We start from the raw sequence: 114801 nt of genomic DNA on the forward strand, positions 1-114801 counted from the left end.
ATCGGGGTGTTCGCCACCGGAGGGCTCGGTGGGGTGCACCGGGAGGCCGCGCACACCTTCGACGAGTCGGCGGACCTGATCACCCTGGCCCGGACCCCGATCGCCGTGGTCTGCGCCGGGGTCAAGTCGATCCTCGACGTGGGCGCGACGCTGGAGCGGCTGGAGACCCTGGGGGTCGCCGTGGTCGGTTACCGCACCCGCCGGTTCCCCGGCTTCTACCTCACCGACGGAGGCTTCGACCTGGACTGGTCGGTCGACTCGGCGGAGCAGGTCGCCGCCGTGCTCGCCGCCCGTGACGGGCACGCCGTGCACGCCGGCGGCCTGATCGTCGCCAACCCGCTGCCGGTCGACGAGCAGCTCGACCCGGAGCTGCACGACCGGACCCTCACCGAGGGTCTGGCACTGCTGGAGCGGGACGGGGTGACCGGCAAGGCCGTCACCCCGTACCTGCTGGCGCATTTCCACTCGGCCACCGAGGGCGCGAGCCTGGCGGTGAACGTCCGGATCATCCTGCGCAACGCCGATCTGGCCGCGCGGATCGCGGTCGCCGCCGCTCGCGCCAACGCCGACCCGGCATGACCCGACCGGCCCGGGTGGTCGTCGTCGGGGACCTGATCACCGATGTGGTCGCGGTGCTGTCCGGCCCGCCCGCGGCGGGTTCGGACACCGCCGCCGACATCACTCTCGGCGGCGGCGGGCAGGCGGCCAACACCGCCGCCTGGATCGCCGCGCAGGGGGTGGACGTCACGCTCGTCGGCGCGGTCGGCAACGACGACGCGGGGCGCGACCGGGTGGCCGAGCTCGACCGTGCGGGGGTCGACTGCGCGGTCGACCGGGTCGAGGGCGTCCCGACCGGCACGGTGATCGTGCTGGCCACCGACGGCGAGCGCACGATGATCAGCCAGCGGGGCGCGAACCTGCGGCTCAGTGCCGAGCATGTCGAGCGGGCCCTCGCGGCGGTGCCCGACGCTGGGCACCTGCACCTGTCCGCGTACACCCTGCTGGACACCGAGTCGCGCGGCGCCGGGCTGCGGGCGCTGGCCGCCGCCCGCGAGCGCGGGCTCACCACCAGCGTCGACGCGGCCTCCGCGGCGCCGCTGCGGCGGGTCGGCGCGGCGGCCTTCCTGGGTTGGGTACGCGACGTCGACCTGCTGCTGGTGAACGCGGACGAGGCGACGGTGCTGGCCGGCGGGCTGGACCCGGCGGCGCAGGGGCGGGCGTTGTCGGCGACGGCCCGTCGGGTGGTGGTCAAGCGGGGCGCGGCCGGCGCGGTCTGGGTGGACCGCTCGGCCCCGGTCTGCGTGGCCCCGGCCCGGCGGGTGGCGGTGGTGGACGTCACCGGGGCGGGCGACGCCTTCGCGGCCGGTCTGCTCACCGCCTGGCTCGCCGGCGCCGCCCCGACCGCGGCGCTCAACCGCGCCGCCGACCTGGGGGCCGTGGCCGTCTCCACCGTCGGAGCCCGGCCACGGCCGTGACCTGCCGGACCCTGGCCCGCCCGTGGTGGGTCAGGGTTCGGCGTCGATGACCTTGTGCGGGCGTTCCTCGGCGGTGAGGCTCATCGGCGGGGTGTCGTCCTGCAGGCGGGGGTGGAACCGGTTGGCCAGCCGGTGCTGCTCCTTGGGCGGGCGGTCGTTGGCCAGCAGCACGGCCAGCCACGGGATGAGCACCATGCCGAGGGCGCACAACGGCAGCCAAAGCCAGAGCAGTGGGGCCTTCGCGCCGACCAGGATCGCGCCGAGAATGATGCACGCCACCCGGATGCCCATCATCAGCACATAGCGGCGCTGACGGCTGGTGAGCTGGTCGTTCTGGCTGCGCGAGGCGTCGGTGATCAGAAGCGGCTGGTACGCCTGACGCTTCACCATGAACCTCCTCGAGGGGATTACGACCCATCCTGTCACCGCGAGGCCGTGATCAGCGAAATTTGACTCATGCCGGTGCGTGTTACGCGCGTGGTACGCTCCGCGACGTGGGCAGCAGGTTCAGCTTCACCGACGAGGCGTTGGCCAACCTGAGGGTCTACGACGTCACGCCCGGGGAAGTCTGGGAGGCGCTGCACAGCGCCCGACGGGTGATCCGCCACCTGGGCGACGACGTGATGGTGGTCTACGCCGCCGCCCGGCGAGGCCGCCGACTGGCGGTGCTGCTCGCCGAGGCCGACGGCGCCGACAACGACTGGGACATCCTCTCCGCCCGGGAGCTGAGCGACGTCGAGTCCAAGCGCTACGACGAGGCCGTGCGGAGATCTCGCCGATGAGGAGGGCCGTGACGATGCACCGTAACGACGCGACCAAGCAGTTCCACAGCGGCGACGACCGGATCGCCGAGCTGATCGACCAGAGCCCGGCGGTGGACCTGCCCACCCCCGACACCGACGTGCCGATGGTGAGCCGGTCGGTCCGGCTGCCGCTGGAGACCTACGAGCGGGTGCGGGCCGCCGCCGACGCCCGCGGCCTCGGGGTCACCACGCTGATGCGGCAGTGGATCGAGGCTGGCCTGGCCGACCTGGACGACTCCACCACCGTCTCGCTCGCCGACGTCCGGCGCGCGCTGGCCTCGTTGGCCCACCCCACCGCCGCCTGAGCGAGCGCGCCGGCCGGGTCGTCAGCCGTCGGCTGACTTCGCCTTCGCGGCCGCCTTCATCTGCTGCTTGTACTCCCGCACCCTGCGCAGCGAGTCGGCGTCGGTGACGTCGGCCACCGACCGGTACGCGCCCGGGTCGCCGTAACCGCCCGCCGCCTCCCGCCAGTCCTGCGGGGTCACGCCGAACCGCTTGCCGAGCAGGGCCACGAAGATCTGCGCCTTCTGCTTGCCGAAGCCGGGCAGCTCGGCGACACGCCGGAACAGCTCCGGCCCGTCGGCGACGTCCGACCAGAGCCTCTCGGCCTCGCCGTCGTAGCGGTCCACCAGGACCTGACACACGTCCTGCACCCGCGCCGCCATCGCCTTCGGAAACCGGTGCAGGGCGGGCGGGGTGGCGAAGAGTGCGACCAGCGCCTCCGGGTCATACCCGGCCAGCTCCGCCGCGTCCAGGTCGTGGCCGAGCCGCTGCGCCAGCACGTACGGCGAGGAGAAAGCCTTCTCCATCGGCACTTGTTGATCAAGGACCATGCCGAGGAGCCTGGCCAGCGGGCTCCGCTCCAGCAGCCGGTTGGCCTCGGGGTCGATGGGCAGCACGAGCGTCATGACCCCATCCTGCCCGGCCGCCGACCCGGGACGAACACCGACGCTCCGGGTTCGATCCGGCGGGTGCCGCGGACCGGGCGCGCGGCGGGGGGCAGGATGGCGGTGTGGACGAACACGAAATGCTGCTCTCCCCTGCCGGCGTCGACGCGTTGCGCACCGCGCTGACCCGGGCCGGGTTCACCAGCAACGGGATCGCGGGTCGGCTCGGCTCGCAGGCCACCGGCGCGGTCGCGCGCAACGACTACCGGGCCGCGCTGAAGGCCACCGAGGAGCGCGACCCGCTCGGCACACTGATCCGGGTGTTCATCTGCGACCAGACCGAGTCGGAGGCGACCGTGGCCGCCGCGCTGGCTCCGCTGAGTGTGGCGGAGGCGGTGGCCGGTGGGCTGGTCGAGCGGCACGGCGACGGCCTGCGCGCCGGCGTCGACCTGGAGCCGTACGGCGACGACTGGTGGGTGCTCGCCGACGTGCCGGCCAGCGCCCGGCCGGGCCGACCGCTGCACTCCGAGCACGTGCTCGGCATCGGCGGGGCCACCCAGACCCTGATCGGCGCGACCGTCCGCCGGCCGGTCGACACCGCGCTGGATCTCGGCACCGGCTCCGGCATCCAGGCCCTGCACCTGGCCACCCACGCCGGCTCCGTGACCGCCACGGACCTCTCGGAGCGGGCCCTGCGCTTCGCCGCGACGACCGCCGCCCTCAACGGCCAGGACTGGGAACTGCTGCGCGGCGACATGGTCGCACCGGTCGCCGGCCGCCGCTTCGACCTGGTGGTGAGCAACCCGCCGTTCGTGGTCGGCCCCGGCACCACCACGCACGTCTACCGCGACTCCGGCCGGGTGGGTGACGCGATCGGCGCCGAGCTGGCCGCCGCCGCCCCCGGCCTGCTCACCGAGGGTGGCACCATGCAGTACCTGGCGAACTGGGTGCACGTCGCCGGTGAGGAGTGGGACGAGCGGGTGGCCGGCTGGTTCGCCGGGACCGGCCTGAACGCCTGGGTGATCCAGCGCGAGGTGGCCGACCCCATGGCGTACGTCAACCTGTGGCTCACCGATGTCGGCGAGAGCGCCGACCCGGAGCGGATGGCCGCCTGGCTGGACTGGTTCGACGCGCACAAGGTGGAGGCGATCGGCTTCGGCATCGTGTCCCTGCGCCGCGGCGGGCACGACGACCCGGTGGTCCGGGTGGAGGAGCTGCGCCAGCGGGTGCAGCCGCCGCTGGGCGACCAGGTCGCCGCCTGGTTCGACCGTCAGGACTTCCTGCGGGTACGCGACACCGAGGCGCTGCTCGCCGAGCGCTACCGGGCCGCCGACGGCCTCCAGCTGCGCCAGGAGGCCACCATGGGCGACGAGGGCTGGGCGGTGGACCGGCAGGTCCTCGCGATGCCGGACGGCCTGCGGTGGACCGAGGAGGTCGACCCGCTGGTGCTGGCGCTGGTCGGCGGGGCCGACGGCCGGCTGCCGCTACGTGACCAGCTCGCCCTGCTGGCGGCGGCGCACGAGGTCGAGCCGGACGAACTGGCCGAGGCGGCGGGGCCGATCGTCGCGCACCTGGTGGAGCGGGGCTTCATCGCGCCGGTGACCGGCTGATGCGGGCGGTGGTGCAGACGGTCGGCCGGGCCAGCGTGACGGTCGACGGCGCGGTGGTCGGCGCGATCGAGGACGGGTTGCTGGTGCTGCTCGGGGTGACCCACAGCGACACGCCGGAGACCGCCCGGACGATGGCCCGCAAGGTGCACGAGCTGCGGATCCTCGACGACGAGCGGTCCGCGGCCGACACCGGTGCGCCGGTCCTGGTGGTCAGCCAGTTCACCCTCTACGGCGACGCCCGCAAGGGCCGCCGTCCGAGCTGGACGGCCGCCGCCCCGGCCGAGGTGGCCGAACCGCTGGTCACGGCCGTCGTCGAGGCGCTCCGCGAGCGCGGTGCCAAGGTGGAGACCGGCCGCTTCCGCGCCCACATGCTCGTCGAGAGCACCAACATCGGCCCCCGCACCATCCTCCTGGACCTCTGATCGGCGGGGCCGGGGGCCGAGGGGTGGGTCAGGAGAAGAGGCCGCGGCGGGACAGGGACTGGCGGAGCCAGCCGTCGAGTTCGGCGGTCCAGTCGGTGCGGTCGGCGGTGGCGTGGTCGACCGTGAAGCGGCCGAAGGCGTCCCGACCCTCGGTGAAGACGCCGCCGCGCTTGTCGACCTCCAGCACCACCTGCATCTGCTGCCCGTCGGCGATGAAGGTGACCTCCAACTGGTTGATCGAGCGGGCGTACTGCGGCGCCGGGTTGAACTCGATCTCCTGGTAGAACGGCAACGTCTGCCGGACGCCGTAGATGTGCCCACGCTCCACATCAGCGCGGGCGAACCGAAACCCCAGGCGCAGCAACGCGTCGAGCAGCCGCTCCTGTGCCGGCAGCGGGTGCACCGAGACCGCGTCCAGGTCACTCTTGTCTACCGCGCGGGCCACCTCCAGCTCCGTACGCAGCCCCATCGTCATGCCGTGCAGATGCTGCCCGTACAGCTCGGTGACCGGTGTCTCCCAGGGCACGTCGAAGCGGAACGGGATGTCGTGTCGCTGCCCGGGCTCCAGCCGGAACGCACCGGTGACCTGCTGGCGGTGGAACTCCTGAGTGGTGTCGTAGTCGTTGTCGCCGCTCTCCACCTCCACCCGGGTGACCAGCCCCAGCGCCACGTGGTCGATGTCGACCTGGTGGTCACCGCCGATGACCTGGATACGGCCCTCCAACTGGCCGCCCGGTCGGCAGTTCGGGTTGGTGAGCACCGTCTCCACCGACGGGCCGCCGACCCCCATCGCCTGCATGAGCCGCTTGAAGACCACGTCGTTCTCCATCTCCTGTCGCCGCCGACCGTGGGTGGCCGACCGTCGGCACGGTAGCCGGGGCGGGCAAGGACACACCGGGGCGACACACTCCCGCCCCGATCCGACCGGATTCCTGTCGGGTGCCCGATCGCCTCACTCCCGTTTTACGCCCCGCCCGCCAAGCTGTGGGTCACACCGGCACCACTGGGCCGGAGACACGGCACAGACGTGGACACGGGGAGAGACAGAGATGGTCCTGCAGATGACGGAAAACCGGACGCGCCCGGCCGCCAGCACCGACACCGACGGGGTCACCGAGGTCCTCGTCGACCTGGACGCCACCGACGAGCGCGGCATCTCCACCGACCTGGTCCGGGCCTACCTCAACGGGATCGGCCGGACGAAGCTGCTGACCGCGGCTCAGGAGGTCGACCTGGCCCGCCGGATCGAGGCCGGCCTGTTCGCCGACGAGAAGCTGGCCACCTGCACCCCCGTCTCACCGGAGCTGCGGGCCGATCTGGAGCTGATCGTCGCGGAGGGCCGGGCGGCCAAGAACCACCTGCTGGAGGCGAACCTGCGGCTGGTGGTCAGCATCGCCAAGCGCTACACCGGACGCGGGATGGCGTTTCTCGACCTGATCCAGGAGGGCAACCTCGGCCTGATCCGCGCGGTGGAGAAGTTCGACTACGCCAAGGGCTACAAGTTCTCCACGTACGCCACCTGGTGGATCCGGCAGGCGATCACCCGCGCGATGGCCGACCAGGCCCGCACCATCCGCATCCCGGTGCACATGGTGGAGCAGGTCAACCGGATGGTCCGGGCCCGCCGCGAGCTGGCGGTGACGCTGGGCCGCGAACCCACCGTCGCGGAGGTCGCCCGGGCGCTGGACATCCCCGAGTTCCAGGTCATCGAGCTGATCTCGTACGACCGGGAGCCGGTCAGCCTGGACCAGGCCGTCGGCGACGATGGCGAGAGCGCGCTGGGCGACTTCGTGGCCGCGGTGGACCCGCGCGTTGAGCCGGGTGACGCGGCCGCGCAGGGCGAGCTGCGCAACGAGGTGAGCATCGTGCTGGCCACTCTCTCCCAGCGGGAGCAGGCGGTCATCCGGCTCCGGTTCGGGCTGGACGACGGCCGGCAGCGCACCCTGGACGAGGTCGGCCGGGAGTTCGGCCTGTCTCGGGAGCGGATCCGGCAGATCGAGAAGGTGACGCTGCTGAAGCTGCGCGCGCCGGAGCGCGCCCAGCGCCTGGAGGCGTACGCCTGCTGACGCACCGGTCCCACGGAAGGCCCTGGCGGTTCGCCGGGGCCTTCCGTGTTGTCGAGGTGCTTGACGGTGACGTCGATCCGCGATACAAACCACTTGGTTATGAAACCAGGAGGTTATGAGCGGTGGGCACCGAACTGCTGGACGCGACGTTCGCGGCGCTGGCCGATCCGACCCGGCGGGCCATCCTCGCCCGGCTCGCCAGAGGTGCGGCGACCGTGACGGAGCTGGCAGAGCCCTTCGCGATGAGCCAGCCGGCCATCTCCAAGCACCTCAAGGTGCTGGAACGCGCTGGCCTGGTCAGCCGCGGGCGGGACGCCCAGCGCCGGCCGTGCCGACTGGAGGCCCGACCGCTGCGGGAGGCGACGGCCTGGCTCGCCAATTACCGCGACTACTGGGCGGAGAGTTACCAGCGCCTCGATGCCCTGCTCGACGAACTCCAGGCCGTCGAGGAAACCGCCGCCGAGCACCGGCACGCCCAACCGGACGGGACCGACGGATGACGGGCGTCGACGACCCGGTCGTCGTGCACACCCCCGGCGACCGGGAGATCGTGCTGAGTCGGCTGTTCGACGCGCCGGCACACCTGGTGTTCGCCGCCTTCACCCAGCCCACACTGCTGGTTCGGTGGTACGGCGCGCGCGGCTGGCGGCTGGCGGAGTGCGACGTCGACCTGCGGGTCGGCGGGCGGTGGCGGTTCGTGTCACTGGGCCCGCAAGGGGCCCGGATGGTCCAGGCTGGGGTCTACCGGCAGATCGAGCCACCGCACCGGCTGGTCTGCACCGAACTCTTCGACGACCAGTCCTACCCGGGCGAGACGCTGGTCAGCCACGCGTTCACCGAGCTGGCCGGACGGACGACCGTCACCACCACGCTGCGCTACGCCACCCCCGAGGGACGGGACACCGTGCTGCGCTACCCGATGGCCCGAGGCGTCGGGCAGAGCTTCACGCGGCTCGCCGACCTGCTGCGCCTGACAACGACGATGCGAGGAGAGACACCGTGAACTGGACGTTGGAAGTGGTGGTCGTGCCGGTCTCCGATGTGGACCGGGCGAAGACGTTCTACGCCGACCGGCTCGGCTTCGCCGTCGACCACGACACGGTGGTCGGCGACGACGTGCGAATCGTCCAGCTGACCCCGCCCGGCTCCGGCTGCTCCGTCGTGATCGGCAAGGGCGCCGTCCCGGACATGCCGCCGGGTTCCCTCAAGGGCCTGCAACTGGTGGTGCCCGACCTGGAGCGGGCCCGCACCGAGCTGGTCGAACGGGGTGTGGAAGTCAGCGAGATCCAGGTGTTGGGCGCCAACCCGAGCCCCACGCCGCACCCGCTGGACAACGTCGGCTTCGTCTTCTTCACCGACCCCGACGGCAACGCCTGGGCCATCCAGCAGATCTCCAGCCGCGCCTGATCCGCCGCACGCCCGCGCTCGCCCGCCAGCCCTGGTTAACAAGGGGCCCTTCCTCTACCGGAGGCGTTAAGAAGGTGCAATTCCTTACAAGCGGCGGGGGCCGGTGTCCGGGCGGGCGGCCACGCCGCCGACCTGCACCTGCGCGTGCAGGACCGAGATGCCGTCCGGGCGGGCGAGCACCGGGTTGAGGGTCAGCGACCGCACCCGGGGCTGCTCGTCGGCGAGCTGACCGACCCGCAGCAGCAGATCCGCCAGGGCCGCCCGGTCGACCGGGGCGGCGCCCCGGTGCCCGCGCAGCAGCGGCGCCGCCCGCGGCTCGTCGACCAGCTCGGCGGCGTCCCGGTCGGTCAACGGCACCGCACGCCAGGCCCGGTCGCCGAGCAACTCGGTGGCGACGCCGCCCAGACCGAAGCCGACAACCGGCCCGAACGCCGGATCCTCCACCAGCTCCACCACGCAGGCCACGCCGGGCGCAACCATCGGCTGCACCAGGACGTCCGCGCCGAAGACGGCCGCCAACTCGGCGTACGCCCGGCCGACCGCCGGCTCGTCGGGCAGGTCCAGCCGGACCGCGCCGAGGTCGAGCCGGTGCCGCAGCCCCGGCGCGGCAGCCTTGAGCGCCACCGGGAAGCCCAACCGCACCGCCGCGTCGACCGCGCCGTCGACCGAGTCGACCGGCACCGACGCCACGACGTCGACGCCGTACGCGGCCAGCAGCGCGATCGGGTCGGTGGCGTCGGCGCGCAGCGCGGCCGGTGCGGCAGCCCGGTCGATCCGGGGCAGCTCGGGTGCCACCCCGGGCTGCCGGCGCAGCCACTCGGCGTACCGGTGCACCCGGGCGAGGGCACGCACCGCCTCCTCCACGCCGCCGTACGCCGGCACCCCCGCCGGCAGCCGGCCGACCAGGACGGTCGCCACGGTCGGCTTGCCCAACGCGAGCACCGCCGGCAGCGCGGCGGTGACGTCGGCGTCCACACCGGTCAGCTGGCCGGGCAGCGGCGGGGCGAAGACGACCACCAGGGCGTCCACCCGGTCGTCGCCGGCCGTCTCGGCCAGCGCGGTCGCGAACTCGGCAGCGCCGGCGTGCGGCCCGACGTCGCGGGGGTACCCGTCGACGACGGTGAGGCCGTGCCCGGCGCAGGCGCTGGCGGCCAGGCCGGTGAGTGCCGAGGAGTTGCCGACCACGCCGACCCGGCCACCGGCGGGCAGCGGCTGGTTGGCCAGCAGCACCCCCACGTCGAGCAGCTCCGGCACCGTGTCCACCCGGATCACCCCGGACTGGGCGAAGAGCGCGGCCACGGCCACCTCGTCCGGGCCGGCGGTGTCGCCCACCCCGACCGGGCGGGCCGGCGAGGCGAGCGCCACGACCGGTTTGGCCCGGCCGATCCGCCGGGCCAGCCGGGCGAACTTACGCGGATTGCCGAACGTCTCCAGGTACAACATGATCACGTCGGTGGCGGGGTCGTCCTGCCAGTACTGCAGCAGGTCGTTGCCGGACACGTCCGCCCGGTTGCCGGCCGAGACGAAGCTGGACAGCCCCAGGCCGCGCCGGTCAGCCTCGGCGAGCAACGCCACCCCGAACGCGCCGGACTGGCTGAAGATGCCGACCCGTCCGGCCGGCGGCAGCGCCGGGGCGAGGGTGGCGTTGAGGCGTACCGCCGGGTCGGTGTTGGCCACGCCGAGACAGTTCGGGCCGACCACCCGCATCCCGGCGGCGTGCGCCGCCCGGACCAGAGCCCGCTGCGCCGCCGCGCCCTCGGCGCCGGCCTCGGCGAAGCCGGCGGAGATGACCACCAGGCCGTGCACCCCGGCGACCGCGGCGTCGGCCACCACCGCGGTCGCCGCCTCCGGCGGCACCGCCACCACCGCCAGGTCCACCGGCACCCCGGCCTCGACCGCCGACGGGTACGCGGGCAGCCCCGCCACGGTCGACGCACTCAGGTGCACCGGCACCACCGCGCCGGTGAAGCCGCCGTCGCGCAGGTGCCCGAGCACCGCCGCGCCGACGCCCTGGCCGGTCGCGCTCGCACCGTAGACGGCGATGCCGCGCGGGGCGAGCAGCCGGGCGATCGAGCGGGCCTCGGTACGGTGCTCCCGGCCGCGCTGCACCTCCAGCGTGGCCTCGGTGGGCGCGATCGGGAAGTTGAGGTGCACCACCCCGTCGGCGAACTCGCGCTGGACCTGGTAACCGAAATCGGCGAAGACCCGCAGCATCTGCCCGTTGGCCGGCAGCACCTCGGCGACGAAGCTCATGATGCCGTTGCGCCGTGCGGCGTCGGCCAGGTGCTCCATCAGCACCGAGCCGATGCCCCGGCCCTGGTGGGCGTCCTCCACCACGAAGGCGACCTCCGCCTCCGGGGCCTGCGGGCCCAGTCGTTCGTAGCGGCCGACCGCGACGATCCGGTCGCCGGCCAGCACCACAAACGCCTCCCGATCGTGGTGGTCGACCGTGACGAAGCGGATCAGATCCCGCTCGGGGATGCGCGGGTACGGCGAGAAGTAGCGCAGGTAGCGGGTGCGTTCGGAGAACCGGCCGTGCATCGCCACGACGGCCGGCGCGTCATCCGGCCTGATTGGTCGCAACTGGACGGTGCTGCCGTCGCTGAGCAGCACGTCCACCGGCTGGTCCACGGTGGTCACCGGCGCGGTCCTCCCCCGGGCCCGGCTCAGTCCCGCGGATCGTACGGGTCGAGCCCGAGCAGCGGGAAGACCGTCTTGCGGGTGGCCGCGATCGCCCGGTCCACCGCGTTCGGCTCGCCGGTCGGCTGCCACGGCTCGTACGACGGGTCCGCGTCGTCGGTCATCCGCAGCGGCACCTCCCGGCCCGGACCACGGGCGGCGGCCAGTGCCCGCCAGGCCGGCGGAGTGAGCGTGGCCGGGTCGAGCGGGTCAGCGGTGGCCACTGCCAGCAGGTGGCTCCAGGCCCGGGGCACCACCTCGACCAACGCGTACCCGCCGCCGCCGGTGGCGACCCAGCGGCCGTCGCACAACTCGTCGGCGAGCGCCCGCAGCGCGACGTAGGTGGCTCGCTGCCCATCCACCGTGAGGTTCAGGTCGGCGAGCGGATCCAGCCGGTGCCCGTCGGCGCCGCACTGGCTGACCAGCACCTGCGGCCGGAACGCACGCAGCACCGACGGCACGATCGCATGGAACGCCCGCTGCCAGCCGGTGTCGTTGACGCCGGGCGGCAGGGGCATGTTGACCGCGGTGCCCTGCGCGCCCGGCCCACCCGTCTCGTCCGGGAAACCGGTGCCCGGGAAGAGCGCGAGCGGGGTCTCGTGCACGCTGACCGTGAGCACCCGAGGGTCGTCCCAGAACATCTGCTGCACCCCGTCGCCGTGGTGCACGTCCACATCCACGTACGCGATCCGCTCGGCGCCCAGGTCGAGCAGGCGGGCGATGGCCACCGCCGGGTCGTTGTAGACGCAGAAACCGGAGGCTCGGGCGGGCATCGCGTGGTGCAGGCCACCGGCCACGCTCACCGCCCGCCGCGCCTCACCGCGCCAGACCGCCTCCGCGGCGGCCACCGTGGCGCCGGCGACCAGCGCGCTGGACTCGTGCATCCCGTCGAAGACCGGGTTGTCGGAGGTGCCCAGCCCGTACCCGGCGAAGAGCGGGTCGCGCGGCGCGGCGCGCACCGCGGCCAGGTAGGCCGGGTGGTGCACCCGGGTGAGCAGGGCGTCGTCGGCGGGCTCCGGCTTGACCAGGCGGACCCCGGGGCGGTCCAGGATGCCCAGCTCACGGGCGAGCGCGACGGTCAGCTCCACCCGGACGGGGTCGAGCGGATGGTCACCCATGTCGTAGGCGAGCAGCGACTCGTCCCACACCACCACAGTGTCGTCGGACATGAGCCCATCGTCGCACGAGGACCGTCGCCGGCCCACCACACGCGCTGCTCAGGGGCCGGGTGTCGGCCCGGAGGCAACCGGCCGGGTCGGGTCGGCCACCCAGTTGCTCCACGATCCGACGTAGAGCGCCGCGTCCGGTCGGCCCGCCAGGTGCAGCGCGAGCACGGCCTGCGCGGCGGTCACCCCGGAGCCGCAGTACGCCCCCACCGACCGCGCCCCGGTCACCCCGGCGGCGGCGAACCGCTCGCGCAGCACGTCGGCGGCCGGGAAACGCCCGTCCGGGTCGACGTACTCTCCGGCGGGCAGGTTCGCCGCGCCCGGGACGTGCCCGGCGACCGGATCGATCGGCTCGACCTCACCCCGGTAGCGGGGCGCGGCCCGCACGTCGAGCAGTACGGCGTCGTCCGCGGCCGCCAGCGCGGCGGCCTGCCCGGCGTCGAGCACCGGAAGATCGCCGGGGCGCACCTCGACGTCGCCGGGGGCCGGGGTGGGCTTCGCGGTGGAGACGGGTCGACCGGCGGCGACCCAGGCCGGGTAGCCACCGTGCAGCACGCGGACGGGGCGGTGCCCGGCCCAGCGCAGCATCCACCAGGCCCGGGCGGCGGCCAGCCCGTCGCCGCCGTCGTACACCACCACGGGGTGACCGGCCCGGACGCCGGCGGCCCGCAGCGCGGCCTGCAACGCGGCCGGGTCGGGCAGCGGGTGCCGGCCGCCCGCACCGGGCGGCCCGCAGAGCGCGGTGTCCAGGTCGACGAAGACCGCGCCGGGCAGGTGACCGGCCAGGTAGTCGTCGCGGCCGGGCGGGCCGGCGAGCCGCCAGCGGACGTCGAGCAGGGTGGGCGGGTCGGCGCGGTCGAGCTCGGCGGCGAGCCGCTCGACCTCGACCAGCGGCTCCTGATTACCGGACATGGCGACCATCCAACACCATGCCGGTCGTCGGTTCGCGGGTCGGCGGCGGTCGATCGCCCGTTCTACTAGGTACAGGGAGTCACGATGAGCAACCTTCCGCAGAGCGTCCGGGACCACTTCCGCAACCTCGGCCGCGAGTACGGCCAGCGACTGGCGGCGCAGGAGAAGCAGAGCGCGCAGGGCAGCCGGGAGCGCCGCTAGCGTTTTCGCTGGCCAGAGGCAGTGGGGCGGGTCACCTACCGTGCATATCCACGCGAGCCGGGCGTATCCTTCCCCGCGTGTGGCAGCTCACGGTAGGTGACCTCGCGTACTGGCTCGACGATGACCGGCACCCTGTCCGGTGCCGCGTCGAGCTGGTGACCGACACGCGCGCCTACCTGCGAGCCACGGCCAGCGAGCACGGCCGGCGCAAGGGCGAGGTCTGGTTCGAGGGGCGGTTCACCCGGCGCGTCGCTCCGCGGCCCGCGCTCTACATCCACGAGGGCAAAGGGCACTTCGACTGGAGTCGGGTCCGCTTCGCCGCCTGACTTTCCAAACGGAAAAAGGGCACCAAAAAGGAGGCCCCAAGCCGCGATGGCCAGGGACCTCCTTCGTCTTGCGCTATTGGGTCTCGTCCGCAGAGTGCCGGCGCGGGTTGGTCCAAGCGATGAACCTGTCGAACAAGTCCTGGGAGTCGGGCGGAGTGTCCGGGTGCAGGCGGATCAGGTCGCCGACCGCGTCGTGTAGGTAGCTGCCCATGTAGATCGACAGGGCGATCATGTTCCGCCGGTATTCCATCAGCATCAGCAGCCGGGACGGCTCGCACGGCCACGGGTCACCGCAGAGACCCTGCACTGCCAGATCGGTCGCTGCGGGATGTGCGGGCGGTTCGGCGCCAGTCGACGCGGGTCGACGTAGGGGCGGACGACTTCCGGCTGGCCGGACATGTAGTGCGAACTTCGGTTGCTCAGCTCCATGCCCTACAGGTTGACAGTCGTCAGTGATGGCCGTCAACAACCGACGGGACAGTCGTCAGTGATGGCCGCCAGCAGTGATCGACGTTGTCTTCACGTAGCACTCCGCACATGTCTACCGTCAATGACGTGGAACTGGTGGGAGTCGCGGAGATCCGCGTGATGTTGGGTGGCGTGTCCCGTCAGCGTGCCCATGTGATCGCCTCCTCGAAGGGGTTCCCTGACCCGATCGCTGAGCTGACCATGGGCAACGTGTGGCGCAAGGCCGACGTGGGGAAGTGGATCAAGGATCACCGGCCGGAGCTGCTGGAAACGCAAGAAGGCCCGACCCCCGAGTAGGGAGCCGGGCCTTCTGGGTAGCGCTATGCGGTGACGCTGATGCTGGCGGGCTCCGCCGGCAGGCGCAGGGTACGGGCCAGCTCGGCGATGCCGGCCGTCCCGATCGCGCGGGCCTCCTCCTCCGACTCAGCGGTCACCGAGGCGGTGATCCGGGTCTTGCTTTCCCCGTCCACCGTCATGCTGGCCAACTCCACGCGCTCGTCGATCCGCCCACCGTCCAGGTGCGGCTCGATGGGCGCCCCTCGGTACTCGACCGCCATCCCCCACGTCTTCATGCCCCGATCCTACTTCTTGGGCTTCGGGCAGGACACGATCTGCGCCTCGGCCTTGTCGTCCGGGCTGAAGGAGAACGGCGTGCCGCTCGGCCCGGTGCCCGTCACCAGCGCCCGCGTGCGCCACTTGCCGGGCGAGCAGAACCAGATGCGGTGGGTGCAGGAGATCCACGCGCCGGCCGGCGGGATCTCCTCGCAGACCCCCGAGGTAACTGCCATCCTTCGATCTATCCGGAAGGCCAGGCTCAGCCGCGAGGAGCGATAACCACCGAGTCAATCGGCGGCCCGTCCACTCCGTTGCTACCGCCCTTCCCTACTGGCTTGACGATGATCCGCTTGACGTACCGACCCAGGATCTCCCTGCGGTGGTGCAACGTCTCCGGGTCATCGTCAAGCCAGTCTTCTAGTTCCTGGTCCTTGTCGACCGGGATCGCCGCAGCCTCCCTGGCCAGCTCCCCCTGCTTGGAGCGCAGCGCTTGGATCTGCTCCCGCATCGGGATGATCTCCTCCAGGGCCTCATCGTCAGTGAAGACGCCCTTGACCAGCGCGCTCCGCACCCGCTTGATCGCCGCCTCCAGCTCCTGAATCTCCGCCTCCAGGACAGGGTTAGGGTCGCCCGCATCCTCGCCTTCAGGGACACTCAGGCGGCCCTCAATGGCGCCGGCCACCCACTCCCTGACCACCAGCTCCAGCCACGGACGCTGACGCGAGACCTGGCCGCACCCGCCCCTCTGCTTGATGCAGATGTAGCGGTTGAAGCTGCCGGTCTTGCCCTCGGGGGCGACGTAGACCTGAGCGGACATCGGGGTGCCGCACATGCAGTACACGAACCCCGGCAGCAGGTACTTCCGAGCCCTCGGGGGTCCGCCCTTGCCCCTGCCGCCCCGAGTGCCCAGAGCCGCGACGATGGCCTCATGGTCCGCGCGGGTGAAGATGGCAGGCCATTTGCCCACCCCGACGATCTCGCCGTCGTGCGACACAAGGCCGGCGATGCGAGGGTTGCGCAGAGTTCGGGCCACGTTGCCGTCGTTATTCCACTCCTTGCCCAGCGGAGTGAGAACGCCCATGCTCTGCCAAAGCTGCCGGACCTTGGACACCTTGCCGGTCTGGAGCAGGACATCCCTGCCGTCCTTGAGGGCCTTCTCGGCAATCGGGTCCTTCTCCCGGCAGTACCCGAGCGGCGAGTCGTGGACGTAGCCGAACGTCCGGGAGCCCCCGTGCAGCTCGCCGGCCTCCCGGCGCCGCCTGGCGGCCCGCTCGACACGCTCTCCGGTCCGCTCGGCCTCCGCGGCGTCAACCGCTGCTTTGATCCGGGCGACCATGCGGCCATCGGCGGTCGACAGGTCGTCGTTGCCGCTCTTGACGGTATAGAGCAGCGTCCCCCTGGCGTCGTGCAGCGTGATCAGCCGCTCAAGCTCCATCGGGCGACGGGTGAACCGGCTGTTGCTCAGCGAGACGAGCACATCGAGCGAGCCGGCCTCGGCCTGCTCCATCATCTCCTCGAACCGCGGCCGGGGCTTCTTGGCCTTGGTGCTGGCCGACAGGTCGTTGTCGACGAAGACTTCAGCCACCTCCCACCCGAACGCCGCCACCAGCTCCCGGCAGTCGGCCTCCTGATCCGTGACGCCCTTCTCCTCGGACTCTCGGTCCTCGCTGATCCGGCAGTAGATGCCGCACCTCAGCGGTACAGGCTCACCCACGGCTGCCTCCGGGGTGGTGGTGGTCGATCGTCGGTCGATCGTGAGACACTAGAGCCTCCGGTAACGGTCCTCGCTAACAGGTGATGAAGATAAACGCTCACTCGCTCGTCGACACGACCGAAATGTACCTGCGCACCATCCTCGAGTTGGAGGAGGAGGGTGTGCCCCCGCTGCGCGCCCGGATCGCCGAGCGACTGAAGCAGAGCGGTCCCACCGTGAGCCAGACCGTCGCCCGGATGGAGCGCGACGGCCTGCTCACCGTCGAGGGCGACCGGCACCTGATGCTCACCGTCCAGGGTCGCGGCACCGCCGTGTCCGTGATGCGCAAGCACCGCCTCGCCGAGCTGCTGCTGGTCAACGTCATCGGGATGCCCTACGAGGAGGCCCACGAGGAGGCCTGCCGCTGGGAGCACGTGATGAGCGACGCCGTGGAGAAGCGGGTGTACGACCTGCTCAATCGGCCGACCCGCTCCCCGTACGGCAACCCGATCCCGGGCCTGGAGGAGCTGGGCTCGCCGGAGGCGGCGCCCGCCGAGGCCGGCGAGGGTGAGCGCAACCTGGCCTTCCCCGGTCTCTCCGGGCCGGTCGTGGTGCGCCGGATCTGCGAGAGCGTGCAGACCAACGCCGACGTGCTGCGCCAGCTGCACGCCGCCGGCGTCGACCCGGGCGCCACGGTGACCGTGGCCCAGGAGCGCGACGGCGTGTCGATCGACCGCTCCGGGGACCGGGTCCGGCTGCCCCGCGAGGTCGCCTCCCGGGTCTTCGTCGCCGCCAACTGACCAACCGCCGGCCAGGAGGGCGACCCGGGCGTCACAGCGTCCGGGTGTTCACCTTCTTGGCCAGCGCGACCAGGTCACCGGTCAGTTTCTCGGCCGCCGAACGTTGGGCACCGCGCGCCGCCGTCCAGCTCAGCGTTGCCAGCCGCCCCTCGCTGGCCAGCCACCCCACCTCGGCGACCGGCCCGCGCCCGCTCGCCGCCGCGATGGTCCGCCGGTACGCCTGCTGACCCAGCCCGGTCACCTTCGTCGCCTTGTCGGGCACCACGTCCGCACCGAAGGTGGCCTTGTCGATCTTGGTGTCGGTCACGCTCAGCGTCAGCTCCGGCAGCGCCGCGCGCTCGGCCCGGACGACGCAGGTGAACGTGTCGCCCCGTTCGCTGGCGGCCGCCACGTCGAAGCGCACCTTGACCAGCTGCTCGATGACCGTGAAGTCGAGCAGGCGGCAGGCGCCGCCCGACGACGCCGCCGGCACGTCCACCGCGATCGGTGCCGGCGGTGGCACCGCCACCGGCTCGGCCTCGGCGGCGCAGCCGCTCACCAGCAGCGCCGCCAGCCCGGCGACCACGATCCGCCCGCGCACGCTCCACCCTCTCGCCGACCGACGGCGGAAGGTGCCCGCCAGATGTCCGTCGGACACCGTACGGGGTGTCCGGGCCCGGCGGAAGCCCTCGTTCGGCGGGTCCGCCGCGACCTGGCCGGCGCTCATCCGGCCGGCCGGTCGTCCGCGTACGGGCAGTGCCGGCAGCCGCGTCCGCAGCAGGTGCCGCGGCCGGCCAGGAAACCGGCGCTGAGCACGAACAGCCCGGTCGCCGGGTCGAGATAGCCCGCCTCCCCGGCGGCGAGCGCGGCCGTGTGCGCCGCGAGGATCCGGGGCCGGTCGGGGTGCTCGGGCGGCAGCCGGGACGGGTGCGGCTCGGTGAGCGGCCGGTCGGCCAGGGGTCGTCGCTCTCCGGTCACCGCAGCAGTCTAGGGACGCCGTCGGAGCGCCCGGCCCGTGGTCAGCCGTGCCGGGCCAGCGCGGCGGCCACCTCGTCCCGGCCGGCACCGGCGGCGAGCAGCAGGCGCAGCAGCACGCGCGCCTTGTACGGGTCGAGCAACCCGCCGTTGAGCAGCCCACGCCGTTGCAGGTCGGTCTCCGAGCCGACCGCCCCGTACGTGTGCCGCAGCACCGACCCGGCCCCGGATCGGGAGGTGAGCACCACCGGCATCCGGCTGGCGAGGGCACCGAGCACCGGAGCCAGGGTGGCGGGCACGTGCCCCACTCCGAAGCCGGCCACCACCAGGCCCTGGTGGGTGTCGGCCAACCCATCCAGCAGCAGCCCGTCGTCGTCCATCGTCACCACGTACAGGGCCACCCGGGTCGCGTCGAGCCGGTCCGGGTCGACCGGCGGCAGCGGCTCGTGCCGCTGCGGCCGGGTCAGCACCCGTACCTCCCCCTCGATCACCTGGCCGAGCGGGCCGGCGTTGGGCGAGGCGAAGGTGGCGGTGCTGGTGCTGTGCGTCTTGTGCAGCCAGCGGGCGGCGTGCACCTGGTCGTTGACGGCGACGAGCACGCCCAGGTCACGGGCGGCCGGCGCGGCGGCCACCCGCAGTGCCGCGAGCAGGTTCGCCGGCCCGTCGGCGCCGGCCAGGGTGGGGTTGCGCATGGCGCCGGTGAACACCAGCGGGGCGGCGTGCGGCCAGATGAGGTCGGCCAGGAACGCCGTCTCCTCCACCGTGTCGGTGCCCTGGGTGACCACCACGCCGGTCGCGCCGCCGTTCACCGCCTGGGACGCCTCCGCGACCACGTCGAGCAGCTGACGGCCGGTGAGGTGAGCGCTGGGCACCGCGTGGGTGTCGCGCACGTCCACGGGTACGCCCAGCTCGGCGAGGCCGGGCACGGCGGCGGTGAGGTCCGCGCCGGTGAGTCGGGTGACCACGCCCGGGCGGCCGGTGTCGACGCCGCCCATCGCGATCGTGCCGCCGAGGGTGATCAGGGCGATGGACACGGATGCCTCCTTTCGCCGCTGGGGCGTCCCGCGGCCCTGGGACGGTACCTGCCCTGCCCCTGAGCGGGCCGGCGACCCGACCGGGCGGCGCGAAATACGGTGTCGTGTGCGATCGCGGCCCCGGTAGGGTCCCCGGGCAGCCGGCCGGCGGCACGCGTGACCGCACAGACAGGCTGTGATCGTGACCCAGCAGGTGACCCAGGCCCCGGCGAGCGCGACCGGTGCCGTCCCGTCGCTGTGGCGCAGCAGGAGCTTCCTGCTGCTCTGGGGTGGTCAGACGGTCAGCGAGCTGGGCACCCGGATCGCCAACGTTGCGGTGCCGCTGCTCGCCGCCGACACCCTGAACGCCAGCGTCTTCCAGGTCTCCCTGCTGACCGTCCTGGCCTGGCTGCCGTACCTGCTCTTCTCGCTGCCGGCGGGCATCGTCGCCGACCGGCTCGACCAGCGGCGGCTGATGATCGCGTGTGACCTGGGTCGGGCCGCGCTCATGCTGTCGCTGCCGGTGGCCGCTCTGGTCGGCCAACTCACCCTTACCTTCCTGTACGCGGTGGTCGGGCTGGGCGGGGTGCTGACCGTGCTGTTCACGGTGGCGTACAAGACCCTGCTGCCCCGGCTGGTGCCGGCGGACCTGCTGGTGGACGGCAATGCCAAGCTCACCATCAGCGAGGATGCCGCCGAACTGGTCGGCCCGACGGTCAGCGGCGTGCTCATCGGGCTGGTCGGCGCGGCCCGGACCTTCCTGACCAACGGATTCGCCTTCCTGGTCAGCGCGCTGACGCTGATCCTCATCCGCGAGGCGCCGGTACGCCGCGAGCCGGCCCCCCGGGTGCCGCTGCGGGTGGAGCTGACCGACGGGCTGAGCTTCATCCGGCGGCAACCGATCCTCGTCAGCATCCTGGCGTGCACCACCTGGTCGAACTTCTGGGTGATGGCGTCCGGCTCGATCGAGGTCACCTTCCTGGTCCGCGAGCTGCACGCCAACCCGGTGCAGGTGGGGCTGGTCTTCTCGGTCAGCGCGGTCGGCGGGCTGGTGGTGGGGGTGCTGGCCGCCCGGCTGACGGCCTGGCTCGGCTCGGCCCGGGTGATCTGGGTGGCGATGGCCGCACCTGGCCCGTTCTACCTGCTCATGCCGCTCGCGCAGCCCGGCTGGGGGCTGCTGCTCTACGGGGCCGGGCTGGCCGCGTTCTCGGCCAACGCGGTGCTGTTCAACGTGGCGGCGATGTCGTACCGGCAGCGGATCACCCCGCCGGCGATCCTCGGACGGGTCAACGCGGCGTTCCTCTGGATCTGCCTCGGGGTGATCCCGCTCGGGGCGCTGACCGGCGGCGCGCTCGGCACCGCGCTGGGTCTGCGCGCCGCCCTCTGGGTGTGTGTGCTGGGCACCTGGGCCGCGTGCCTGTTCGTGGTCTGCTCCCCGCTGCGCCGGATGCGGGACATGCCGGCGGTGTCGTCGAAGGATCCGACGGTTTCGTCGTAGGGTCCGACGATTCGCCCGGCAGCCGGGTTTTCGGCAACGGCGTCGTCCTGCTGCGCCACGAGCGGGCCGGCTGACCCACATCGCCCGGGCGGTTCCGCACGGGCCAACCGTCCTGGGAGGGCGTACTCATGGCCACCTTCGCCGCGCCCGACGGCACCACACTCGCGCAGTGCCGCGCCCGGCCGGCGGCGGGTCAGTGCAGGCGGCGGGTCAGCGCAGGCGGCGCTCCCGGCCGTCGGCGGCGCCGGCCGGCGCCCAGGCCCGGGTGTGGTCCTTTGCTCTGCTTCAACGGAGGCAACACTTGTCCGTGCTGAGTGTTGCGTGGAGTGAAGCAGAGCAAAGGGCGCGTGGCAGGGTACGGCCGGGGCGTGGTCAGCGGCCGCCGCCGGTGTTGGGTTGAGTCTCCAGTGGGGGGAGACAGCAGGGTGGGGGCATGAACGGGGAAACGCGCTACACGATCGGCGACCTGGCCCGGCGGACCGGCCTGAGCGTCAAGACCATCCGGTACTACGCCGACCGGGGAATCGTGCCGCCCACCGACCGGAGTCCGGCCGGCTACCGCCGCTACGGCCCGGACGCGGTCGCCCGGCTGGAGCTGGTCCGGACGCTGCGCGACCTCGGCGTGGACCTCGCCGCCATCCGTCGGGTGGTCGATCACGAGGTGCCGCTGGCAGAGGTGGCCGCCGCACACGCCGAGGCGTTGGCGGTGCAGATCCGCGTCCTGCGGCTGCGCCACGCGGTGCTCATCGCGGCGACCCGGCGCGGCGGCGGAGCCGACGAGTTGGAGCTGCTGCACACCCTGGCCCGGCTTTCCGGGCATGAGCGTCGCCGGCTGGTCGACGACTTCCTCGACGCCGTCTTCGACGGCCTGGTGACCGTGCCGGCGTACCCGGGGATCATGCGGTCGCTGACCCCGGAGCTGCCTGACGAGCCCAGCGCGGCGCAGATACAGGCGTGGGTGGAGCTGGCCGAGCTGGCCCGGGACCCGGACTTCCGCGCCGGCATGCGGCGACTGGTGCGGCAGTACGCCGCCGACCACGACGTCCCGGGGCTGCCCCGCCCGGATGCTGTCGCGGTGGTCCGGGACGCCGTGGCACCCGCCCTGGCGGCCGGCGTCGACCCGACCTCGCCGGCCGCCGACGCCATCGTGGAGACCGTCACCGGCCGGTACGCGCAGCTCAGCGGCCAGTCCGACGGCGCCGATCTGCGGCGTCGACTGCTGACCCGGCTGGGGACGGCGAACGATCCTCGCCGGGACCGCTACCTCGACCTGCTCGCGGTGGTCAACGGCTGGCCGACGGGCGGGCAGACCGCGCCGGCGCTGGACTGGTTCATCCGGGCCCTGCGCGGTCGGATGTCCGAGCCGCACCCTGCGTAAGCTGCCCCACACCCACACTGAAGGGCCCCTCCTGTGACCACGATCCGTGTTGCCCGCTCCGACGAAATCCCCGGGCTCGTCCAAGACGCGAACGATGCCGGACGCAATGCCGCGACCAGCACCTACCTGACCGACCTACTCACCAAGGGCTGCACGCGGCCGGAGTGGTGCCTGGTGGCCGAGGACGGCGACCGTCTGATCGGCAGCGTCGCCGGGTGGACCATGCCGGGCCACGACATGCCGAGCGATGTCGTGCTCCTGGAAGCCCCCTGGGACGACCCCGACCTGACCGTCGGGCTCGCCCTGCTCGCGGAGATGGCCACCCTGGCCAGGACGCTCGGTGCCACGGAACTGGGGCACGTGGTGGATTCCCCGGCCCAGGCACCACAGTTTCAGCGCCATCCCGAGCGGCGCGGTGAACTGCTGCGCCGGGCCGGATTCACCGTGGCCCGCGACGGCCGGCGCTTCCGCTGGCTGGCCGGCGGGGAACTGCCCGCGCAGGACGAGCGGCTTCGATTCCGATCCCTCGCCGACCTTGGCCCCGAACCCTTCGTCGACCTGCTGGAGGCCCTGCTCGCCGACACCGCCGACGCCCGGCTGTCCGAAGACGTACGCCGTCACGGCCGGCGCAAGGCCGCGGAGCTGCTGTTCGAGGAATCGGCCGAACTCCACCACGAGCCGCAGTGGTGGGAGATCGGGTACGACGCCGACGGCACCCCGGCCGTGATCAGCCTCCCGGCGCACAGCCCCGCCTTTCCCGTGATCGGCTTCGTCGGTGTCGCTCCCGCCCACCGGGGCAAGGGCTACAGCTCGTCGGTCGTGGCACGGGGTACGGCGATCCTGGCGGAGAACGGTGCCACAGAGATCCGCGGCGACTGCGACGTACAGAACATCGCGATGTTCAAGGGCTTTCAGCGTGCGGGTTACGACAACTTCGCCGACCGGATGGAGTTCAGCCGTTCGCTCTGACCCGTATCCGGCATCGACGCCCCGGGGGCGTCAGCCGAACCAGGTCATCGACTGGCCGTGCCCCCGGGTCCACGCCAGCGGCTTCCCATCCAAGGCGAGGACGTTGTGCAGCGCCGCCTCCGGGAGGTCGGGCAACCCGTCGTACGGCAGCACCTCCGGGGCTTCGTTCGCGACCCAGTGCCCGGGCAGGCCACTGACCAGCCGGACGAACGCCTTCCGACGCGGCACGGGCACCTGGTAGAGCACGGAGGTGTGGAAGACCACGAGGGTCGCGCCTGCCGGCGCCCGCGCCGCGAGCGCCGGCAGGTCGTCCACCAGGTCACCGCGGACCAGCAGCGGTGGGTCGGCCGCGGCGACCGCCGCCGCGGCGCGCAGCCGGGCCCGCCGGTGCGCGTGCTCCGGCCAGATCAGGGCGTCCAACCAGGACACGTCGTCGGGGTCGGTCACGTCGAGCGGGTTGAGGTCCAGGCCGGCCCGCCACACCACCTGGGGTACGCGTGCCGGCGGTACCAGTCCGCTGGCCGCGCAGTCCAGGACCGGCTCGCCGGAGCCGACCTGATGCTCGCCGTAGCGGTAGGCGTACCGGTCGGGGTAGAGGCAGAGCCCGGCGGACGCGCCGACCTCCAGTAGAGCGAGCGGCTGCGGCAGCGCGGCGAGCACCGGCAGCAGGACCGCGCACCGCCCGGCCTCGTTCGTCTGGGTGGCCCGAGCCCGCACCTGCGCCTCGATGGCCGACCAGTTCGCCACGGCGTAGTCGTGGAACGCGGCCGGGTCCTCGACCGGGCCGCCGAGCCACCGGACGACACCGAACAACAGGTTCGGCTGCCGTTTGGCCGGCGGAAGCCCGTCGAGCAGGGCGAGCAGCTCGTCGTCGCGGGACACCGCCAGGGACAGCCGCTCGTACGCGGGCGAGACCCCGCGCACCTCGCGGCGGGCAAACCTGGCGTACGCCTCAGCGGTCGTCATGTCCTGATCGTCGCAGCCATCCGCCGGCACGGCACACCCCGTGTCCCCGATGCCAGCCGCCGCCTTCCCCGCCTCGTAGAGTGCGGCGGCGGCCGGACCGTTGAGCAGCAGCTCAGCCGGCCGGAACGGGCAACGGGGAGGTACATGTCGTGCGGGGTGACGGTGTTCGGGTACTGATCGTCGGCGGTGGTGTCGCCGGACTGGCGACGGTGTCCGCGTTGCGGGACTGGGGCGCGACGGCCGACGTGGTTGAGCGGGCACCTGGGCCGGCCGACTCCGGCACCGGCATCTACCTCACCGGCAACGCGACCCGGATGCTCGACGTACTCGGTCTGCGGGAGCCGGTCGCCGACGTCGCCGTGGAGATCACGCGGCAGCGCAGCGCCAACCAGCGCGGACGCCGGCTCTTCGACATCGACGTGGCCGCACTGTGGCAGGGCGTCGGGCCCTGCGCGTCGCTGTCCCGGGCGCAGTTGCACCGGGCCCTGCTCGCCGGCGTCGGCGACGCCCCGATCCGCTGGGGCCGCCAGCCGGTCGCGCTCCGCCGGGAGGGCGACGTGGTCGCCGTCGATTTCGACGACGACAGCAGCGCACGGTACGACCTGGTGATCGGCGCCGACGGGGTGAACTCGACGGTCCGGCGGCTCGCCTTCAACGGTCAGACGGCCCGCGACCTAGGCCAGTACGCGTACCGGTGGGTCGCTCCCCGGATCGACGACGAGCCGGTCTGGTCGGTGCAGTTGGGGCGCGGCAGGCAGTTCCTGACGATCCCGATCAGCGCCGAGCAGACGTACTGCTACTACAACGACGGACCGGTCGCCGACCGACCCGGCTGGCGCGACGAGCTGGGCGCGACGTTCACCGAGCCGGCCGCCACCATGCTCAAGGCCCTCGACTACGACGCCAGCACCCTGCACGCCGGGCCGAACCAGGAGGTCGTCCTCGACTCCTGGTCCCGGGGGCCGGTGCTGCTGATCGGCGACGCCGCTCACGCCACCTCGCCGAACATGGCCCAGGGCGCGGCCATGGCTCTGGAGGACGCCATCGTGCTCGCCGAGTCACTGGCCGCCGCCGGAAGCATCGCCGAGGCGTTGCACGGGTACGAGACGCGCCGCCGCCCGCGTACCGACTGGGTACTCAGCCAGACGCACCGCCGGGACAAGGCCACCGGGCTGTCGCCCGCGCTGCGCGACCTGGTGCTGCGCCGCCTCGGCGAGCAGATGTTCCGGTCGAACTACGGGCCGCTGTTCGCCCGCCCCTGACCCGACGAGCCGCGCTGCTCGCGTGGCTTCGGTCCATCACGATCGACTCGGGTTCCGTGATGTCGGGGTATCCGGGCGAGGATGATGCCCCGATTTCATTGAACCCGAGTCGATCAGGCGGGAATGCCGCGAGCGCGGCAGGTGATCCCTGCCGCGCTCGCGGGTAATACGGTCGATCGCGTACGTCAGCTGCAGCCGCTGGTGGAGCCGCAGCCCTCGCAGACGTAGCAGCTACCGGCCGGGCGCATCTTCGTACCGCAGGTGAAGCAGAGCGGCGCGTCGGCGGCCTTGCCGATCACGGCCTCGAGCAGTTCGGTGCTGGAACCCACGCTCGGAGCCGGCTTGGCGGCGGCCACCTCGACCATCTCCTGCGCCGGCTGCGCGACGGCCTCCGGCTTGGCCGGGGCCTCCACCGGTGCCGAGGACGCCATCGCGGTGAGCTCCGCGCCGGTCACGGCGGCGGCTTCCGCGTCGGCCTCGGCCCGCAGCTGCGCGGCCCGCTCGCTGGCGGTGAAGATGCCCAGCTCGGCGCGGCGCTCGTACGGCAGGAAGTCCAACGCCAGGCGACGGAAGATGTAGTCCATCACCGAGGCCGCCATCCGCACGTCCGGGTCGTCGGTCATCCCGGCCGGCTCGAAGCGCATGTTGGTGAACTTGCTGACGAACGTCTCCAGCGGCACGCCGTACTGCAGACCGATGCTGATGGCCACCGAGAAGGCGTCCATCACCCCGGCCAGGGTCGAGCCCTGCTTGGACATCTTGAGGAAGACCTCGCCGAGGCCGTCGTCCGGGTAGGACGACGCGGTGAGGTAGCCCTCGGCGCCACCGACGGAGAAGCTGACCGTCTCGGACGGGCGCTTCTTCGGCAGGCGCTTACGCACCGGCCGGTACTCGATGACCTTCTCCACCGCGGCCGGCGCGGCGGCTGCGGTCTCGACGGCGGCCGGCTCGGTGGCCTTGTTGGACTTGGCCACCGAAAGCGGCTGGCCGACCTTGCAGTTGTCCCGGTAGATCGCCAGCGCCTTGAGGCCGAGCTTCCAGCCCTCGAAGTAGATCTTCTCGACGTCCTCGACGGTGGCCGCCTCCGGCATGTTGACCGTCTTGGAGATCGCGCCGGAGACGAACGGCTGGATGGCCGCCATCATCCGTACGTGACCCATCGGGGCGATCGTCCGCTCACCCATCGCGCAGTCGAAGACCGGGTAGTGCTCCGGCTTGAGGCCGGGGGCGTCCACCACGTGGCCGTTGTCGGCGATGTGCTCGACGATCGCCTCGACCTGCTCCTCGGGGTAGCCGAGGCTGCGAAGGGCACGCGGAACCGTCTGGTTGACGATCTGCATCGAGCCGCCGCCGACCAGCTTCTTGAACTTGACCAGCGCCAGGTCCGGCTCCACGCCGGTCGTGTCGCAGTCCATCATGAAGCCGATCGTGCCGGTCGGGGCGAGGACGCTCGCCTGCGCGTTGCGCCAGCCGTTCTTGTCGCCGATCTTGTTGCCCTGGGTCCACTGCCTGGTCGCCTCGCGGACGATCGCGGTGGCCACCGGGCTGGTCGGCTTGATCTCGTCGTTGGCCGCCGCGTGCTTGCGCATGACCCGCTTGTGCGGCTCGGCGTTGCGGGCGTAGCCGTCGTACGGGCCGACGACGCCGGCCAACTCGGCCGAGCGGCGGTAGGCGGTGCCGGTCATCAGGGACGTGATCGCCGCGGCGACCGAGCGGCCCTGCTCCGAGTCGTACGGCAGGCCGGTGGCCATCAGCAGGGCGCCCAGGTTGGCGTAGCCGATGCCGAGCTGCCGGTAGGCGCGGGAGGTCTCACCGATCTTCTCGGTCGGGAAGTCCGCGAAGCAGATGGAGATGTCCATCGCGGTGATGACGAACTCGACGGACTTGACGAACTTCTCCACCTCGAAGCCACCGTCGGCGCGGAGGAACTTCATCAGGTTGAGCGAGGCAAGGTTGCACGAGGAGTTGTCCAGGTGCAGGTACTCCGAGCACGGGTTCGACGCGGTGATCCGCCCGGTCTCCGGGCAGGTGTGCCAGTCGTTGATCGTGTCGTCGTACTGCAGGCCCGGGTCGGCGCACTCCCAGGCGGCCTGGGAGATGGCGCGGAACAGCTTCTTGGCGTCGACGGTCTCGATCACCGAGCCGTCCAGCCGGCCGCGCAGGTCGAAGCCGCCGCCGTTCTCCACCGCCGCCATGAACTCGCCGGAGACCCGGACCGAGTTGTTGGCGTTCTGGTACTGCACGCTGACGATGTCGGAGCCGCCGAGGTCCATGTCGAACCCGGCGTCGCGCAGCGCGCGGATCTTGTCCTCCTCGCGCGCCTTCGTGACCACGAACTCCTGGATGTCCGGGTGGTCCACGTCGAGGATGACCATCTTGGCCGCCCGCCGGGTCGCGCCGCCGGACTTGATGGTGCCGGCCGAGGCGTCCGCGCCGCGCATGAAGCTGACCGGGCCGGAGGCGTTGCCGCCGGAGGAGAGCAGCTCACGGGACGAGCGGATCCGCGACAGGTTGACCCCGGAGCCGGAGCCGCCCTTGAAGATCAGCCCCTCCTCCTTGTACCAGTCGAGGATCGAGTCCATCGAGTCGTCGACGGACAGGATGAAGCAGGCGCTGACCTGCTGCGGCGACGGCGTACCGACGTTGAACCAGACCGGCGAGTTGAAGCTGAACACCTGGTTCAGCAGCATCCAGGTCAGCTCGTGCGCGAAGATCTCGGCGTCGGCCGGGCTGGCGAAGTAGCCGTACTCCTCACCCGCGGTGCGGTAGGTGCTGACCACCCGGTCGATCAACTGCTTGAGCGACCACTCCCGCTCCGGGGTCCCCACCGCGCCCCGGAAGTACTTGGTGGTCACGATGTTCGCCGCGTTGACGCTCCACGACTCCGGGAACTCCACCCCGCGCTGCTCGAAGTTGATCGAGCCGTCCCGCCAGTTCGTCATCACGACGTCGCGGCGCTCCCAGGTGACCTCGTCGTACGGGTGGACCCCCTCGGTCGTCCACACCCGCTCGATCTTCACCCCGGCGCTCGCGCTGGCCTTGCTCCGTGACCTGCTTGTCGTCACACCATCCCCCGACATCTCATCCGCCCCCTCGTCCACGCGGCCACCCGCCGCGCTTCCACCTGTCAGCAACACAAACCTCAGTTGGTACGGCCGGCGGTCCCCGCCGCCCCGGCCTGGGCCGCGCCCTCCCGGGCGCGGGCCGCGGCCCGCAATGTCTCGATCTCCTGCTCGAAGTCGGCGAGCGAGTCGAAGGACCGGTAGACGCTGGCGAACCGCAGGTACGCCACCTCGTCCAGGTCCCGCAGAGGGCCCAGGATGGCCAGCCCCACGTCATGGCTGGGGATCTCGGCGGCACCCTTGGCCCGCACGGTCTCCTCGACCTTCTGGGCCAGCAGCGCGATCGAGTCCTCGTCGACGGGCCGGCCCTGGCACGCCTTGAGCACCCCGCCGATGATCTTCGTACGGCTGAACGGCTCGGTCACCCCGCTGCGCTTGACGACCGCGAGGACCGCCTCCTCGACGGTGGTGAACCGCTTGCCGCACTCCGGGCAGGACCGTCGCCGCCGGATGAGCTGACCGTCGTCGGCCTCCCGCGAGTCGACCACCCGGGAGTCGGCGTACCGGCAGTACGGACACCGCATCGCCTACCTCCTAATCATGATCAACCACGGTTGCGCCGGGCACTCCCGGGCACGGCTCGCCACGACGGTGCCGTCCGGAGACGGCGCCCGCCGTGGTCGACGTTACGAGAGTGCGGTCGGCAGTCGGACCCAACCTGTAGGCAACTTACGCCCGTGTCACTACTACATCTAGGGGTTGACCGTATGTCGCTGGCGAACCCGGGTCAAGTTGGCTGGCGTGTCCGGCGCGTCACGGACCATCCGGTCATCCACCCCCAGCGCTCCACCGGAAGACCCAACGCCGGACCCCCGCCGCGGTTACCGGCCAACGGGCCGAAGTAGCCCGCAAAACGACCGAGGATCGAACACCCGTGCTATCCGACGTACCATTTATCAGAACATCCGTACGACAGGAGCGGTTTTTCACCCCGACACGCCGGTGAGAGGTCGTACAGATGTTTGAAAATGACCGATCTCACCTATACGGTCAGGAACAGCCGGGTGCGATGGATCTTCGCCACACGCGGCGACGCACCACCCCCAGCACCGTCGTGGCACCACCGCACGCACCACGAGCCGACGAGGCACCCAGCGCCGACCAGGGAGGACGGACGTGACCGAGGACCGGGCCAGCCGGCCGAAGAGCCCGCAGCAGATCACCGAGGCGGGCCCGCCGGCCACCCGACGCCGCAGCGCCGCGCGCAGCCGGACGGGCCAGCCCGTCGTGCGCCCGGTCACCCCGGTGGTCAGCACCTTCCCCGACCCGGCGACGGTCGACCTGACCGCCCGCCAGCGCCGCATCCTGGAGTTCATCCGCAGCTGGGTGGAGCGCCACGGCTACCCGCCGAGCGTCCGGGAGATCGGCGAGGCGGTCGGCCTCGTGTCGCCGTCCAGCGTCGCCTACCAGCTCAAGGAGCTGGAAAAGAAGGGCTTCCTGCGCCGCGACCCCAACCGGCCGCGCGCGGTGGACGTCCGGGCCCCGAGCGAGGCCATCGACGACGAACTGTCCCGCGCGCAGCGGCCGACCCCGGCATACGTGCCGATGCTCGGCCGGATCGCCGCCGGTGGGCCGATCCTCGCCGAGCAGGCGGTGGAGGACATCTTCCCCCTCCCCCGCGAGCTGGTGGGCGAGGGCGAGGTCTTCATGCTCCAGGTCAAGGGCGACTCGATGCTCGACGCCGCGATCTGTGACGGCGACTGGGTGGTCGTCCGGCAGCAGCCCACCGCCGACTCGGGCGAGATCGTGGCAGCCATGCTCGATGGCGAGGCGACCGTCAAGACCTACCGGCGGCGCGACGGGCACGTCTGGCTGATGCCGCAAAACCCAGCCTTCGACCCGATCCCCGGTGACGACGCCACCATCATGGGCCGGGTCGTGGCGGTGCTGCGCCGGATCTGACCGGTCCGCGGGTGAGTGCCCACGGCACTCACCCGCGCCGCCCAGGGCGGTGCAGTCGTTCAGGGTGCGTCAGGGCACGTGGCCGGGACGCGTCAGTAGCGGTCGCCCCGGTGGCCGCGACCGCCCCCGGGATACTGCCCGTACGGGTCCACGGGCGCGTCCTCTTCACGCCGACGACCGGGCCGCTGGCCCCGGTAGTCCGGCTCCGGCCCACCACGCCGTGGCGGCTCCGCCCGACCGCCGCTGGGCTGGCCACCACCACCGGGCTGGCCTCCGCCGCCGTACACGCCTCCGCCGGGACGGCCACCGCCCGGAGGACGACCGCCGCCACCCGCCGGCCGACCACCGCCGCCCGCCGGGGGACGACCCCCGCCGTAGACGCCGGGCGGGCCGCCCGCCGGGGCAGGGCCGTAGCCACCGTCGGCGGCCGCGGGACGGCCACCGCCGTACACCCCGCCGCCCGCCGGGGCGGGACCACCACGACCCGCGCCGCCGCCGTACGTCCCGCCGCCGGCGCCGTAGACCGCCCCACCGGCCGGCGCGCCACCACCGTAGACGCCACCCGCACGGTCACCGGCCGGGAACCCGTCGTCGGCACGGGCGCCGGGCGGGCCCAGAGGCTCGCCGTCCGGATCCGACCGGTCGGAGCCATCGGCGGTCGGCGGGCGGCGGCGGGCCCGGAGGATGCCGACGATGCCCGCACCAACCAGCAGCAGGCCGATCAGCCCGACCGCGCCGACCAGGTACGTGATGTCGTCGAAGCTCATCCCGTCGATCCAGGACTTGGAGGCGGCCGACTTGGACTCACCGGCATCCTCCGCCAGCGGTTGCGCCGTTGAGGTGGACGGCGTGTAGCTGAGGATGTCGACCGTCTCCTCCTCGGTGAACTGCTGGCCGTCGGAGACGGTGAGGAAGGTCTTGCCGTCCGTGGTGTAGCTGATGGCCTCACCGAACGGGTCCGTGAGCGGCGTCACCCGGGGCTTGCCAGTGGTGAGCGCGCCGACGATGTCGCCGCCGGTCACGTCGAACTCGAAGGCGTCCGCGTAGGTGCGCAGGACCACCCGGGTGCCGTCCGGCGACCGCGCCGCGCCGGTGATCGCGACCCGGCCGAACGTGTTGAGCGGGTTCTCGGTCTCTGTCCTGGGCAGCGCGATGTCGCCGACCTTGCGCATCGGCACCGGGTCGGTGTCGCCGTTCTTCAGCGCCGCCGTGGGGGTGTAGATCTCGGCCTTCCCGCTGGTCACCTTGGTGATGATCAGCGGTTTGCCATCGTTGCCGATGAGCAGCGCCTCGGCGTCGTGGGGCTTGCCCTCGGGGTAGGAGAGCCGGTGCAGCACCGGCTCCTTGCCGCCGGTGACCGGCATCGACCAGAGCGCGACCCGCTTACGGCGCTCCTTGGCGAAGACGTTGTCGCCGGTGTCCGCGATCCAGAGGGTCGCGCCGTTCGGTGAGAGAGCGAGGTCCTCGGTGTCGAACGGGCCATCCCCCGAGTAGCGGACCGGGTCCTTCGAGATCTTGCATTTGCTGTCCAGGAAGAAGACCCGCTTGCGTGCCGAGACCTCGGTGCCGTCGTTGATGACGATGTAGCCGCTCTTGGTCACCACCATCCCGGACAGCTCGCGCAGTCGCTCGTCGGCGATCGTGCACCGCTTCTTACCGGGAGTGACGGCGGGCGCTTCGAGAGATGCGGGGGCGGGAGCGGCGACAGCCACTCCGGCGAGCGCCACGGTTGCCCCGAACAGGCCGAGGGCAACCGTGACCGAGGAAACAACGCGGCGCATTCGGTCAGTGTCGCATGCCGCGCGTTTCCGGGGGATGACGCCGGGGCCGCTCAGCGCCGGCTGCCGGCCGTCTGCCCCTGTCGCTCAACGTCGAACGGCGCCAACTCGGCGGCGAGCGCCTCGCCGACCCGCACGTGCAGCAGGGTGCCTTCCGGCAGGTGCGACGTGCTGAGCACCTCGCCCGTACGGTGCACCCGTGCCACCAGGTCACCCCGGTCGTACGGCAGGACGGCCCGGACCTCCACGGCCGGTCGGGGAAGCCGCTCCTCGATCGCCTCGCGCAGCCCTTCGACGCCCCGCCCGGTGTGCGCGGAGACGAAGATCGCGTCCGGCCAGAGCCGCTTGAGCCGCAGCAGCGTGTCCTCGTCGGCCGTGTCGGTCTTGTTGACCACCAGCAGCTCGGGGAGCCGGTCGGCGCCCACCTCGGCGAGCACCTCGTGGACCGCCCGTACCTGCTCCTCCGGGTCCGGGTGGGCGCCGTCGACGACGTGCACCACCAGATCCGCCTCGGCGACCTCCTCCAGCGTCGAGCGGAACGCCTCGACGATCTGGTGCGGCAGGTGCCGGACGAAGCCGACCGTGTCCGAGAGGGTGTAGAGGCGCCCGTCGGCGGCGGTGGCCTTACGGGTGGTCGGGTCCAACGTCGCGAAGAGCGCGTTCTCCACCAGCACACCCGCGCCGGTCAGCCGGTTGAGCAGGCTGGACTTGCCGGCGTTGGTGTAGCCGGCGATGGCCACCGCGGGGACGGCGTTACGGGTGCGCCGTGCGCGCTTGGTCACGCGTACCGTCTTCATGCTCTTGATCTCGCGGCGCAGCCGGGAGATGCGGTGCCGGATGCGCCGCCGGTCGGTCTCCAGCTTGGTCTCACCGGGGCCACGCACACCCACGCCGCCGCCGGCGCCGCCGCCGCGACCGCTACCACCGGTCTGCCGCGAGAGCGTCTCGCCCCAACCGCGCAGCCGCGGCAGGAGGTATTCCAGCTGGGCCAGCTCGACCTGCGCCTTGCCCTCCTTGCTCTTGGCGTGCTGGGCGAAGATGTCGAGGATCAGCGCCGTCCGGTCGACCACCTTGACCTTGGTGCGCTGCTCCAGGTTGCGCAGCTGGGACGGGGACAGCTCACCGTCACAGATCACCGTGTCGGCGCCCGTGGAGAGCACCACAGCGCCGAGGTCGTCGACCTTGCCGCGGCCGATGTAGGTGGCCGGGTCGGGTCGCGTACGGCGCTGAATCAGCCCCTCGAGCACCTGCGAGCCGGCGGTCTCGGCGAGCGCGGCCAGCTCGGTCAGCGAGTTCTCCGCATCGGTCACCGTGCCCTCGGTCCAGACCCCCACCAGGACGACCCGTTCCAGCCGCAGCTGCCGGTATTCCACCTCGGTGACGTCGGTGAGCTCGGTGGAGAGGCCCGGTACGCGTCGTAGCGACTGCCGCTCCGACAGCTCCATCTCGCCGGTGGTGACGTCGTCGAGCTCGTCCTCGACGGGGACAAAGCTCTCCTGGTCTCGCAAGCGGTTCTCCTGTCCGTTTTGATAAGTAGAACGTAATCCTGACATGTGTCAACGCCGAGCGCACCTGCTATATGCCCGTGCCGAAGGTCGCCAAAAGCGGGGGCGAATGCCGGTCGACCTCGACAACCCGGTAGAAATGCTGGGCGGCGGCCGAGCGGCCGCACAGCTGTGACGGAGGGACCCCGTGGCCATCACCCGACTGCCGAGCGCCGGATTCTCGATCACCATCCGGATCGCCGTGACCGCGGACGCCTCCTCGATCGGCCGGCTCACCACCTCGGTCGGCGAGGCGGGGGCGATCGTCACGGCGCTGGACGTGGTGGACTCCGACCCGACCCACGTGATCGTCGACCTGACCTGCGACACCGCCGACGCCGGCCATGCCGACCAGGTGGTGGACGCGCTGACCGCGCTGGACGGCGTGGACGTGCGCAAGGTGTCGGACCGGACGTTCCTGCTGCACCTCGGCGGCAAGATCGAGGTGACCTCGAAGGTCGCGCTGCGCAACCGCGACGAGCTGTCCCGGGCGTACACCCCCGGGGTGGCCCGGGTCTGCATGGCGATCGCCGAGAACCCGGCGGACGCCCGCCGGCTGACCATCAAGCGCAACACCGTCGCGGTGGTCAGCGACGGCTCGGCGGTGCTCGGCCTGGGCAACCTGGGCCCGGCCGCGTCGCTGCCGGTGATGGAGGGCAAGGCGGCGCTGTTCAAGCGCTTCGGCGGGGTGGACGCCTGGCCGGTGGTCCTGGACACCCAGGACACCGACGAGATCGTGGCCATCGTCAAGGCGATCGCGCCGGCGTACGGCGGGATCAACCTGGAGGACATCGCCGCGCCGCGCTGCTTCGAGATCGAGGCCCGACTGCGTGAGCTGCTGGACATCCCGGTCTTCCACGACGATCAGCACGGCACCGCGATCTGCGTGCTGGCCGCGCTGACCAACGCGCTGCGGGTCGTGGGCAAGCAGCTCGCGGACGTGCGGGTGGTGGTCTCCGGCGCCGGCGCGGCCGGCACGGCGATCATGAAGCTGCTGCTGCGCCAGGGCGTCGGCGACATCATCGCGTACGACCGGGAGGGCGCCCTGCACCGTGGGCTGACCGGGCTCAACTCGGCGTGGCAGTGGCTGGCGGACAACACCAACAAGGAGAACTACTCCGGCGACCTGCCGGGTGCGATCCGGGGCGCGGACGTCTTCATCGGGGTCAGCGCGCCGAACCTGCTCACCGGCGACGACATCGCCCAGATGGCCAAGGACTCGATCGTCTTCGCGCTGGCCAACCCGGACCCGGAGGTCGACCCGCGGGAGGCACGCAAGCACGCCGCCGTGGTGGCCACCGGCCGCTCGGACCAGCCGAACCAGATCAACAACGTGCTCGCCTTCCCCGGGGTGTTCCGCGGCATGCTGGACGCGCACGCCGAGGAGTTCACCGAGGAGATGGCGCTCGCCGCCGCCCAGGCCATCGCCGACGTGGTCGGCGAAGACAAGATCAACCCGACGGTGATCGTGCCCAGCGTCTTCGACTCCCGGGTCGCCCCGGCGGTCGCCGCCGCGGTCCGCGCCGCCGCCCACAACCCCAGCCCGCTGCCGGCCGCCGACCCGGGCCCCGCCGACCTCCCCGAGATCGCCGCCAACGCCAGCGCCACCCCCTGACGGACTGATCGACGCGGAGCCGGCCCGGCACACGCCGGTATCGACGTGAGCGGGGGAGACGACCGGTTGGTGGTCGTCTCCCCCGCTTTGCTCTGCTTCAACCACCGCAACGGTCGGTGTCCGATTACCGGACATCAACCGTTGCGTGGGGTGAAGCAGAGCAAAGGCTTCGCGGTGACCGACCGCGGTCGAGCGCGGCACACGGGCGACCAGCAGACGCGGCACACGGGCGACCAGCAGACGCGGCACGCGGGCGGCAGAGGACCGGACGGGCCAGCGCCGCCGGGCGTCAGGCCGAGGCGGGCAGCGCAGCGAGGTCGACCTCGCCGCTGGCCACCAGGAGGGCGGGGCCGGACAGCCAGCAGGAGTCCTCGGTGACGGTCACCGTGACCCGGCCGCCGGGAACGTCGACGGCGACGCTGCCGGTGTCCCGGGCCGCGTCGCGCAGGGCCACCGCGGCCACCGCGCAGGCGCCCGTGCCGCAGGAGAGGGTCTCCGCGCTGCCGCGCTCGTACACCCGCATCAGGGTGTGCTCGTCGGTGCCGTCGACCGGCTCGCCCGGCACGATGAACTCCACGTTCACGCCGCTCGGGAAGAGCGCCGGGTCGAATCCGGGCGCGGTGGCGAGATTCAGCGTGGACAGCTCCAGACCGGCCGGCAGGACGCAGACCAGGTGGGGGTTGCCGACGTCCACGGCGGTGCCGGGCAGGGTCAGCCCGCCGAGCGTGGCGGTCGAGTCGGCGTGCAGCCGGGGGCGGCGCATCTCGACGGCGATGACGTCCCCCTCGACCCGCGCGCGCACGACGCCTGCCCTCGTGGCCACCGGCAGCGCCACACCGGCCGGCATGGCCAGCCCGGTGTCGACCAGGTAGCGGACGAAGACCCGGGCGCCGTTGCCGCACATCTCGGCCAACGAGCCGTCGGAATTCCAGTAGTCCATGAACCACTCGGCCTCACCGGCCTGCCCGGCACCCTCCGGATGCTTGGCCGCGCGGACCACTCGCAGCACCCCGTCCGCGCCGATGCCCCGCCGCCGGTCGCAGAGCGCCGCGACCAGCTCCGGGGTCAGATCGAGCTGACCGTCCGGGTCGGGGAGAACGACGAAGTCGTTGCCGGTGCCATGGCCCTTGGTGAACTCCACGCCCCCATCATCGCGCAGGAGCGGGCACCAGACGCAGGGCGGCCTCGATCACGTCCGGCGCGGCCGAATCCAGCCAGTGGATCCGCGGGTCGCGCCGGAACCAGGACCGCTGCCGGCGGACGAACCGCCGGGTGGCCCGGACCGTCTCGTCGTGCGCCTTCGTCTCGGTCAACTCACCGGCGAAGAACCGCAGCACCTGCTGGTAGCCGAGCGCCCGGCTGGCCGTCCGCCCCTCGGGCAACCCCCGCCCGACCAGCTCGCGGGTCTCGGCCAGCAGGCCGTCGGCCCACATCCGGTCGACCCGCAGCGCGATCCGCTCGTCCAGCAGCCCGGTGTCAAGGTCGACTCCGAGCTGCACCGACGGGTAGTACGGGGCCGGCTCCGGCAACGACGCCGTGAACGGGGCACCGGTGAGCTCGATCACCTCCAGGGCCCGGACGATCCGCCGGCCGTTTCCGGGCAGGATGCCCTCGGCGGCGGCCGGGTCGGCCGCGCGCAGCCGCGCGTACAGCGGCGCCGGGCCGACCTCGGCCAGCTCCCGTTCCAGCCGCTCGCGCAGCTCCGGGTCGGTGCCGGGGAAGTCGAAGCGCTCCAGGACCGCCCGCACGTACAGCCCTGAGCCGCCGACCAGCAGCGGCACCCGCCCCCGGGACAGGATGTCGTCCACCGCCGCGCGGGCCAGACGCTGGTATTCCGCGACGCTGGCCGGCTCGGTGACCTCCCAGATGTCCAGCAGGTGGTGCGGCACCCCGTCCCGCTCGGCGGGGGTCAGCTTGGCGGTGCCGATGTCCATGCCACGGTAGAGCTGCATCGAGTCGGCGTTGACCACCTCCCCGTCCAGGGCATGCGCCAACGCGATGCTCAACGCCGACTTGCCCGCCGCGGTCGGGCCGACCACCGCGACGACGGTGCCGATCGGGCGGCCCCCGTCGCCACTCACGCCGGCACCCAGGACGCCACGAAGTAGGCGACGCCGTACGGGGCCGAGTCGTGCAGCAGCTCGCCGCGCCACCCGCCGCCGGTCGACCGGGCCACGCCGGCGAGCACCTGCCAGGGCGCCCGGCCGGCGGCCTTCAGCTCGGCGGACACAACCGGGTCGAGATCGAGCAGGACATCCACGTCCGCCTCGGCCAGGGCGGTCGCCACCCGCTGGTCGTACGCGTTGGCGCGCGGGTCGTCGTACCCCGGGGACTTCTCCCCCCGACAGGCCGACCCGTCCCCGAGCACCAGCAGTGCCACCCGGGCACCCACAGCGCCGACCTCGTCGGCGAGCGCGGCCAGCTCGGCGGGGGCGGCGTCGGCGGCCACCTGCACGGCGGTCACCGGCAGCCGCACGGCGTGCCGGGCCAGCAGCCACGCACCGATGGTCAGGCTCAGCGGCAGCACCGCGCCCCGGTCCGGCTGGCCGGGGGCGAGCGGCACGTCCAGGTCGACGCCCCAGGGCTGCAGGGAGCCGGTGGCCGGAGGCGGGACCGGGCCGGTCACCGGGCCGGCGCCGAGCAGCACCACGGTGGACGGGTCGGCGGCCAGCAGCCCGCGTACGGCGGTGTCGCAGGCCGCCCGCAAATCGTCCAACTCGGGCGCGGCGGCGCCCGCCACCTCAGGCACGAGCAGGGGCGGATGCGGGCAGACGGCGGCGGCGACCAGTGGCACCCGTTTACCGTAGCGGGAATCCCCGGTGCGTCTCCGCGCTGATCCGGTCAATCGGGCCCTAGGACACCGTATGGTCACGGTCGGCGATAGGCGCTCGACGCGGACCGGGTCGGACCTGTGACAATGCCGGAAGCAACTTGGCTGCGCCGTGGCGGCGACGGGGGACGGTTCCCTCGACGCCGGGAGAACGAGGATGGGCACATGAGCGACTGGACTGCCTTCGGACGGGTGGACGCGGACGGCACCGTGTACGTCAAGACCACCGAGGGCGAGCGGGTGGTCGGATCCTGGCAGGCGGGAGCACCGGAGGAGGGCCTCGCGCACTTCGCACGGCGCTTCGCCGATCTGGTGACCGAGGTGGACCTGACCGAAGCGCGGCTCAACTCGGGTGCGGCGGACGCCGGGCACTCGCTGAGCACGATTCGGCGGATCCGCGCCTCGCTGCCCGAGGCCCACGTGGTCGGCGACATCGACGCGCTGGCCGCGCGGCTGGACAAGCTGGCCACCCTCGCCGAGGAGAAGGCCGGCGAGGCGCGTGCCGCCCGGGACGCCGCTCGCGGCGAAGCCCTGGCCCGCAAGACCGCGCTGGTCGAGGAGGCCGAGAAGCTCGCCGCCGAGTCAACCGGCTGGAAGACCGCCGGCGACCGGCTCAAGGAGATCCTCGACGAGTGGAAGACCATCCGCGGAGTCGACAAGAAGGCCGATGGTGAGCTGTGGAAGCGGTTCGCCGCCGCCCGGGACGGCTTCACCCGGCGCCGGGGCGCCCACTTCGCCTCCCTGGACGCGCAGCGCAAGCAGGCGCAGACCGCCAAGGAGGAGCTGGTCGCCGAGGCGGAGACGCTCAAGGACTCCACCGACTGGGCGGCCACCGCCAACCAGCTCAAGGAGCTGATGACCCAGTGGAAGGCCGCGCCGCGCGCCTCCAAGGAGGCCGAGCAGAAGCTCTGGGAACGGTTCCGGGCCGCGCAGGACGCCTTCTTCAGCCGGCGCAGCGAGGTCTTCTCCGCCCGCGACAACGAGCAGCGCGCCAACCTGGAGCGCAAGCAGGCTCTGCTGGCCGAGGCCGAGGCACTGGACATCGACGCCGACCCGAAGGGCGCCCAGGCCAAGCTGCGGGACATCCAGGCCCAGTGGCACGAGGCCGGCCGGGTGCCCCGGGAGGCCGCCGCCGGGCTGGAGCGCCGGCTGCGCGTCATCGACGACAAGGTCCGCGAGGTGATGGATTCGGCCTGGCGCCGGACCACCAAGGAGGACAACCCGCTGCTCGCCCAGATGCGGTCGCAGGTGGCGGAGGCCGAGGACCGGCTGGCCCGGGCGCAGAGCGCCGGGGACGCTCGCCGGATCAAGGAGGCCGAGCAGGCCCTCGCCGCCAAGCGGCAGTTCCTCCAGCTCGCCGAGCAGGCCGGCTGACCTGACCTGAGCCTTCCGGAGCCCCGGTCCCGCACGGGACCGGGGCTCCGGCGTATCCGCACCCCGCACGCCGCCCCAAGGTCGCACTGGATCCTGGTTGTAGTGGCATCCACCCCAGGGTGAGACCACTACCTCCAGGATCGAGCACGATCATGCGGGGTGGGAGCGGCAGCCGGGGCCTTGTTGACGCATCGAGCTGGGCTGATGAGAATGGGCGCCGGAGCCAGGTTGGGTCACCGGCACGAGGGCGACGACGGCGGGACACCGCCGTCGGGGGTCGTCGGTGAGCCTCCGCGAGTGTCCCCGTCCGCGTGACCTCGGCCGTCGCGCACTGTCCGCGTACCCCCAAAGGGACCGTGGCGTGCGGACGGCCGCCCGCCCGCGCCGCCCACGGCGGGCGCCGGGCCTCCGAAGTGGAGCTCGCATGTTCCGTCCCACCGCACTTGGCGGCGCGCTGACCGCGCTCGTCACCGCCGCGGCCGGCGTGTTCATCGCCGCCGTCAGCACCAGCCCGGCCGCCGCAGCTGGAACCGGCACCGGGTACCTGCACACCAGCGGCAACCAGATCGTGGACAGCACCGGCACCACGGTCCGGCTGACCGGCATCAACTGGTTCGGCATGGAGACCGACAACAAGACCTTCCACGGGCTCTGGTCGAGCAACCCGTGGCGGGGGCAGCTCGACACGATGGCCCGGCTCGGCTACAACACGCTGCGCGTGCCGTACTCGAACGACGCGCTGAAGCCGGGCGCGACCGCCAGCGGGATCAACGACTTCGTCAACCCGGACCTGGTCGGGCTCTCCCCGTTGCAGATCCTGGACAAGGTGATCGAGTACGCCGGGAGCAAGGGGATGCGGGTCATCCTGGACCGGCACCGGCCGACGTCGGCGGGGCAGTCGCCGCTCTGGTACACCTCGACCGTCTCCGAGGCAACCTGGATCAACGACTGGAAGATGCTCGCCCAGCGGTACGCGGGCAACCCCACGGTGATCGGCGCGGACCTGCACAACGAGCCGCACGCCGAGGGCACCAACCCGGCGGCCATCGGCGCCTGCTGGGGCTGTGGCGACCCGGCCCGGGACTGGCGGCTCGCCGCCGAGCGGGCCGGCAACGCGATCCTCGGCGGCCAGCCCAACTGGTTGATCTTCGTGGAGGGGGTGAGCTGCCCGAGTGGCGGCCTCTCCAACGTCTGGGATAACGACCCGAGCAACGACGAGGATTGCGGCTGGTGGGGTGGCAACCTGTCCAAGGCCGGCCAGTTCCCGGTACGGCTGGACGTGGCCAATCGACTCGTCTACTCACCGCACGAGTACGCCACGTCGGTCTACCGGCAGAGTTGGTTCGACGCGCCGGACTATCCGGCGAACATGCCAGCCATCTGGGACCGGTACTGGGGTTACCTCCACAAGCAGAACATCGCGCCGATCATGATGGGTGAGTTCGGCAGCACGCTGGCCGACCCGAAGGACCGGGTATGGCTGGAGAAGCTGATGGCCTACACCGGCACCGCGGTCACCGGGATGTCCTTCACCTACTGGTCGTGGAACCCCAACTCCGGCGACACCGGCGGCATCGCGCTGGACGACTGGACCAGCATCAACACCACGAAGCAGGCGATCCTCCAGCCGTACCTGATCGCGCCGTCCGGCGGCACCGGCCCGACGCCACCCACCGGCGGGCCGAGCAACCCGCCGACCGGCGCCTGCTCGGCCACCTACCGGCAGGTCAATGCCTGGCAGGGCGGCTTCCAGGGCGAGTTGACCGTGCGGAACGCCGGGTCGGCCGCGGTGAACCCGTGGTCGGTGACCTGGAGCTGGCCGTCCGGGGTGACGCTGGGGAGTGGCTGGAACGCCACCGTCACGCAGTCCGGTACGACTGTCACGGCCGCGGCCCCGAGCCACGCTCCGTCCCTGTCGGCGGGCGGGTCGGTCACCGTGGGCTTCACCGCCAACGGCACCGCGAGCGCCCCGGGCACGGTGCGGCTCAACGGCACCGGCTGCTGAGCTGCCGGGACTGCCCGGATCGCGATCTGACCGGCGCACAGTGAAAGGAAGGGCCCCTTGTTATCGCCGGGCGATAACAAGGGGCCCTTCCTTTCACTCAGTGGGCGGCGCAGCCGCTGGTGGGCGCGGCCGCGACCGCCGGGGCGCCGATCGTGGGCAGGCCGAGCAACACCCCGCGGGTACGCGGGGAGCGGCCCGCCTCGGCGGCGTCGCCGGCCCGGGTCCGCCGGTGCGCCAGCGGCGCGCCGTCGGCGTTGAGGTGATGCGGGGCGGCGTACGTCACCGCGGTGTGCACGATGTCCCCGGGCCGGATCTGATCGGCCAGCGACACACCATCGGACGCCGTGGTCGCGAAGTGCACCAGCCGACCGTCGCGGGCTCGGCCGGACATCCGGCCGGTCCGCTCGTCCTTGCGACCCTCGCCGACCGCGACCAGCACCTCGACGGTCTCCCCCACCAGGTGCTTGTTCTCCGCCCAGGTGATCTCCTCCACGGTGGCGACCAGCCGCTCGTAGCGCTCCTGCACGACCTGCTTGGGCAGCTGATCGTCCATCGTCGCCGCCGGGGTGCCGGGGCGCTTCGAGTACTGGAAGGTGAAGGCCGAGGAGAACCGGGCCTCGCGAACCACGTCCAGCGTCCGCTGGAAGTCGGCCTCGGTCTCGCCGGGGAAGCCCACGATGATGTCGGTGGTGATCGCCGCGTCCGGCATCGCCGCCCGGACCTTCTCGATGATCCCCAGGTAGCGGTCGGACCGGTAGGACCGGCGCATCGCCCGGAGCACTGCGTCGGAGCCGGACTGCAACGGCATGTGCAGCGAGTGGCAGACGTTCGGCGTCTCGGCCATCGCGGCGATCACGTCGTCGGTGAAGTCCTTCGGGTGCGGGCTGGTGAACCGGACCCGCTCCAGCCCGTCGATGTCGCCGCAGGCGCGCAGCAGCTTGCCGAACGCGTACCGGTCGCCGAACTCGACACCGTAGGAGTTGACGTTCTGCCCGAGCAGGGTCACCTCCAGTACGCCCTCGTCGACCAGAGCGCGCACCTCGGAGAGGATGTCGCCGGGGCGGCGGTCCTTCTCCTTGCCGCGCAGGGCGGGCACGATGCAGAACGTGCAGGTGTTGTTGCAGCCCACCGAGATGGAGACCCAGCCGGCGTACGTGGATTCACGCCGGGTGGGCAGCGTGGACGGGAAGACGTCCAGCGACTCCAGGATCTCCACCTCGGCGGCGGCGTTGTGCCGGGCTCGCTCCAGCAGCACCGGCAGCGCACCGATGTTGTGCGTGCCGAAGACCACGTCCACCCAGGGCGCCTTGCGGACGATCTCGCCACGGTCCTTCTGGGCCAGGCAGCCGCCGACCGCGATCTGCATCCCGGGGTGCTTGTCCTTCACCGGGCGCAGACGACCGAGGTTGCCGTAGAGCCGGTTGTCGGCGTTCTCCCGCACCGCGCAGGTGTTGAAGACGACGATGTCGGGGGTGTCGTCGGCCGGCGCCGCGCGTACGTAGCCGGCCTGTTCGAGCAGGCCGGAAATGCGCTCGGAATCGTGCACGTTCATCTGGCAGCCGTACGTCACGACGTTGTAGGTCCTAGCCACCCTCTTGGTGCCCCTTCCCCTCGAGCTACCAGGGTAGCGGCCCCGCCGGCGGGCCCGGCCGACCGGCATTGACCCGGTGACCCATGGCGGGGGCCCACGACGGGCAGTACGCTGCACAACAAGAATGTGTTCTGGGCGATTTCGGGGGCTTTGCACTCGGCGCCGCCGATGCGCGGCTCCGCACTCGGGGGAGCACATGACGACCCGCGGGAGGCAACCGTGACGCGACAACATGCGGCACAGCGCTCCGTCGCCACTCCGGACGGCCGGCACCTCGCGGTGGAGACCTCCGGCTCGCCGGACGGGCCCGCGGTCTTCCTGCTGCACGGTACGCCGGGCAGCCGCAGCGGTCCCCGCCCGCGCGGCATCGTCCTCTACCGCCTCGGCGTGCAACTCGTCTGCTACGACCGGCCCGGTTACGGCGACTCCTGCCGGCATGAGGGTCGACGGGTGGCCGACGCGGCGGCCGACGTGGCGGCCATCGCCGATGACCTCGGCATCGAGCGGTTCGCCGTGGTGGGCCGCTCCGGCGGCGGGCCGCACGCCCTGGCCTGCGCCGCGCTGCTGCCGGACCGGGTCACCCGGGCCGCCGTGCTGGTGGGGCTCGCCCCGGCCGGCGCACCCGACCTGGACTGGTACGCCGGCATGTCGGAGAACAACGTCGAGGACTACGGGCAGGCCGACGAGGACCTGGCCGAGCTCACGCTCAGTTTGCAGGTCCGCGCGGAACAGGCCCGGCGGGATCCGATGACGCTGCTGGAATTCCTCCGCCCCCAGCTGCCCGAGGCGGACATCCGGGTGGTCGACGACATCGCGATCCGCCGGCTGCTGACCGACATGTACGCCGAAGCGCTGCGGCACGGCCCCGAGGGCTGGATCGACGACGTGCTGGCGATACGACGGGGCTGGGGGTTCGACCTCGGCGCCATCCGCGCGCCGGTCCGGTTGTGGCACGGCGAGCAGGACCGGTTCTCCCCGGTGGAGCACTCCCGGTGGCTCGCCGCGCGGATCCCGCACGCCGAGGTCCAGGTGCAGGCCGGCGCCGCGCACTTCGGCGCGGTGGAGATCCTGCCGCAGACCCTGGCCTGGTTGGCCACGCCGGAACTCGCGGCCAGCCCGCAGCTGTAAGCCCGAGCCGCACCACGGCCACGGCGGCCCGGACGGCTGGACCGCCCGCCGAGCCGCCTCCCGCCGTCGGTCAGAACGGGTGCGGGTCGATCACCCGGACGACGAACCGCCGCTCACGCAGGGTCTGCACGGTCGGATGCTCCTGGCCGAGCACCTCGGCCAACCGGTCGGCCACTGCGGTAACGGCCTCGGCGGGAGCGCCGTCGCCGGCGTGCCTCGACACCAGGGCGAGATCACCGAGGCAGCGCAGCGTGTCGGGGTGATCCGCGCCGATCACCCCGGACAGCCGGTCGGCGGTCTCCCGCAGCCGGTCCCGCGCCGGCACCCACTCTCCCTCCTCGGCGGAGCACACCGCCTGGTTCACCTCGGCCGCCAGGGTGTGCGGGTGTTCGGGGCCGAGCACCTTGCGCAGCTCGCCGACCGCACGCGTGGCCGACGCGAGGGCCGCCGACCGACGGCCGACCGCACGTTCGGCGGCGGAGATGTTGCTCAACGTCGCCAGGGTGTGCGGATGGGTGGGGCCCAGGCGCAGCTCCTCCTCGTACGCCTGGCTGACCGCGATCATCTCGGTCAGTGCCCGGACCGCGTCGCCGACGGACAGCAGGTTCGCAGCCCGGCTCGACCGGCACGCCACCGTGTCCGGATTATCCGGGCCGAAGCGCTCTTCGAGCTTCCGGTAGGCCGACTCGAACATCGGCGCGGCCTCGCCGGCCCGCCCGGCACTGCGCAGGGACACCGCCAGGTTGACCTGGGCGCCGAGGGAGAGGCCGTCGTCGGGCCCGAGCACCTCGCAGTACGCGTCGTGGACGGTGCGCAGCAGGGTGGCCGACCGCTCGTACTCGCCGGCCTCGCGCAGGTCGCTGCCGAGGCGGACAGCAGAGATCAGCGTGTAGGGGTTGGTGGGGCCGAGCACCAGCCGCCGCCGCTGGTGCACCTCGTCGTCCCATCGGCGGGCCGACCGGTAGTCGCCGACCAGCCGGTACGAGACGGCGAGGTTGTTGGCCGCGCTCAGCGTCCGGGGATGATCCTCGCCGAACACCTGGAGCCAGGAGGCGTAGGTGGACCGGTCCCGTTCCAGCGCCTCGGCGTACCGGCCGAGCGCCCGCAGGTCACCCGCGAGGCTGCCGGCGGTCATCAGACTGTGCGGGTGCAGATTGCCCAGCAGCCGGCGCTGCTCGGCCAGCACCGCCTCGTCCAGGTCGCGGGATTCGTCGAACCGACCCAGGCTGCGCAGGATGTTCGCCCGGTTGAACCGCAGGTGCAGCAGCTGTCGACCCAGCGCCGTGGCCTCGCCCTCGTCGTCCAGACCCGCCAGCCGGGCAGACCAGGTGTCGTCCACCAGCCGGCTGAACCCGTCAGCCTGCTCCAGGCCGCCGCGCTGCCACAGGTAGCGGACCCGGTCGATCAGCAGCTGACACACCGACTCGTCGGGGCAGGTCACCGCCTCGGAGACCTCCAGGTGTGGCCAGAGCATGCGCAGCCGGGGCCAGGTGGTCGGGTCGTCGACGTCGCCGCGGGGTCGGGACGCGGCGAGCACCAGGTGCGCCTGATGCCGGGCGGTGACGATCTCGTCGTCGGTCATCCGGTCCCGAACCACCGCCTGCAGAAGCCGGTGCACCTGGACCCGACCGCCCTGGACATCCAGTTTGAGCAGCGCCAACCGGTTGATCTGCTGGATCAGTGCGCCGCGCACGAGCCGCTCCGACACCGACGGGTCGAACGGCACGAGGGCCGCCGCCATCTCGTCGCTGTAGATCAGGTCGAGGGCGATCTCCGGAGCCAGCACCGAGCAGAGCTGCAACAGCCGGTACGCGGCGGGCGCCTGATCGTGCAGCCGGTTCAACGACAGGTCCCAGGTGGCCTCCACGGAGAGCGCGCTGGGCCCGTGCCGCTCGATCTGCCGCAGGTAGTCCGCGACCGACGTGCCGGTGTCGGCGAGCCACGCGCCGGCGGCGGCCACGGCGATCGGCAGGTCGCCGAGCGCCTCAGCCACCCGATCGGCCTCCTCGGCGCTGATCGTGGGCACCCGCTGAGCGAGGTGGGCGACGCTCTCCGTCCGGTCGAAGACGTCGACCTGGATGGGGTTCGCCCGATCGCCCCAGGCGCGGTTGCGGGAGGTCAGCAGGACGTGCCCGGGCCCCTGTGGCAGGAACGGCTCGATCTGGTCGAGTTCCTCCGCGTTGTCGAGCACGACGAGCCACCGCTCGTACGGCTCGCCCCGGCCCAACACCTGGAGCACCGACCGGACGGTGTCGGGCAGGGTGGGCCCGGCGGCGATGCCGAGCCGACCGGCGAGGTCGGCCAGCGCGGTGTCGACGAACTGCGGCGGGTCCGCAACGATCCACCAGACCACGTCGTAGGCGGCCTTGAACCGGTGCACGTACTCCAGGGCGACCTGGGTCTTGCCGACGCCGCCCATGCCCTGCAGAGCGACCGGCAGCACCACCGCGCTGCCCCCGCTCTGCAACTGCCTGCGCAGTTGCGCCAGGTCGTCCTCACGGCCAGTGAACCGGGCGTTCCGGTTGGGCGCGTTGAAGATCAACGGCTCGGCGCCGGGATAGCGGGCGCCGCCGCCCGCCGGGCCGTCCGCTGCTGCGGGCACCGGCCGGCCGACCAGCCGCAACACCCGCTCCACAGCCGTCGCGACGCTCACGTTGACCAGGTTGGTCGAGCTCTGGGCCGGGAACTCCGCCAGCGGGCGCAGATCGGCAACGTACACGGCGAGTGCCGTCGAACCGGTGCTGGTGTCGCGGGCCGGCAGGCCACCGGACGGCGTCGCCACGTAGGCCGGCGAGACCACCGTCAGCGTGCGCGGGGCGGGCGTGCCGGCGGACCCGACGGCGGACGCGGCGTCCACCACCCGCATCCCGGCCGCGCTGAGCACCCGCTCCAGCCACTCGGCCCAGATGGCGTCCTCCGGGGCGCAGCGGAGCACGATCTGGTCGTCGATCGCCTCGGTACGCCGGCGGAAGCGGGCCTTGCCCCGTTCCCGCACCGACTCGTCCATCACCGGCAGCGCGGTCACCGCGCCGTCGGTGAGGATCCCGGTCAACGTCTCGAACGCGGCCAGCAACGACGTCGGCGAGCCGGGCGGGTCGCCGAACGTCGCCAGCGTCTCCTCGTACGCGTAGAACGGCCGGTACGGGACCTCCACCGCCGCCCAGTACCGGCGCCGCTCCGCCTCCGTCATGCCCGTTGGCAGCCCCGCGAACCGGCGCATGGCCAGCAGGCGGCCGGCCTCGGCGCGCTCCTTCTCGGCCTGGTCCACCCGCATCGGCACCGGCAGGACCCGGATGTCCCGCCGCCGGTACCGGTCCCGCACCGAGTGCGCGACCCGGGCCGCACCGTCGATGCCCTGGTCGCTGAGGGTGAAGCAGTCGACCAGGGTGTCCGGCAGGTGCAGGGTGCAGATGTCGGCGACGTCGCTCAGCCCCGTCCGGCTGTCGATCAGGGTGAAGTCGTACTGCCGCTTCATGTCCGCCCGCAGCGCCTCGAAGAACTGCGCCCCGCCCAGCCGGTTGTAGAAGTTGTCCCAGTCCAGCCCGCTGACCGAGACGGCGTAGTCGCTGTTCTGCCGGCCGGCGGAGAGGAAGTCGAGGCCGCCGCCGTCGGGAAAGTTCCAGCGCAGCGAGAACGCGTGGCGGCCGACCCGGGCGTACTGCTCCATCCACCGCTCGGGGCGGTCGTCGGCCCGGGTGGTCTCCCACTCGTAGTCGCGGATGAGGTCGATGACGCCGCTGGTGCCCTGGATCGCCTCGGCGTCGAGGAACGGGTGAAAGAAGCGGTGCAGGCCGGGTGACTCGAGGTCCCAGTCCGCGACCAGGACCCGCCGTCCGCTGGCCGCCAGGATCCAGGCCACGTTGGCCAGCGCCATCGTCCGGCCCGTTCCACCCTTGAACGAGTAGAAGGTGACGACCTGGCCTTCGCGATCGTTGCTCATGGGGTCTCTCCGTGGGGACGCGGTGTCGCCGGATCATCGGGCGGGGACGCAGGGTCGGGCAGAGTCGCCGGGCCGGGGTTGGGCGGCACGTCGCGCAGGCTGGGCACCGGCTCCGGCGGGGGGAAGGCGACGACCGGGGCGTGCTTGAGGAACTGGCGGCGGGCCTCGGTCACCAGCGCCGGCATCAGGTCGACGAACTCCCGCATGGTGCACGCCCGCTTCACCTGGGGCAGGCCGGCGTCGTGCAGCAGCTCGGTCACCTCGGTGGCCCATCGGGCGGTGTCCTGCGCATCGTCGTCGTCGGTGACCACCAGCGGGACGACCCACTCCCGCAGGCCGTGCAGCAGGCCTTCGACGGTGCCGAGCGCATCCGGTGCCGTCACGATCCACGGGTCGACCAGCAGCACGGCCGGTCTGCGATCGAGCAGCCCGGCGGCCTGCGCGAAGTCCGCCGTACGCGCCGACAGCCCGAGCCGCTCGGCCGTGCTGGCCGCGTATTCGGCGGCGGGTAGTTCCTGACGGCTGCCGTACGGCCGCCAGAGCCGGCCGCTGGCCGCGTAGCCGGCGGGATCACGGTCGGCCGGCAGGCGGTCCCGGGTGGGTGCGAGGACGGCGACGACGAAGTCCGGGTCGGCCGGTGCCGGGCGGGTGACCTCGTCCAGGCCGGGTGCCCGGGACGGGCCGAGCGGCCGCCGCTCGGCGGTGTGCACGACCCGGCCGGCCAACCGGCTCAGCAGGAGTTCGTACTGTGTCCGGTAGGAGGCCAGCATGCAGAGCGCGCGCAGGCCGTTCTCGGCGTACTCCGGGACGTCCCGGCCCAGGTCGAGAGCGCCGTCCAGCTCCGGATGGGTCTCCCACGGTGGGAAGGGGATCCACAGCACCGGGGTGAGGTGGCCGGCGGCCGCCCGGGCCGGCCCGGCGGCGGCCAGCCGGGCCCGGAAGGACTCCTGTTCCCCCAGCGCCCACGGGCGGCTGAAATAGCCGGGCGAGTAGAGCGGGACGAACACCTCCGCGGCACCGAGCGCCTCCGCGAGGGCCGCCTTCCAGTCGGCGCCCAACGGGATGTGCTGGTCGAAGAACCCGATCCGCATCCCGGCCACCGGCTTCGCCTGGCGGGTCACCTCGTCGGTCAGGTCGGCGAAGAACTTGCCGACCCACACGTCGGTGTCGGCCTGGGCGCCCTGCGGCGGAGCGGAGTGGGCATAGCTGAGGAAGAAGTACGTCCCCAGATCCGCCGCCTTGCGTCGGCCCGCCGGCGGGCTCATCCGGGCTCCTCAACGAACCGGTTGCACAGCTCGTCCACGCTCGCCGGCACCCAGGGCTCCACCAGGTACGACCGGTGGATGGCCACGATCCGCTGGGCGAGCCGCCAGACCACCGCCCGGTAGGCGTTCTCCCACTGCATGGTCAGCAATCCGTAGACCCCATCCCGCTGGTAGTGCACCGCGATGTCCGGGTCCGGCATCGCGGTCGGGGAGAACCGTTGGATGTCGCGGAGCACCCGGGGCAGTGGCGTGCCGTCCGTCGGCGACCAGGTGACCGGCACGATCGCCGTCTCGTGCGCCGAGGAGGCACCGGGTCGCGGGACGATCCGCCGGCGGGCGAAGGCGTCCCACTCCCGGCCACACCAGTCGCTGCCGAGCAGCGCGCTGGACACCAGCGGAACGAAGACCTGGCAGGTGCCGGCGGCCTGGAGCAGCTCGGGGCTCCAGCGTTCCCCGCCGGCGATGGAGCTGTCCAGGAAGCCGGGATCCACTCCGGTCACCGGGCCGACCAGCTCGCTGACGTGGACCGACAGGTCCTTGTAGAAGCGGGAGATGTTCTCGGCGGGGTTGCCGGTGACCCAGTGGATCGGCGGCAGGGAATAGCTGAGAAAAAACAGCGGGGCGCGCGCGCCAGAGCGTGGGTCCACTGTGCTCACCGCAGTCCCTCCGCCCTCCCCACGCGGCCGGAACATCAGCGTAGTCCCCACGTCAACGCCGCACCGTCAAGCGGTTCGCGGCAAACCAACCGACCGCGAAGTCCACAGTGGCGCGAAGTGGCAGCAGGCGGGCGCTCGCCCGGCCGACCGTCCCGTGCCGGACGAACGGCTCGGCGTCGAGCGCCGCCCCCACCCTCGGAAAGTCGGTGTCGTCCAGGTCGAGGGCGTGGAAGTCGAGGCGGACCCGACGCCCGTCGACGAGACGGAAGCAGCGGTAATCCCGCCCCGGCGGCGGCACCGGCAGACGGTACTCGGCCAGGTGCAGCGCGCTGCACGCCTCGTAGCCGAGGCCGAGCAGCAGGATCTGCCCGTCCGCCGCGCACAGGGCGCCCACCGGTGAGCGTTCGCCCAGGTGGCAGTCGAGGTCGTGGCCGTCGGTGAGCTGCCGCGCCCGGGGACCGAGCGCGGCGAACGAGGTCTGCGGATGGTCGCTGCGTGCCGCGCCGGGGGCACACCGGACGTACTCGGCGAGCACCCCCATCCGTTGCGAGGGGGTGGTCCGGCGGTCCCAGCCCGGCAGGGCCACCTCGTATCGCGCGAGCTGCGCCGCGTCCATGCCGGCGGTGGCCGCGAGGTACGTCCGGGAGGTGGTCGAGTTGCCGTCGGTCTGGGTGGGCACCAGCAGCGTGCCGGCCGGGCCGAGGACGTCGCGCAGCGCTCCGACGAGCGTCCCCGGGCCGTGCTCCAGCGGGCCCACCCGACGTAGGCCACAGTGCACGAGCAGGCACGCACCCGCACGGACGCCCAGCGCCCGCAGGTCCGCGGCGAGGCCGTCGCGACCCAGCGCGGGCAGGTGTCGTGGCTCATCCGGGCCCGACACGGGTCTCCTCCAGGGCGTGCCGCATCCGCCCCACGAACCGCTCCCCCGCCGGGGTGAGCGTGCGGCTGGCCAACAGCGCGTCGGCGCCGTCCCGGGTCCACGACAGGTAACGGGCCGCGTGCGCCAGCGCGTCCCGATGCTCGGGCCGGTCGGCATCCGCCCGGGAACGCCACACCCGGGTGACCGCCAGGTGCGCGTACACCCCCTGGAGCACCCCCTCGGGCGGCCGGAGGTCCGGTCGCCAGGCCACCCGGATCCGGGTGGCCGAGCTCGGCTCGACGAGGTCGCACAGGTCGAGCACCGCGCCGAGCTTCGCGTGCTGCCACTCGTGCACGAGCAGCACCGCCAGCGCCTCCGGGTCCGCAACGGGGGTGACGGCGACCGCACCGAACGCGTCCCGGGCGGTGGCGCTCCGCAGCGGTCCCGCCGGGTCGGAGGCCAGCGGCACGACGACGCGCAGACCGGCGTCGAGCGCCGCCGCGTGAGCCGGCACGTCACGGTGCACGACACGCCAGGCGTCAGCCAGGGTACGGCCCAACGCGCGCGCCCCCGCGTCGTCCAGGCGGGAGGCGACCGGCTGGCCGTAGCAGTCCCGGTACGGGTCGCCGTCCTCGACGAGCAGGTGGTGGCCGGGCACCGGCACGCGGCGCGTGGGTCGCCAGCCGGCCGGCGGCGGCTCGCCCGGATCGAGGGACACCACCTGCTCCGCCCGCCCGCCACGGACCCGGAACCCGCCCGGGAGCACGGTCACCTCGGCGGTCTCCCCGCCACCGCTGGGCAACACCAGGCTGCCGAGCGTGGGCAGCGTGATGGCGCCGGCCCGCACCGGGACGTTCAGCGCAGTCGGGACGCCCGCGCTCAGGGCGGCGACGATGGCGAGGGCCGGTAACGGGTCACCCGCCCGGGTCGGCCCGGACCGGGTCGACGGCCTGAGAAGGTGCACCAGCCACGGGCGGACGAAGGAGTGCGCCAGGACCGCCCGGACCGCGTCCGGTGCCGTGCCGTCGAGGTGTGCGAGCAACTCCCAGGCGGCGCTGGGGCCGGTCTTCTCCCGCCAGGCCACCAGCAGTGCCCGGGTGATGGAGAGCTGGGTGGCGGCGAGCAGACCGAGGGTGCCCTCCGACTCGTGCCCGGTCGCCAGCTCGTCCAGCAGTTCGTCGACGGGCGAGTCGTCGCGATCGGGGTGGGCGGCGTGGCCCGGCGCCGGGTACGCGGCCACCGTGTCGATGAGGCGGCGCAGGTCGGCGCAGTACACCGAGGGGTTGTCGAACCCGGAGCCGGTGCGCCAACGATGGGCGTACAGCCCGCCGCCGCACCGGTCGACGACCGGGCAGGCTCGGCAGGTGGCGCTGAGCCCGGCCACGCCGGCCTGCCTGACGGCGACCCCCGGGTGCCGGGCCGCCTCGTCCACCGACTGACCGAACACGTCGAATCCGGTGCCGGCCGCGCCGTGGTACGCCGTCTTCAGCGAATCCACCTGTTCCCAGGTGCCGTCCGCCTCGACCACGAGCACGTCGGCCGGGGCGAGGCCGAACGCCTCGGTGCCGCCTCCACCCGGACGCAGCGCCTCGAACAGCCGGATCGACACGGGCCGCCCGTCGTCCACCCACCGCCGGTAGATCCGCCCCAGCCAGTCCGCGTACGGGGTGGCCGTGACGCCGGGGCGGTCGGGAGGGCGGTCCCAGGTGGCGTGCGGCAGCAACAGGTCGACCCGCGGCGGGTGTTCGGCCAGCAGCGCCTCGTACACCCGGTCGGGATCGTTGCGGACGTCGACGGTGCAGAGGATGCCGGCGTAGCTGGCCCGATGAGCCGGTTGACGGAGCAGGGCCAGAGCCCGCCGAACGTGGTCGTGACTGCTGCCGCCGTGGGCGAACACGCGGTGCCGGTCGTTGGCGGCGCGGTCGCCGTCGAACGACACGCCGACCTTCACGTCGTGGTCGACCAGCACGCCGCACAGCTCCTCGTCGAGCAGCACGCCGTTGGTCTGCATGCGCAGGTCGAGCTGGGTCCAGGGCGTGATCGCCGCCCGCAGCTCGGCCACCACCTCGCGTAGCCCGGCCGCGCCGAGCAACAGCGGCTCGCCGCCGTGCAGCACCACGTGCACGACCGGCAGTTCGTGCTCGCGCGCGTGCTCGGCGATCCGCTTCGCGGCAGCCCGGACGGTGGCCGGTGCCATCCGGACCGGTCGGCCACGCCAGGTCTGGTCGGCGTGCTGGTAGACGTAGCAGTGGTCGCAGCTGAGGTCACACCTGCTGTGCACCTTCAGCACGAACTGGCTGACCCGCCGGCAGGATCCGCCCGATCCGGACGAGCCGCACCGGCAGACCATCGATCAGATGGACGAGTTGAAGGCGGCGACGGGAACGGCGCCCGAGGGCATCGACTCACCGGCAAGGACGCGCTGCCGAACCGTCGCGACCAGGTCGGCATGCTCGACGGCGATCCGTTCCAGCGGGGTGTGCAGGCTACGCGTCAGATCGTCGAGCGCTGGACGGGATGGGCGGGTGGGGGCATGGTCCACAATGAGTCTCCGGGGGCCCGGGGCGCGGGAGCGCGAGCGGCGACAATGGCTCGAAAGGCTCTGGTCCGTGACCAGGATAGACAAATATCGACTCAATGTCACCGTCGGTGCGGCCGCCGGCACCGCCGGTGGCAGCCGGGGTGTCGACAGCGACAGATGAGGAGTGTCACATGTGCCGGAGCATCAAGACCCTGCGTGAGCCGTTCACCCCGCAGGTGACCGACGCGGACATCGAGGCGGCGGCGTTGCAGTACGTCCGGAAGATCTCGGGCTTCCGGGCGCCCGCCGCGCACAACGCCGCCGCGTTCGACGCCGCGGTGGCCGCCGTCACCGAGGCCACCCGCACCCTGCTCGACCAGCTCGTGGTCCGGGGAGCCGGGCCCGCCGCCGCCGACCGGACGGCCACCACCTCCAGCTGATCGGCGCGGCACCGCGGACCGGGCCAGCCGGGCCGACCGGGGTCAGGCCGCGGCGAGGGCCGGAGCGACCGTGTCGGGCGCCCAGCGTGAGCGGTGGCACTGCGACCAACCCCGGCAGCCCGGGTCGGCCAACGTGCAGAGCCGCTGCCTGCTGAGCACCTCGCCGTCGTCGGTGTCCCGGATGTCGAAGTGCACCGGGCGGACCGTGCCGTCCGGTGTGACGAGCAGATGCCGGCCGGCGTCGAGCGTGTCGTCGCGCAGCAGGCAGTTGCGGTCGAGCAGTCGGGCCAAGGCGGCGATGCTGGCGTGCTCGGGAAGCCGCTCGGGCACCCCGTAGCAGTCCACGATCGTCGCGAACTCCCCCGGCGCCTGCCAGACGTCGCAGACCACCGCGTACGCCGGCAGCCGGGCCGGGTCGGCCACCGCCAGCGGCATCACCACACGGCCGAGCGCCTCGGCCAGCGCCGGGTAGACCTCCACGGGTCGTACCCGGTCGATTCTCCAGTTCCACAGCTCGGTCATTCCGCCTCCTCGCTGCGTTCGTCCCACCGGCCTCCGGATCGGGCCTTACTGACGATGGTGGGGGGCATATGACCTCAGCCGGGGGCAAGTTACCGGTCTGTGACCATTCCGGGCAAAATTTCCCTGACCGCCAATGCTCAGAGTGGCGGGAAGGTGACAGTTTATCGGGTATGGTGCCCCGCCCACACGACCGGCGGCGCGCGTTCCGAACCGGCGACCGCGCACCGGCAGCCGGTCAGCGCAGGACGACCAGGTGCTCGCCGCGCGGCAGCAACTCGCCCACCACGGGCGCCCCCGGCAGCTCACCGGCGACCAGCAGGCCGCCGGAGGTCTGCGCGTCGGCCAGCAGCAGCGGCTCGTCCTCGCCTACGGCGCCGAAGTCGGTCCACGGGGTGACCCAGTCCAGGTTGCGCCGGCTGCCGCCGCTGACGTACCCGTCGCGCAGCGCCTCCCGCGCACCGGGCAGGTAGGGCACCCGCGCGGTGTCGATCGCCACCGTCAGCCGGCTGGCACGGGCCAGCTTCGAGGCGTGCCCGAGCAGGCCGAACCCGGTCACGTCGGTGCCACACCGGATGCCGGCGGCGACCGCCGCCCGGGCGGCGTCCCGGTTGAGCGCGCTCATCGTGGCCACCGCCTCCGGGAAGATCTCGCCGGTGGCCTTGTGCCGGGTGTTCAGCACACCCACCCCGAGTGGCTTGGTCAGCGACAGCGGCACCCCGGCGCGGCCCGCGTCGAGGGTGATCAGCTCCTCCGGCCGGACGGTGCCGGTGACCGCGAGGCCGTACTTCGGGCCGTCGTCGTCCACGCTGTGCCCGCCGGCCAGGTGGCAGCCGGCCTCCCGGGCCACGTCCTGACCGCCCCGCAGCACCTCGCGGGCCAGCTCCAGCGGCAGCACGTCGCGCGGCCAGCAGAGCAGGTTGAGCGCGACCAGCGGGACGCCGCCCATCGCGTACACGTCGGAGAGCGCGTTGGCCGCGGCGATCCGACCCCAGTCGTACGCGTCGTCGACGACCGGCGTGAAGAAGTCGGCGGTGCTCACCAGGCCGGTCCGCTCATCCAGACGGACCACCGCCGCGTCGTCACCGTGGTCCAACCCGACCAGCAGCTCCGCGGTGCCGGTGGCCGGCCCGAGACCGGCCACCATGATCTCCAGCTCGCCCGGGGGGATCTTGCAGGCGCAGCCGCCGCCGCGGGCGTACCGGGTCAGGCGTACCGGTTCAGTCATCCCCCCATGGTCTCGGTAACCCGCCGTCGACGCCACCGATGGGGCTCGCACGGTGACCGGAATCGGACTCGTCGCGACGAACCCGACCGGTGTTACCGCTCCGTGACCCGCCAGGTTGCGTTCCGCCACATCACGCCGCCTACAGTGGCCGCACCGGGGGTCAACCGACCCCTATCGGGGAGACGACAGGGACGGTGGACGACGTGACGACGGGCGAACCGCTCATCGTGCTGGACGCGGTCAACAAGTGGTTCGGGCCGCTGCACGTGCTGGACGACGTCTCGCTGTCGGTGGGCCGGGGCGAGGTGGTCGTGGTGATCGGCCCGTCCGGCTCCGGCAAGTCGACGCTGTGCCGCGCCATCAACCGACTGGAACCAATCAACTCCGGCACCATCACGTTCGACGGCCAGCCGCTGCCGGCCGAGGGCAAGCCCCTCGCCAAGCTGCGCAGTGAGGTCGGGATGGTCTTCCAGTCCTTCAACCTCTTCGCCCACAAGACCATCCTGGAGAACGTCACCCTCGGCCCGGTCAAGGTCCGCAAGGAGAAGCCGGCCGCTGCCCGCGAGCGCGGCCTGGCTCTGCTCGACCGGGTCGGCATCGCCAACCAGGCGGACAAGTTCCCAGCCCAGCTCTCCGGCGGCCAGCAGCAGCGGGTGGCCATCGCCCGGGCACTGGCCATGCAGCCCAAAGCGATGCTCTTCGACGAGCCGACCAGCGCCCTGGACCCGGAGATGGTCGGCGAGGTGCTGGACGTGATGACCTCGCTGGCCCGCGACGGCATGACGATGGTCGTGGTCACCCACGAGATGGGCTTCGCGCGGCACGCCGCGAACCGGGTCATCTTCATGGCCGACGGCCAACTGGTCGAGGACGCCCCACCGGCGGAGTTCTTCGCCAACCCGCGCAGCGAGCGCGCCCGGGACTTCCTCTCCAAGATCCTCACGCACTAGGCGTCCGTAGTGGAGCACGCCGGCCACCGGCGGGCCCCGTTGAAGAAGGAGAAGTGTATGCGTATCACGCGCGTTGCGGCAGTTGCCGCGGTCGCCGCTCTGGCGCTCGGCCTGACCGCCTGTGGCGGCGACGACGGCGGGGAAGGCACCGGCGCCGGCAGCAAGTCCTTCGCCGCCGGCAGCACCATGGAGAAGCTGAACAAGGCCCAGAAGATCAAGGTCGGCACCAAGTTCGACCAGCCGGGCTTCGGTCAGAAGGGCCTGTCGGGCAAGCCGGAGGGCTTCGACGTCGAGGTCGCGAAGATCATCGTCAAGGAGCTCGGCATCCCCGAGGACAAGATCGAGTGGGTCGAGGCCCCCTCGAAGGTCCGCGAGGACGTGATCGTCAACGGCACGGTCGACCTGGTCGCCGCGACCTACACGATCAACGACAAGCGCAAGGAGCGCATTGCCTTCGCCGGGCCGTACTACGAGGCCGGCCAGAACATCATGGTGAAGAAGGCCGACACGACGATCACCGGTCCGGACTCGTTCAAGGACGGCACCAAGAAGGTCTGCTCGGTCACCGGCTCCACCCCGGCCGAGGAGATCAAGAAGCACGTCAAGGACGTCGGCACCCAGCTGGTGCTCTTCGACACCTACGACAAGTGCCGTGACGCCCTCAAGGGCGGCCAGGTCGACGCCGTGACCACGGACAACGTGATCCTGCTCGGCTACATCGCCAAGGACGAGGCGTCCTTCAAGCTGGCCGGCTCCAACTTCACCAAGGAGCCGTACGGCATCGGCGTGAAGAAGGACGACGCGGACTTCCGCAGCTTCATCAACGACACGCTGGACAAGGCGGTCGCCGACGGTAGCTGGAAGAAGGCCTGGGACGACACCGCCGGCAAGTTCGGCGCGGAACTGGGCTCGGCGCCCACCATCAACCGCTACTGATCTGAACCTTCGATCTGGAGGGTGGAAGGAACACCGACCCGTGAACGTACTCATCGACAAGTTCGACGTCTTTGCGGGTGGTTTCTGGCTCACCCTCCAGATCTGCATACTCGCCGCGATCGGCGCCCTCATCCTGGGTGCCATCGTGGCGGTGCTCCGCATCTCGCCGGTGCCGCCGCTACGCGCGGTGGGCACCAGCTACGTCAACGTCTTCCGCAACATGCCGTTGACCGTGGTGATGTTCTTCGCCGCGTTCGGTCTGCCGGCGCTCGGATCCAACGCGGACTTCCTCCGCATCCCGGTGATCGACTCGTTGTTCACCCGGCTCGGCACGGACCTGCCGTACTTCCGGTTCGCGCTGATCGCTCTGGTGCTGTACACGGCCGCGTTCGTCTGTGAGGCGCTGCGGTCCGGGGTCAACGCGGTGCCCGCCGGCCAGGCGGAGGCGGCGCGATCGCTGGGTCTGACCTTCGGGCAGAACCTGCGCTACGTGGTGCTGCCGCAGTCCTGGCAGGCCTCGGTGGTGCCGCTCGGCTCGGTGATCATCGCGATGATCAAGAACTCGGCGCTGGCCGGCTTCTTCGGGGTGGTCGGCGACCTGTCGGCCACGGCCGACCAGCTCACCGGGGCCGAGGGCTACGCCTTCGTCCCGGTCGCCATCGGCATCTCGATCGGTTACCTGATCATGACCGTGCCGCTCGGCACCCTGCTGGACCGGATCGAGAAGCGACAGGCGGTGGCCCGATGAGTCAGCAGACCAGCGTCCTCTACGACGTCCCCGGGCCCCGGCAGCGGCGGATCACGCTGATCAGCAGCATCGTCGCCGGGCTGGTCCTGCTCGTCGGGGCGTACTTCCTGATCTACCGGCCCCTGGACGAAAAGGGCCAGTTGTCGATGGAGTTGTGGGGTCCGCTGGTCGACCCCTCCAACGAGAACTTCTCCCTGGTATGGGAGCGGATCGGCCTCGGCTTCAAGAACACCCTGATGGCGGCGGCGATGGCCATCGTGGCCTCGCTGGTGGTCGGCACGCTGCTGGCGGTGCTGCGGATCCAGCTCAAGAGCCTGACCCGTCGCAAGTTCACCGGGCTCGCCACGCCGCTGGCGTACCTGCTGCGGGGGCTGAGCACGCTGCTGTCGGCGATCACCCGGGTCTGCGTCGAAGTGTTCCGCGGCCTGCCGGTCGTGATCACCATCTTCTTCGTGGCCCGTGGCTTTCCCGAGTTCGGCATCGCCTTCGACAACCTCTGGTATCTGGTCATTGGCCTGACCATCTACAACTCGGTGGTGATCGCCGAGATCCTCCGCTCCGGCATGGAGGGACTACCTGGCGGCCAGGCGGAGGCCGCCGCCGCCATCGGGCTGTCCCCGGCACAGACCACCCGGATGATCCTTCTGCCGCAGGCATTCCGGATCATGCTGCCGGCGCTGATCAGTCAGCTGGTGGTAGTGCTCAAGGACACCTCACTCGGCTTCATCATCAGCTACGAGGAGACCCTGAACATCGGCAAGCAGATCATCGGCGCACTGGGTAACCCCATCCAGGTCTACGTCGTGATCGCCGTTCTCTTCATCGTGGTGAACTACTCGCTGTCGAAGCTCGCGCAGTACGTCCAGCGCCGGCTCGCCCAGGGCCGCAAGACCGCGAACACCCCGGCACAGAATCCGCCGCCCGCGGCACTGATGTCCCAGGCCGAGGGCGGCGGGGGCATCTGAGACTCAGCTCACCGTGAGAGGGCCAGCCCGGAGTCCGGGTTGGCCCTCTCACTTCGCTCCGTGAACAGGGCAAACTCTCACCAATGAACACCGTCGCCCAGTTCGTCGTCGGGACAGTGGTGGCGCCGGCCGGCGCCGTCATCGTCTACCTGCACGGAGTGTGGGCGGGCCACTTCATCGACCTCCGGGCCACCAGCGAGTACTGCTCCGCGAAGCCGTTGGCGTCGACGCCGACCAGCACCGACTGGCTGCCGCTGAGACACCTTTGTCGCTACAACGACGGCACCACGGCGGATCTCGTTCCCTCGAACGTCAACCCGATCGCGTTCCTCTGCCTGGCCGTCGCGGTGGTCTGCACCGCACTCGCCGTACGATCCGCCCGCGGAGCAGGCCGAGCTGCCGGTGTCGCGGACTAGCGGGCGATCTCGGTGACCCGGGACTCGCGGACCACGGTGACCCGGATCTGACCCGGGTAGGTCAGCTCCTCCTCGATCTGCTTGGCCACGTCCCGGGCCAGCACAGCCGCCCCGATGTCGTCCACGTCGTCCGGCTTGACCATCACCCGGATCTCCCGGCCGGCCTGCATGGCGAAGACCTTGTCGACGCCGAGCTTGCTGGCCGCGATCTCCTCGATCCGCTCGAGCCGCTTGACGTACGCCTCCAGGCTCTCCCGGCGCGCGCCCGGCCGACCGCCGGAGCAGGCGTCGGAGGCCTGGGTGAGGACGGCCTCGATGGTCTGCGGGGGCACCTCGTTGTGGTGCGCCTCGATGGCGTGCACCACGTCCTCGTGCTCGCCGTACTTGCGGGCCAGGTCGGCGCCGATGATGGCGTGGCTGCCCTCCACCTCGTGGGTGAGCGCCTTGCCGATGTCGTGCAGGAACGCCGACCGTTTGATGGTGGGCACGTCCAGCCGCAGCTCGGCGGCCATGAGGCCGGCGATGTGCGCGGTCTCGACGAGGTGCTTGAGCACGTTCTGCCCGTACGAGGTGCGGTAGCGCAGCCGGCCCAGCAGGGTGACCAGCTCGGGGTGGATCTCGGTGATGCCGACCTCGACAAGGGCGTCCTCGGCGGCCCGGTGGCAGAGCTCCTCCACCTCGTGCCGGGCCAGGTCGTAGACCTCCTCGATCCGGTGCGGGTGGATCCGCCCGTCCAGCACCAGCTTCTCCAGGGTTAGCCGGCCGACCTCCCGGCGTACCGGGTCGAAGCAGGAGAGCAGCACCGCCTCCGGGGTGTCGTCGATGATCAGGTTGACCCCGGTCACCGACTCGAAGGCGCGGATGTTGCGCCCCTCCCGGCCGATGATGCGCCCCTTCATCTCGTCGCCGGGCAGGTGCAGGACGCTGACCACGCTCTCCGCGGTCTGCTCACTCGCCACCCGCTGGATCGCGTCGACCACGATGTGCCGGGCCCGCTGCTCGGCGGTGCTGCGGGCGTCGGACTCGATGTCCCGCACCAGCAGCGCCGCCTCCCGCTTGGCCTGCGTCTCGATCGCCTCGATCAGCTCCAGCCGGGCCGCCTCGGCGGTGAGCCCGGCCACCCGCTCCAGCTCCCGGCGGCGCAGCTCCTCCGCCTCGGTGAGCTCGGCTTCCCGTCGGGTGAGCTCGGCCTCCCGGGCGGCCAGTGCGGCGCGGGCCCCGGTGAGCTGCCGCTCCCGCTCGGCGAACCGCTCCACCTCCTCGGTGTGCAGCCGCTCGCGCTCGTCCATCCGGGCCGCCCGGCGCTCCACCTCGGCCGCCTGCTCCCGGGTGGTGGCGGCGAGCACCGCCACCTCCCGCTCGCCGCTCCGACGGGCCGTGGTGCGCAACTGCTCAGCGTCCGCCTCGGCCTGCTTGTGCGCCCGCTCCAGCACCGTGTCGGCCTCCGCGCGGGCGTCGTCGAGCACCCGGCGGGCCTCGGCCCGGGCCGCCTTCGCCTCTGCCTTCGCCGCCGCGGCCTCGGCCCGGGCGGCCGACGCCGCGGACTTCGCCACGTCGATCGTGCTGTTGGCGTGGTCGGCCGCGCTGCGCAGGGCGGCCAGCGACTGCTCCTGGCGGTCCTTCTCGGCGATGAACGCCGGATCCTCCGGCACCGGGGCCGCGCCGACCCGGCGCAGCGTCCGGACGCCGAAGAGCACCGCGCCGACCACCACCACGGTCAGGACCAGTACGGCGGCGAGGAGCGCCATGTCGAAGGTGCTCATGCCGGGACCTCGTGCGGACCGCCGGTGAACTTGTGCCGCCCCGCCATGGCCGCCTCCCCCTGGATACGTCGGCGCCGCAGCGACCGTGCCGAGGGCACGCTCCTGCGGCTCTGGACGCCCGACCGGAGCGACTGGCCGTGGGTAGCTCTCTCCGCCGGCGGTGCCCGCGGGCATCGTCGGCGGCCGGGTGCAGTTGTCGCGCCGGCTCCGGACCGGCCTGCCCGGAGCTGCGATGAATGGCCGGTTGCGCTGGCCAAAGTGATGCTGTTCTGTTACGCGATCTATGTTGTGCGCTTAGCCTGCGCTTGGTCGGGCAATGTGAGCCTGTATGGCGAGGCTAGGTCTCCGGAGGCGGTCTGGTCAAGAACTCATGATCAAACCCCCCGAACGGAGAGAAGCCGCCACATCACCACGTGCTGATGTCGAGCCGGACACGGGCGGACAAACTCCGTGAGTGGGCTCGGTCAGTGAGCGTGTCCGCCCTGCTCAACCCGGCCCAAGCGCCCACTGGATGACACTCGGCCGTCCAGGCCGGCCCGGCGGTGTGACCCATCCGTCCAATTGCGGACATCCGCCGAGTGGCGCGGCGGGTCGGCCCCGGGCATCCACCCGGCCGCTCACCCGCCCGGGTGGTTGTCCCGCTCCAACTCGCCCTCAGCGTCGGCGAGCGCGTCGGCGTCGATCTGCTCGGCGAACTCGGCCGCCTCGGCGCTCTGCGCGGCGATCGCGTCCTTCACCGCCCGGATCGCCACGCCCGGCGGGTAACCCTTGCGGGCCAACATGCCCACCAGCCGCCGGAAGACCGCGTCGGGCTCACCACGGGCGGTGCGCAGCTTCCGCTCCACCAGCGCGCGGGCGGTCTCCGCCTCGGTCTCCTCGTCCAACTCGCCAAGCGCCTCGGTGGCCACCTCGCCGTCCACGCCCTTCTGGCGCAGCTCGTTGGCGAGCGCCCGCCGGGCCAGACCCCGCCCGGAGTGCCGACTGGAGACCCAGGCCCGTGCGAACGCGGCGTCGTCGATGATGCCGACCTCGTCGTACCGGTCGAGCACCTCGGCCGAGACCTGCTCGGAGATGCCCCGCTTGGCCAGCGCCCCGGCCAGCTCGGCCCGGGTGCGTGGCCGGACGGCGAGCTGGCGCAGGCAGATCTCGCGGGCCACCTCCGACTCGTCGCGAGGTGGTGACGGGGACTCGGCCGCGTCGGCCTCCCCGGACCGGCCACGGCGACCCCGCCGGGGACGGGGTGGATCGCTGGCGTCGCCCGTACGGGGCGGACTGGCATCCCAGCCCCGCCCCGTACGAGCGCGTCGTCCTGCCACGGGTCAGCGACCGGTCAGAAGTCGACCGGCGGCAGCTCCGGGCCACCGGCGGCGTCACTCGCGCCGACCCCGACGCCGAGCTTCTCCAGGATCTTCTTCTCGATCTCGGCTGCCACGTCCGGGTTTTCCTTCAGGAACTCCCGGGCCTTCTCCTTGCCCTGGCCGAGCTGGTCGCCGTCGTACGTGTACCAGGCGCCGGACTTGCGGATGATCGCCTGCTCCACGCCGACGTCGATCAGCGAGCCCTCGCGCGAGATGCCCTTGCCGTACATGATGTCGAACTCGGCCTGCTTGAACGGCGCGGCGACCTTGTTCTTCACGACCTTGACCCGGGTGCGGTTACCGACCACGTCGGTGCCGTCCTTGAGGCTCTCGATGCGGCGCACGTCGAGCCGGACCGACGCGTAGAACTTCAGCGCCCGGCCACCGGTCGTGGTCTCCGGGCTGCCGAACATCACGCCGATCTTTTCCCGGAGCTGGTTGATGAAGATCGCCGTGGTGCCGGTGTTGCTGAGCACACCGGTGATCTTCCGCAGCGCCTGGCTCATCAGCCGTGCCTGGAGACCCACGTGGCTGTCGCCCATCTCGCCCTCGATCTCGGCGCGCGGCACCAGGGCCGCCACCGAGTCGATCACGATGACGTCGATCGCGCCGGAGCGGATCAGCATGTCCGCGATCTCCAGCGCCTGCTCGCCGGTGTCCGGCTGGGAGACGAGCATCGCGTCGGTGTCGACCCCGAGGGCCTTCGCGTACTCCGGGTCGAGCGCGTGCTCCGCGTCGATGAAGGCCGCGATGCCGCCAGCCCGCTGGGCACTGGCCACCGCGTGCAGCGCCACCGTGGTCTTACCGCTGGACTCGGGACCGTAGATCTCGACCACTCGGCCACGTGGCAGACCACCCACACCGAGTGCCACGTCGAGCGCGATGGAACCGGTCGGGATCACGGCGGTCTGGATGACGGGCCGCTCCCCCAGCCGCATCACCGAGCCCTTGCCGAATTGCTTGTCGATCTGAGCGAGAGCAAGGTCGAGTGCCTTCTCCCGGTCAGGCCCTGCTGCCATGGTTGCCACCCCTGCCTTCGCCGGCGTCTTTGCTGAGCTTCGCGTCACGCGGACACGCTAGGCGCTGGGTCCGACAGAAAACCAGCCGACGGGCCGCGAGCTGTGGACGAGCACCCCGCTGTGGACAATAGCCGAACAGGTGTACGACTCGACAAGCGACACGCGGAAGCCGCGAAAAGGCTGCTCAGCGTAGTCGCGCGGGCACGCGGTCGGGATACGCGGCGCAGACCGCCCGCCACACCACGTGCGTCTGCTCCCCCGACGCCAGCGCCTGCTCGATGGTGCGTCCATCGAGCTGGGACAGCACCTGGTCGCGGGCGATGCTGGCCGCGTAGCCGGGGCCGAAGGCCTCCTCCAGCCGCGCCCAGAAGTCGGTCAGCCGCACGTGATCAGCCCTCCTCGTCCGGTGCCCCGGTCGGCACCGGCCGCAACGCTAGCGCCACCAGGGGCACCGTCGCGACCGCCGCGAGCAGGGTGAGCACCGGATAGCCGGCCACCTGCATGACAAACCCGCTGACCATGGCGGCGCCGGCCCCGGCCAGCCCCATGGTCAGGTCGGACAGCCCCTGGACGCTCGGCCGCACGCCGCCCGGCACCGACTCGGAGAGCAGCGTCGAGCCGGCCACCATCGTCCCCGACCAACCCAGCCCGAGCAGGACCAGCCCCACCGAGAGCCGGGGCGTGTGGTGCCCGGCGGTGCCGGCAACCGCGCACGCGGCCAGCAGCAGCGCCACCCCGCCGAGGATCACCACCCGCCGGCCGAGCCGGTCGGTGAGCCAGCCGACCAGCGGGGAGAACGCGTACATGCCGGCGATGTGCAGGCTCAGCACGATGCCGACGAGCCGCAGCACGTCGGCGTCGGCGTGCGACTCACCGAGCCGGACCGGGGTCATCGACATCACCGCCACCATCACCAGGTGGCCGACCGCCACCGCCGCGATGCCGAGCCGGGCGGCGGGCCGTCCGCGTACCACCGACCAGGCCGCCCGCATCCCGGCGCCGCGCGGCGCGCGCACCCCGACCGGCGCGGCGGCCGCAGCCGGCACTTCGGCGGGCGGCGCGTCGGCCGCCGCGAGACGGCGCGCGGTGAGCAGCGGGTCGGGCCGGAGCAACCCGAGGAGTACGCCGCCAGCCAGCACGAACGCGACCGCGCTGAACGCGAACGGGCCGGCCAGCGGCGGCAGCCCCCAGCCGGTGGTGACCCGGTCGGCCAGCGCGGCGAAGTTCGGCGCGGCCACCGCGCCGATGGTGGTTGCCCACACGATCAGGGAGAGCTGCCGGCCCCGGCGGGCCGGCTCGGCGAGGTCCACCGCCGTGTAGCGGGCCTGGAGGTTCGCGGCGGTGCCTCCGCCGAAGAGCAGCATGCCGAGGAAGAGCAGCGGCACCCAGCGGGTGGCCGCGGCCAGCACCACCAGCACGCCGCCGACGGCGCCGACCACGTACGCCATCACCAGACCCGGCCGCCGGCCGTGCCGCGCCATGATCCGGGTGACCGGGACGGCGAGCAGCGCCGCGCCCACCACACCGGCGCTCTGCGCCAGCCCGGCCACCGCCGTGCCGGCGATCCGGGCGGCGAGCAGGGCACCGACGGCGATGCCGATGGTCACGCCGACGCCGCCGATGATCTGGGTGGTGAAGAGCAGCCGCAGGGTACGGCGCTGGATCGGCGCGACGTCGGGCCGGACGGTACGCGGCGCGGTCAGGTCGGTGGCCATCGGCGCTCCTTAGGATGGGGGTGCCCCATCCTCGCGCACCCGTGCCGACCAGCGGCAGTGGGTTTCGCTGTCGGCCGAGCCGACGCTCGTCCCTCCGGCGCCGCGGTGTCAGGGCGGGGCGGTGTCAGCCGGACAGGGCGCGGGAGGCGACGGTGAGGTCGGCGACCAGCCCCTCGTACGCCTTGTCCTGATCGTCGGCGCGCAGCACCGCGGACGGGTGGATGGTGGCGAGCAGGCGGGCCTCGGGCGCGTCGGCCCGCTTTCCGGCGTTGTCCACCGGCACCCGCTGGAAGTCCTCCGCGTGCTGGGCCGACGCGGGCCAGGGCAGCAGCTCGCCCCGCTGGCGGGTGACCCGGAAGGACGGGCCGAGCAGCGCCTTGGCTGCTGTCGCGCCGAGCACCACCACGATCTCCGGGCGCAGCCGGGCGAACTCGGCGACCAACCACGGCCGGCACGCGGTGATGTGCACCCGGTCGGGGGTCTGGTGGATACGCCGCTTGCCGCGCAACTCGAAGCGGAAGTGCTTGACCGCGTTGGTCAGATAGATCTGCGAGGAGTCGAGCGCGGCGTCGTCGGCGGCCTTGCGCAACAGCCGCCCGGCGGGACCGACGAAGGGCAGCCCCTTCTGGTCCTCCATGTCGCCGGGCTGTTCGCCGACCAGGACCACCCGGGCGCTCTCGTCGCCCCGGCCGAAGACCGTCTGCGTGGCGTCCCGGTACAGCTCGCACCCCTGACAGCCACCCGAGGCGGCGCGCAGCTCGTCGATGGTGTCCGCGCCCGGCGGGATGAACCGCTGGGCGCCCGGGGCGCTCCCGGTCTGCTCGGCCATGCCGACTGTTATATACCCGTTCGCCGCCCGATGCCGGGTACGCCATGGTGGAGCGCCAGCACCGTCGGCCGGGCCGCGTCAGTACCCGTTGCCGCCGTCACCACCGGACGCGATCGCGATCAGCACGATCACGATGATGATGATCACCACCGCCACCGCGATCCAGAGCCCCTTGCGCGAGCCACCTGAAGCCATGTCTTCCACCTCCGGCGGCCCGCATACCCACCCCAACCGCTGTGAATCGTCGCGATAGCGCGCTTTCTGCCCTACCCAACCGCGCAGGCCCGGCGGCGACAGCCGCGCCCAACTCCGTTGGGTCAGGTGGAGAAGCCCGGTGGTGGGGCGGGATGGGCGGCGCGGGCCAGGGCGGCGGCCAGGGGAACCAGGTCCGGAATGGTGAGAGGGCTGACGGTGATGCGCAGCGCGGGCGGGGCGGCGATCCGGTAGAGGGCTCCGGGGGCCACCGACCAGCCGGCGTCGCGCAACGCGGTGACCGCGCTGGTCTCGTCCGCCACCGGCAGCCAGACGTTGATGCCGCTGCGGCCGTGCGCGGCCAGGCCGTGCTCCGCCAGCGCGGCCAGCAGCCCCGCACGCCGCTGCTCGTAACTCTCCGTCGCCCGCTCCACCACCTCGGCGACCGCCGGGTCGCGCCACAGCGCGAGCACCAGTCGCTGGAGCACGGTGGAGACCCAGCCCGCGCCGACCCGCGTCCGGCCGGTCACCCGAGCCACCGTGGTCTCGTCACCGGTCAGCACGGCCAGCCGCAGGTCGGGGCCGAAGGGTTTGCTCACCGAACGGAGGAAGGCCCAGCTCGCGGTCGCGCCGGCCAGCGGGTGCAGCGGTACGCGGGCCAGCTCGGCGGCGTGGTCGTCCTCGATGAGCAGCAGGTCGCGCCGGCCGGCGAGCAGCGCCCGCAGCGCCTCGGCCCGGGCGGCGGAGACGGCCGCGCCGGTCGGGTTCTGCGCCCGGCTGGTGACGACCAGCGCCCGCGCGCCGGCGGCCAACGCGGCGGCCACCCCGGCCACCAGCGGCCCTTCGTCGTCGAGCGGTACGCCGATCGGGCGCAGCCCCAGCGCGGCGACCAGGTCGAGCAGGTTGGCCCAGCCCGGATCCTCCACCGCGACCGCGTCGCCGGGACGCAGGTGGGCGCCGAGCAGCCGCTCGATGCCGTCCAGCGCGCCGCCGGTGAGGGTGAGCTCCCCGGCCGGCACACCGTCGGCGCTCAGCCGGGCACGGGCCGCCGCGGCCAACTCGGGCAGCACGCCGGCGTCGGAGTAGCCGACCGGCGGGCCGGTTTCGGCGGCCAGCGCCGCCAGGTGCGGGCCGAGGGCGGGCAGCAGCCGGGGGTCGGGCTCACCCCGGGACAGGTCACGGGCCCCGGGCAACGACGCCGGACGCAGCGCGGAGCGGCGGGCGGCCACCGGCGGGCGGGGGCGGACCCGGGTGCCGTGCCGACCGGCGGTGGCGAGCAGGCCGCGCTGGCGCAACTCCTGGTAGGCGCGGGCGACCGTGGCCGGGCTGACGCCCAGTTCAACGGCGAGCACCCGGACCGGTGGCAGGGCGGCACCTGGCGGCAGGCCCCCCGTGCGGATGCCCGACTCGATGCTGGCCGAAATCGCGACGGCCGTCGCCCCGGCGAACTGATAGCGTGCTGACACAAACAGGAGATTGTACTAGAACAAAGGGGCGAGCATGTACCCACCCACCGCCCGGACCATCCCCAGCCGTTCCCGGGACCGGATGAGCTACGACCGGGCCGCCGCGCACGCCGTGCTCGACGAGGCGTACCACTGCGCGCTCGGGTTCACCGTCGACGGCCAGCCGCGGGTGCTGCCCACCCTGCACGTACGCATCGGCGACACGCTCTACCTGCACGGCTCCACCGGCAGCCGGCCACTGCTCGCCGCCCGGGGCGACGGACTGCCGGTCTGCGTCACGGTGACCCTGCTCGACGGGCTGGTCTACGCCCGCTCCCAGTTCCACCACAGCGCCAACTACCGCTCGGTGGTCGCGCTGGGCACCGCCCGACTGGTCACCGACGAGCGGGAGAAGACCGCCATGCTCACCGCACTGGTGGAGAAGGTCGGCGCGGGACGCAGCGCGGCCAGCCGCCCGCCCAACCGGCGGGAGCTGGCCGAGACCGCCGTGCTGGCGCTGCCACTGCGCGAGGTGTCGGTCCGGGCCCGCACCGGTGGGGTGCGCGAGGACGAGGCCGACCTGCACCTGCCGCACTGGGCCGGGGTGCTGCCGCTGCGGCTGACCGCCGGGCTGCCGGAGCCGGACGCCGGGGTCACCGCGCCGCTGCCGGCGTACCTGCGGCCGAACCGGTCGACCTGGCTGGAACCGGTGGTGCTGCGCGGCGAGCACGTGCTGCTGGAGCCCCTGGACCCGAGCCACGCCGAGGGCCTGTACGCCGCACTCGACGACCCCGAGGTGTGGCGCCACATCGGCAGCCCGCGACCGACGAGCGTGGCCGAGATGACCGGCTACATCGGCGCCGCGCTGGAGGCTCACCAGCGGGGCGTGCGGGTGCCGTGGGTGCAGCGCTGCGCGGCCACCGGCACGGTGGTCGGCACCACCTCCTACTACCAGCCGGACGAGGAGCTGCGAACTCTGGAGATCGGCTACACCCAACTCGGCCGGCGGTGGTGGCGCACCGGGATCAACACCGAGGCCAAGCTGCTGCTGCTCACCCGAGCCTTCGGGGAACTGGATGCGACCCGGGTCACCTGGCAGACCAGCACGCTCAACGAGCGCTCGCAGCGGGCGATCGAGCGACTCGGCGCCACCCGGGAGGGCACCCTGCGGGCCAACCGCATACGCGCCGACGGAAGTTGGCGGAACTCGGCGCTCTACTCCATGCTTACCGACGAGTGGCCGAACGCACAGGTCAGGCTGCGGGAAAGGCTTCTCCGGACGGCACCCGTGGCGTGATGATGGCGGGCGTGCTGGGGATCACCGACATCTGGACGTACGTGCTGGGCACCGTGGCCATCATCCTGCTGCCCGGGCCGAACTCACTCTTCGTGCTCTCCACCGCCGCCAAGCGGGGAGTGGCGGCCGGTTACCGCGCGGCCGGCGGGGTGTTCGTCGGCGACGGGGTGCTGATGTTCCTCTCCGCCGCCGGGGTGGCGTCGGTGCTCAAGGCGTACCCACCGCTGTTCCTGGTGATCAAGTACGCCGGTGCCGCGTACCTCGGTTATGTCGGGGTGACCATGCTGCGCGGCGCCTGGCGGCGCTGGCGCGACCGCAACGACCCGAGCACGCCGCGGCTCATCGACGCCGCGGAGCCGGCGGCGATGCGCAGCCCGTTCCGCAAGGCGCTGGTGATCAGCCTGCTGAACCCGAAGGCGATCCTGTTCTTCATCTCGTTCTTCATCCAGTTCGTCGACCCCGGCTACGCCTGGCCGGCGCTGTCCTTCCTGCTGCTCGGGCTGATCGCCCAGGTGACCAGCGCGATCTACCTGACCGCGTTGATCTTCGCGGGCACCTTCCTGGCCACGCAGTTCCGCCAGCGTCGCCGCCTCGCCGCCGGCGGCACCACCGCCGTCGCCGCGCTCTTCCTCGCCTTCAGCCTCAAACTGGCCACCGCCTCGGTGTAAGGAAGGGCCCCCTGTTAACGCCTGCGGTAGAGGAGGGGGCCCCTATTAACACCGTTGACGGGCACAGGCCCCGCTAGGTGCCGTCGCCGCCGGAGCCGCCGCCACCGACTCCGGCATTACCGGCGGTGCCGCCGAGGCCGTAGCCGGGCCGGACCGGCTCGTCGGGGTGGCGGCTGACGTGGGCGGACTCGTCGAGCCGCGCGGACCAGTCGGCGTGTGCCGCCGCCGCGGCGTGCCGGTTGATCGCCTGGCGCAGCCAGCCGTCCACGGTGGCGATCCAGTCCCGCCGGTCGGCGTCCGCATGCCAGATCCGGAACCGGCTGATGCTCTGATGGGTGATCCCGGCCAGCGCCAGCCGGCGGTCCATCCAGAAGATCGCCTCCAGGCCCGCCGAGTTGGTCACGAAGATCACCTCCAGCTCGGTGATCGGGCCGGCGTAGAGCGGCGCCACCCAGTACCCCCACCGCTGGTGCAGCGGCAGGGTGTGCGCCACCCCCGGCAGCGCACCCTCCTGCAGACCGGCCTGGCGGATCATGAAACCCAGCGTCTCGAACGCCGCCAGCACGTGCTGCTGAGTGGGAATCGGGTGCACGAAGACCGGCACCATCGCCCCCTGATCCAGCTCCGGGTCGACGGAGACCTCGGTACGCAGCCCCATCCGCAGGCTCAGCAGCGGCACCCCGCCGAAGATGGTCACCGGGGTCTCCCACGGCAACGGCAGCGCGAAGTCGACCGCCCGACGCCGACCGGCCGGTACGACGAACCGGCCGGCGATCGGCAGCTGAAAAAACTGCACCAGGCGCCGGGCGGCGGCCGGATCATCCGGCTCGACCGTGGTGACCAGGCCGAGCCGGATGTGCCGCACCAGTACGTCGTCCGGCCCCGCCGTCAACGTCACGCGGCCCGGCAGGCGCAGGCCCGGACGGGTACTCGGGTTGGGAAGTGTGGTCTGCACGGACAGCCCGGTCCAGCCGGACTCCCGGGACACCCCCGTCAGCCGCACCGCGCCCCCTGTCAGGCCACGCCCCCAGCCACCCCAGCCCCGACGAGGCCACCTCAACTGTCGCGGACCCCGCGCCTGGTCACCCCGGCTTCCGCGAAGAGAAACCACCCCTCCGGTTCATCGCACCTGGTCACCCCGACTTCCGGGAAGAGGGACCATCCCTCCGGTTCATCGCGGCCGGTCACCTCTACTTCCGCGAAGAGAAACCACACCTCCGGTTCATCGCAACCGCCTCCCGCGCGGCACCGTGTCGGTCTCGTCGTCGAACTCGCCGATGACCTCCTCCAGCAGGTCCTCCAGGGCGACGAAGCCGATCGGCCGGGCCGGGCCACCGCCGTTGCGCACCAGCGCGAGCTGGGACTGCCGGGCCCGCATCGCGGCCACCGCCTCGGTGACCGAGGACGTCGCGGGCAGCGTGAACGCGGGCGTCATCAGCTCACCGGCGGTGGCGACGCGACCGGTGGTGACCACCCGCACCGCCTCCCGCACGTGCACCAGGCCGCAGACGTCACCCGCCGCGTCCAGCACCGCCAGCCGGGACCGGCCGCTGTCCCGGCTGACCTGCTCGATCCGCTCGGCCGGGTCGCCCCGGCGGACGGTGACCATGGTGGCGAACGGCTCCATCACCTGCGCCACCGACGTGCCCTGCAACTCCAGCATGCTGGTCAGCAGTTGGTGCTGCTCGGCGCCGAGCAGCCCGTGCTCGCGTGACTGCTCCAGCAGGATCCGCAGCTCGTCCGGGCCGTGCACCTGGGCCAGCTGATCCTGCTGGTTGACACCGAACAGCCGCAGGATCGCGTTGGCCAGCGCGTTCAGCGCGGAGAGCACCGGCCGGGACACCCGGGCGAAGGCACGGAACGGCAGCGCGAGCAGCGTCGCCGAGCGCTCCGCGTCGGTGATCGCCCACGACTTCGGCGCCATCTCCCCCACCACCAGGTGCAGGAAGGTGACCAACCCGAGGGCGAAGACCAGGGCGATCAGGTGGCCGGCCGCGTCCGGCAGCCCCACCGCGTGCAGCAGCGGACTGAGCAGGTGCTCGATCGCCGGCTCAGCCAGCGCACCGAGCCCCAGGGTGCAGAGGGTGATGCCGAGCTGCGCCCCGGCCAGCATCAGCGACAACTCGCGGACGCCGTCCAGCGCCGCCCGAGCCGCTCGGCCACCGTTGGCCGCCGCCTGCTCCAGGCGGTACCGCTTGCTGGCCACCAGGGCGAACTCGGCGGCCACGAAGAACCCGTTCAGCGCCAGCAGGATCACCGAGCTGAACAGCGCGATCCCCGGACTCATCGGGACACCTCGCGCCGGTCGCCCGGGTCGGTCAGCCGCAAGCGCACCGAGTCGGCCACGTGCCGGTCGACGGCCAGCACCTCGACCAGCGCCCGGGGTTCGGCCTCGCCGTCCTCGGCGTCGGCTCCGTCGGGCAGCAGGCTGATCTCCAGTCGGTCGCCGACCTCCGGCACCCGGCCCAGCTCCCGCATGACCAACCCGGAGAGGGTGTCGTACTCCGGGGCCTCGGGCAGCGCGATGCCGGTGCTGTCGGCGACCTCGTCGATCCGCCAGCGGGCCGGCACCACCCAGGACCCGTCGTCCTGCCGGGCGGGTGCGCGCTCCGGCGGGTCGTCCTCGTCCCGGATCGGGCCGACCAGTTCCTCGGCGATGTCCTCCAGCGTGATCACGCCGGCGAAGCCGCCGTACTCGTCGACCACGCAGGCCATCTGTCGGTGCCCGGACCGCAGCCGGTCGAGCACCGTGGGCAACGGCAACGTCTCCGGCACCAGCAGCGGCGGCCCGGCCACCGCGCTCACCGGGGTGGTGGCCCTCTCCCCCGGGGGTACGCCGAGCACGTCGGCGATGCCGACGATGCCGATCAGGTCGTCGACGCCCTCCGCGCCGCGCACCGGGAACCGGGAGTGACCGGTGTCCAGCAGCTCGACCACCCGGCTCACCGGCTCGTGCGCCCGTAGGGTGTGCACGTCAACCCGGGGCACCATGGCCTCGCCGGCGGTCAGCTCGCGGAAATCCAGCCCCCGGTCGAGCAGCGTGGACATCTCCGCGTCCAGGCTGCCCTCCTCGCGGGACTCGGCGATGATCTGTTCCAGGTCGGCCGGCGTGGCGCCGCTGGGCAGCTCCTCGATCGGCTCGATGCCGACCCGACGGAGCAGCCGCACCGACGCCCGGTCGAAGAGCCGGATCACGGGCCCGGCGACGGTGAGGTACGCCAGGGTGGACCGGCTCAGTGCCCGGGCCAGCGGCTCGGCCCGGGCGATGGCCAGGTTCTTCGGGGCCAGCTCACCGAGGACCATCTGGACCACGGTGGCGATGACCAGCGCCAGCGCCACCGACAGCGGCAGGCTGACCGCCTCGCCGACGCCGGCGACGCCGAGCAGGTCGGCGAGGCCGCCACCGAGGTACGGCTCGGCGAAGTAGCCGACCAGCAGCGCGGTGACGGTGATGCCGAGCTGCGCGCCGGAGAGCATGAAGGAGAGCCGGCTGGTGACGGTCAGGGCCCGGGCGGCAGCCGCGTCGCCGTCATCGGCGAGCTGGCGCAGCTTGCCCCGGTCGACGGCGACATAGCCGAACTCCTGCGCCACGAAGTAGCCGGTGGCGGCGGTGAGCACGATGATCAGAAGGAGACCGACGACGATCAACACGGGTCGCTCAGGGCTCCCGGGGTCGTCGGAACGGGGATATGCCGGGCACGACCCGGCTGGCTACTGCTGCCCTCCTGGGCAGAAGAGTCGATCATGCCTTCATTTTACCGGCGCTGGCTGGGACTCCGCTGAGGGTGGGCCGAAGGCGCCGATCGTCCGGTTCAACAGCGGTGGCCCAAGCCGTCACCCCGGCCCCGCCGGCCCCCGGCCCGGCCCGCGTTCGGCCAGCTCATCCGCGTCGAGCAGGTCCCGGTCCAGCCGGCCGGCCCGGTACGCGGCGCGGCCGATCATCTGTGCCGCGACGGGCGCGGTGGCCAGTTGGAAGACCGCCACCAGCATGATCATGCCGAGGTCCGCCGGCGACCGCAGCCTCAGCATGATGCCGAGCAGCAGCAGGAGCACCCCGAGCACCTGCGGTTTGGTGGCCGCGTGCATCCGGGACAGGGCGTCCGGAAAGCGGAGCACGCCGATCGCGGCGGCCAGGCCGAGCAGCGCGCCGGCCACCAGACAACCGGCGCCGAGCCAGTCCGCGATCGTCCCGATCATGCCTGCTCCCGAACGGCGAAGCGGACCAGCGACACCGAGCCGATGAAGCCGAGCAGGGACAGCACGACCAGGACGGGCAGCGTCGTGGCGTGCCGGTTGACCGCCGCCTCGGCGCCGACCGCGCCGACCATGGTGGCGAGCAGCATGTCCGCGGCGATCACCCGGTCCAGCAACGACGGGCCCCGGTAGAGCCGGGTCAGCGCGAGCAACGCGGTCACCGAGAGCAGGGCGGTGAGAACGACGGCCAGGAACGTGATCACGGGAGGGTTCCCTTCTCGACGGCATCGGTCTCGACGCGGCGCAGTTCGGCGGCGGAGCCCACCGCCCGGACGATCCGCCGCTCGACGGCGAGGGTGCGCTCCCGGGCGAGGGTCAGCTCCGCCGGCCCATGGGTGTCCAGCACGTGCAGGTAGAGCGTTCCGGAACCCCGGTCCACCTCGAGGATCAACGTGCCGGGCACCAGCGAGACCGCCTCCGCGGTGAGCGCCAGGTTCAGGTCGGTGGGCACCCGCAGCCGCACCCCGATGATCGCCCCGCGTGGGCGGTAGCCGGGCTGCACCGCGATCCGGGCCACGTGCAGGCTCGCGCCGACCAGTTCGGTGCCGAACCGGAACGCGAACACCAGCAGCGCCCGGGGGCGCAGCCGCCCGGCGAAGGTGACCGCCGGCAGCGGGAAGAACAGCAGCACCGCGCCGCCCACCAGCAAGCCTCCGGCCAGGTTCGCCCAGTTGATGTCGCCCCAGAGCAGGCACCAGACCGCCACCAGCCAGCCGAACGCCAGCGCCTGGTCCCGCCAGCGTCCGAGCCCGTGCCGCCGTGGCGCGGCCGGCTCGTCGGCGCCGCCCGGGACCGTTCCGCGCGGGGCGGTCACGGTGTGCCGCCCGGCAGGACGGCCCGTACGTACGGGGTGCGCGAGCGCAGGTCGGTGGCCGCGTCGACGGTGACGTCGAAGAGCGGACCGGCCAGCACGGTCAGCGCCAACCCGAACGCGACCAGGGCCATGGTGGCCCCGACCATCAGCGTGGGCAGCCGGACGGCCGGCTCGGTGGTGGCCAACCGGGGCGACCGCCAGAAGGCGATGTTCCACACCCGGGAGGCCACGTAGAGGGTGAGCAGGCTGGTCAGCGTGCCCGCCGCGACGAGCACCAAGGGCAGCGGCCCGCCGGCCGCCACCCCGGCCTGGAGCAGGCCGAGCTTGCCGAGGAAGCCGGAGAACGGTGGCACGCCGGCGAGGTTCATCGCCGGGACGAAGAACAGCACGCCGAGCAGCGGCGCGATCCGGGCCAGCCCGCCGAGGCGGCGCAGGTCGGTGCTGCCGGCCCGTTCCTCGACCAGCCCGGCGACCAGGAACAGCGTGGTCTGGATGGTGATGTGGTGCACCACGTAGAAGATCGCGCCGGCGAGCCCGGCGACGGTGCTCAACGCCACCCCGAAGATCATGTAACCGATGTGGCTGACCAGGGTGAACGAGAAGAGCCGCTTCATGTCCGACTGGGCCACCGCGCCGAGGATGCCGACCACCATGGTGAGTCCGGCGACGACCATGAGCAGCTCGTCGGCCTGCCCACCCGGAAAGAGCAGCGTCTCGGTGCGGATGATCGCGTAGACGCCCACCTTGGTGAGCAGCCCCGCGAAGACCGCGGTGACCGGAGCCGGCGCCGTGGGGTAACTGTCCGGCAGCCAGGCCGAGAGCGGGAAGACCGCCGCCTTGATGGCGAACGCGAGCAGCAGCATCAGTTCCAGGGTCAGCCGGACGTTGGCGGGCAGGTCGTCGAGGCGCTGAGCCAGTTGGGCCAGGTTGAGTGTGCCGGTGGCCGCGTACACCAGGCCCACCCCGGCCAGGAAGATCATCGAGGAGAGGATGCTGACCACCACGTACGTCGACCCGGTACGGATGCGGATCTCGGTGCCGCCCAGGGTGATCAGCACGAAGCTGGCGGCCAGCAGGATCTCGAAACCGACGAAGAGGTTGAACAGGTCACCGGCGAGGAACGCGTTGGTGACGCCGGCGGTGAGCACCAGGTACGTCGGGTGGAAGATGACCACCGGTGTGGTCTCGCCGATCTCGCTGCGGCCCTGGCCGATCGAGTACAGCAGCACGCAGAGGATGACCGACGAGGAGACCACCAGCATCAGCGCGGCGAGCTGGTCGGCGACCAGGACGATGCCGACCGGCGCCGGCCAGCCGCCGATCGCCATCACCACCGGCCCGTACCGGTACGCCTGCACCAGCAGCAGGAGCGCCACGACGAGGGTGCCGCTCAGGCAGAGCACACTGACCGCGCGTTGGAGCCGGGGCCGGGCGGCCAGCAGCAGGGTCAGCGCCGCGCCGAGCAGCGGCATCACCACCGGCAGGGGCAGCAGCCGGCTCATCGCGTCCCCCGCGACCCGGCCATCACGCCTCGTCCCCGCGATGCAGCCGACGCCGGGCGGGCTCGGGATCGACCTGCTCCGGATCGTCGTCCGGGCCCTCCCCGCCGAGGTCGGCCGTGCCCACCTCGTTGCGCTCGGCCCGCCTGATGATCTGCTGGTCCTCCAGGTCGTCGGGCACCTCATCGTCGCCGGTGAGGTACCAGCTCCGGTACGCCACGGCGAGCAGGAACGCGGTCAACCCGAAGGTGATCACGATGGAGGTCAGCACCATGGCCTGCGGCAGCGGGTCGCTCATCCGGTCCACCGGGCCGGTGCCGACGATCGGCGCCCCACCGGACCGACCGCCCAGCAGGATCAGCAGGTTGACCCCGTTGCCGAGCAGGATCACGCCGAGCAGGATCCGGGTCAGACTGCGCTCCAGCAGCAGGATCACCCCGCAACCGACCAGCACCCCGACAGCGAGCACCAGCACCAGCACGGGCCCGGCGCCACTGGTGGTCATGGCCGGTCCCCCTTGTCGACGGTGAGTCCACCGGCGGCGGTTCCGGTCGCCTCGATGTGCCGGTCCACCTCGGCCCCGAGGCTGCGCAGGATGTCCAGCACCAGCCCGATCACGACCAGGTACACGCCGACGTCGAAGAAGAGCGAGGTGACCAGGTGTGCGTCGCCGACCAGCGGCAGGGACCGGTCGACCTTGGCGCTCTCCAGCACCGATCCACCGGCCAGCAGCGCCACGACGCCGGTGCCCACCGACAGGGCCAGGCCGGCGCCGAGGACCGTGCCGGCGCCGACCGGCGCCGCCTCGGCGAGCTCGTACCGGCCGCCGGCCAGGTAGCGGACCACCAGGGCGAGCCCCGCCACCAGCCCGCCAGCGAAGCCGCCGCCCGGGGCGTTGTGTCCGGAGAAGAGCAGGAACAGGGAGAACAGCACCACGGTGTGGAAGATCAGCCGGATGATCACCTCCAGCACGATGGAGCGGCGCTCCTCGTCCAGCGTGGGCCCGCCGCGCAGCCACACCGGCCGGTCGGTCTGTTTCGCCGCCCTCGCCGACTCCGGCCGGCGCGGCCGGGGCCCGGTGCGGGACCGCTCGAAGATCAGGCTGGCGACCCCGGTCGCCGCCACCACCAGCACCGCCAGCTCACCCATGGTGTCCCAGGCCCGGATGTCGACCAGGGTCACGTTGACCACGTTGCGGCCGTACCCCTCGGCCACCGCCAGGTCCGGAAAGACCGCGGAGATGTCCGGCGCCCGACGGGCGCCGGCGGCGACGAGGGCCAGCCCAGCGGCCACCACACCCACCGAAACCCCGATCGCCCGACGGACCCACCGGCTGCGGCGCAGCGGACGGACCGAGAACCGGTTGGGCAGGCGGCGCAGCACCAGCACGAAGACCGCGATGGTCGCGGTCTCCACCAGGAACTGCGTGAGCGCGAGGTCGGGCGCGCCGTGCAGGACGAACAGCATGGCGCTGCCGTAGCCGGTCATCCCCACCAGCAGCATCGCGGTCAGCCGCCGGCGGGCGCGGACCGCCAGCACCGCGGCCACCCCGATCACCAGCACGACCACCGTCTGCAGCGGGGTGTCCCAGAGCGGGATCCGGGCATGCCACGGGCCGACGGCGAGCATCGCACCGCCGGGCAGCAGCACAAGGACGACCAGGATGACGCCCAGATACTGCGGCAGGGAGCCGCGCTGGGTCGCTCCGGTGACCTCGATGGCCAGTCGGTCGAACCGGCCCACGATCCACTCGTAGCCCTGCTTTCCGCTGACCGGCCAGCGGAGCCGGGCCAGCACCGGAGCGAGCGGCCCGCGCAGCGCGAAGAGCAGACCACCGCCGGCGAGCGCCAGCGCGGACAGGCCGAGCGCCGGGGTCGGTCCGGACCACAGCGCGAGGTGCGCGTGGACGCCGCCGGACAGGTCGGCGTACGGGCGCAGCAGGCCGTCCAGCAGGCCGGCTGCCGGGCCGGCGAGCAACCCGACGCCGGCCAGCACCGCCGGTGGGATCAGCAGCGACCCGGCGATCGGGTCCGGCTGGACCGGTGCCACGCCCGGCCGGTCCGCGAACGCGCCCCAGACGAAGCGGGCGCTGTACGCGACGGTGAGCACGGTCCCGGCGACCAGACCGGTGAGGAGCACCGGCCGGTCGGTGAACGCCGCGAACACCGCCTCCTTCGCCACGAAACCGACCAGCGGCGGCACGCCGGCCATCGACGCCGCGGCCAGCACCCCGACCACGAACAGCGGTCGGGACCAGTGCCGCAGCCCGGACAGCTCGCGCAGGTCGCGGGTGCCGGCGGTGTGGTCGATGACGCCGACGACCAGGAACAGCGCCGCCTTGAACAGCGCGTGCGCCAGCAGCATCGCCGTACCGGCCAGCGCGGCGTCCGGCGTGCCGGACCCGGTCACCGCGACCAGCAGGCCGAGCTGGCTGACCGTCCCGAACGCCAGCAACAGCTTCAGGTCGGTCTGCCGCAGCGCCGCCCAGCCGCCCATCAGCATGGTGGCCAGGCCGGCGACCTGCACCACGGGCCGCCAGGGGCCGACCACGGCCAGCACCGGCGCGAGCAGCCCGACCAGGTAGACGCCGGCCTTGACCATGGCGGCCGCGTGCAGGTACGCGCTGACCGGCGTGGGCGCCGCCATCGCGACCGGCAGCCAGGAGCTGAACGGCAGCACCGCCGACTTGGACAGCGCACCGGCCAGGATCAGCAGCACGGCGGTGACCAGGTAACCGCCGCTGGGCAGCGGCTGTGCGGCGATCTCCGACCAGCGGTAGCTGCCCGCGTGCTCGCCGAGCAGGATGAACCCGACCAGCATGGCCAACCCGCCCAGCGTGGTGACCGTCAGCGCCTGCGCCGCCGCCCACCGGCTGGACCGCCGTTCGGTGCTGTGCCCGATCAGCAGGTACGAGAAGACCGTGGTCAGTTCCCAGCCGACGTAGAGCAGCAGCAGGTTGTCGGAGAAGACCAGGGCGAGCATCGCTCCGGCGAAGGCGACCAGGACCGCGGCGAACTGCGCCAGTCCGATCGAGCCGGCGGCGAAGTACCGGGCGCTGTAGATCAGCACCAGCGCGCCGACGCCGCCGATCAGCAGGGTCATCAGCCAGGACAGCGTGGTGAGCCGCAGCGCGATGTCGAGGCCCAGCTGTCGGATCCACGGGTACGTCTCGACCACCGCGCCGCCGTGGCTGACGGCCGGGGTGCGGGCCACCGCCCAGCCGAACGCGGCGGCCGGCGCCAGCGCCAGCGGGTAGCACGCACGCGGACCCCACCACCGAACGAACAGTGGCGCGACGAGGGCCGCCACGAGATGGAGGATGAGTAGTACCAGCACCCGCGCTCCCGGTCGTGGTGGCCGACGCCAGTGCAACGGTGGCGCCTAGCAGCGATCAGACGCCAGTTCATCGCCCGTCGGGCCGTTTTGCCGGAATTCGTCCGCGACGCGTCATGAGCGTGCCGCCGGGCGGGCGAGCTGCGCGCCGGTGTCAGCGCAGCAGGGCGTCTCCGACGGGCAGCGCGTCGTCGGGGGCGGGGCGGTCGCGGCGCAGCTCGGCCAGCAGGTCGACGCGGCCGAGCTGGCGGGCGACCTTGTCGACCACCCGCTCCGCGGCGGCGAGCGACCGCACCGAGAGCAGCCGGCCGCGGCTCTCCCGGCGCAGCACGAAGTAGTGGACGGCGGCGCGGACCTGGCCGCGGTCGGCGGCGCTGGCCTGCGCGGTGGAGATGACCAGCTCACGCAGGCAGCGGGCGAGGCGCTCGGCGAGCTCCAGCTCCGGCCCGTGCAGGCCGCCACGGAGCGTGGCGAGGTGGCTGTCGACCTTGCGGATCAGCACGTCGGTGCCGGGTGCGACATTCCGCTGCTCGCCGGCCATCCGATCCCCCCACCCCGGTTCGCGTTGCGAGTGAAGTTACTTTATGTTGCTCCTCACAAGCAAGCAGTTAAGTGAGACTAAACGCATTAAGCACGCATCCGGTGCTTATGGCTTTGACTCGGACACATTTCACGGTCGGGCGCTCGTGGTTGTCGTACCGGCGGGGCACGATGGAGCGGTGACCGGGGCAGACGCAGACACGGCCGGGGCGCTGGCCGGGTTCGGCCCGGCCACCCGTGCCTGGTTCGACGCCGCCTTCGCCGCCCCCACCGCCGCCCAGGCCGGCGCCTGGCGATCGGTCGCCGCCGGCCGCAACGCCCTCGTGGTGGCGCCCACCGGCTCCGGCAAGACGCTCGCAGCCTTCCTCTGGTCCCTCGACCGGCTGGCCCGCGAGCCCGCCCCGGCGGAGGCCCGGCAGCGCTGCCGGGTGCTCTACGTCAGCCCACTCAAGGCGCTCGCCGTGGACGTCGAGCGCAACCTGCGCGCCCCGCTTGCCGGCATCCGGCAGGCGGCGACCCGGCTCGGCGTCGCCCCGCCCGACATCACCGTCGGCATGCGCACCGGCGACACCCCGGCCGACGAGCGACGAGCCTTCGCCCGCACCCCACCGGACATCCTCATCACCACGCCCGAGTCGCTGTTCCTGCTACTCACCTCCGCCGCCCGGGATTCACTTCGCGGCGTCCAGACGGTGATCGTCGACGAGGTGCACGCGGTGGCCGGCAGCAAGCGCGGCGCCCACCTCGCCCTCTCGCTGGAACGCCTCGACGAGCTGCTGCCCGCCCCGGCGCAACGGATCGGCCTCTCCGCCACCGTCCGGCCGATCGACGCCTGCGCCCGGTTCCTCGGCGGTGCCCGCCCGGTCGACGTCGTGCAGCCCGCCACCGCGAAGACCATCGAGGTCAGCGTGCAGGTGCCGGTGGAGGACATGACCCGCCTGGACGAACAGGAGCAGCCGCCGGAGGACGACCTTGGTGGTCCCCGGCCACGCCGCGCCTCGATCTGGCCCGCAGTCGAGGAGCGGGTCTTCTCGCTGATCGGCGAGCACCGCTCGACCATCGTCTTCACCAACTCCCGACGCAGCGCCGAGCGGCTCTGCGCGCGGCTCAACGAGCTGGCCGCCGAAGGGGTGGCGGAGGGCCCCGCCGGTCCGGTCCGCAACCGGCCCCCGGCGGAGGTGATGGCCCAGTCCGGCGCGGCCACCGGCGCGGCGCCGGTGATCGCCCGAGCGCACCACGGCAGCGTCTCCCGGGAGGAGCGCAAGCACATCGAGGAGGCGCTCAAGTCCGGCCAGCTCCCGGCGGTGGTGGCCACCTCCAGCCTGGAGCTGGGCATCGACATGGGCGCGGTCGACCTGGTGGTGCAGATCGAGGCGCCGCCGAGCGTGGCCGCCGGCCTGCAGCGGATCGGCCGGGCCGGGCACCAGGTGGGCGCGGTCTCCCGCGGGGTGGTCTTCCCGAAGCACCGCGGCGACCTGCTCTCCTGTGCGGTGGTCGCCGAGCGGATGACCGACGGCGCGATCGAGGAGCTGCACTGCCCGCGCAACCCGCTGGACGTGCTGGCCCAGCAGATCGTCGCGATGGTGGCCCTGGAGCCGTGGCGGGTCGGTGATCTGGCCGTGCTGGTCCGTCGGGCCGCACCCTTCGCCGAGCTGCCCGACTCCGCGCTGCACGCCGTACTGGACATGCTCTCCGGCCGCTACCCGTCCACCGCCTTCGCCGAGCTGCGCCCCCGGCTCGTCTGGGACCGGGCGACCGACGTGCTCACCGGCCGCCCCGGCGCGCAGCGGCTCGCGGTGACCAGCGGCGGCACCATCCCCGACCGGGGCCTCTTCGGCGTCTTCCTGGCCGGCGCCGAGCGGGCCGCGCGGGTCGGCGAACTGGACGAGGAGATGGTCTACGAGTCGCGGGTCGGCGACGTCTTCCTGCTCGGCTCCTCCTCCTGGCGCATCGAGGAGATCACCCCCGACCGGGTGCTGGTCTCGCCGGCCCCCGGGCAGGCGGCCCGGATGCCGTTCTGGAAGGGCGACCAGCTGGGCCGGCCGGTGGAGCTGGGCCGAGCCATCGGCGCCCGGGTGCGCACCCTGTTGCGGCAGAGCGACGAGGCGGCGCTGGCCACGTTGCGCGCCGGCGGCCTGGACGACTGGGCCGCCGCCAACCTGATGGCCTACCTGCGCGAGCAGCGCGAGGCCACCCGTTCGCTGCCGGACGACCGCACGATCGTGGTCGAGCGGTTCCGCGACGAGCTGGGCGACTGGCGGCTGGCCGTGCACAGCGTCCTCGGTGCCCGGGTCAACGGGCCGTGGGCCCTCGCAGTGGGCCGCCGACTGGCCGAGCGGTACGGGGTGGACGCCCAGGTGATGCCCTCCGACGACGGCATCGTGGTCCGGCTGCCGGACACCGCCGACGAGCCACCCGGCGCCGACGTGGTGGTCTTCGAGCCCGACGAGATCGCCCAGCTGGTGGAGGAGTCGGTCGGCACGTCCGCGCTCTTCGCCGCCCGATTCCGGGAGTGCGCCGCCCGGTCGCTGCTGCTGCCCCGTCGCGATCCGCGCCGCCGCCAGCCGCTCTGGCAGCAGCGCCAACGTGCCGCACAACTGCTCGACGTGGCCCGCGAGTACGCCGACTTCCCGGTCACCCTGGAGGCCGCCCGCGAGTGCCTCCAGGACGTCTTCGACCAGCCGGCGCTGGCCGGGCTGATGCGCGACCTGACCGCCCGCAAGGTGCGGCTGGTCGAGGTGGAGACCAGCGCGCCGTCCCCGTTCGCCCGGTCGCTGCTCTTCGGCTACGTCGGGGCGTTCCTCTACGAGGGCGACGCGCCGCTCGCCGAGCGGCGCGCCGCCGCGCTCGCACTGGATTCCACGCTGCTCGGGGAGCTGCTCGGCCGGGTCGACCTGCGCGAACTGCTGGACCCGACGGTTCTCGCCGAGACCGAGCGGCAGCTGCGCTGGCTGACCGAGCAGCGCCGCCCGCGCGACGCGGAGGACGTGGTCGAGCTGCTGCGGGTGCTCGGCGACCTGAGCGACACCGAGCTGGCCGAGCGAGTCGTACCGGAGAGCTGGCTGACCGAGCTGGAGGCCGCCCGCCGGGTGCTGCAGGTCCGGATCGCCGGCGAGCAGCGCTGGGTGGGTGTCGAGGACGCCGCCCGGCTGCGCGACGCGCTCGGCGTGGCGCTGCCGGTCGGGGTGGCCGAGGCGTACCTCACCCCCGTGGCCGATCCGCTCGGTGACCTGGTGGCCCGCTACGCGCGCACCCATGGGCCGTTCGCCGCGGCGAGTTGCGCGGCCCGCTTCGGGCTCGGCGTGTTCGTGGTCGAGCAGACGCTGCGCCGGCTCGGCGCCACCGGTCGGGTGGTGTCCGGGGAGTTCACCCCCGATTCGGCTGGCGCCCAGTGGTGTGACGCGGAGGTGCTGCGGCTGCTGCGCCGCCGCTCGCTCGCGGCGCTGCGCCGGGAGATCGAGCCGGTGCCGCCCCGGGCGCTGGCCACGTTCCTGCCCCGCTGGCAGCAGGTCGGCTCGTCCGCCCGGGGGGTGGAGGCGCTCGCCGCCACGGTGGAGCAGTTGCAGGGCGCCGCGGTGCCGGCGTCCGCGCTGGAGCGGCTGGTGCTGCCCGGTCGTGTCGCCGACTACTCGCCCGCCCAGCTCGACGAGCTGTGCGCCAGCGGGGAGGTGGTCTGGGCCGGGTCGGGGGCGATCTCCGGCGGGGACGGCTGGGTCACCCTGGCGTACGCGGACACCGCGCCGCTGCTGCTCCCCCCGCCCGACGAGGCGCTGACCCGGACCCCGCTGCACGAGGCGGTGCTCGACGCGCTCGGCGACGGGCAGGCGCTGTTCTTCCGGCCGCTGGCCGACCGGGTCGGCTCGACCGACGACGCCGCGCTGACCGCGGCAATCTGGGACCTGGTCTGGGCCGGTCACCTCACCAACGACACCCTCGCCCCGCTGCGCGCGGTGCTCGGAGCCGGTGGGGCGCACCGCTCCCGGCCGTCCGCGCCGCGCACCCGCTACCGGAGGCCCGGCCGGGTGGCGCTGCCCACCCGGGGTGGCCCACCGACCGTCGCCGGTCGCTGGTCGCTGCTGCCGGAGCGGGACCTCGACCCGACCCGGCGCGCCGCCGCTCTGGCCGACGTGCTGCTGGAGCGGCACGGGGTGGTCACCCGCGGCGCGGTCATGGCCGAGCAGGTGGTCGGCGGTTTCTCCGCGGTCTACCCGGTGCTGTCGGCGCTGGAGGAGCGCGGCGCGGCCCGCCGGGGCTATTTCGTGGAGGGGCTGGGCGCGGCCCAGTTCGCGGTGCCAGGCGCGGTGGACCGGTTGCGTGCGCTGGCCGAGCCGGCCGACGGAGCCCGGGCGCGGGGCGGGCCGGCGACGGTGCTGGCCGCCACCGACCCGGCCAACCCGTACGGCGCGGCGCTGCCCTGGCCGGACCGGGTGATCGACTCCGGCGACGGCGCCGCCCCGGCGACCGGGCACCGGGCCGGCCGCAAGGCGGGCGCGCTGGTGGTGCAGGTCGCCGGTGACCTGGTGCTCTACGTGGAGCGCGGCGGCCGGACGCTGCTCTCCTTCACCGACGACGCCGACACGCTCGCCGCGGCCGGCAAGGCACTCGCCGACGCCGTCCACTCCGGAGCGTTGGGCGCGATGTCGGTGGAGCGGGCCGACGGTGAGGCGGTGCACTCCTCGCCGCTGCGCGACGCGCTGACCGCCGCGGGCTTCCGGGCCACCCCGCGCGGCCTACGCCTACGCGGCTGACCGCCCTCCTGGATGGGGCCGGCGCCGCCCGCGGCGGGTGACGATCGGCTGCGAACTCCCGTGCGGTGCCAACCACCGACCTGCTGCCAAACCCACCCCACCGGCCGGACGGCCAACGCCCGGCGCCACGGGCTCGGCGCTCAGCCGAGGTTGGCGAGGACCTTCTCGTAGCGCGTGCGGTCCCCGGCGGGAGTTTTCTCCTCCAGGTAGTTGAGCACCACCGTGCCGCGCCGGTACGACTGCCCGCTCCAGGTCTCCGCGATGTCACCGGCGCTGATCTCGTCGGGGAACACGTACACCGTGACGGCGTCGGTGGCGATCAGCTCGGAGCACCCCAGGCCGAGCCCGTCCGGCCCACAGTCGACCGAACGGTCCTTCGGGTGCGGCACCTTCAGGCCGGCGGCCTTGAACGCCTCGACGACCTGCTTCGCGCCGGGGGCCCCGGCCGACAGCTTGGGCAGCACCACCGGCGGCGGGCTGGCCGGTCGGCGCTCGGTCGGCCCCTGCGGGGCGACGGCGGGCGCGGAAGGGGCACCGCTGGCGCTGGACTGGTCCGTCGAGGGCGTCGCCCCGTCCGAAGGACCGGTGGCCGCCGGGGCCGAGACGGACGAGGCGGCGTCCGGCTGACCGGCGTCGTCACTACCGCAGCCGGCGGTGAGGGCGACGGCGACGGCGGGCAGGCTCCGATGTATCACCAGGGCAGTCTGCCCAACACCGCCCGGCGGCGGGAGTGGCCGGTCGGCCAGTGCCGTGTCCCATATCCGCCAGGAGCCGGTCGACCGAGCGACGCGGGCACGCGCCAACCCTGCGGAGCAGACTCGGCGACCGCAAACCTGCTCGACTGTGGAATGCTTCCCCGGTGGGTGAACACGTGGTTCCCGTGGCCTGTCCCTGCTGTGCCTCCCGGACCGGCGGCGGGACCTGCCCGGTCTGCTTCTGGACCGACGACGGTCAGTCCGACACCGATGCCGACGCGGTCCGGGGCGGCCCCAACGGCGACCTGAGCCTCTCGCACGCCCGCCTCAACTACGCCGTCTACGGCGCCAGCCACCCGCGCTACCAGGACATGGTGCGCCTGGCCCGCCCCGACGAGCGCCCGGACGGCGCCCGGCGGGGCTGAGCTCGGGTCAGCAGACCGGCACGGAACCGCCGTACACCGCGGAGATGTACGCGTGGCTGACGTACTGCCCGGCGGACAGGCGGTTCCACCGGGTGGAGGTGCGGTAGGGGCCGGCCACCGACTGGCCGGTGACGTAGCACTGGATCGGCACGTTGGCGAACCGGGCGGCGAGGCCACGGCTCGGGTACGACGTGCTGGCCCCGGTGCGGATGTTGAGCGGCCCGTCGCCGACCACACCGCGCGGCCCGCCACCGGTCCACAGGTAGGCCACGTCCACCCAGGCGTTGGTGGTCAGCCGCAAGCCGTCCCAGAACGTGCCGTCGGCCAGGTCGATGCCAGCCGGGTTGAGCACCGTACGCCCGAACTGGTCCCGCCCGCCGTTGTAGCCGGACTGGTACGCGGCCTGCGCCTCGGGCCGGCCCTGCGGCAGGTTCTTCCAGTTCTCCCGCACGGCCGACGGGTTCCAGTAGTCGTCGCGGGTGTTCCACGGCCCGACGTCCCAGACCGAGGCGTACTCGCAGCGGGAGCCGGTGGTGGTGCAGACCCGCACGGTGTAGTCGCCGCTGTTGAGCGGGGAGAGCCCGCGACGCGACGGCAACGCCGCGAAGTGGTCCCGCGGCTGCACCGTACGACTGTTGGCGGTCAGCTCGCCGACCAGCCCGATCCGGGTGGCGTACACCCGGTAGGTGCGGCCGGGGGTGGCGGCGGAGACGGCGGCGGCCGCGTCGGCGGTGAGCCGGACGCCGCGTACCGTCGCGGTGGCGCCGCCGGCCGGCGCGGTGAGCACCACCCGGGTCTGCACCCGGCTGACCGGCCGGTCGAAGACCGCGCCGGCGGTGGCGGCCCGCCACTCCGTCCAGCCGCTGACCCGCCATCCCCGGACCTGCGCCTCCACTGTGGCGCCGGCGGGGACCGAGGCGGTGATCTCGGCGCGGACCCGGGTGGCCGGCCGGGTGAGGGCGCGCGGGGCGGTCAGCAGCATTCCCTCGGCGACCGCGCTGTGGCGGCGCCCGGCGGCCCGGGCCTCCCGCAGCCGCAGCCCGGCGGCGCTGCGCCGGACGTTGACGTCATCCCGGTCGACGACGGACAGGTCGGCGTTCCACCGTTCGCCGCCCGGGGCGGCGGCGGTGAGGGTCAGCGGGTGGCCGACGGCGGGGGTGGCCGGGACGGGGCTGGCGGCGGGCACGAGCGCGGCGGTGAGCGCGAGGGTCAGGGTGGCGACAAGGACCGAGCGATTACGGCATCGGGGTCGTGCCATGGGCATTCTCCTCAGAACTTCCTGACCCTCGCATGTCGGGAGATCATGAGGAACCTGAGTACAAATGGCGACACATGCGAATCTTGCTCGAAGGAGGGAGGATGGCGGGGTGCCCGAAGGCGACACCGTCTGGAACACCGCGCGCGTGCTGCACCGCGCGCTGGCTGGCGCGCGTCTCACCGGCAGTGACTTCCGGGTGCCGCAGCTGGCCACCACGGACCTCACCGGTTGGACCGTCCGCGAGTCGGCCAGCCGGGGCAAGCACCTGCTGCTCCGCCTCACCGCCCCCGCCGGCCGGCCCGGGGTGGACGAATCGCACTGGACGCTGCACTCGCACCTGCGGATGGACGGCGCCTGGCGTGCGTACGCGCCGGGTGAACGCTGGAGCGGCCGGCCGGCGCACCTGATCCGGGTGGTGTTGCGCAGCCCCGGCGCGGTCGCGGTCGGCTACCACCTGCACGAGCTGGCCCTGGTGCCCACGGCCGAGGAGGACGGCCTGGTCGGCCACCTCGGCCCCGACCTGCTCGGCCCCGACTGGGAGCCGGCCGAGGCGGTCCGCCGGCTCTCCGCCCACCCGGAGCAGACCATCGGCGAAGCGCTGCTCGACCAGCGCAACCTGGCCGGCGTGGGCAACCTCTACAAGTGCGAGGTGCTCTTCCTGCGCGGGGTGTCGCCGTGGACGCCGGTGCGTGCGGTGCCCGACCTGGCCGGCACGGTTGCTCTGGCGCAGCGGCTGCTCGCCGCCAACCGGGGCCGCTGGACGCAGAGCACCACCGGATCGCTGCACCGGGGGCAGACCAGCTACGTGTACGGCCGTCGCGCCCAACCCTGCCGCCGCTGCGGCACCGCGATCCGCAAGCAGGAGCTGGGCGAACGTGTCACCTACTGGTGCCCGGTCTGCCAACCGGAGCACCCGGAGGCTCCCGCGCCCGCCTGACCACCCCACCCGGACAGGGGTCATCCCAGAAACGGACGATTGGGTAATTCCTAACCGGCCGTCGGAGTCGCATGCTGCGGTTGAGTGCTCACCGATCGTCAGAGTGCCGGGCCCGATCAGGTCGCCACGCCGGGGTGGCGACCCTCGTGCCCCGACCCCGGGGAGAGCCATGGCGATTTTCCGCAGACTCCGCTCCACCTGGTTCGAGCGGAGCGCCCGCGACAGCAACGGCGGCGCCAACGGACGGGTGGCGTCCGTGCCGGCCGCACGTACCGCCGAGGACGCCGCCCCGGCGCCCAGCCTCGACCCGGCCGTCGTGCCCCACTGCTTCGGCCCGGTGCCGAACTTCGCGCACAGCCCCCGACCGGCACGCGATCCGCAAGGGCGGGTGGTGCCGGGCACCGGGCTGCGCAAGTTCGTCGACGTGCTGCCCACCCCGGGTCAGCTGGGCCGCGGCGACCTCGGTGGGTACCTGCCGGTGGCGGTGCCGGACACGATCAGCTTCCCGGGCTGCGACTACTACGAGATCGGCCTCCAGGAGTACGTCCAACGGCTGCACCGGGACCTGCCGGCCACCCGGCTGCGCGGCTACCGGCAGCTGAACCTGGGCACCGACGCGTCGGGCCACAACACGGTGGCGCCACCGGAGCGGCCCTGGCACCTCGGTCCGATGATCCTCGCCCGCCGGGGCCGGCCGGTCCGGGTGAAGTTCATCAACCAGCTCCCCACCGGCCGGGCCGGGGAGCTGTTCCTGCCGGTCGACGACACGGTAGACGGGGCCGGCGGTGGCCCGCTGGACGGCCCGGCGCCGTACCCGCAGAACCGGGCGGTGCTGCACCTGGCCGGTGCGCAGACAGGCTGGACGAGCGCCGGCAACCCGGGGCAGTGGATCACCCCGGCCGGGGAGATCACCCCGTACCCGACCGGGACGGGTCTGACCCACGTGCCGGACATGCCGCCGCCCGGGGCCGGCGCCACCACGCTCTATTACCCGAACGAGCAGAGCGGCCGGCTGATGTGGTTCCACGACAACACCCTCGGCCTGGCCCGGCTCACCGTCTACGGCGGGCAGCTCGCGCCGTACCTGCTCACAGACCCGGCCGAGGACCAGCTCATCGCCGACGGGGTGCTGCCGGCCGACCAGCTGCCGCTGGTGATCGAGGACAAGACCTTCGTGCCGGACGACACCCAACTGGCCGCCGAGGACCCGACCTGGGACCGGGAACGCTGGGGCGCCCGGGGCAGCCTCTGGCACCCACACGTCTACCAGCCCCGGCAGAACCCGTACCGGTCCGGCGGGCGCAATCCGACCGGCCGGTGGGACTACGGACCCTGGTCGCGCAGCACCGCCCCGGACGGCACCCGTGGCGACAGCTGGCAGACGATGGACGGCTGGTCGACGGTGGACGGCTGGCGGGCTGCGGACGGCGTCACCGGCGGACCGCCGCTGACCGGGCCCGGCCCGGTGCCGAACCCGCACCACGATCCGGTCGGCGCGCCGGATGAGCCGCCGCTGGGCCCCGGCACGCCGCACCCGTCCGCGGTGCCCGAGGTGTACGGCGACACCCCGCTGGTCAACGGCGTCGCCTACCCGTACCTGGCGGTGCGGCCGCGCGCGTACCGGTTCCGGATCCTCAACGCCTGCCTGGACCGCAGCCTCAACCTCCAGCTCTACCGGGCCTGCTCGGACTCTCCGATGTGGACGGAGGACGACGCCTTGGCCGACGCCGACGCCGGTGAGGTGCCGATGGTGCCCGCCGTGCGGGCTGCGGACCGGCCGGCGGACTGGCCGACCGACGGGCGTGACGGCGGGGTGCCGGACCCCCGCGCCGCCGGGCCGGCGTTCATCCAGATCGGCAACGAGGCCGGGCTGCTGCCTGCTCCGGTCGTGCTGCCGAACCGGCCGATCGGCTACCGCTACGACCGCCTCGACCCGACCGTGCTGAACGTCGACGGGCACACGCTGCTGCTCGCCCCGGGCGAGCGCGCGGACGTGCTCGTCGACTTCTCCGCCGTACCGCCGGGCACCACGCTGATCCTCTACAACGATGCCCCGGCACCGCTGCCCGGCTTCGATCCGCGCTACGACCAGCACACCGACGCGCCGGACCGGACCGCCGAGGGCGGCCCGCCCCCAACCCAGCCGGGGTACGGCCCGAACACCCGCACGCTGCTCCAGTTCCGGGTAAGCGGAGCGCCGGCCCCGACGTACGACCTGGCGCTGCTGCGCCGCCGGCTGCCTCTGGCGTACGCGGCCAGCCAGCGCCCGCCGATCGTGCCGCAGCCGGCGTACGACCCGGCGTTCGGCACCCGGACCGCGCGGGAGACGAGCGTGCCGGTGCACGCCGCCACGGTCACCTTCACCCCGGCGGGCGTCGCCGGGCCGGTCAGCCTGCCCGTCGCGGTGAAGGCCGCGCAGCAGGTCTTCGAGCCCGGCCACGGCCGGCTGGCCGGCCGGCTCGGCGTCGGGCACCCGAACGCCGGGCCGCTCGTCCCGGCGACCCTGCCGCTCGGCCCGACCGACCCTGTCACCGAGGTGCTCTTCGCCGCCGATCCGGCCGTGCCGGTCGGCGCGCCGACCGACGGGACCCAATTCTGGCGGATCAGCGGCAACGTGCGGCAGACCGAGGCGCTGCGCTTCGGCGGCTGCGACGTGCAGCTGATCAACCGGGTCGGCTGGGACGGCACGCTCCGGCCCCCGCACGGCAGCGAGCTGGGCTGGAAGGAGATCATCCGGGTGAACCCCCGGGAGGACGTGGTGGTGGCGCTACGTCCGGTCGCACCGACGCTGCCGTTCAAGCTGGGCGACAGCGTCCGACTGCTCGACCCGGGCCGCCCGGCCGGCGCCCGGACCGGTTCGACCCCGATCAGCCCGGCCGACGGGCGACCCGCCCTGGTGGTGAACCAACTGGTCAACCTGGGCTGGGAGTACCGCTGGCACAGCCAGCTCGCCGGCCACCGCGACCTCGGAATGAACCGGCCGTTGGTGCTGCGGGTGGCGCCGAAGGCGCCCACCGGGCTGACCGCCACGCCGGTGCCGGGCTCAGCCACCGCGCTGCCGGCGATCGGGCTGGCCTGGACCGGCAACGGCGGTCGCCCGCCGGCCACCAGCCACCTGCTGCAACGGGCCACCGACACGACGTTCGGCGGCGAGGTCACCACCATCACGGTCGCGGCCACCGCCACCCGCTACACGGACGCGACGGTCACCCCCGGGGTCACCTACCACTACCGGATCCGGGCGGAGAACGCCGTCAGCTACTCGTCCTGGTCGAACAGCGTGCCCGCCTCGGTGCACCTGACCGCCCCGAGCGGGCTGGCCGCGGCGATCCCGCCGGCCGCGCCGCTGCGGGTGGCGCTGCGCTGGGCGAACCGCTCCTTCGCCACCGGCATCGACGTGCAGCGGGCCACCAACCCGACCTTCACCAGCGGCCCGGGCACCACCGCCATCGGCGTCGGTGACAACCACCTGGACGTCACAGTCGCCCCGAACACCACGTACTACTACCGGGTGCGGACCACGTACCTGGGTGCCGCGTCGGCCTGGTCGACGGTGGCCGCGGCGAGCACCCCACCCGCACCCGTCGCGCCGAGCGGGGTCGGTGCCACCGCCAGCGCGCCGGGACCGGACACCGCGACGGTGGTCCTGGTCTGGGCGGCGAGCACGCCGGCCGGTCCGGGGGCCGGGTTCATCGTGCAGCGGGCGCTGGACCCGGCCTTCGGCCGGGAGGTGGCCACCTTCACGGTGACGGGTCGCGGCTTCACCAACACCGGACTGGCCCGAGGTGTGACGTACCACTACCGGATCCGGTCGTTCAACGTCGTGGGCAGCTCGCCGTACACCGCCCGGATCCCGGTCACCACCCCGCCGTGACCTGGCGCCGGTTCGCGGCGCCCGGTCAGCGCGTGTACGGGCTCAGCGGGTGTACGGGCTCAGCGGGTGGGTGCGCGCAGCGGGGTGCCGACCGCGCGCAACTCGGCCAACGCCGAGGCCACGCCGTGCAGCAGGTCGGTCGCCTCGGTGAGCCGGGCGGCGGCCGGGTGGGCGGTCTCCGGTCGGGCGTCCTCGGCCAGGTAGCCGGCGGCGGCGACGACCAGCCGCTCGTAGGCCACGACCCCGCTCTCCAACTGGGCGGTCAATGCGCCGTGCGCCTCGGCCAGCGGCGCCCGCGCGTCGGCGGGGGCCAGCCGCAGCGCCCGTTCGACGCTGGCCACCCGCGCGGCCAGGTCACGCAGCGACCGGTCGGCGGCGGCAGCCTCCAGCACCGCCGGCTCGGCCAGCCCGGTGAGCCGGGTGGTCATCCCGGCCAGGGTGAGCGCTGCCCGATCGAGTCGGGCCCACTGCTGCCCGGCACTGGTGCCGCGCAGCGCGATCCGGCTGCGGACCCGGCGTACCTCGGCCAGCACTCCGGAACCGACCGGCAGCCGCTCGACCGCGGCCACCAGCCGGGCCCGCGAACGGGCTGCGGCCTCGGCCGGGTCCAACGCGGGGGGCGCCGGCCGGGCGGCCAGCGCGCGCAGGTCGACCCAGCGCCAGGCGGCCAGCGCCACCGCGCTGCCGGCGGCGCCGGCCCAGGCCGCGTCGGGCAGACCGAGACCGGCGTACGGGGTCAGCACCGCCGCGGCGCCGCCGAGCCCACCGGCCAACACGCTCCACCGCCGCGCGGACCGGCGCAGCCGGTCCAGCCGACGGAAGTACCGCGTCCGCTCGTCTGCCACGCTGACCTCCTCGGGCCGGTCGTTCAGCCGGCGGCGGTCGGGTCGCCGGTGCCCCGTTCGCGGGCCATGCTGGCCCGGAGCTCGTCCAGCCGGGCAGCGGCGGTCGGGTCGCTGGCCGGGCCGGCCGCGCCCGTCGTCTCGCCCTGCGGCACCGCCGGTCGCTGCGCCGCGCCGCCGAGCTGTTCCCCGGCCATGCTGGACCGGATCTGCTCCAGCCGGGCCGAGCCGGCCGAGTCGATGCTCGCCTTCTGGATCTCCAACATCCGGCCCTCGACCGAGTTGCCGGCCAACTCCGCCCGGCCCATCGCGTTGGCGTACCGCCGCTCGATGCGGTCGCGGACCTCGTCCAGGGACGGGGTGGTGCCGGGTGCGGTCAGCGACGACATCGACTCCAGCGAGCGGGCCACCGTCTCCTGCATCTTGGCCTGCTCCAGCTGGCTGAGCAGCTTGGTACGCTCGGCGAGCTTCTGCTGGAGGATCATCGAGTTGTTCTCCACCGCCCGACGGGCCTGCGCGGCGGCGCCCAGCGCCTGGTCGTGCAGGGTCTTCAGGTCCTCGGTGGCCTGCTCGGCGGAGACCAGCTGGGTGGCCAGGGTCTGCGCCGACTGCTCGAACCGCCCGGCCTCGGCCTCGTCACCCTTGGCCCGGGCCTGGTCGGCGAGCACCAGGGCCTGCCGGGCGTTGCCCTGCAACCGCTCGACCTCGGACATCTGCCGGGACAGCTTCATCTCCAGCTGACGCTGGTTGCCTATCACCGCGGCAGCCTGCTGCACCAGCGCCTGGTGCTGACGCTGCGCATCCTCGATGGCCTGCTGAATCTGCACCTTGGGATCGGCATGCTCGTCGATCTTGGCACCGAAGAGCGCCATCAGGTAGTTCCAGCCCTTGACGAACGGGTTCGCCATCTCCGCCGTATCCCCTCAGTAGCGTCGATCCACCGTGGCCCGGCCGGATGGACCTGCCGACCACGACCCGGCCGGTCTCCATCGTCCCAGCCGGAGGCCAACGAGGCATCCGTACCGGGCGGTCGACGGCACCGGCAGCTCCTGCGGGCCACCCTACGCGGCCGGGGCCAACTCGCCCATGGTCAACCGGAAGGACGGGCTCAGGCGGCGCAGACCACGTCCCGGTCGCGCTCGGTGGGGCGGACTCGGGTGCTGCGCAGCGTGGCCTTGAGCGGCGATTCCTGGCGGACCGAGACGGCGACCTTGCCATCGGAGGTGACCTGGCGAACGCCCCGGTTGGTGTTCCTGCGAACGGCGGGGGCGGCGCCGACGGGCACGGCCTCGGCCGACTCGTCCTGCATCGGGACCAGCACCCCGGGCATCTGCTCGGCCAGCGCGACGGTGTCGCTGACCTCGCGCAGCAGCTCGGACAGGCGGGCGCCGAGCGCGTCGCAGATCGCGGCGAGCAGCTCGCTGGACGGCTCCTTGTGCCCGCGCTCGATCTCGGAGAGGTAACCAAGGCTGACGTTGGCGGCGGTGGACACCTCGCGCAGGGTGCGCTGCTGCCCCTGCCGGCGCGCCCGCAGTGCGTCACCGATCACCCGGCGTAGCAGGACCATCGCACCTCCCCCTGAGGGATACCTCTCGCTCGGCGTCCCGCGGCCGGTCGCGGCGGACCGCGCCGGCCCCGAGCGCCGAAGCCTTCCCGCAACCGTACCCGGTGTAGGCCCGGGCGACATCCCGCCCCGCCCGTCGGTTCGCCCGGGCCGGCTCACCGTCGCCCGGCCCCGGCCGTTCCCGCCGCGGCGGCGCTGGCGGTCCCCGCCGCCTCCGCGGCATCCGCGGCGTCCGCGGCGTGGATCCGCTCGCCGAGCAGCCGCAAGGCCTCGGTCACCGCCGCCGATCGGACGTGGTCCCGGCCCCCGTCCAGGTCGAGCTGGCGCACCTCACCGCCGTCCGGGCCGGTGACCGCGACGTAGACCAGGCCGACCGGCTTGCCGTCCTGCGGCTCGGGACCGGCGACCCCGGTGGTGGCGAGCCCCCAGTCCGCGCCGCAGCGCTGCCGGCCACCCTCGGCGAGCGCCGCCGCCACGTCCGGGTCGACGGGCCCCCGCTCGGCCAGCAGCTCGGCCGGTACGCCCGCCAGCTCGGACTTCAACTCGGTGGCGTAGACCACCAGCCCACCCCGGTAGACGTCGCTGACCCCGGCGATCTCCACGATCGAGGCGGCGAGCAGCCCACCGGTGAGTGACTCGGCCGTGGCCAGCGTCTCGTGCCTCTGCGACAGGCTGTGCACCACGCCCGCGGCCGGACTGCCGACCTCTGGACTGCCCGCCGGCCGTTCCCGACCCTCATCCCGCTCCATGCACCCGTCCTTCCCCACCCATTCCCACCCAACCCTCCCCCGACCGGTGGCGTCGATCATGAAGTTACTGCCCCGACACGCCGCGCCGGACGGCGATAACTTCATGATCGACGGGGCGACGGCGGGGGCGGGGTCCGTGGGGGCGGGGTGGGGTCAGCGGGGGCGGCGGAGGCGGAGGGCCTGGGCTATGTAGTCGAAGCCGGTGGCCACGGTGACCAGGACGGCGGCGCCCATGATCCAGGGGCCCACGGGGGCGAGGGCGGCCGGCATCGGCCAGAGGTACCAGGCGATGGCCAGGATCTGGAGCGCCGTTTTGACCTTGCCGCCTCGGCTGGCCGCGATCACGCCGTGCCGAATCACCCAGAACCGCAGCCCGGTGATCCCCAGCTCACGGACGAGGATCAGCGCGGTCACCCACCAGGGCAGCCGGTCGTACCAGGAGAGCAGCACCAGGGCGGCGCCCGTGAGCGCCTTGTCCGCGATCGGGTCGGCCACCTTGCCGACCGAGGTGACTAGCCCGAACCGGCGGGCGATCCAGCCGTCCACCAGGTCGGTCGCGGAGGCGACCGCGAAGATCAGGCAGGCCGCCATCCGCCAGCCGGCGTGGGTCATCCCGGCCATGATCACCGAGGCGGCGAAGACTGGCACCAGCACCAGCCGTAACGCGGTCAGCGCGTTGGCCGCGTTGAGCACCGGCACCCCGGGAACCACCCGAGGCGGCGTGGACTCCGTCGCCCCGGTCACCGCCTCGCCCCACTCGGACCGCCGTGGCGTTCTCGACACCGCACCACCTGGGTCCCCCGCTCCGCTCGGGCCCGCCGTCACCGTGCCGCGCCGGGCGCCGCCGAGATCATCTCATCCGGCACGGCGAGCAGGTCCACCCCTTCGGTGCCGGTCACCCTTGCCCGCACGAGGTCACCCGGGCGCAGCGCGGCCAGGTCGACCCCGCCCTCGACCGGGGCGACCAGAGTCGTCGAGCCGTCCACCTCCGGCGCCTGGTGCGCCGCCCGGCCCTCCACCACGCCATCGACGATCGAGTCGACCAGCACCTCGACGGTCGAGCCGAGCCGATCCTCCGCCCGCTGCGAGCAGAGCTCGTCGGCGAGCGCGCTGAGCCGGTCGTAGCGCCGCTTGATCGTCGCGGCGGAGACCTTGCCGGGCAGCCCGGCGGCCTCGGTGCCGTCCTCGTCGCTGTAGTCGAACATGCCGATCGCGTCGAGCCGGGCCTCGGTCAGGAAGCGGACCAGCTCGTCGACGTCGCCGCGGGTCTCGCCGGGGAAGCCGACGATGAAGTTGCTCCGGGCGCCCGCCTCCGGGGCCAGCGCCCGGGCGCTCGCCAGCAGCTCCAGGAACCGGTCGGTGGAGCCGAAGCGGCGCATCCGGCGGAGCACCGGCTCGCTCGAGTGCTGGAACGACAGGTCGAAGTACGGGGCCACCCCCGGCGTGCCGGCGATCGCCTCGACCAGCCCGGGCCGGGTCTCGGCCGGCTGGAGGTAGCTCACCCGGACCCGGACGATGCCGGACACCGCGGCGAGCTGCGGCAGCAGCTTCTCCAGCGCCCGGGGGTCGCCCAGGTCCTTGCCGTACGAGGTGGAGTTCTCGCTGACCAGCACCAGCTCCCGGACGCCGGACTTGGCCAGCCACTCCGCCTCGGCGAGCAGCTCGTCCGGGGTACGCGAGACGAACGCCCCACGGAAGGCCGGGATGGCGCAGAACGCGCAGCGGCGGTCGCAGCCGCTGGCCAGCTTCAGCGAGGCGACCGGGCCGGTGTCCAGCCGGCGGCGCAGCACCTGACGCAGGTGCGCCGGGGTGTGCTCGTCGGTGTCGACGGCCGTGCGGGCCGGGCTGCCGTGCCCGGGCAGCGACACCGCGGCCTCGCGCCGCTTAACCGGGGTGAGCGGCAACAGCTCCCGCCGGTCCCGCGGGGTGTGCGCGGTGACCTGCTCGCCGGCGACGACCGCGCTAAGTCGGGCGGCGATGTCCGGGTAGTCGTCGAAGCTCAGCACCGCCTGCGCCTCGGGCAGGCTGTCGGCCAGCTCCCGGCCGTACCGCTCGGCCATGCAGCCGGCGGCGACCACCTTCGCGCCGGTCTCGGCGGCGGCGAGCAGGGTCTGGATGGAGTCCTGCTTGGCCTTCTCCACGAAGCCACAGGTGTTCACGACCACCACGTCGGCGCCCTCACCGTCCGTGGTCACCTGCCAGCCGTCGGCGTGCAGCCGGGCGGCCAGCTCCTCCGAGTCGACCTCGTTGCGGGCACAGCCCAGGGTGAGCAGGGCCACGCGACGGCCCTCGGCGGCGGACGACAGCTCCAGCGGCGTCGGACGCGCCGAGCTGGAAGGGGAGGTGGCAGACACCATCCGAGGGTACCGGGCCGACCGGGGAAGCCCGTGCACGCGGGCGGCCGGGAGATCGGGCGCACTCCTGCGCCCGTACCTCGGCACCTCCTTCGGGCCCCAGCCCGCTCCTCAGCCCGCCCCGCTGTGCTGCGGCGCGGACTCGCTCGGCAGCCGGGACAGGGCGGTGGAGAGCAGCCCGGCGAGCTGTTCGGCCTCGAATTCGCCGGCGCCCGGCCCGCGGACCAGCAGCAGCACGAGGTCCCCCCGCCGGCCGACCACCCGGTCCGGCCCGGCGTACGCCTCGTCACCCACCTCGGGCAGCGGGACACCCGTGCTCCGCCCGACGGTCAGGTTGAACCGGGCCATCGTTCCCCGGGTGACCTGGAGCGCGAGGACGGTCGCCCCGCTGCCGTCGACGAACGACGCCATGCCCCGCACCTGACCGGTGCTCGTGGCCGGTCTGACCAACGACACCCGCCGGCCGGTCGCGGCGCCCACCTCCGTCGCGCTGAGCAGGCGCTCCGGCTGGACCGCGCCGTGGGTCGCCGTGGCGGGCAGGACGCTGCCGGCCGGCGGCTCCTCCTCGGCGTACGCGTCCGGGTCGGCCTGCTCGGGCGCCGCGCGCTGGACGGTCACCCCGAGCACCCGCCGGGTCCACGGCCGGACCCGTGCGGTGACCACGTCACCGAGCCGACACTCCCCCGCGATCTGGTCCGGGATGATCCACGCACGGAGCCGCTCGGCGTGGCCGTCGTCGATGACGAGGTAATGGTTGATCGTCCGTCCCGGCCCGTCGTCCGACGTCTGCCGCTGCCACACCTGGTGCCAGAGCACCTCGCCGGTGACCGTGGCCGGGGCCACCAGGTCGACCAGCGCCCGGAGGAGGAGATACCCGGCGAGGCCGAGCAGCGCGAACCCGAGCAGGACGAAGCCGAGCGTGACCGGGCGGAGGTCTGTGAACCCCGTCGAGCCGGCCGACGAGTCCCCGGTCGAGGCGAGGAACACCCCGCCGACCACCCGGGCGAACGTCCAGCCCAGCAGGCCGGCGATCAGCGCCCGGAAGACGACCCAGCCCAGCGGCTGGCCGTACCGGGGCAGCCCGCGCGGATAGCTGACGCTGACCCGACGCCACCCGCCCCCGTACGACGACCAGAGCTGTTTCCGGTCGGCCATGCCCAAATCGATCACCTGCGAGGCCACCCGGGTGACGCCGAGTGCGGCCCCGTACGGCAGATAGCGGTCCCAGACCGTGACGGCGGCGGGCGGCAGGTCGGCGAAGCTCTCGTGCCCGGCGAGCCAGGCGCGCAACCCCAGCCAGCGGGCGGCGGCGGCCTGGCCGGCGGGGGTGTCCCGTTCTCCGAGGTCCCGGCCGGCGAGGCCGGCGAGCGCGACGATGGTGACGAGGAAGGCGGCGACGGGAGCGAACGGGTCCTCGCCGGAGCGGGCCACATAGTGCCAGACCCCGCCCGCGACCCCGCCGGCGGCGACAGCGCCGAGCACGGTGAGCAGGACAACCAGTGCCCGAGAGAACCGCCGACGGGAGAGCCCGAGCCGCTGGGCGTCGGCCACGATCGACCGGCGCAGCCGTTTGGCCCACGAGGCGGATCGGTTGGCGTCCGAGAATCCCAGTGCGGTCAGCGGCACCATCCCGTCGACCGCGCGGGCCGCCACCCGGTCGAAGACTTGCCGCTCGTACCGGTTGAGGTCGTCGGGGGCGCGGCCGGTCAGGTGCACCGTGGTGTGCCGGGGATCGGGGCCGGCCTGGCGCAGCTCCAGGTAGCGGCGCGCGGCGAGGTCGAGCAAGGTGGACTCGGCTGCGTCCACGGTGAACTGCCAGCGGTTGGCCAGCAGGCTGACCACGGCCGGCGGCTCCTGCCCGGGGAACTCCATGGCAGCGGGCGCTGAGGCCACGGCGGCGGGCCGACTGGCCAGCCGGGTGATCCCGTAGACCAGCGCCCAGAGGGCGAGGCCCGCGACCGGCAGGCCGATCTCGACGACCGGGTCGGAGAATTCCAGCACGGCTAGAACCGGACGGAGACATCGGTGCGCTCCGGACCGGTCGCCTCGAAGTACGACTCGGGACGGAAGCCGCCCAGCCCGGCGATGACGTTGGTGGGCAGGGTCCGCACGGCCGTGTTGAGCGATTGAACGGCCGAGTTGTAGAACTGCCGCGCGTAGGCGATCTTGTCCTCGGTGGCGGCCAGCTCACGCTGCAGCCCGGCGAAGTTCTCACCCGCCCGCAGCTGCGGGTACGCCTCGGCGACGGCGAACAGCCGACCGAGCGCCTCGGTCAACGCACCCTCGGCGTCGACCCGCGCCGGCCCACCACCCGCCACCGTCGTGGCCGTGACCCGTGCGGCGGTCACCGCTTCCAGCGTCGCCCGCTCGTGCCCGGCGTAGCCCTGCACCGTCGACACCAGGTTGGGGATCAGCGAATGCCGCCGTTTCAGCTGGACGTCCACCTGCGCCCAGGACGCCTGCACCTGGGCCCGCAACCGCACGAGCCGGTTGTAGCCGCCGACCGCGACGACCAGCAGCACGACGACGAGCACCACCAGGACAGCTACCAGCACCAGCCCGAGGTTCATGACACCTCACGTTCAAGTTGCTCCGCCGGCCCCGTCGCGGCGGTCGCCTCCATGATGATCGGTTCCCGGGGCCGGCAACTCCGCCCGGTCGCCTATGCGACCGTCCACTGTTCGGTCAGTCCCGATCGCGCCAGCTCGCGAACCGGTCAGCGCGTCGCGGCTCCCACCCGGGTCAGCCGGTCGAGCAGGAAGACCTCGGTCCCGGCCAGACCGGTGGAGCAGAAGACGGAGACCTGGTCCACGGTGGTTCGGCCGGGGACCGCGCCGGCCAGGACGCCGCCCAGGTCAAGCAGCCGCCCGGCGTACGGGGGCGTGGCGGCGAGCATCGGCGGCCGGTAGTCCTTCGCCTGGGCCGGCGAGTCGGTAACCAGCAGGTCGGCGGCGTCGAGCAGGTCGGCACCGAACTCGCTGCGATCGCGCTGCTTGAAGCCGACCGCGTTGACGTGCGTGCCGGGGCTCAGGTCGGCGGCACAGAGGACCGGGGTCGGGCTGGTGGTGGCGAGCACCACCATGTCCCGCCCGGCCACCGCCGAGCCGGGGTCGGCCACCGCGCGGGCCGGCACGTCCAACTCGGCGCGGACCCGGGCGGCGAAGGCGTCCCGCCGGGCGGCGGAGCGGCTGTGCACCACCACCTCGCGCAGTGGGCGGACCGCCGCGGCGGCCCAGACCTGGGTCCACGCCTGCCGACCGGAGCCGATCACGCCGAGGGTGGCCGCGTCCGGTCGGGCCAGCGCGTCGACCGCCACGCCACCCAGCCCTCCGGTACGCCGGGAGCCCAACTCCTCGCCGATCGCGACGGCCCGGATCGCGCCGGTGCGGGCGTCGTGCAGCACCACCAACTGTTCGCCCTGCGGGTGGCCGAAGGTGTCGTACGAACGGAAGCCGTACCACTCGTCGACTAGGTGCCCGGCGGTGAGCACCATCCGCCCACCGCTGAGCGAGGCGGTGGCCCGGGGCGGGGCGACCAGCCGCCCGTCGTACGCGGCCAGCAGGGCGGCGCGCATGGCGTCGACCGTGGTGGCGGCGTCCAGCACGGCGGCGACCTCGGGGTCGGCGTAGAGCAGGGTCATGACCGCCATACTGCAAGTTGAAGTGAGGTGCAGGTCAACGCGAGGTGGCGGGGGTCACCGAGCCGTCGGCGGACCGGGGCCGGTGCTAGCGTCGGTGCCGGTGGCCCGGTCGTCCGTGGCCGCCCCGGACGAGTGGTGGGCGTACCCGGTCAGGCCAAGACGCCCCGCGTGACGTGCAGACTCCACTCGTCCCGGCGCGACAGCCCGGGCGCTCCCCGTGAGGTGAACGATGGCCTGGCTGGTATTGGTGATCTCGGGACTGCTGGAGACGGCCTGGGCGATCGCCCTGGAACGCAGCGCCGGCTTCAGCCGGCTGATCCCGTCGCTGGTGTTCGCGGTGACCCTGGCGCTGAGCATGGGCGGGCTGGCGTACGCGCTGCGGGAGATCCCGATCGGCACCGGGTACGCGGTCTGGGTCGGCATCGGCGCGGTCGGCACCGCCCTGGTCGGGATGCTGGCGCTCGGCGAGTCGGCGAGCCTGCCCCGGATCCTGTGCCTGCTGCTGGTGGTGGCCGGCGTCGTCGGTTTGAAGATCTTCCACTGAGTACCGCGCGGCGCGGCGCCGGTACGCGTGAGCAGCGCCCACAGTGGGTAGAGATCGATCCGTCACGACAGGCTCTCACCCGGAGGCAGACATGGCCGACATGCCCAGCACCGCCCGCCCGCGCAGCAACGCCGCCCGGATCCTCACCATCGTGGGCTTCGTCTTCGCAGTGCTCGCCCTGCTGCTCAACCCGATCATCTTCGGCGTGCTCGGCGTGATCGCCGGCATCGTCGGCGCGGTGCTCGGCGACAAGCCGTTGGGCTGGTACGCGGCCGTGGCCAGCGTCGTCGCCGCGGTGATCAGCCTGGTGATCATCTCCGCGCTGATCAACAACTGACCACTTCTTCCGCCACGGGCCCGCCGGACACCGGCGGGCCCGCCGCGTTGCCCGGTCAGTCCCCGCCGCCGCGCAGGCCGACCAGGACCTCCTCCAGCTCGTCCGGCTTGACCAGCACGTCGCGCGCCTTCGACCCCTCCGAGGGCCCGACCACGCCACGGGTCTCCATCAGGTCCATCAGCCGGCCCGCCTTGGCGAAGCCGACCCGCAGCTTTCGCTGGAGCATCGAGGTGGAGCCGAACTGCGAGGTGACCACCAGCTCGACCGCCTGCGTCAACAGGTCGAGGTCGTCGCCGATGTCCTCGTCGATCTTCTTCTTGGTGTCCTGTGCGGGGGCCAGCACGTCCTTGCGGAACTCCGGCTCGCGCTGGCCCTTGCAGAACTTCACCACATCGGCGATCTCGCGCTCGGTGACCCAGGCGCCCTGGATCCGCACCGGCTTCGAGGCGCCCATCGGCAGGAACAGCCCGTCACCGCGGCCGAGCAGCTTCTCCGCGCCCGGCTGGTCGAGGATGACCCGCGAGTCGGCCAGCGAGGAGGTGGCGAACGCCAGCCGGGACGGCACGTTCGCCTTGATCAGGCCGGTCACCACGTCGACCGAGGGGCGCTGGGTGGCCAGCACCAGGTGAATGCCGGCCGCCCGGGCCAGCTGGGTGATCCGGACGACCGAGTCCTCCACGTCGCGCGGCGCGACCATCATCAAATCGGCCAGCTCGTCCACGATCACCAGCAGATACGGGTACGGACGCATCTCCCGTTCACTGCCCGGCGGGGCCTTGATCTCGCCGTTGCGTACCTTGCGGTTGAAGTCGTCGATGTGCCGGACCCCGTTGGCGGCGAGGTCGTCGTAGCGCATGTCCATCTCGCGGACCACCCAGTCCAGCGAGTCGGCCGCCTTCTTGGCGTTGGTCACGATGGGCGTGACCAGGTGCGGGATGCCCTCGTAGCCGGTCATCTCGACCCGCTTCGGGTCGATCAGCAGCAGCCGCACCTCGTCCGGGGTGGCCCGGGTGAGGACGGACACCAGCAGTGTGTTCAGGCAACTGGAGTTGTGCGTGGGGATGCACGCACGACTGGCCAGGTACAGGTGGCTCGGGCTGTCGACCTCGATGCATCGGACGGGTACCGAGGGGATCGGCCGCACGTCCACGATGTAACGCCGCGAGGTCGTCGCGCGCGTACCGATCACCTGGCGGCTTGCTTTGCGCGTCAGCCGGAAGACCTTGTCAGCCGGGGTGAAGTGAATCCGATAGCAGGTGGAGGTCAACTCACTCCGACCTTTCACCCGCTTGGTCGTCATTGTGGCCTGGTAACCGAGCCCGATGATCAACTCGAGAGCATCCTGCGCCAGACGCTCATTGGTGAGTGCGAGCTCGACTCCGCCTTGCGCGGAAACCGTGCCATCGGTGTCCAGCAGACCTGCCAGCAGGGCTCGCCGCTGCTGCTCAGAAGATCGCAGATAGCTGGCAGGGATGTGTTTCGTACCGAGCTCGCGGAACAACTGCCGCAGCGTCCGGTATCGGTCACGGGAAGGAGCTCCCGGCTCGATGTGGCTCGGCGGCTGAAGCCTTTCCTGACCGCGGGCCGCCAGACACACCGCGGAAAGGCCGACCCCGACCTGCCTGGCCGCCCGAGCGAGGCTCACGCCCCGGGTGAATAGCTCCACAGCCTCGGCGATTCGCCCGTCCCGCTCCGGCCTGTTCGAGATCGTGTACTGCATCCGGCTGGCGGGATGCTTTGTCACGACGTACCCGTCCAGACGAATGTTGTCCAGCAACTCCTCTTCGTCGCACGTAAAACCCGCCGACCCGGTGGTGCCATCACCCAGCCAGCAGCCCAAGGTGTACGGCGCGATCGGTAGATCCTGCTCTGGATAGTCGAGCGCTCCGCACACTGCCACCGCGTGATTGGTCCAGGATCCGCTACGCCCGACCACCCGTAGCGAGGCTGCTATCTCTGCCGTCGTGACTGGTCGATCGTCAAAGCTGAGCCTCCGACCTGATCGTCCCGGATCTGCGACAAGTTCGCGCAATGCCTGGTAGACCCGATGACGGGAATAGGTAGGGACCCGCCGGGTCACCTCGCGACCACCCCGCAGGTAGCTGGTCAGGGCGTTCCCTGGCTCCTTAGGCAACCCACGCACGATCCGGTACAGCACGTTCCGGAACTGCTGGCCGACATCTGCGATGACCTCGTCAGTCGACACCGGTCGATCGAGATCCGACAGCACCGTGTCGGCTCGTGCAGTCACCCGCTGCACATCATTGACGGACCAGTAGGAACCATCCTTCCAACGGTGGGTTCGCTGGGTCCGGCCAGCCCTCGTCGTCGTCTGCCACTGGTGCTGGGCGTCGGCGACGATGACCGTGCCGTCAGAAAACTCCACCTCGTAACAGGGGCGGTCATACATGACCGCGGTGGCGGCGACGATGGTGCACGGCCGGCCCTGCTCGTCGAACACCTTCCCACCTACCCGGAGAGCACCCATGGTGGACCATCCGTCAGGCGTAGGGATCGGTGTATCGAGGGCCAGTGCCTTCCCAGCGCCCGTGGCTCCCGCAATGAGGATGTGCGGCATCTTGGCGAGGTTGGCCACCACGTAGCCGCCCTCGATGTCCTTGCCGAGCGCCACGACCATCGGGTGGTGGTCGCTGGTCGCCGCCCGCGAGCGCAGCACGTCGCCGAGCGCGACGTTCTCCGGGTCGGTGTTGGGGATCTCCACGCCGACCGCGCTCTTGCCCGGGATCGGGCTCAGGATGCGTACGTCCGGCGACTTGACCGCGTACGCGATGTTGCGGGACAGCTGGGTGATCCGTTCGACCTTGACGCCATGCCCCAGCTCCACCTCGTACCGGGTGACCGTCGGCCCCCGGGTGAAGCCGGTGACCGCGGCGTCCACGTCGAACTGGTCGAACACCCCGGTCAGCGCGGCGATCACCTCGTCGTTGGCCTTGCTGCGGGTCTTCGCGGCGGCGCCGGCGCTGAGCATGTTGGCCGGCGGCAGGGTGTAGTCGCCGGCCAGGCCGGTCAACGCGAGCTGCTCGGCGCGGGTCGGCGCGGGCGAGTGCTCCGGCGGCTCGGCCGGCTTGCGGCTGGCCGGCACCTTCGCCGGCGCCTTGCGCGGCAGCACCATCGTCTCCTGGAGGTCGGCGCCGTCCAGGTCGTCGAAGTCGTCCGGGTCCACCGGCGGCGGCATCCGCTTCGCGGGTCGCTTGCGCGCCGGCCGGACGGCCGTCCCGTCCGCCTCCTCCTCGGTGGCGTCCGGCGAGGCGACCAGCCCACCGGCGAGCAGGCCCAACCGCTCGGGGATCTTGTTGATCGGCGTGGCGGTGACCACGAGCAGGCCGAAGAGCAGGAGCAGGATCAGCAGCGGCACCGCGACCCACGCGGTGACCGCGCGCTCCAGCAGGCCGCCGACGCCGGCGCCGAGCAGGCCACCGGCGAAGTCACGCTGCACCGTGTCGACCGGGTCCTGGCCGATCTGGAGCAGCGCGGCGGTCGACACGAGCAGTGAGCCCCAGCCGATCAGCCCCCGGCCCCGGTGTGCCGGATCGGCCGGTTGGCGCATCAGACGCCAGGCCCCGATCATCAGCAGCACCGGCAAGACCACGGAGATCGCGCCCAGGAACAGTCGCACGGTGTCGGCGAGCCGCGTGCCGACCGGGCCCGCCCCGGAGAACCAGAGCGCGACGGCGCTGAGCAGGGCGAGGCCGAACAGCAGCAGACCACCGCCGTCGCGGCGGTGCTCAGGGTCGAGGTCGCGGGCGGAGGCGGCCTGCCGGCCGGCGGCCCGCACCGCCCACCCCATTCCGTGCGCCAGCCCCATCCACAGTGCACCGATCGCGCGGCCCACGTAGACGGCCGGTCCGGGCCGGGAGGCCGCGGTGCGGCGCCGAACCGGTGCCCGGGTCTTCTTCGCCGGTTGACGGGCACGGCTGTTGGTGCCACCGCGCGGCGACGCGCCGCGTCGCCGGCTCGCCTGAGAGGTACGGCCCGCCATAGAGTCACGGTAACGGCGGGACCCGGCAGATCGCCGCTTTTCCGGGTCGTGTCCGCGCGTCGCAGCACGGACCGCGCCGCCGGCCGTGATATCCGCCTCAGGAGGGATGCCCGATGGCGTCGCCGGGATTCGAGGACGATCCGCTGGCCGGGCACCCTGACGCGTTGCGTCCGCTGACCGGCGAACTGGTCGCGGCGGTGCTCGCCGCGCGCGGCCGGCCGGTCGGTCGAGCCGTCAACGGCGACCTGGTGGGCCGCTTCGACGACAACCTGATCTGGTTCCTGCGCCTCGGCGGGGACGGCGAGCTGCTCCAGGTCCGCACCCTGGTCGCGCCGACCTTCTCCATCGAGCAGGTGCCCGCGCTGTACGCCTTCTGCAACTCCTGGAACCACGACCGGCTCTGGCCGAAGGCGTTCGTGCACGTCGACGACGACGGCCGTGCTCGGGTCTGTGGTGAGGTGATCACCGATCTGGAACGCGGAGTGACCCCGCACCAGCTCGACCAGCTGCTCGACTGTGGCATCTCGGCCGGCTGCCAGCTCGCCGTGGCGGTCGGCCGGTTGCCGGGGGCGGTGCCGGCATGACCGGCCGGGAGGAGTCCACGGGCAGCCGGACGGATGATCCCGGCGTTGCGCGCAACGGCCCCGCTGAGCGGGTCGCCGTCCGTCGCGTTCCGGCGCTGGTGGCCGCGCTCGCCGACGCCCGGGACCTGCCCGACGGGCCGGGGCGGCTGGTGGCCCTGGAGCGGCTCGCCGAGCGGGCGGACGCCGCCGGAGACGCGCGGACCGCGGTGGAGGCCCGCTTCGCGCTGATCGAGGCGTACCTGCTGCACGGAGAGCGGTGGCGGCTGGTCGAGCCGGTACGGCGCTGCCGGGCCGCCGCCGATCACCGACCCGAGCTGCTCGCCGACGCCGAAGCCGGTCCGCTACTGCGCTACCAGCGGTACGCGGTGGAGGCGCTGCTCGGCACTCCCCGGGTCGGGCTGGACCAGACCCGGTCCCTCCTGGACGACCTGGCCCACCGGGTCGGCGTGGACGGGCCCGACGCGCCGACCGTCGCGGAGCTGCGCTGCCGGATCGCCGATCACCTCGGTGACGAGCCCACCGCCCGCCACTGGTACCAGCGCTGGGCGGGGACGCGTCCCGGGCCGACCGGCGGTTGCCCGGGCTGCGCCCCGGCCCGGCGCGCGGAGCTGCTCGCCGGCTGGGGCGAGTGGCGAGCCGCGCTCGCCGAGCTGCGGGAGTGCGCCGACGAGCCGGAGGACTGCACCGACCAGCCCGAGCGGGCGCTGGTCGCGGTGCTGCTGCCCGATCTGCGGGCCGGTGAGCCGGAGCGGGCCGCGGCGGCACACGTGCGGGCGTACCGGCGGCACCGGCGCGAGCGCGCGGCGTTCCCGCACCTCGCCGCGCACCTACGGTTCTGCGCGTTGGGCGGGCACCTGGAACGCGGGCTGGACGTCCTGGCCGAGCAGCTGCCCCGGTTGGACGAGCCCACCGACGACCTCGCCGCGATGGAGTTCGCCGCCGCGGGGGCGCTGGTCTGCGGGCTGGCCGTGGAGGCCGGCCTGGGCGGGCGGACGGTGCACCGCCCGCCGTACGACGGGCGGCCGGCCACCGAGCCGAACGTGGCGACCCTCGGCGCGCTGCTGCTCGGGGTCGCCAGTGAGCTGGCCGGCAGCTTCGACGCCCGCAACGGCACCGGCCACCACTCCGGGCGGATGGCTGCCTGGCTGGCCGAGCGTCCACTCGCCGAACCGGTCCCGCTGCCCGCCGACGACGAGCCCACGGAGGGGCCCGGTGACGGGCCGGGCGAGCAGGAGCTGGTGGCGCTGACCCTCGACATGATCACGTCGGCGCTGGACCGGCGCGGCGACCAGTACCTGGTGGACGAGGGCGCAACGGTGGTCGGGCGGTGGGGTGCCGCGGTGATTCAGTTCCGTCGGGCGGGCGAGAGGGGCGAGGTGCTGCACGCCCGGGCGATGGCCGTCCGCCGACTGCCGGTGGCGCGGCGCGCCGAGGCGTACGCCTTTTGCAACGCGTGGAACCACGACCGGCTGCTACCCAAGGCGTACGCGCACGACCTCGGCGAGGAACTGGTGCTGGCCGGCGACGTGGCCACCGACCTGGCGCACGGGGTGACGCCGGCGCAGCTGCTGGTGCTGGTGGACGCCGCGATCGCCACCGGCGTCGCGTACGCCGAGGCGGTCGCCGCGCTGCCCTGACCAAGGGCGACGCCCGCCGGCGCACGAGGTGCCGGCGGGCGTCGCGACGCGCGGTGTCAGACCTCGACGACGGTGGGCACGATCATCGGCCGACGACGGTACGCGTCGTTGACCCACCGTCCCACGGTTCGCCGGACGATCTGCTGGAGCTGGTGCGGGTCGGTGATGCCGTCCGCGGCGGCCCGGTTGAGGGCCTCGGTGACCAGCGGGATCACCGGGTTGAACGCCTCCGGGTCCTCGGAGAAGCCCTTCGCGGACAGGGTCGGGCCGGCGACGACCTTGCCGGTGACCGAGTCGACGACCACCGTGGTGGCGATGAAGCCGCCGTCGCCGAGGATCCGTCGCTCGGTGAGCAGGGATTCGCTGACGTCGCCGACCGCGAGGCCGTCGACGTAGACGTACCGGCTCTTCACGTGCCCGACCAGGCTGGCCCGGCCCTCGACCAGGTCGACCACGTCGCCGTCCTCGCAGAGCACCACCCGGTCGGCGGCCACCCCGGACTCGACGCCGAGGCGGGCGTGCGCACGCAGGTGGCGCCACTCGCCGTGCACCGGCATCAGGTTGCTGGGCCGGACCACGTTGAGCAGGTAGAGCAGTTCACCGGCCGGGGCGTGCCCGGAGACGTGCACCTTGGCCACGTCCTTGTGCACGACCACCGCGCCGGCCCGGGCCAGCCGGTTGATCACCCGGTAGACCGAGGTCTCGTTGCCCGGCACCAGCGAGGAGGCCAGCACGACGGTGTCGCCGGGGGCGATGGTGATGTGCCGATGGTCGCCGCTGGCCATCCGGCCCAGCGCGCTCATCGGCTCGCCCTGCGACCCGGTGGACATCAGCACGATCTGCTCGGGCGGCAGCGTGGTCGCCTCTTCGATCCCGATGACCAGGCCGGCCGGGATGTTGAGCAGGCCGAGGTCCCGGGCGATGCCCATGTTGCGGACCATCGACCGACCGATCAGCGCCACCTTGCGGCCGTGCTCCGCGGCGGAGTCGAAGACCTGCTGCACCCGGTGCACGTGCGAGGCGAACGAGGCCACGATGATCCGGCCCTTCGCCTTCGCGAAGATCGAGTCGAGCACCGGCCCGATCTCCCGCTCCGGGGTGACGAAGCCGGGGATCTCCGCGTTGGTGGAGTCGGACAGCAGCAGGTCGACGCCCTCGGCGCCGAGCCGGGCGAAGCCGGCCAGGTCGGTGATCCGGCCGTCCAGCGGGAGCTGGTCCATCTTGAAGTCGCCGGTGTGCAGCACCAGGCCGGCCGGGGTACGGATGGCGACGGCCAGGGCGTCCGGGATCGAGTGGTTGACCGCGAAGAACTCGCACTCGAACGGGCCGAGCCGTTCCTTGCCGCCCTCCCGCACGGTCAGCGTGTACGGCTGGATCCGCCGCTCGGCCAGCTTCGCCTCGACCAGGGCGAGGGTGAACTGTGAGCCGACCAGCGGAATGTCCGGTTTGTGGGCGAGCAGGTAGGGCACCGCGCCGATGTGGTCCTCGTGGCCGTGGGTCAGCACGATCGCCTGGACGTCGGCCAGCCGGTCCAGGATCGGGCCGAAGTCGGGCAGGATCAGGTCCACACCCGGCTGCTCGACGTCGGGGAAGAGCACCCCGCAGTCGACGATCAGCAACTTGCCGTCGTATTCGAAGACGGTCATGTTCCGACCGATGGCGCCGAGCCCGCCGAGCGGGATGATCCGCAGGCCACCTTCCGGCAGCGGCGGGGGCAGTTCCGCCTCGATGTGCGCCTCGGTCACGCGTTCACCTCATTCTGCGACGCCGTCACTCGGCGCCCATCGTGTCGTTCGATCATTCGGGTAGCTCCAGGCCCGCTGCCGCGAAGTCCGCGCGCAGCTGGGCGATCTCGTCGTCGGTGGCGTCCACCAGCGGGGGTCGCACCGGGCCGGCGGGCAGGCCCAGCGACGCCAGGCCCGCCTTGACCAGGATGGTGCCCTGGGTGCGGAAGATGCCCGTGAACAGCGGCAGCAGCCGTCGGTGCAGGGTCAGCGCGGTCGGCATGTCCCCCGCGTCGTACGCCTCGATCATCTGTGCGGTCAGCGCCCCGGTGAAGTGCGTGGAGGTGCCGACCAGGCCAACGCTGCCGACGGCCAGCGCCGGCAGGGTGAGCGCGTCCTCGCCGCTGTAGAAGGCGAGGGCCGTGCGGCTGGTCACCCAGCTGGTGGCGGTCAGGTCACCCTTGGCGTCCTTCACCGCGACGATCCGGCCGTGCTCGGCGAGCCGGACGAGCGTCTCGGTCTCGATGGGCACGCCGGCGCGGTGCGGGATGTCGTACAGCATCACGGGCAGGCCGGTCGCGTCGGCCACCGCCGTGAAGTGCCGCAGCAGCCCGCTCTGCGGCGGCTTGTTGTAGTACGGGGTGACCACCAGCAGGCCGTGCGCACCAGCCTTCTCGGCGGCGGCGGCCAGCTCGATGGTGTGCCGGGTGTCGTTGGTGCCGACGCCGGCGACCACCTTCGCCCGGTCACCGACGGCCTCCGCCACGGCCCGGATCAGGCGCTCCTTCTCCGCGTCGGTGGTGGTGGGCGACTCACCGGTGGTGCCGTTGACCACCAGCGCGTCGTTGCCCTGCTCGTCGACCAGGTGGCTCGCCAGCCGGGCGGCGCCGTCGAGGTCGAGCGAACCGTCGGGGGTGAACGGGCTCACCATGGCCGTGAGCAGCCGCCCGAAGGGGCGGGACACCGGTCGGGCAGCGGCGGCAGGGCGGTCGTGCGTCATACCCTCCAACCTAGCGGACGACCAGCCGGGGCCTGCCGGGGAAGGCCTCAGGACGCCTCGTGCGGGCTGGCCGCCACCTCGGTGCCGTCCGGCAGGGTGGAGATCTCCAAGTCGGCGAACACGTTCGGCGCGACCCCCTGCAGCTGGCGCAGGCACTCCACGGCCAACTCACGGATCTCGACGTCAGCCTGCTCGGTGGCCCGCATCGCGATGAAGTGCCGCCACGCCCGGTAGTTGCCGGTGACCACGATCCGGGTCTCGGTGGCGTTGGGCAGCACCGCGCGGGCCGCCTGCCGGGCCTGCTTGCGGCGCAGCGTCGGGTTCGGCTCGTCGGAGAACCGCTGCTCCAGCCCCTCCAGCAGCTCGTTGTACGCCCGCACGCTCGCTTCGGCGGCCTCCACGAAGCGCTTGTGCAGCTCCGGGTCGTCGGCGATCACCGTCGGCTCGACCATGGCCGCGTCCCGCTCCGGGACGTACCGCTGGGAGAGCTGCGAGTACGAGAAGTGCCGGTGCCGGATCAGCTCATGCGTGAAGGAGCGGGACACGCCGGTGAAGTAGAAGGTGACCGAGCCGTGCTCCAGCACCGAGAGGTGCCCGACCTCCAGGATGTGCGCGAGGTAGCCGGCGTTGGTGGCGGTCGCCGGGTTCGGCTTCTTCCACGACTGGTAGCAGGCCCGGCCGGCGAACTCGGCGAGCGCCTGGCCACCCTCCGCGTCCGTCGACCACGGCACGTCGTCCGGGGCCGCGAACTGGGTCCACGCGATCAACTTGACCTGGGGCTGCACCATCTCCGGCATGCCTGGGACTGTAGTGGTCCCCGGCCGCTCACCCAACTCGGGCTCGCGGTGGCGAAAGCGCCTGGCGGCAGCCAAATCGCCGACACGTCGCGGTCATCGTGGCCGCACGGGTGTCCAACGTCTCGACAAGCTGGCTCACGCCCGCCAGTCCCGGGCACCTCTCCGGTTGCCTGTAGAGCTGCCCCGGATCTGGGGCAGCTCTACAGGGGCACGACACGGTCCTACCTCGCCCTGGGCGAACCCGCACGGGCTTTCAGCCGCGCCACCGGCGGACGGGAGCCTGGCGGACGGGTCAGACGTAGAGCGAGGTGAACGGCGCCCAGGGCAGGTTGCGCAACACCGAGAAGGCGAGCCACGCCGCCAGGAAGCCACCGATGACCTTGGAGCTGATCCGCAGCTCGGGCAGCCGCCAGCCGAACGCCTGGTTGCCCGCCCAGGCCACGAAGAGGTACGCCAGGAACGGCAGCGCGAAGACGAACAGGAAGTGGTGCCGGGCGGCGGCCGGCAGGTCGCCGTGCAGCACGTACCAGAGCGCGCGGGTGCCGCCGCAGCCCGGACAGTCGAGCCCCGTGGTCAGCTTGAGCAGGCAGGTCGGCGCGGCGTCCGGGGCGGCGTGGGTCGGGTCGCTGAGCAGCGCGTAGCCCATGCCGGCGGCGACGCAGCCGACCGCGGCCAGCGGCACCGCCCAGCGCGGCGAGCGCTCGTAGAGCCGCAGCACGAACCGGGTGAGCCGGTCCGGCTCGGGGACCGGGTAGCCACCCGGCGGGCTCGTCGGCCAGCCGGCCGGACCGGTGCCGGTGGCACCGGCGGACGGGTCGGCGGTGACCGTCGGGGTCGACGCGAACGGCTGGGCGTCCGGCCACGGCTCGACCGCACCGGGCGCGGGCTGTGGCTGGTCGGCCGGTCCGGGAGCGCTCGTCACGCGCTCACGGTACACCGGACACGCCGGCCAACGCGGCGGTGAGCGGACCGGCCAGGTCGCCGGCCGCGGGCGGCGCCACCGCGTCCAACCCGAGCCAGCCGGCGAGCCGGTACAGCTCGGCGGCGAGCGCCACCGCGGTCTCCCCCGGGTCGGCGCCGGGCTCGACCCACGCGGCCGGCACCAGCAGCACCCCCTCCCTGCGGTCGGCCTTCAGGTCGACCCGCGCGGTGAACCGGTCGCCCTGGAGGAAGGGCAGCACGTAGTAGCCGTACACCCGCTGCGGCGCCGGGACGTAGATCTCGATCCGGTAGGTGAAGTCGAAGAGCCGCTCGGTGCGGCCACGCTCCCAGACCAGCGGGTCGAACGGGCTGACCAGCGTGTTGCCCCGGATCCAGCGCGGCAGCCGGGCGCTCGCGTGCAGCCAGGCCGGCTGCCGCCAGCCCGGCACGGTGACCGGCACCAGCTCACCCGCCTCGGCCAGCTCCGCGACGGCCTGGCGGGCACCGGCCAGCGGCAGCCGGAAGTAGTCGCGCAGCTCCGGCTCGGCGGCCACCCCGAGCGACTGGGCGGCGAGGGCCACCAGGGTGCGGTACGCCTCGGCGTCGGTCGGGGTCGGCGCGGCCAGCACGGCGGCCGGCAGCACCCGCTCGGGCAGGTCGTAGCGGCGGGCGAAGGAGGTGCTGCGCTCCGCGGCGGCCACCTCGCCGGCCCAGAACAGATATTCCAGGGCGCGCTTCACCGCCGACCAGTTCCACCCCCAGTTGCCGGTCTCGCGGGGCGCTTCGTGCTCGATCTCGGCGGCGGTCAGCGGACCACGGGCGGCCACCTCGTCGCGCACCCAGGCGACCAGCTCCGGCCGATCCTGGGCGATCCGCCGCATGCCACCCCAGGACTCGCTGTGCGCCCGGGCCATCCGCCAGCGCAGCATCGGGTGCAGCCCGACCGGGACCAGCGACGCCTCGTGGCCCCAGTATTCGAACAGCTCCCGTGGGCGGCGGTAGGCGGCCTGGTCGAGCAGCGTGGTCGGATAGGGCCCGAGGCGGCTGTAGAGCGGCAGGTAGTGCGCGCGTTGCAGCACGTTGACCGAATCCATCTGGATCAGCCCGACCCGGTCGAGCACCCGGCGCAGATGCCGACGGGTGGGCACCCCGGTCGGCGCCGGGTCGGCGAAGCCCTGGGCGGCGAGCGCCACCCGCCGGGCCTGGGCGAGCGAGAGTGATTCCGGTGCGGCCATCGTCGGCGACCTTAAATCATCGGTACGACGCCGGTGCGGGAAGCTGGACTCCGACCGTCACCGAGGCATAGAACGGTGCAATGCTGACCATCCGCCGGGAGGAGCCGGACGACGCCGAAGCGGTCGCCCGGGTGCACGTGCACGGCTGGCAGGCGGGCTACGCCGGCTTCATGCCGGACGAGGTGCTCGGACGGCTCAACGTGGTGGCCTGGGCGCAGCGCCGCCGCGACATCGGCACGGCCGACCCCGAGCATCCGTTCACCACCCTGCTCGGTGAGGTGGACGGGCTGGTCGTCGGCTTCGCCACCTTCGGGCCGTACCGCCGCAACCAGGACCGCGACGACCTGGACCCGGCGGTCGGGGAGGTG

At 72.8% G+C, this 114801-nt stretch carries 102 protein-coding genes, 1 pseudogene and 1 riboswitch (2 of these 104 running past the window's edge); of the genes and pseudogenes, 39 read left to right on the top strand and 64 right to left on the bottom strand.

What is annotated here, in order from left to right:
• Both ACFYPS_RS16815 and ACFYPS_RS16820 read left to right on the top strand, forming a co-directional pair.
• Window positions 1-579: the 3' portion of a pseudouridine-5'-phosphate glycosidase gene (locus ACFYPS_RS16815; RefSeq protein WP_354963129.1), read on the top strand. It extends 354 nt beyond the left edge of the window; 579 of the gene's 933 nt are visible here — the last part of the coding sequence; its start codon lies off the left edge, out of view; the stop codon is at window positions 577-579.
• Window positions 576-1475, top strand: a complete 900-nt coding sequence (locus ACFYPS_RS16820) for a PfkB family carbohydrate kinase (protein WP_354963130.1) — start codon at window positions 576-578, stop codon at window positions 1473-1475. The genes ACFYPS_RS16815 and ACFYPS_RS16820 overlap by 4 nt, the downstream gene beginning before the upstream one ends.
• A 30-nt stretch (window positions 1476-1505) precedes the next feature.
• Here ACFYPS_RS16820 and ACFYPS_RS16825 read toward each other — a convergent pair whose 3' ends face one another.
• A complete protein-coding gene (locus ACFYPS_RS16825; protein ID WP_354963131.1) occupies window positions 1506-1865 on the bottom strand; it encodes a DUF3099 domain-containing protein in 360 nt (119 codons plus the stop codon).
• 104 nt (window positions 1866-1969) lie between these two features.
• Here ACFYPS_RS16825 and ACFYPS_RS16830 point away from each other — a divergent pair, with 104 nt between their 5' ends.
• Both ACFYPS_RS16830 and ACFYPS_RS16835 read left to right on the top strand, forming a co-directional pair.
• Window positions 1970-2257 (top strand): hypothetical protein, encoded by a 288-nt coding sequence (locus tag ACFYPS_RS16830; RefSeq protein WP_231930849.1) that lies wholly within the window; start codon window positions 1970-1972, stop codon window positions 2255-2257.
• A gap of 14 nt (window positions 2258-2271) precedes the next feature.
• Entirely contained in the window at window positions 2272-2583 is a 312-nt protein-coding gene (locus tag ACFYPS_RS16835) for a hypothetical protein (RefSeq protein ID WP_354963314.1), read from the top strand.
• A gap of 21 nt (window positions 2584-2604) precedes the next feature.
• Here the strand turns inward: ACFYPS_RS16835 and ACFYPS_RS16840 are convergent, their stop codons facing one another.
• Window positions 2605-3186: an HhH-GPD-type base excision DNA repair protein gene (locus ACFYPS_RS16840; RefSeq protein WP_387325320.1), complete on the bottom strand. Its 582-nt coding sequence runs from the start codon at window positions 3184-3186 to the stop codon at window positions 2605-2607.
• A 104-nt stretch (window positions 3187-3290) separates the two neighbouring features.
• On the opposite strand from ACFYPS_RS16840, the gene ACFYPS_RS16845 reads away from it, so the two are divergent.
• Window positions 3291-4775, top strand: a complete 1485-nt coding sequence (locus ACFYPS_RS16845; RefSeq protein ID WP_354963133.1) for a methyltransferase — start codon at window positions 3291-3293, stop codon at window positions 4773-4775.
• Window positions 4775-5197 carry a D-aminoacyl-tRNA deacylase gene (gene dtd, locus ACFYPS_RS16850; RefSeq protein ID WP_354963134.1) on the top strand — a complete coding sequence of 141 codons (423 nt, stop codon included), beginning with the start codon at window positions 4775-4777 and terminating at the stop codon, window positions 5195-5197. Before ACFYPS_RS16845 ends, dtd begins: the two co-directional genes overlap by 1 nt.
• A 28-nt stretch (window positions 5198-5225) precedes the next feature.
• On the opposite strand, the gene ACFYPS_RS16855 is transcribed toward dtd, so the two are convergent.
• A complete protein-coding gene (locus ACFYPS_RS16855; RefSeq protein ID WP_354963315.1) occupies window positions 5226-6014 on the bottom strand; it encodes a sporulation protein in 789 nt (262 codons plus the stop codon).
• Between the two features lie 244 nt (window positions 6015-6258).
• Between ACFYPS_RS16855 and sigB the strand changes: the two genes are divergently transcribed.
• From sigB to ACFYPS_RS16875, 4 genes are all read left to right on the top strand, one after another.
• Window positions 6259-7263 (top strand): RNA polymerase sigma factor SigB, encoded by a 1005-nt coding sequence (gene sigB / locus ACFYPS_RS16860; protein ID WP_354963135.1) that lies wholly within the window; start codon window positions 6259-6261, stop codon window positions 7261-7263.
• A 122-nt stretch (window positions 7264-7385) separates the two neighbouring features.
• Window positions 7386-7763, top strand: a complete 378-nt coding sequence (locus tag ACFYPS_RS16865) for a metalloregulator ArsR/SmtB family transcription factor (protein WP_354963136.1) — start codon at window positions 7386-7388, stop codon at window positions 7761-7763.
• Window positions 7760-8266, top strand: coding sequence for an SRPBCC family protein (locus ACFYPS_RS16870; RefSeq protein WP_354963137.1), 507 nt, complete (start codon window positions 7760-7762; stop codon window positions 8264-8266). Before ACFYPS_RS16865 ends, ACFYPS_RS16870 begins: the two co-directional genes overlap by 4 nt.
• Window positions 8263-8670, top strand: coding sequence for a VOC family protein (locus ACFYPS_RS16875; protein ID WP_387325325.1), 408 nt, complete (start codon window positions 8263-8265; stop codon window positions 8668-8670). The genes ACFYPS_RS16870 and ACFYPS_RS16875 overlap by 4 nt, the downstream gene beginning before the upstream one ends.
• A gap of 84 nt (window positions 8671-8754) precedes the next feature.
• On the opposite strand, the gene ACFYPS_RS16880 is transcribed toward ACFYPS_RS16875, so the two are convergent.
• The 3 genes from ACFYPS_RS16880 to ACFYPS_RS16890 are packed head-to-tail and all read right to left on the bottom strand — an operon-like array spanning window position 8755 to window position 13427.
• Window positions 8755-11310, bottom strand: coding sequence for a GNAT family N-acetyltransferase (locus ACFYPS_RS16880; protein ID WP_354963139.1), 2556 nt, complete (start codon window positions 11308-11310; stop codon window positions 8755-8757).
• A 26-nt stretch (window positions 11311-11336) separates the two neighbouring features.
• Window positions 11337-12518: an acetoin utilization protein AcuC gene (locus ACFYPS_RS16885; RefSeq protein ID WP_354963140.1), complete on the bottom strand. Its 1182-nt coding sequence runs from the start codon at window positions 12516-12518 to the stop codon at window positions 11337-11339.
• 48 nt (window positions 12519-12566) lie between these two features.
• Entirely contained in the window at window positions 12567-13427 is an 861-nt protein-coding gene (locus tag ACFYPS_RS16890; RefSeq protein ID WP_354963141.1) for a sulfurtransferase, read from the bottom strand.
• A gap of 278 nt (window positions 13428-13705) precedes the next feature.
• Here ACFYPS_RS16890 and ACFYPS_RS16895 point away from each other — a divergent pair, with 278 nt between their 5' ends.
• The gene (locus ACFYPS_RS16895; RefSeq protein WP_354963142.1) at window positions 13706-13954 is read left to right on the top strand and encodes a hypothetical protein; all 249 of its coding nucleotides are present in this window, start codon (window positions 13706-13708) and stop codon (window positions 13952-13954) included.
• A gap of 73 nt (window positions 13955-14027) precedes the next feature.
• Here ACFYPS_RS16895 and ACFYPS_RS16900 read toward each other — a convergent pair whose 3' ends face one another.
• Complete coding sequence (locus ACFYPS_RS16900) at window positions 14028-14261, bottom strand: hypothetical protein (protein WP_354963143.1); 234 nt, start codon at window positions 14259-14261, stop codon at window positions 14028-14030.
• Between the two features lie 248 nt (window positions 14262-14509).
• On the opposite strand from ACFYPS_RS16900, the gene ACFYPS_RS16905 reads away from it, so the two are divergent.
• On the top strand, window positions 14510-14719 hold the full coding sequence (locus tag ACFYPS_RS16905) for a hypothetical protein (protein WP_354963144.1): 210 nt from the start codon (window positions 14510-14512) through the stop codon (window positions 14717-14719).
• Window positions 14720-14742: 23 nt separating this feature from the next.
• Here the strand turns inward: ACFYPS_RS16905 and ACFYPS_RS16910 are convergent, their stop codons facing one another.
• The 3 genes from ACFYPS_RS16910 to ACFYPS_RS16920 are packed head-to-tail and all read right to left on the bottom strand — an operon-like array spanning window position 14743 to window position 16691.
• Window positions 14743-14994 carry a hypothetical protein gene (locus ACFYPS_RS16910; RefSeq protein ID WP_354963145.1) on the bottom strand — a complete coding sequence of 84 codons (252 nt, stop codon included), beginning with the start codon at window positions 14992-14994 and terminating at the stop codon, window positions 14743-14745.
• A gap of 9 nt (window positions 14995-15003) precedes the next feature.
• Window positions 15004-15210, bottom strand: coding sequence for a hypothetical protein (locus tag ACFYPS_RS16915; protein ID WP_354963146.1), 207 nt, complete (start codon window positions 15208-15210; stop codon window positions 15004-15006).
• A 26-nt stretch (window positions 15211-15236) separates the two neighbouring features.
• Window positions 15237-16691, bottom strand: coding sequence for a recombinase family protein (locus ACFYPS_RS16920; RefSeq protein WP_354963147.1), 1455 nt, complete (start codon window positions 16689-16691; stop codon window positions 15237-15239).
• 80 nt (window positions 16692-16771) lie between these two features.
• Here ACFYPS_RS16920 and ACFYPS_RS16925 point away from each other — a divergent pair, with 80 nt between their 5' ends.
• Complete coding sequence (locus ACFYPS_RS16925; RefSeq protein ID WP_354963148.1) at window positions 16772-17470, top strand: metal-dependent transcriptional regulator; 699 nt, start codon at window positions 16772-16774, stop codon at window positions 17468-17470.
• A gap of 31 nt (window positions 17471-17501) precedes the next feature.
• Here ACFYPS_RS16925 and ACFYPS_RS16930 read toward each other — a convergent pair whose 3' ends face one another.
• The 3 genes from ACFYPS_RS16930 to ACFYPS_RS16940 all read right to left on the bottom strand — a co-directional run bounded on the left by ACFYPS_RS16930 (window position 17502) and on the right by ACFYPS_RS16940 (window position 19458).
• A complete protein-coding gene (locus ACFYPS_RS16930; RefSeq protein WP_387325332.1) occupies window positions 17502-18050 on the bottom strand; it encodes a hypothetical protein in 549 nt (182 codons plus the stop codon).
• 122 nt (window positions 18051-18172) lie between these two features.
• Complete coding sequence (locus ACFYPS_RS16935; protein ID WP_354963150.1) at window positions 18173-18427, bottom strand: DUF5522 domain-containing protein; 255 nt, start codon at window positions 18425-18427, stop codon at window positions 18173-18175.
• Between the two features lie 41 nt (window positions 18428-18468).
• The gene (locus ACFYPS_RS16940) at window positions 18469-19458 is read right to left on the bottom strand and encodes an asparaginase (protein ID WP_354963151.1); all 990 of its coding nucleotides are present in this window, start codon (window positions 19456-19458) and stop codon (window positions 18469-18471) included.
• Between the two features lie 181 nt (window positions 19459-19639).
• Between ACFYPS_RS16940 and ACFYPS_RS16945 the strand changes: the two genes are divergently transcribed.
• From ACFYPS_RS16945 to ACFYPS_RS16955, 3 genes are all read left to right on the top strand, one after another.
• Entirely contained in the window at window positions 19640-20935 is a 1296-nt protein-coding gene (locus tag ACFYPS_RS16945) for an MFS transporter (RefSeq protein WP_354963152.1), read from the top strand.
• Between the two features lie 433 nt (window positions 20936-21368).
• The gene (locus ACFYPS_RS16950) at window positions 21369-22313 is read left to right on the top strand and encodes a MerR family transcriptional regulator (RefSeq protein ID WP_387325336.1); all 945 of its coding nucleotides are present in this window, start codon (window positions 21369-21371) and stop codon (window positions 22311-22313) included.
• A gap of 33 nt (window positions 22314-22346) precedes the next feature.
• Complete coding sequence (locus ACFYPS_RS16955; protein WP_354963154.1) at window positions 22347-23282, top strand: GNAT family N-acetyltransferase; 936 nt, start codon at window positions 22347-22349, stop codon at window positions 23280-23282.
• Between the two features lie 30 nt (window positions 23283-23312).
• Here the strand turns inward: ACFYPS_RS16955 and ACFYPS_RS16960 are convergent, their stop codons facing one another.
• Window positions 23313-24248, bottom strand: a complete 936-nt coding sequence (locus tag ACFYPS_RS16960; protein ID WP_354963155.1) for a DUF2332 domain-containing protein — start codon at window positions 24246-24248, stop codon at window positions 23313-23315.
• Between the two features lie 149 nt (window positions 24249-24397).
• On the opposite strand from ACFYPS_RS16960, the gene ACFYPS_RS16965 reads away from it, so the two are divergent.
• The gene (locus ACFYPS_RS16965; protein WP_354963156.1) at window positions 24398-25510 is read left to right on the top strand and encodes an FAD-dependent monooxygenase; all 1113 of its coding nucleotides are present in this window, start codon (window positions 24398-24400) and stop codon (window positions 25508-25510) included.
• A 185-nt stretch (window positions 25511-25695) separates the two neighbouring features.
• Here ACFYPS_RS16965 and ACFYPS_RS16970 read toward each other — a convergent pair whose 3' ends face one another.
• Both ACFYPS_RS16970 and nrdR read right to left on the bottom strand, forming a co-directional pair.
• Window positions 25696-28590 carry a vitamin B12-dependent ribonucleotide reductase gene (locus ACFYPS_RS16970; protein WP_354963157.1) on the bottom strand — a complete coding sequence of 965 codons (2895 nt, stop codon included), beginning with the start codon at window positions 28588-28590 and terminating at the stop codon, window positions 25696-25698.
• Window positions 28591-28652: 62 nt separating this feature from the next.
• A complete protein-coding gene (nrdR, locus tag ACFYPS_RS16975) occupies window positions 28653-29156 on the bottom strand; it encodes a transcriptional regulator NrdR (RefSeq protein ID WP_354963158.1) in 504 nt (167 codons plus the stop codon).
• Window positions 29157-29748: 592 nt separating this feature from the next.
• Between nrdR and lexA the strand changes: the two genes are divergently transcribed.
• Window positions 29749-30534 (top strand): transcriptional repressor LexA, encoded by a 786-nt coding sequence (lexA, locus tag ACFYPS_RS16980; RefSeq protein WP_354963159.1) that lies wholly within the window; start codon window positions 29749-29751, stop codon window positions 30532-30534.
• Window positions 30535-30626: 92 nt separating this feature from the next.
• On the opposite strand, the gene ACFYPS_RS16985 is transcribed toward lexA, so the two are convergent.
• Both ACFYPS_RS16985 and hflX read right to left on the bottom strand, forming a co-directional pair.
• Window positions 30627-32315, bottom strand: coding sequence for a hypothetical protein (locus ACFYPS_RS16985; RefSeq protein ID WP_354963160.1), 1689 nt, complete (start codon window positions 32313-32315; stop codon window positions 30627-30629).
• 50 nt (window positions 32316-32365) lie between these two features.
• Window positions 32366-33820, bottom strand: a complete 1455-nt coding sequence (gene hflX / locus ACFYPS_RS16990; RefSeq protein ID WP_354963161.1) for a GTPase HflX — start codon at window positions 33818-33820, stop codon at window positions 32366-32368.
• 184 nt (window positions 33821-34004) lie between these two features.
• On the opposite strand from hflX, the gene ACFYPS_RS16995 reads away from it, so the two are divergent.
• Entirely contained in the window at window positions 34005-35471 is a 1467-nt protein-coding gene (locus ACFYPS_RS16995) for an NAD-dependent malic enzyme (RefSeq protein WP_354963162.1), read from the top strand.
• Window positions 35472-35760: 289 nt separating this feature from the next.
• On the opposite strand, the gene dapF is transcribed toward ACFYPS_RS16995, so the two are convergent.
• From dapF to ACFYPS_RS17010, 3 genes are read right to left on the bottom strand one after another with little or no spacing between them, the layout of a single operon-like run.
• Entirely contained in the window at window positions 35761-36612 is an 852-nt protein-coding gene (gene dapF, locus ACFYPS_RS17000) for a diaminopimelate epimerase (RefSeq protein ID WP_354963163.1), read from the bottom strand.
• A 7-nt stretch (window positions 36613-36619) separates the two neighbouring features.
• Window positions 36620-37552, bottom strand: coding sequence for a tRNA (adenosine(37)-N6)-dimethylallyltransferase MiaA (gene miaA, locus ACFYPS_RS17005; RefSeq protein WP_354963164.1), 933 nt, complete (start codon window positions 37550-37552; stop codon window positions 36620-36622).
• On the bottom strand, window positions 37549-38265 hold the full coding sequence (locus ACFYPS_RS17010; RefSeq protein ID WP_354963165.1) for a class III extradiol dioxygenase subunit B-like domain-containing protein: 717 nt from the start codon (window positions 38263-38265) through the stop codon (window positions 37549-37551). The genes miaA and ACFYPS_RS17010 overlap by 4 nt, the downstream gene beginning before the upstream one ends.
• A gap of 201 nt (window positions 38266-38466) precedes the next feature.
• Between ACFYPS_RS17010 and ACFYPS_RS17015 the strand changes: the two genes are divergently transcribed.
• Both ACFYPS_RS17015 and ACFYPS_RS17020 read left to right on the top strand, forming a co-directional pair.
• Window positions 38467-39675, top strand: a complete 1209-nt coding sequence (locus ACFYPS_RS17015; protein WP_354963166.1) for a DUF349 domain-containing protein — start codon at window positions 38467-38469, stop codon at window positions 39673-39675.
• Between the two features lie 424 nt (window positions 39676-40099).
• Window positions 40100-41680 carry a cellulase family glycosylhydrolase gene (locus ACFYPS_RS17020; protein ID WP_354963167.1) on the top strand — a complete coding sequence of 527 codons (1581 nt, stop codon included), beginning with the start codon at window positions 40100-40102 and terminating at the stop codon, window positions 41678-41680.
• Between the two features lie 97 nt (window positions 41681-41777).
• Here ACFYPS_RS17020 and miaB read toward each other — a convergent pair whose 3' ends face one another.
• Window positions 41778-43271 (bottom strand): tRNA (N6-isopentenyl adenosine(37)-C2)-methylthiotransferase MiaB, encoded by a 1494-nt coding sequence (gene miaB / locus ACFYPS_RS17025; RefSeq protein ID WP_387325344.1) that lies wholly within the window; start codon window positions 43269-43271, stop codon window positions 41778-41780.
• A 219-nt stretch (window positions 43272-43490) separates the two neighbouring features.
• Here miaB and ACFYPS_RS17030 point away from each other — a divergent pair, with 219 nt between their 5' ends.
• Entirely contained in the window at window positions 43491-44399 is a 909-nt protein-coding gene (locus tag ACFYPS_RS17030) for an alpha/beta hydrolase (RefSeq protein ID WP_354963169.1), read from the top strand.
• Between the two features lie 70 nt (window positions 44400-44469).
• On the opposite strand, the gene fxsT is transcribed toward ACFYPS_RS17030, so the two are convergent.
• From fxsT to ACFYPS_RS17060, 6 genes are all read right to left on the bottom strand, one after another.
• Window positions 44470-48339, bottom strand: coding sequence for an FxSxx-COOH system tetratricopeptide repeat protein (gene fxsT, locus ACFYPS_RS17035; RefSeq protein WP_354963170.1), 3870 nt, complete (start codon window positions 48337-48339; stop codon window positions 44470-44472).
• Window positions 48336-49604 (bottom strand): TIR-like protein FxsC, encoded by a 1269-nt coding sequence (locus ACFYPS_RS17040; protein WP_387325348.1) that lies wholly within the window; start codon window positions 49602-49604, stop codon window positions 48336-48338. Before ACFYPS_RS17040 ends, fxsT begins: the two co-directional genes overlap by 4 nt.
• On the bottom strand, window positions 49601-50260 hold the full coding sequence (locus tag ACFYPS_RS17045) for a TIR-like protein FxsC (protein WP_354963172.1): 660 nt from the start codon (window positions 50258-50260) through the stop codon (window positions 49601-49603). Before ACFYPS_RS17045 ends, ACFYPS_RS17040 begins: the two co-directional genes overlap by 4 nt.
• Before the next feature lie 52 nt (window positions 50261-50312).
• On the bottom strand, window positions 50313-51140 hold the full coding sequence (locus tag ACFYPS_RS17050; protein WP_354963173.1) for an AAC(3) family N-acetyltransferase: 828 nt from the start codon (window positions 51138-51140) through the stop codon (window positions 50313-50315).
• Window positions 51124-53409: an FxsB family cyclophane-forming radical SAM/SPASM peptide maturase gene (locus ACFYPS_RS17055; protein ID WP_354963174.1), complete on the bottom strand. Its 2286-nt coding sequence runs from the start codon at window positions 53407-53409 to the stop codon at window positions 51124-51126. The genes ACFYPS_RS17050 and ACFYPS_RS17055 overlap by 17 nt, the downstream gene beginning before the upstream one ends.
• 63 nt (window positions 53410-53472) lie before the next feature.
• Window positions 53473-53661, bottom strand: a complete 189-nt coding sequence (locus ACFYPS_RS17060) for a hypothetical protein (RefSeq protein WP_354963175.1) — start codon at window positions 53659-53661, stop codon at window positions 53473-53475.
• Between the two features lie 170 nt (window positions 53662-53831).
• Here ACFYPS_RS17060 and ACFYPS_RS17065 point away from each other — a divergent pair, with 170 nt between their 5' ends.
• On the top strand, window positions 53832-54080 hold the full coding sequence (locus ACFYPS_RS17065) for a DUF2277 family protein (RefSeq protein ID WP_354963176.1): 249 nt from the start codon (window positions 53832-53834) through the stop codon (window positions 54078-54080).
• Between the two features lie 42 nt (window positions 54081-54122).
• On the opposite strand, the gene ACFYPS_RS17070 is transcribed toward ACFYPS_RS17065, so the two are convergent.
• Window positions 54123-54602, bottom strand: a complete 480-nt coding sequence (locus ACFYPS_RS17070; protein ID WP_354963177.1) for a hypothetical protein — start codon at window positions 54600-54602, stop codon at window positions 54123-54125.
• 235 nt (window positions 54603-54837) lie between these two features.
• On the bottom strand, window positions 54838-55827 hold the full coding sequence (gene selD, locus ACFYPS_RS17075; RefSeq protein ID WP_354963178.1) for a selenide, water dikinase SelD: 990 nt from the start codon (window positions 55825-55827) through the stop codon (window positions 54838-54840).
• 194 nt (window positions 55828-56021) lie between these two features.
• Here selD and ACFYPS_RS17080 point away from each other — a divergent pair, with 194 nt between their 5' ends.
• The 5 genes from ACFYPS_RS17080 (at window position 56022) to ACFYPS_RS17100 (ending at window position 59842) form a co-directional block, all read left to right on the top strand.
• A complete protein-coding gene (locus tag ACFYPS_RS17080) occupies window positions 56022-56777 on the top strand; it encodes an amino acid ABC transporter ATP-binding protein (RefSeq protein ID WP_354963179.1) in 756 nt (251 codons plus the stop codon).
• A gap of 57 nt (window positions 56778-56834) precedes the next feature.
• Window positions 56835-57713: a glutamate ABC transporter substrate-binding protein gene (locus ACFYPS_RS17085; RefSeq protein ID WP_354963180.1), complete on the top strand. Its 879-nt coding sequence runs from the start codon at window positions 56835-56837 to the stop codon at window positions 57711-57713.
• A 40-nt stretch (window positions 57714-57753) separates the two neighbouring features.
• Complete coding sequence (locus ACFYPS_RS17090) at window positions 57754-58461, top strand: amino acid ABC transporter permease (RefSeq protein ID WP_354963181.1); 708 nt, start codon at window positions 57754-57756, stop codon at window positions 58459-58461.
• Window positions 58458-59426, top strand: a complete 969-nt coding sequence (locus ACFYPS_RS17095) for an amino acid ABC transporter permease (protein ID WP_354963182.1) — start codon at window positions 58458-58460, stop codon at window positions 59424-59426. Before ACFYPS_RS17090 ends, ACFYPS_RS17095 begins: the two co-directional genes overlap by 4 nt.
• 83 nt (window positions 59427-59509) lie before the next feature.
• On the top strand, window positions 59510-59842 hold the full coding sequence (locus ACFYPS_RS17100) for a hypothetical protein (protein ID WP_354963183.1): 333 nt from the start codon (window positions 59510-59512) through the stop codon (window positions 59840-59842).
• Here ACFYPS_RS17100 and rny read toward each other — a convergent pair.
• The 7 genes from rny to ACFYPS_RS17135 form a co-directional block, all read right to left on the bottom strand.
• Window positions 59839-61605, bottom strand: coding sequence for a ribonuclease Y (gene rny / locus ACFYPS_RS17105; protein ID WP_354963184.1), 1767 nt, complete (start codon window positions 61603-61605; stop codon window positions 59839-59841). The two genes, ACFYPS_RS17100 and rny, sit on opposite strands and share 4 nt — an antisense overlap.
• Window positions 61606-62222: 617 nt before the next feature.
• On the bottom strand, window positions 62223-62921 hold the full coding sequence (locus tag ACFYPS_RS17110; RefSeq protein ID WP_354963185.1) for a regulatory protein RecX: 699 nt from the start codon (window positions 62919-62921) through the stop codon (window positions 62223-62225).
• Window positions 62922-62935: 14 nt separating this feature from the next.
• On the bottom strand, window positions 62936-63982 hold the full coding sequence (gene recA / locus ACFYPS_RS17115) for a recombinase RecA (protein ID WP_354963186.1): 1047 nt from the start codon (window positions 63980-63982) through the stop codon (window positions 62936-62938).
• Window positions 63983-64166: 184 nt separating this feature from the next.
• A complete protein-coding gene (locus tag ACFYPS_RS17120) occupies window positions 64167-64367 on the bottom strand; it encodes a DUF3046 domain-containing protein (RefSeq protein WP_074318010.1) in 201 nt (66 codons plus the stop codon).
• Window positions 64368-64371: 4 nt separating this feature from the next.
• Window positions 64372-65697, bottom strand: coding sequence for an MFS transporter (locus ACFYPS_RS17125; RefSeq protein WP_354963187.1), 1326 nt, complete (start codon window positions 65695-65697; stop codon window positions 64372-64374).
• A 124-nt stretch (window positions 65698-65821) separates the two neighbouring features.
• Window positions 65822-66526 (bottom strand): UdgX family uracil-DNA binding protein, encoded by a 705-nt coding sequence (locus ACFYPS_RS17130; RefSeq protein WP_354963188.1) that lies wholly within the window; start codon window positions 66524-66526, stop codon window positions 65822-65824.
• A gap of 317 nt (window positions 66527-66843) precedes the next feature.
• Window positions 66844-68184, bottom strand: a complete 1341-nt coding sequence (locus tag ACFYPS_RS17135; RefSeq protein WP_354963189.1) for an aminotransferase class I/II-fold pyridoxal phosphate-dependent enzyme — start codon at window positions 68182-68184, stop codon at window positions 66844-66846.
• Between the two features lie 34 nt (window positions 68185-68218).
• Here ACFYPS_RS17135 and ACFYPS_RS17140 point away from each other — a divergent pair, with 34 nt between their 5' ends.
• Together ACFYPS_RS17140 and leuE are read left to right on the top strand one after the other, a co-directional pair.
• Window positions 68219-69460: a bifunctional pyridoxamine 5'-phosphate oxidase family protein/GNAT family N-acetyltransferase gene (locus ACFYPS_RS17140; protein WP_354963190.1), complete on the top strand. Its 1242-nt coding sequence runs from the start codon at window positions 68219-68221 to the stop codon at window positions 69458-69460.
• On the top strand, window positions 69460-70128 hold the full coding sequence (leuE, locus tag ACFYPS_RS17145) for a leucine efflux protein LeuE (RefSeq protein WP_089017168.1): 669 nt from the start codon (window positions 69460-69462) through the stop codon (window positions 70126-70128). The genes ACFYPS_RS17140 and leuE overlap by 1 nt, the downstream gene beginning before the upstream one ends.
• A 73-nt stretch (window positions 70129-70201) precedes the next feature.
• On the opposite strand, the gene ACFYPS_RS17150 is transcribed toward leuE, so the two are convergent.
• The 10 genes from ACFYPS_RS17150 to ACFYPS_RS17195 all read right to left on the bottom strand — a co-directional run bounded on the left by ACFYPS_RS17150 (window position 70202) and on the right by ACFYPS_RS17195 (window position 80569).
• Window positions 70202-71131, bottom strand: coding sequence for a sporulation protein (locus tag ACFYPS_RS17150; protein ID WP_354963191.1), 930 nt, complete (start codon window positions 71129-71131; stop codon window positions 70202-70204).
• A 219-nt stretch (window positions 71132-71350) separates the two neighbouring features.
• Window positions 71351-72415 carry a hemolysin family protein gene (locus tag ACFYPS_RS17155; RefSeq protein WP_354963192.1) on the bottom strand — a complete coding sequence of 355 codons (1065 nt, stop codon included), beginning with the start codon at window positions 72413-72415 and terminating at the stop codon, window positions 71351-71353.
• On the bottom strand, window positions 72412-73779 hold the full coding sequence (locus tag ACFYPS_RS17160) for a hemolysin family protein (RefSeq protein WP_387325362.1): 1368 nt from the start codon (window positions 73777-73779) through the stop codon (window positions 72412-72414). Before ACFYPS_RS17160 ends, ACFYPS_RS17155 begins: the two co-directional genes overlap by 4 nt.
• Before the next feature lie 183 nt (window positions 73780-73962).
• Entirely contained in the window at window positions 73963-74325 is a 363-nt protein-coding gene (mnhG, locus tag ACFYPS_RS17165) for a monovalent cation/H(+) antiporter subunit G (protein ID WP_354963194.1), read from the bottom strand.
• On the bottom strand, window positions 74322-74585 hold the full coding sequence (locus ACFYPS_RS17170; RefSeq protein WP_354963195.1) for a monovalent cation/H+ antiporter complex subunit F: 264 nt from the start codon (window positions 74583-74585) through the stop codon (window positions 74322-74324). The genes mnhG and ACFYPS_RS17170 overlap by 4 nt, the downstream gene beginning before the upstream one ends.
• Window positions 74582-75196, bottom strand: a complete 615-nt coding sequence (locus tag ACFYPS_RS17175) for a Na+/H+ antiporter subunit E (RefSeq protein WP_354963196.1) — start codon at window positions 75194-75196, stop codon at window positions 74582-74584. Before ACFYPS_RS17175 ends, ACFYPS_RS17170 begins: the two co-directional genes overlap by 4 nt.
• Complete coding sequence (locus ACFYPS_RS17180; protein ID WP_354963197.1) at window positions 75193-76698, bottom strand: Na+/H+ antiporter subunit D; 1506 nt, start codon at window positions 76696-76698, stop codon at window positions 75193-75195. The genes ACFYPS_RS17175 and ACFYPS_RS17180 overlap by 4 nt, the downstream gene beginning before the upstream one ends.
• 22 nt (window positions 76699-76720) lie before the next feature.
• Window positions 76721-77200 (bottom strand): Na(+)/H(+) antiporter subunit C, encoded by a 480-nt coding sequence (locus ACFYPS_RS17185; protein ID WP_354963198.1) that lies wholly within the window; start codon window positions 77198-77200, stop codon window positions 76721-76723.
• Window positions 77197-80031 (bottom strand): Na+/H+ antiporter subunit A, encoded by a 2835-nt coding sequence (locus ACFYPS_RS17190; RefSeq protein ID WP_387325367.1) that lies wholly within the window; start codon window positions 80029-80031, stop codon window positions 77197-77199. Before ACFYPS_RS17190 ends, ACFYPS_RS17185 begins: the two co-directional genes overlap by 4 nt.
• A 151-nt stretch (window positions 80032-80182) precedes the next feature.
• On the bottom strand, window positions 80183-80569 hold the full coding sequence (locus ACFYPS_RS17195) for a hypothetical protein (RefSeq protein WP_354963200.1): 387 nt from the start codon (window positions 80567-80569) through the stop codon (window positions 80183-80185).
• Between the two features lie 178 nt (window positions 80570-80747).
• Between ACFYPS_RS17195 and ACFYPS_RS17200 the strand changes: the two genes are divergently transcribed.
• A complete protein-coding gene (locus tag ACFYPS_RS17200; protein ID WP_387325370.1) occupies window positions 80748-85316 on the top strand; it encodes an ATP-dependent helicase in 4569 nt (1522 codons plus the stop codon).
• Window positions 85317-85456: 140 nt separating this feature from the next.
• On the opposite strand, the gene ACFYPS_RS17205 is transcribed toward ACFYPS_RS17200, so the two are convergent.
• Window positions 85457-86011: a hypothetical protein gene (locus ACFYPS_RS17205; RefSeq protein ID WP_387325373.1), complete on the bottom strand. Its 555-nt coding sequence runs from the start codon at window positions 86009-86011 to the stop codon at window positions 85457-85459.
• Between the two features lie 164 nt (window positions 86012-86175).
• On the opposite strand from ACFYPS_RS17205, the gene ACFYPS_RS17210 reads away from it, so the two are divergent.
• Complete coding sequence (locus tag ACFYPS_RS17210; RefSeq protein ID WP_354963203.1) at window positions 86176-86436, top strand: CPCC family cysteine-rich protein; 261 nt, start codon at window positions 86176-86178, stop codon at window positions 86434-86436.
• Window positions 86437-86443: 7 nt separating this feature from the next.
• On the opposite strand, the gene ACFYPS_RS17215 is transcribed toward ACFYPS_RS17210, so the two are convergent.
• Entirely contained in the window at window positions 86444-87694 is a 1251-nt protein-coding gene (locus ACFYPS_RS17215) for a hypothetical protein (protein WP_387325376.1), read from the bottom strand.
• Between the two features lie 109 nt (window positions 87695-87803).
• Between ACFYPS_RS17215 and ACFYPS_RS17220 the strand changes: the two genes are divergently transcribed.
• Both ACFYPS_RS17220 and ACFYPS_RS17225 read left to right on the top strand, forming a co-directional pair.
• A complete protein-coding gene (locus ACFYPS_RS17220; RefSeq protein WP_387325379.1) occupies window positions 87804-88631 on the top strand; it encodes a DNA-formamidopyrimidine glycosylase family protein in 828 nt (275 codons plus the stop codon).
• Window positions 88632-88800: 169 nt separating this feature from the next.
• Entirely contained in the window at window positions 88801-92505 is a 3705-nt protein-coding gene (locus ACFYPS_RS17225; protein ID WP_354963206.1) for a hypothetical protein, read from the top strand.
• Window positions 92506-92564: 59 nt separating this feature from the next.
• Here ACFYPS_RS17225 and ACFYPS_RS17230 read toward each other — a convergent pair whose 3' ends face one another.
• From ACFYPS_RS17230 to ACFYPS_RS17270, 9 genes are all read right to left on the bottom strand, one after another.
• Window positions 92565-93350, bottom strand: coding sequence for a hypothetical protein (locus ACFYPS_RS17230; RefSeq protein ID WP_354963207.1), 786 nt, complete (start codon window positions 93348-93350; stop codon window positions 92565-92567).
• Window positions 93351-93373: 23 nt separating this feature from the next.
• On the bottom strand, window positions 93374-94255 hold the full coding sequence (locus ACFYPS_RS17235) for a PspA/IM30 family protein (RefSeq protein ID WP_354963208.1): 882 nt from the start codon (window positions 94253-94255) through the stop codon (window positions 93374-93376).
• 200 nt (window positions 94256-94455) lie between these two features.
• Complete coding sequence (locus ACFYPS_RS17240; protein ID WP_089017185.1) at window positions 94456-94914, bottom strand: helix-turn-helix domain-containing protein; 459 nt, start codon at window positions 94912-94914, stop codon at window positions 94456-94458.
• Between the two features lie 152 nt (window positions 94915-95066).
• Window positions 95067-95660, bottom strand: a complete 594-nt coding sequence (locus ACFYPS_RS17245; RefSeq protein WP_387325382.1) for a CinA family protein — start codon at window positions 95658-95660, stop codon at window positions 95067-95069.
• Window positions 95661-95813: 153 nt separating this feature from the next.
• Entirely contained in the window at window positions 95814-96404 is a 591-nt protein-coding gene (pgsA, locus tag ACFYPS_RS17250; RefSeq protein ID WP_354963316.1) for a CDP-diacylglycerol--glycerol-3-phosphate 3-phosphatidyltransferase, read from the bottom strand.
• 77 nt (window positions 96405-96481) lie between these two features.
• Window positions 96482-98017 carry a 30S ribosomal protein S12 methylthiotransferase RimO gene (gene rimO, locus ACFYPS_RS17255; protein ID WP_387325385.1) on the bottom strand — a complete coding sequence of 512 codons (1536 nt, stop codon included), beginning with the start codon at window positions 98015-98017 and terminating at the stop codon, window positions 96482-96484.
• A gap of 108 nt (window positions 98018-98125) precedes the next feature.
• Window positions 98126-100015: a DUF2207 family protein gene (locus ACFYPS_RS17260; protein WP_387325388.1), complete on the bottom strand. Its 1890-nt coding sequence runs from the start codon at window positions 100013-100015 to the stop codon at window positions 98126-98128.
• A gap of 2 nt (window positions 100016-100017) precedes the next feature.
• Window positions 100018-100584, bottom strand: coding sequence for a LemA family protein (locus ACFYPS_RS17265; RefSeq protein WP_354963211.1), 567 nt, complete (start codon window positions 100582-100584; stop codon window positions 100018-100020).
• A gap of 146 nt (window positions 100585-100730) precedes the next feature.
• Window positions 100731-101654: an ornithine cyclodeaminase family protein gene (locus tag ACFYPS_RS17270; RefSeq protein WP_387325530.1), complete on the bottom strand. Its 924-nt coding sequence runs from the start codon at window positions 101652-101654 to the stop codon at window positions 100731-100733.
• A gap of 101 nt (window positions 101655-101755) precedes the next feature.
• A riboswitch (guanidine-III (ykkC-III) riboswitch) is annotated at window positions 101756-101823 on the top strand.
• Between the two features lie 60 nt (window positions 101824-101883).
• Between ACFYPS_RS17270 and ACFYPS_RS17275 the strand changes: the two genes are divergently transcribed.
• Window positions 101884-102198: an SMR family transporter gene (locus tag ACFYPS_RS17275; protein ID WP_354963213.1), complete on the top strand. Its 315-nt coding sequence runs from the start codon at window positions 101884-101886 to the stop codon at window positions 102196-102198.
• Window positions 102199-102289: 91 nt separating this feature from the next.
• Window positions 102290-102535 carry a hypothetical protein gene (locus tag ACFYPS_RS17280; protein ID WP_387325392.1) on the top strand — a complete coding sequence of 82 codons (246 nt, stop codon included), beginning with the start codon at window positions 102290-102292 and terminating at the stop codon, window positions 102533-102535.
• A 73-nt stretch (window positions 102536-102608) separates the two neighbouring features.
• Here ACFYPS_RS17280 and ACFYPS_RS17285 read toward each other — a convergent pair.
• Window positions 102609-106535 (bottom strand): annotated as a pseudogene (locus tag ACFYPS_RS17285) (DNA translocase FtsK 4TM domain-containing protein); the annotation flags it as partial.
• 113 nt (window positions 106536-106648) lie between these two features.
• Between ACFYPS_RS17285 and ACFYPS_RS17290 the strand changes: the two are divergent.
• On the top strand, window positions 106649-107119 hold the full coding sequence (locus ACFYPS_RS17290; protein WP_354963214.1) for a YbjN domain-containing protein: 471 nt from the start codon (window positions 106649-106651) through the stop codon (window positions 107117-107119).
• Entirely contained in the window at window positions 107116-108756 is a 1641-nt protein-coding gene (locus ACFYPS_RS17295) for a YbjN domain-containing protein (RefSeq protein ID WP_354963215.1), read from the top strand. The genes ACFYPS_RS17290 and ACFYPS_RS17295 overlap by 4 nt, the downstream gene beginning before the upstream one ends.
• A 56-nt stretch (window positions 108757-108812) precedes the next feature.
• Here ACFYPS_RS17295 and ACFYPS_RS17300 read toward each other — a convergent pair whose 3' ends face one another.
• The 5 genes from ACFYPS_RS17300 to ACFYPS_RS17320 all read right to left on the bottom strand — a co-directional run bounded on the left by ACFYPS_RS17300 (window position 108813) and on the right by ACFYPS_RS17320 (window position 114433).
• Window positions 108813-110501, bottom strand: a complete 1689-nt coding sequence (locus ACFYPS_RS17300) for a ribonuclease J (protein WP_354963216.1) — start codon at window positions 110499-110501, stop codon at window positions 108813-108815.
• 52 nt (window positions 110502-110553) lie between these two features.
• Window positions 110554-111480 carry a 4-hydroxy-tetrahydrodipicolinate synthase gene (dapA, locus tag ACFYPS_RS17305; RefSeq protein ID WP_387325396.1) on the bottom strand — a complete coding sequence of 309 codons (927 nt, stop codon included), beginning with the start codon at window positions 111478-111480 and terminating at the stop codon, window positions 110554-110556.
• Window positions 111481-111527: 47 nt separating this feature from the next.
• On the bottom strand, window positions 111528-112268 hold the full coding sequence (thyX, locus tag ACFYPS_RS17310) for an FAD-dependent thymidylate synthase (protein ID WP_354963319.1): 741 nt from the start codon (window positions 112266-112268) through the stop codon (window positions 111528-111530).
• Between the two features lie 301 nt (window positions 112269-112569).
• Window positions 112570-113214: a DUF2752 domain-containing protein gene (locus ACFYPS_RS17315; RefSeq protein ID WP_387325399.1), complete on the bottom strand. Its 645-nt coding sequence runs from the start codon at window positions 113212-113214 to the stop codon at window positions 112570-112572.
• Window positions 113204-114433, bottom strand: coding sequence for a winged helix-turn-helix domain-containing protein (locus tag ACFYPS_RS17320; protein WP_387325402.1), 1230 nt, complete (start codon window positions 114431-114433; stop codon window positions 113204-113206). The genes ACFYPS_RS17315 and ACFYPS_RS17320 overlap by 11 nt, the downstream gene beginning before the upstream one ends.
• A gap of 80 nt (window positions 114434-114513) precedes the next feature.
• Here ACFYPS_RS17320 and ACFYPS_RS17325 point away from each other — a divergent pair, with 80 nt between their 5' ends.
• Window positions 114514-114801, top strand: the 5' portion of a protein-coding gene (locus ACFYPS_RS17325; RefSeq protein WP_387325405.1) for a GNAT family N-acetyltransferase. Its footprint extends 264 nt past the window's final position; the window shows 288 of its 552 coding nt (coding positions 1-288); its start codon is at window positions 114514-114516; its stop codon lies beyond the right edge, outside the window.

The organism is Micromonospora sp. NPDC005087, assembly GCF_042872965.1.
Classification (GTDB): Bacteria; Actinomycetota; Actinomycetes; order Mycobacteriales; family Micromonosporaceae; genus Micromonospora.

Bases quoted from the DNA above. Each gene is read 5' to 3' on its own strand.
- ACFYPS_RS16820 (WP_354963130.1), top strand. From the start codon at position 576: ATGACCCGACCGGCCCGGGTGGTCGTCGTCGGGGACCTGATCACCGAT.
- ACFYPS_RS16825 (WP_354963131.1), bottom strand. From the start codon at position 1,865: ATGGTGAAGCGTCAGGCGTACCAGCCGCTTCTGATCACCGACGCCTCG.
- ACFYPS_RS16835 (WP_354963314.1), top strand. From the start codon at position 2,272: ATGCACCGTAACGACGCGACCAAGCAGTTCCACAGCGGCGACGACCGG.
- ACFYPS_RS16840 (WP_387325320.1), bottom strand. From the start codon at position 3,186: ATGACGCTCGTGCTGCCCATCGACCCCGAGGCCAACCGGCTGCTGGAG.
- dtd (WP_354963134.1), top strand. From the start codon at position 4,775: ATGCGGGCGGTGGTGCAGACGGTCGGCCGGGCCAGCGTGACGGTCGAC.
- sigB (WP_354963135.1), top strand. From the start codon at position 6,259: ATGACGGAAAACCGGACGCGCCCGGCCGCCAGCACCGACACCGACGGG.
- ACFYPS_RS16870 (WP_354963137.1), top strand. From the start codon at position 7,760: ATGACGGGCGTCGACGACCCGGTCGTCGTGCACACCCCCGGCGACCGG.
- ACFYPS_RS16885 (WP_354963140.1), bottom strand. From the start codon at position 12,518: ATGTCCGACGACACTGTGGTGGTGTGGGACGAGTCGCTGCTCGCCTAC.
- ACFYPS_RS16890 (WP_354963141.1), bottom strand. From the start codon at position 13,427: ATGTCCGGTAATCAGGAGCCGCTGGTCGAGGTCGAGCGGCTCGCCGCC.
- ACFYPS_RS16910 (WP_354963145.1), bottom strand. From the start codon at position 14,994: ATGAAGACGTGGGGGATGGCGGTCGAGTACCGAGGGGCGCCCATCGAG.
- ACFYPS_RS16915 (WP_354963146.1), bottom strand. From the start codon at position 15,210: ATGGCAGTTACCTCGGGGGTCTGCGAGGAGATCCCGCCGGCCGGCGCG.
- ACFYPS_RS16950 (WP_387325336.1), top strand. From the start codon at position 21,369: ATGAACGGGGAAACGCGCTACACGATCGGCGACCTGGCCCGGCGGACC.
- ACFYPS_RS16960 (WP_354963155.1), bottom strand. From the start codon at position 24,248: ATGACGACCGCTGAGGCGTACGCCAGGTTTGCCCGCCGCGAGGTGCGC.
- ACFYPS_RS16970 (WP_354963157.1), bottom strand. From the start codon at position 28,590: ATGTCGGGGGATGGTGTGACGACAAGCAGGTCACGGAGCAAGGCCAGC.
- nrdR (WP_354963158.1), bottom strand. From the start codon at position 29,156: ATGCGGTGTCCGTACTGCCGGTACGCCGACTCCCGGGTGGTCGACTCG.
- ACFYPS_RS16985 (WP_354963160.1), bottom strand. From the start codon at position 32,315: ATGCGCCGCGTTGTTTCCTCGGTCACGGTTGCCCTCGGCCTGTTCGGG.
- ACFYPS_RS17015 (WP_354963166.1), top strand. From the start codon at position 38,467: ATGAGCGACTGGACTGCCTTCGGACGGGTGGACGCGGACGGCACCGTG.
- ACFYPS_RS17020 (WP_354963167.1), top strand. From the start codon at position 40,100: ATGTTCCGTCCCACCGCACTTGGCGGCGCGCTGACCGCGCTCGTCACC.
- fxsT (WP_354963170.1), bottom strand. From the start codon at position 48,339: ATGAGCAACGATCGCGAAGGCCAGGTCGTCACCTTCTACTCGTTCAAG.
- ACFYPS_RS17040 (WP_387325348.1), bottom strand. From the start codon at position 49,604: ATGAGCCCGCCGGCGGGCCGACGCAAGGCGGCGGATCTGGGGACGTAC.
- ACFYPS_RS17065 (WP_354963176.1), top strand. From the start codon at position 53,832: ATGTGCCGGAGCATCAAGACCCTGCGTGAGCCGTTCACCCCGCAGGTG.
- ACFYPS_RS17070 (WP_354963177.1), bottom strand. From the start codon at position 54,602: ATGACCGAGCTGTGGAACTGGAGAATCGACCGGGTACGACCCGTGGAG.
- selD (WP_354963178.1), bottom strand. From the start codon at position 55,827: ATGACTGAACCGGTACGCCTGACCCGGTACGCCCGCGGCGGCGGCTGC.
- ACFYPS_RS17085 (WP_354963180.1), top strand. From the start codon at position 56,835: ATGCGTATCACGCGCGTTGCGGCAGTTGCCGCGGTCGCCGCTCTGGCG.
- ACFYPS_RS17095 (WP_354963182.1), top strand. From the start codon at position 58,458: ATGAGTCAGCAGACCAGCGTCCTCTACGACGTCCCCGGGCCCCGGCAG.
- ACFYPS_RS17100 (WP_354963183.1), top strand. From the start codon at position 59,510: ATGAACACCGTCGCCCAGTTCGTCGTCGGGACAGTGGTGGCGCCGGCC.
- rny (WP_354963184.1), bottom strand. From the start codon at position 61,605: ATGAGCACCTTCGACATGGCGCTCCTCGCCGCCGTACTGGTCCTGACC.
- recA (WP_354963186.1), bottom strand. From the start codon at position 63,982: ATGGCAGCAGGGCCTGACCGGGAGAAGGCACTCGACCTTGCTCTCGCT.
- ACFYPS_RS17125 (WP_354963187.1), bottom strand. From the start codon at position 65,697: ATGGCCACCGACCTGACCGCGCCGCGTACCGTCCGGCCCGACGTCGCG.
- ACFYPS_RS17130 (WP_354963188.1), bottom strand. From the start codon at position 66,526: ATGGCCGAGCAGACCGGGAGCGCCCCGGGCGCCCAGCGGTTCATCCCG.
- ACFYPS_RS17140 (WP_354963190.1), top strand. From the start codon at position 68,219: ATGTACCCACCCACCGCCCGGACCATCCCCAGCCGTTCCCGGGACCGG.
- leuE (WP_089017168.1), top strand. From the start codon at position 69,460: ATGATGGCGGGCGTGCTGGGGATCACCGACATCTGGACGTACGTGCTG.
- ACFYPS_RS17155 (WP_354963192.1), bottom strand. From the start codon at position 72,415: ATGAGTCCGGGGATCGCGCTGTTCAGCTCGGTGATCCTGCTGGCGCTG.
- mnhG (WP_354963194.1), bottom strand. From the start codon at position 74,325: ATGATCGGGACGATCGCGGACTGGCTCGGCGCCGGTTGTCTGGTGGCC.
- ACFYPS_RS17180 (WP_354963197.1), bottom strand. From the start codon at position 76,698: ATGAGCCGGCTGCTGCCCCTGCCGGTGGTGATGCCGCTGCTCGGCGCG.
- ACFYPS_RS17185 (WP_354963198.1), bottom strand. From the start codon at position 77,200: ATGACCACCAGTGGCGCCGGGCCCGTGCTGGTGCTGGTGCTCGCTGTC.
- ACFYPS_RS17195 (WP_354963200.1), bottom strand. From the start codon at position 80,569: ATGGCCGGCGAGCAGCGGAATGTCGCACCCGGCACCGACGTGCTGATC.
- ACFYPS_RS17215 (WP_387325376.1), bottom strand. From the start codon at position 87,694: ATGGCACGACCCCGATGCCGTAATCGCTCGGTCCTTGTCGCCACCCTG.
- ACFYPS_RS17225 (WP_354963206.1), top strand. From the start codon at position 88,801: ATGGCGATTTTCCGCAGACTCCGCTCCACCTGGTTCGAGCGGAGCGCC.
- ACFYPS_RS17235 (WP_354963208.1), bottom strand. From the start codon at position 94,255: ATGGCGAACCCGTTCGTCAAGGGCTGGAACTACCTGATGGCGCTCTTC.
- ACFYPS_RS17240 (WP_089017185.1), bottom strand. From the start codon at position 94,914: ATGGTCCTGCTACGCCGGGTGATCGGTGACGCACTGCGGGCGCGCCGG.
- ACFYPS_RS17245 (WP_387325382.1), bottom strand. From the start codon at position 95,660: ATGGAGCGGGATGAGGGTCGGGAACGGCCGGCGGGCAGTCCAGAGGTC.
- rimO (WP_387325385.1), bottom strand. From the start codon at position 98,017: ATGGTGTCTGCCACCTCCCCTTCCAGCTCGGCGCGTCCGACGCCGCTG.
- ACFYPS_RS17265 (WP_354963211.1), bottom strand. From the start codon at position 100,584: ATGAACCTCGGGCTGGTGCTGGTAGCTGTCCTGGTGGTGCTCGTCGTC.
- ACFYPS_RS17270 (WP_387325530.1), bottom strand. From the start codon at position 101,654: ATGACCCTGCTCTACGCCGACCCCGAGGTCGCCGCCGTGCTGGACGCC.
- ACFYPS_RS17275 (WP_354963213.1), top strand. From the start codon at position 101,884: ATGGCCTGGCTGGTATTGGTGATCTCGGGACTGCTGGAGACGGCCTGG.
- ACFYPS_RS17280 (WP_387325392.1), top strand. From the start codon at position 102,290: ATGGCCGACATGCCCAGCACCGCCCGCCCGCGCAGCAACGCCGCCCGG.
- ACFYPS_RS17290 (WP_354963214.1), top strand. From the start codon at position 106,649: ATGGCGTCGCCGGGATTCGAGGACGATCCGCTGGCCGGGCACCCTGAC.
- ACFYPS_RS17295 (WP_354963215.1), top strand. From the start codon at position 107,116: ATGACCGGCCGGGAGGAGTCCACGGGCAGCCGGACGGATGATCCCGGC.
- dapA (WP_387325396.1), bottom strand. From the start codon at position 111,480: ATGACGCACGACCGCCCTGCCGCCGCTGCCCGACCGGTGTCCCGCCCC.
- thyX (WP_354963319.1), bottom strand. From the start codon at position 112,268: ATGGTGCAGCCCCAGGTCAAGTTGATCGCGTGGACCCAGTTCGCGGCC.
- ACFYPS_RS17320 (WP_387325402.1), bottom strand. From the start codon at position 114,433: ATGGCCGCACCGGAATCACTCTCGCTCGCCCAGGCCCGGCGGGTGGCG.